97 protein-coding genes, 4 tRNA genes and 1 pseudogene (1 of these 102 running past the window's edge) are annotated in these 115,343 nt (G+C 71.8%); 82 read left to right on the forward strand and 20 right to left on the reverse strand.

The genetic code is table 11. From position 1 onward, the window contains the following. Both B082_RS0109520 and B082_RS39150 read right to left on the reverse strand, forming a co-directional pair. A partial coding sequence (locus B082_RS0109520) for an IS481 family transposase (RefSeq protein WP_026249598.1) occupies nt 1-669 on the reverse strand: 669 nt, incomplete at its 3' end. A 148-nt stretch (nt 670-817) separates the two neighbouring features. Further along, nucleotides 818-988: a hypothetical protein gene (locus B082_RS39150; protein WP_018551573.1), complete on the reverse strand. Its 171-nt coding sequence runs from the start codon at nt 986-988 to the stop codon at nt 818-820. Nucleotides 989-1,234: 246 nt separating this feature from the next. On the opposite strand from B082_RS39150, the gene B082_RS0109530 reads away from it, so the two are divergent. Further along, complete coding sequence (locus B082_RS0109530) at nt 1,235-1,828, forward strand: biotin transporter BioY (protein WP_026249599.1); 594 nt, start codon at nt 1,235-1,237, stop codon at nt 1,826-1,828. Here the strand turns inward: B082_RS0109530 and B082_RS0109535 are convergent. Beyond that, on the reverse strand, nt 1,809-3,119 hold the full coding sequence (locus tag B082_RS0109535) for an FAD-binding oxidoreductase (protein ID WP_018551575.1): 1,311 nt from the start codon (nt 3,117-3,119) through the stop codon (nt 1,809-1,811). The two genes, B082_RS0109530 and B082_RS0109535, sit on opposite strands and share 20 nt — an antisense overlap. Nucleotides 3,120-3,261: 142 nt before the next feature. Here B082_RS0109535 and B082_RS0109540 point away from each other — a divergent pair, with 142 nt between their 5' ends. From B082_RS0109540 to B082_RS0109550, 3 genes are all read left to right on the forward strand, one after another. Then, the gene (locus B082_RS0109540; RefSeq protein WP_018551576.1) at nt 3,262-3,750 is read left to right on the forward strand and encodes a ribose-5-phosphate isomerase; all 489 of its coding nucleotides are present in this window, start codon (nt 3,262-3,264) and stop codon (nt 3,748-3,750) included. Between the two features lie 78 nt (nt 3,751-3,828). Further along, nucleotides 3,829-4,638, forward strand: coding sequence for an Fpg/Nei family DNA glycosylase (locus B082_RS0109545; RefSeq protein ID WP_018551577.1), 810 nt, complete (start codon nt 3,829-3,831; stop codon nt 4,636-4,638). Nucleotides 4,639-4,743: 105 nt separating this feature from the next. Further along, nucleotides 4,744-5,889 carry a PP2C family protein-serine/threonine phosphatase gene (locus tag B082_RS0109550; protein WP_026249600.1) on the forward strand — a complete coding sequence of 382 codons (1,146 nt, stop codon included), beginning with the start codon at nt 4,744-4,746 and terminating at the stop codon, nt 5,887-5,889. Between the two features lie 65 nt (nt 5,890-5,954). On the opposite strand, the gene B082_RS0109555 is transcribed toward B082_RS0109550, so the two are convergent. Further along, nucleotides 5,955-7,133: a cation:proton antiporter gene (locus B082_RS0109555; protein WP_018551579.1), complete on the reverse strand. Its 1,179-nt coding sequence runs from the start codon at nt 7,131-7,133 to the stop codon at nt 5,955-5,957. A 245-nt stretch (nt 7,134-7,378) separates the two neighbouring features. Then, nucleotides 7,379-8,530, reverse strand: a complete 1,152-nt coding sequence (locus B082_RS0109560) for an acyltransferase family protein (RefSeq protein WP_026249601.1) — start codon at nt 8,528-8,530, stop codon at nt 7,379-7,381. A gap of 503 nt (nt 8,531-9,033) precedes the next feature. Between B082_RS0109560 and B082_RS0109565 the strand changes: the two genes are divergently transcribed. Continuing rightward, the gene (locus tag B082_RS0109565; protein WP_026249602.1) at nt 9,034-9,228 is read left to right on the forward strand and encodes a hypothetical protein; all 195 of its coding nucleotides are present in this window, start codon (nt 9,034-9,036) and stop codon (nt 9,226-9,228) included. A 77-nt stretch (nt 9,229-9,305) separates the two neighbouring features. Here B082_RS0109565 and B082_RS0109570 read toward each other — a convergent pair. Then, a tRNA-Gly gene (locus B082_RS0109570) sits at nt 9,306-9,379 on the reverse strand. A 167-nt stretch (nt 9,380-9,546) separates the two neighbouring features. On the opposite strand from B082_RS0109570, the gene B082_RS0109575 reads away from it, so the two are divergent. From B082_RS0109575 to clpX, 5 genes are all read left to right on the forward strand, one after another. After that, a tRNA-Pro gene (locus B082_RS0109575) sits at nt 9,547-9,623 on the forward strand. Between the two features lie 165 nt (nt 9,624-9,788). Next, a complete protein-coding gene (gene tig, locus B082_RS0109580) occupies nt 9,789-11,174 on the forward strand; it encodes a trigger factor (RefSeq protein ID WP_018551583.1) in 1,386 nt (461 codons plus the stop codon). A gap of 264 nt (nt 11,175-11,438) precedes the next feature. Then, nucleotides 11,439-12,044, forward strand: a complete 606-nt coding sequence (locus B082_RS0109585; protein ID WP_018551584.1) for an ATP-dependent Clp protease proteolytic subunit — start codon at nt 11,439-11,441, stop codon at nt 12,042-12,044. A gap of 78 nt (nt 12,045-12,122) precedes the next feature. Beyond that, nucleotides 12,123-12,806, forward strand: a complete 684-nt coding sequence (locus B082_RS0109590) for an ATP-dependent Clp protease proteolytic subunit (protein WP_026249604.1) — start codon at nt 12,123-12,125, stop codon at nt 12,804-12,806. Nucleotides 12,807-12,962: 156 nt separating this feature from the next. Continuing rightward, nucleotides 12,963-14,261: an ATP-dependent Clp protease ATP-binding subunit ClpX gene (clpX, locus tag B082_RS0109595; protein WP_018103185.1), complete on the forward strand. Its 1,299-nt coding sequence runs from the start codon at nt 12,963-12,965 to the stop codon at nt 14,259-14,261. Between the two features lie 72 nt (nt 14,262-14,333). Here the strand turns inward: clpX and B082_RS0109600 are convergent, their stop codons facing one another. Further along, a complete protein-coding gene (locus tag B082_RS0109600; RefSeq protein WP_018551586.1) occupies nt 14,334-15,344 on the reverse strand; it encodes a hypothetical protein in 1,011 nt (336 codons plus the stop codon). 139 nt (nt 15,345-15,483) lie between these two features. Here B082_RS0109600 and B082_RS0109605 point away from each other — a divergent pair, with 139 nt between their 5' ends. The 20 genes and pseudogenes from B082_RS0109605 to obgE all read left to right on the forward strand — a co-directional run bounded on the left by B082_RS0109605 (nt 15,484) and on the right by obgE (nt 42,620). Further along, a complete protein-coding gene (locus B082_RS0109605) occupies nt 15,484-18,105 on the forward strand; it encodes a valine--tRNA ligase (RefSeq protein WP_018551587.1) in 2,622 nt (873 codons plus the stop codon). Between the two features lie 113 nt (nt 18,106-18,218). Continuing rightward, the gene (gene folC / locus B082_RS0109610) at nt 18,219-19,742 is read left to right on the forward strand and encodes a bifunctional tetrahydrofolate synthase/dihydrofolate synthase (protein ID WP_018551588.1); all 1,524 of its coding nucleotides are present in this window, start codon (nt 18,219-18,221) and stop codon (nt 19,740-19,742) included. Nucleotides 19,743-19,745: 3 nt separating this feature from the next. Then, nucleotides 19,746-20,102: a DUF4233 domain-containing protein gene (locus B082_RS0109615; protein WP_018551589.1), complete on the forward strand. Its 357-nt coding sequence runs from the start codon at nt 19,746-19,748 to the stop codon at nt 20,100-20,102. Between the two features lie 102 nt (nt 20,103-20,204). Further along, nucleotides 20,205-20,618, forward strand: a complete 414-nt coding sequence (gene ndk / locus B082_RS0109620; protein ID WP_018551590.1) for a nucleoside-diphosphate kinase — start codon at nt 20,205-20,207, stop codon at nt 20,616-20,618. Between the two features lie 293 nt (nt 20,619-20,911). Beyond that, nucleotides 20,912-21,931 (forward strand): rod shape-determining protein, encoded by a 1,020-nt coding sequence (locus tag B082_RS0109625; protein WP_018551591.1) that lies wholly within the window; start codon nt 20,912-20,914, stop codon nt 21,929-21,931. Between the two features lie 98 nt (nt 21,932-22,029). Then, nucleotides 22,030-23,064: a rod shape-determining protein MreC gene (gene mreC, locus B082_RS0109630; RefSeq protein ID WP_018551592.1), complete on the forward strand. Its 1,035-nt coding sequence runs from the start codon at nt 22,030-22,032 to the stop codon at nt 23,062-23,064. Between the two features lie 11 nt (nt 23,065-23,075). Next, nucleotides 23,076-23,741, forward strand: coding sequence for a rod shape-determining protein MreD (gene mreD / locus B082_RS0109635; protein ID WP_018103193.1), 666 nt, complete (start codon nt 23,076-23,078; stop codon nt 23,739-23,741). Between the two features lie 49 nt (nt 23,742-23,790). Next, complete coding sequence (mrdA, locus tag B082_RS0109640) at nt 23,791-25,956, forward strand: penicillin-binding protein 2 (protein WP_018551593.1); 2,166 nt, start codon at nt 23,791-23,793, stop codon at nt 25,954-25,956. Then, complete coding sequence (gene rodA, locus B082_RS0109645) at nt 25,956-27,146, forward strand: rod shape-determining protein RodA (protein ID WP_018551594.1); 1,191 nt, start codon at nt 25,956-25,958, stop codon at nt 27,144-27,146. The genes mrdA and rodA overlap by 1 nt, the downstream gene beginning before the upstream one ends. Before the next feature lie 31 nt (nt 27,147-27,177). Next, nucleotides 27,178-28,701 (forward strand): annotated as a pseudogene (locus B082_RS35865) (CHAD domain-containing protein). Between the two features lie 50 nt (nt 28,702-28,751). Beyond that, nucleotides 28,752-30,677 (forward strand): TIGR03960 family B12-binding radical SAM protein, encoded by a 1,926-nt coding sequence (locus B082_RS0109655; protein ID WP_018551597.1) that lies wholly within the window; start codon nt 28,752-28,754, stop codon nt 30,675-30,677. Between the two features lie 78 nt (nt 30,678-30,755). Then, a complete protein-coding gene (locus B082_RS0109660) occupies nt 30,756-32,000 on the forward strand; it encodes a hypothetical protein (protein ID WP_026249605.1) in 1,245 nt (414 codons plus the stop codon). Between the two features lie 121 nt (nt 32,001-32,121). Next, the gene (locus tag B082_RS0109665) at nt 32,122-32,904 is read left to right on the forward strand and encodes a TIGR03936 family radical SAM-associated protein (protein ID WP_018551599.1); all 783 of its coding nucleotides are present in this window, start codon (nt 32,122-32,124) and stop codon (nt 32,902-32,904) included. 232 nt (nt 32,905-33,136) lie between these two features. Beyond that, nucleotides 33,137-37,366 (forward strand): Rne/Rng family ribonuclease, encoded by a 4,230-nt coding sequence (locus B082_RS0109670; RefSeq protein ID WP_018551600.1) that lies wholly within the window; start codon nt 33,137-33,139, stop codon nt 37,364-37,366. Between the two features lie 106 nt (nt 37,367-37,472). After that, nucleotides 37,473-38,363: a UTP--glucose-1-phosphate uridylyltransferase GalU gene (gene galU, locus B082_RS0109675; protein ID WP_018551601.1), complete on the forward strand. Its 891-nt coding sequence runs from the start codon at nt 37,473-37,475 to the stop codon at nt 38,361-38,363. Nucleotides 38,364-38,437: 74 nt separating this feature from the next. Next, nucleotides 38,438-39,190 carry a sugar phosphate nucleotidyltransferase gene (locus tag B082_RS0109680; RefSeq protein WP_018551602.1) on the forward strand — a complete coding sequence of 251 codons (753 nt, stop codon included), beginning with the start codon at nt 38,438-38,440 and terminating at the stop codon, nt 39,188-39,190. Continuing rightward, nucleotides 39,178-40,239: an iron-containing alcohol dehydrogenase family protein gene (locus tag B082_RS0109685; RefSeq protein ID WP_018551603.1), complete on the forward strand. Its 1,062-nt coding sequence runs from the start codon at nt 39,178-39,180 to the stop codon at nt 40,237-40,239. The genes B082_RS0109680 and B082_RS0109685 overlap by 13 nt, the downstream gene beginning before the upstream one ends. Nucleotides 40,240-40,447: 208 nt before the next feature. Further along, on the forward strand, nt 40,448-40,768 hold the full coding sequence (gene rplU, locus B082_RS0109690; protein ID WP_018551604.1) for a 50S ribosomal protein L21: 321 nt from the start codon (nt 40,448-40,450) through the stop codon (nt 40,766-40,768). A gap of 14 nt (nt 40,769-40,782) precedes the next feature. Next, nucleotides 40,783-41,040 (forward strand): 50S ribosomal protein L27, encoded by a 258-nt coding sequence (gene rpmA / locus B082_RS0109695; protein ID WP_018551605.1) that lies wholly within the window; start codon nt 40,783-40,785, stop codon nt 41,038-41,040. A gap of 140 nt (nt 41,041-41,180) precedes the next feature. After that, nucleotides 41,181-42,620, forward strand: a complete 1,440-nt coding sequence (obgE, locus tag B082_RS0109700; protein ID WP_018551606.1) for a GTPase ObgE — start codon at nt 41,181-41,183, stop codon at nt 42,618-42,620. Nucleotides 42,621-42,715: 95 nt separating this feature from the next. On the opposite strand, the gene B082_RS0109705 is transcribed toward obgE, so the two are convergent. Then, nucleotides 42,716-44,947, reverse strand: a complete 2,232-nt coding sequence (locus B082_RS0109705) for a bifunctional glycosyltransferase/CDP-glycerol:glycerophosphate glycerophosphotransferase (protein ID WP_026249606.1) — start codon at nt 44,945-44,947, stop codon at nt 42,716-42,718. Between the two features lie 189 nt (nt 44,948-45,136). Between B082_RS0109705 and galE the strand changes: the two genes are divergently transcribed. Beyond that, nucleotides 45,137-46,108: a UDP-glucose 4-epimerase GalE gene (galE, locus tag B082_RS0109710; protein WP_018551608.1), complete on the forward strand. Its 972-nt coding sequence runs from the start codon at nt 45,137-45,139 to the stop codon at nt 46,106-46,108. Nucleotides 46,109-46,255: 147 nt separating this feature from the next. Here the strand turns inward: galE and B082_RS0109715 are convergent, their stop codons facing one another. Continuing rightward, nucleotides 46,256-48,253 carry a hypothetical protein gene (locus tag B082_RS0109715; protein WP_234018137.1) on the reverse strand — a complete coding sequence of 666 codons (1,998 nt, stop codon included), beginning with the start codon at nt 48,251-48,253 and terminating at the stop codon, nt 46,256-46,258. 460 nt (nt 48,254-48,713) lie between these two features. Here B082_RS0109715 and B082_RS0109720 point away from each other — a divergent pair, with 460 nt between their 5' ends. The 3 genes from B082_RS0109720 to rfbD are packed head-to-tail and all read left to right on the forward strand — an operon-like array spanning nt 48,714 to nt 51,672. After that, nucleotides 48,714-49,784 carry a glucose-1-phosphate thymidylyltransferase gene (locus B082_RS0109720; protein ID WP_018551610.1) on the forward strand — a complete coding sequence of 357 codons (1,071 nt, stop codon included), beginning with the start codon at nt 48,714-48,716 and terminating at the stop codon, nt 49,782-49,784. Next, on the forward strand, nt 49,781-50,773 hold the full coding sequence (gene rfbB / locus B082_RS0109725; RefSeq protein WP_018551611.1) for a dTDP-glucose 4,6-dehydratase: 993 nt from the start codon (nt 49,781-49,783) through the stop codon (nt 50,771-50,773). Before B082_RS0109720 ends, rfbB begins: the two co-directional genes overlap by 4 nt. A gap of 32 nt (nt 50,774-50,805) precedes the next feature. After that, entirely contained in the window at nt 50,806-51,672 is an 867-nt protein-coding gene (gene rfbD, locus B082_RS0109730; RefSeq protein WP_234018138.1) for a dTDP-4-dehydrorhamnose reductase, read from the forward strand. On the opposite strand, the gene B082_RS0109735 is transcribed toward rfbD, so the two are convergent. Beyond that, on the reverse strand, nt 51,653-52,306 hold the full coding sequence (locus B082_RS0109735; RefSeq protein ID WP_018551613.1) for a dTDP-4-dehydrorhamnose 3,5-epimerase family protein: 654 nt from the start codon (nt 52,304-52,306) through the stop codon (nt 51,653-51,655). The two genes, rfbD and B082_RS0109735, sit on opposite strands and share 20 nt — an antisense overlap. Before the next feature lie 237 nt (nt 52,307-52,543). On the opposite strand from B082_RS0109735, the gene proB reads away from it, so the two are divergent. From proB to B082_RS0109760, 5 genes are all read left to right on the forward strand, one after another. Beyond that, entirely contained in the window at nt 52,544-53,629 is a 1,086-nt protein-coding gene (gene proB, locus B082_RS0109740) for a glutamate 5-kinase (RefSeq protein ID WP_018551614.1), read from the forward strand. A gap of 141 nt (nt 53,630-53,770) precedes the next feature. Next, nucleotides 53,771-54,271, forward strand: coding sequence for a hypothetical protein (locus B082_RS0109745; protein ID WP_026249607.1), 501 nt, complete (start codon nt 53,771-53,773; stop codon nt 54,269-54,271). Between the two features lie 81 nt (nt 54,272-54,352). Continuing rightward, nucleotides 54,353-55,636, forward strand: coding sequence for a glutamate-5-semialdehyde dehydrogenase (locus tag B082_RS0109750; RefSeq protein ID WP_018551616.1), 1,284 nt, complete (start codon nt 54,353-54,355; stop codon nt 55,634-55,636). Nucleotides 55,637-55,700: 64 nt separating this feature from the next. Beyond that, nucleotides 55,701-56,297, forward strand: coding sequence for a hypothetical protein (locus B082_RS0109755; RefSeq protein WP_018551617.1), 597 nt, complete (start codon nt 55,701-55,703; stop codon nt 56,295-56,297). A 137-nt stretch (nt 56,298-56,434) separates the two neighbouring features. Then, on the forward strand, nt 56,435-57,562 hold the full coding sequence (locus B082_RS0109760; RefSeq protein ID WP_018551618.1) for a hypothetical protein: 1,128 nt from the start codon (nt 56,435-56,437) through the stop codon (nt 57,560-57,562). Here B082_RS0109760 and B082_RS0109765 read toward each other — a convergent pair. Continuing rightward, entirely contained in the window at nt 57,486-58,613 is a 1,128-nt protein-coding gene (locus tag B082_RS0109765; protein ID WP_018551619.1) for a M48 family metallopeptidase, read from the reverse strand. The two genes, B082_RS0109760 and B082_RS0109765, sit on opposite strands and share 77 nt — an antisense overlap. Nucleotides 58,614-58,725: 112 nt before the next feature. On the opposite strand from B082_RS0109765, the gene B082_RS39440 reads away from it, so the two are divergent. The 7 genes from B082_RS39440 (at nt 58,726) to B082_RS0109800 (ending at nt 62,981) form a co-directional block, all read left to right on the forward strand. Then, on the forward strand, nt 58,726-58,878 hold the full coding sequence (locus B082_RS39440) for a hypothetical protein (protein ID WP_018551620.1): 153 nt from the start codon (nt 58,726-58,728) through the stop codon (nt 58,876-58,878). Between the two features lie 83 nt (nt 58,879-58,961). Next, the gene (locus B082_RS39445) at nt 58,962-59,126 is read left to right on the forward strand and encodes a hypothetical protein (RefSeq protein WP_018551621.1); all 165 of its coding nucleotides are present in this window, start codon (nt 58,962-58,964) and stop codon (nt 59,124-59,126) included. A gap of 38 nt (nt 59,127-59,164) precedes the next feature. Continuing rightward, nucleotides 59,165-59,782, forward strand: a complete 618-nt coding sequence (gene nadD / locus B082_RS0109780) for a nicotinate-nucleotide adenylyltransferase (RefSeq protein ID WP_026249608.1) — start codon at nt 59,165-59,167, stop codon at nt 59,780-59,782. A 19-nt stretch (nt 59,783-59,801) separates the two neighbouring features. Continuing rightward, nucleotides 59,802-61,568 (forward strand): LCP family protein, encoded by a 1,767-nt coding sequence (locus B082_RS0109785; RefSeq protein ID WP_018551623.1) that lies wholly within the window; start codon nt 59,802-59,804, stop codon nt 61,566-61,568. A 141-nt stretch (nt 61,569-61,709) separates the two neighbouring features. Beyond that, nucleotides 61,710-62,141: a ribosome silencing factor gene (gene rsfS / locus B082_RS0109790; RefSeq protein ID WP_018551624.1), complete on the forward strand. Its 432-nt coding sequence runs from the start codon at nt 61,710-61,712 to the stop codon at nt 62,139-62,141. Further along, nucleotides 62,138-62,791, forward strand: a complete 654-nt coding sequence (locus tag B082_RS0109795) for a histidine phosphatase family protein (RefSeq protein WP_026249609.1) — start codon at nt 62,138-62,140, stop codon at nt 62,789-62,791. Before rsfS ends, B082_RS0109795 begins: the two co-directional genes overlap by 4 nt. 117 nt (nt 62,792-62,908) lie before the next feature. Next, nucleotides 62,909-62,981: transfer RNA gene (locus B082_RS0109800), tRNA-Ala, on the forward strand. Here the strand turns inward: B082_RS0109800 and B082_RS37420 are convergent. Then, on the reverse strand, nt 62,963-63,967 hold the full coding sequence (locus B082_RS37420; RefSeq protein ID WP_078622544.1) for a helix-turn-helix transcriptional regulator: 1,005 nt from the start codon (nt 63,965-63,967) through the stop codon (nt 62,963-62,965). The two genes, B082_RS0109800 and B082_RS37420, sit on opposite strands and share 19 nt — an antisense overlap. Nucleotides 63,968-64,070: 103 nt before the next feature. Between B082_RS37420 and B082_RS0109810 the strand changes: the two genes are divergently transcribed. The 8 genes from B082_RS0109810 (at nt 64,071) to B082_RS0109845 (ending at nt 75,112) form a co-directional block, all read left to right on the forward strand. Continuing rightward, nucleotides 64,071-65,549 carry an MFS transporter gene (locus B082_RS0109810; RefSeq protein ID WP_018551626.1) on the forward strand — a complete coding sequence of 493 codons (1,479 nt, stop codon included), beginning with the start codon at nt 64,071-64,073 and terminating at the stop codon, nt 65,547-65,549. A gap of 133 nt (nt 65,550-65,682) precedes the next feature. Then, complete coding sequence (locus B082_RS0109815; protein ID WP_018103228.1) at nt 65,683-65,916, forward strand: hypothetical protein; 234 nt, start codon at nt 65,683-65,685, stop codon at nt 65,914-65,916. 114 nt (nt 65,917-66,030) lie between these two features. Beyond that, nucleotides 66,031-66,103 (forward strand) — tRNA-Ala (locus B082_RS0109820). A 294-nt stretch (nt 66,104-66,397) separates the two neighbouring features. After that, nucleotides 66,398-69,271 carry a leucine--tRNA ligase gene (gene leuS, locus B082_RS0109825; protein WP_026249611.1) on the forward strand — a complete coding sequence of 958 codons (2,874 nt, stop codon included), beginning with the start codon at nt 66,398-66,400 and terminating at the stop codon, nt 69,269-69,271. A gap of 153 nt (nt 69,272-69,424) precedes the next feature. Beyond that, complete coding sequence (locus B082_RS0109830; RefSeq protein WP_018551628.1) at nt 69,425-70,138, forward strand: hypothetical protein; 714 nt, start codon at nt 69,425-69,427, stop codon at nt 70,136-70,138. A 253-nt stretch (nt 70,139-70,391) separates the two neighbouring features. Next, nucleotides 70,392-71,237: a DegV family protein gene (locus B082_RS0109835; protein WP_018551629.1), complete on the forward strand. Its 846-nt coding sequence runs from the start codon at nt 70,392-70,394 to the stop codon at nt 71,235-71,237. Between the two features lie 624 nt (nt 71,238-71,861). Further along, the gene (locus B082_RS40385; protein ID WP_018551630.1) at nt 71,862-72,533 is read left to right on the forward strand and encodes a helix-hairpin-helix domain-containing protein; all 672 of its coding nucleotides are present in this window, start codon (nt 71,862-71,864) and stop codon (nt 72,531-72,533) included. Next, on the forward strand, nt 72,530-75,112 hold the full coding sequence (locus B082_RS0109845; RefSeq protein ID WP_018551631.1) for a ComEC/Rec2 family competence protein: 2,583 nt from the start codon (nt 72,530-72,532) through the stop codon (nt 75,110-75,112). Before B082_RS40385 ends, B082_RS0109845 begins: the two co-directional genes overlap by 4 nt. A 116-nt stretch (nt 75,113-75,228) precedes the next feature. Here B082_RS0109845 and B082_RS0109850 read toward each other — a convergent pair whose 3' ends face one another. Then, a complete protein-coding gene (locus B082_RS0109850; RefSeq protein WP_018551632.1) occupies nt 75,229-75,684 on the reverse strand; it encodes a pyridoxamine 5'-phosphate oxidase family protein in 456 nt (151 codons plus the stop codon). 101 nt (nt 75,685-75,785) lie between these two features. Here B082_RS0109850 and B082_RS0109855 point away from each other — a divergent pair, with 101 nt between their 5' ends. Together B082_RS0109855 and B082_RS0109860 are read left to right on the forward strand one after the other, a co-directional pair. After that, nucleotides 75,786-76,598, forward strand: a complete 813-nt coding sequence (locus B082_RS0109855; protein ID WP_018551633.1) for an arylamine N-acetyltransferase family protein — start codon at nt 75,786-75,788, stop codon at nt 76,596-76,598. A 146-nt stretch (nt 76,599-76,744) separates the two neighbouring features. Then, nucleotides 76,745-77,629 carry a YceI family protein gene (locus B082_RS0109860; RefSeq protein ID WP_018551634.1) on the forward strand — a complete coding sequence of 295 codons (885 nt, stop codon included), beginning with the start codon at nt 76,745-76,747 and terminating at the stop codon, nt 77,627-77,629. Between the two features lie 17 nt (nt 77,630-77,646). Here the strand turns inward: B082_RS0109860 and B082_RS0109865 are convergent, their stop codons facing one another. After that, nucleotides 77,647-77,892, reverse strand: coding sequence for a hypothetical protein (locus tag B082_RS0109865; protein WP_199783781.1), 246 nt, complete (start codon nt 77,890-77,892; stop codon nt 77,647-77,649). 83 nt (nt 77,893-77,975) lie between these two features. Here B082_RS0109865 and holA point away from each other — a divergent pair, with 83 nt between their 5' ends. Next, on the forward strand, nt 77,976-78,971 hold the full coding sequence (gene holA / locus B082_RS0109870; protein ID WP_018551636.1) for a DNA polymerase III subunit delta: 996 nt from the start codon (nt 77,976-77,978) through the stop codon (nt 78,969-78,971). A gap of 408 nt (nt 78,972-79,379) precedes the next feature. Here the strand turns inward: holA and rpsT are convergent, their stop codons facing one another. Beyond that, complete coding sequence (gene rpsT / locus B082_RS0109875; RefSeq protein WP_018551637.1) at nt 79,380-79,646, reverse strand: 30S ribosomal protein S20; 267 nt, start codon at nt 79,644-79,646, stop codon at nt 79,380-79,382. Nucleotides 79,647-79,860: 214 nt separating this feature from the next. Here rpsT and lepA point away from each other — a divergent pair, with 214 nt between their 5' ends. The 4 genes from lepA (at nt 79,861) to hemW (ending at nt 87,324) form a co-directional block, all read left to right on the forward strand. Further along, complete coding sequence (gene lepA, locus B082_RS0109880; RefSeq protein ID WP_026249612.1) at nt 79,861-81,735, forward strand: translation elongation factor 4; 1,875 nt, start codon at nt 79,861-79,863, stop codon at nt 81,733-81,735. A 282-nt stretch (nt 81,736-82,017) separates the two neighbouring features. Beyond that, complete coding sequence (locus B082_RS0109885) at nt 82,018-83,907, forward strand: AMP-dependent synthetase/ligase (protein ID WP_018551639.1); 1,890 nt, start codon at nt 82,018-82,020, stop codon at nt 83,905-83,907. A 231-nt stretch (nt 83,908-84,138) separates the two neighbouring features. After that, nucleotides 84,139-86,037: an ATP-binding SpoIIE family protein phosphatase gene (locus B082_RS0109890; RefSeq protein WP_018551640.1), complete on the forward strand. Its 1,899-nt coding sequence runs from the start codon at nt 84,139-84,141 to the stop codon at nt 86,035-86,037. Nucleotides 86,038-86,091: 54 nt separating this feature from the next. After that, complete coding sequence (gene hemW, locus B082_RS0109895) at nt 86,092-87,324, forward strand: radical SAM family heme chaperone HemW (RefSeq protein ID WP_026249613.1); 1,233 nt, start codon at nt 86,092-86,094, stop codon at nt 87,322-87,324. A gap of 271 nt (nt 87,325-87,595) precedes the next feature. Here hemW and B082_RS0109905 read toward each other — a convergent pair whose 3' ends face one another. Together B082_RS0109905 and B082_RS0109910 are read right to left on the reverse strand one after the other, a co-directional pair. After that, a complete protein-coding gene (locus B082_RS0109905; protein ID WP_018551642.1) occupies nt 87,596-88,414 on the reverse strand; it encodes a DUF3097 domain-containing protein in 819 nt (272 codons plus the stop codon). Between the two features lie 24 nt (nt 88,415-88,438). After that, nucleotides 88,439-89,170, reverse strand: a complete 732-nt coding sequence (locus tag B082_RS0109910) for an MBL fold metallo-hydrolase (RefSeq protein ID WP_018551643.1) — start codon at nt 89,168-89,170, stop codon at nt 88,439-88,441. A gap of 185 nt (nt 89,171-89,355) precedes the next feature. On the opposite strand from B082_RS0109910, the gene hrcA reads away from it, so the two are divergent. From hrcA to B082_RS0109955, 9 genes are all read left to right on the forward strand, one after another. After that, nucleotides 89,356-90,372, forward strand: coding sequence for a heat-inducible transcriptional repressor HrcA (gene hrcA, locus B082_RS0109915; RefSeq protein WP_018551644.1), 1,017 nt, complete (start codon nt 89,356-89,358; stop codon nt 90,370-90,372). After that, the gene (dnaJ, locus tag B082_RS0109920; RefSeq protein WP_018551645.1) at nt 90,373-91,509 is read left to right on the forward strand and encodes a molecular chaperone DnaJ; all 1,137 of its coding nucleotides are present in this window, start codon (nt 90,373-90,375) and stop codon (nt 91,507-91,509) included. Nucleotides 91,510-91,618: 109 nt separating this feature from the next. After that, the gene (locus B082_RS0109925) at nt 91,619-92,692 is read left to right on the forward strand and encodes a nitronate monooxygenase (protein ID WP_026249615.1); all 1,074 of its coding nucleotides are present in this window, start codon (nt 91,619-91,621) and stop codon (nt 92,690-92,692) included. Continuing rightward, complete coding sequence (locus B082_RS0109930; protein WP_018551647.1) at nt 92,689-93,435, forward strand: 16S rRNA (uracil(1498)-N(3))-methyltransferase; 747 nt, start codon at nt 92,689-92,691, stop codon at nt 93,433-93,435. The genes B082_RS0109925 and B082_RS0109930 overlap by 4 nt, the downstream gene beginning before the upstream one ends. A gap of 72 nt (nt 93,436-93,507) precedes the next feature. Next, entirely contained in the window at nt 93,508-94,035 is a 528-nt protein-coding gene (locus B082_RS0109935; RefSeq protein ID WP_018551648.1) for a hypothetical protein, read from the forward strand. A gap of 135 nt (nt 94,036-94,170) precedes the next feature. Next, nucleotides 94,171-97,392 (forward strand): S41 family peptidase, encoded by a 3,222-nt coding sequence (locus tag B082_RS0109940; protein WP_018551649.1) that lies wholly within the window; start codon nt 94,171-94,173, stop codon nt 97,390-97,392. A 160-nt stretch (nt 97,393-97,552) separates the two neighbouring features. Then, nucleotides 97,553-97,912 carry a histidine triad nucleotide-binding protein gene (locus B082_RS0109945; RefSeq protein WP_018551650.1) on the forward strand — a complete coding sequence of 120 codons (360 nt, stop codon included), beginning with the start codon at nt 97,553-97,555 and terminating at the stop codon, nt 97,910-97,912. Continuing rightward, nucleotides 97,912-98,820 carry a ribonuclease Z gene (locus B082_RS0109950; RefSeq protein WP_018551651.1) on the forward strand — a complete coding sequence of 303 codons (909 nt, stop codon included), beginning with the start codon at nt 97,912-97,914 and terminating at the stop codon, nt 98,818-98,820. The genes B082_RS0109945 and B082_RS0109950 overlap by 1 nt, the downstream gene beginning before the upstream one ends. A gap of 45 nt (nt 98,821-98,865) precedes the next feature. Further along, entirely contained in the window at nt 98,866-99,858 is a 993-nt protein-coding gene (locus tag B082_RS0109955; RefSeq protein ID WP_018551652.1) for an adenosine deaminase, read from the forward strand. Here the strand turns inward: B082_RS0109955 and B082_RS0109960 are convergent. After that, entirely contained in the window at nt 99,822-101,177 is a 1,356-nt protein-coding gene (locus B082_RS0109960) for an MFS transporter (RefSeq protein WP_018551653.1), read from the reverse strand. The two genes, B082_RS0109955 and B082_RS0109960, sit on opposite strands and share 37 nt — an antisense overlap. Nucleotides 101,178-101,530: 353 nt before the next feature. Here B082_RS0109960 and B082_RS0109965 point away from each other — a divergent pair, with 353 nt between their 5' ends. The 9 genes from B082_RS0109965 (at nt 101,531) to era (ending at nt 110,212) form a co-directional block, all read left to right on the forward strand. Then, on the forward strand, nt 101,531-102,637 hold the full coding sequence (locus tag B082_RS0109965; protein WP_018551654.1) for a PfkB family carbohydrate kinase: 1,107 nt from the start codon (nt 101,531-101,533) through the stop codon (nt 102,635-102,637). A 131-nt stretch (nt 102,638-102,768) separates the two neighbouring features. Beyond that, the gene (locus B082_RS0109970) at nt 102,769-103,815 is read left to right on the forward strand and encodes a PhoH family protein (RefSeq protein WP_026249617.1); all 1,047 of its coding nucleotides are present in this window, start codon (nt 102,769-102,771) and stop codon (nt 103,813-103,815) included. A 9-nt stretch (nt 103,816-103,824) separates the two neighbouring features. Beyond that, the gene (gene ybeY, locus B082_RS0109975) at nt 103,825-104,322 is read left to right on the forward strand and encodes an rRNA maturation RNase YbeY (RefSeq protein WP_018551655.1); all 498 of its coding nucleotides are present in this window, start codon (nt 103,825-103,827) and stop codon (nt 104,320-104,322) included. Then, nucleotides 104,319-105,614, forward strand: a complete 1,296-nt coding sequence (locus B082_RS0109980; RefSeq protein ID WP_018551656.1) for a hemolysin family protein — start codon at nt 104,319-104,321, stop codon at nt 105,612-105,614. The genes ybeY and B082_RS0109980 overlap by 4 nt, the downstream gene beginning before the upstream one ends. Further along, nucleotides 105,611-105,964, forward strand: a complete 354-nt coding sequence (locus B082_RS0109985; protein ID WP_018551657.1) for an MmcQ/YjbR family DNA-binding protein — start codon at nt 105,611-105,613, stop codon at nt 105,962-105,964. The genes B082_RS0109980 and B082_RS0109985 overlap by 4 nt, the downstream gene beginning before the upstream one ends. 56 nt (nt 105,965-106,020) lie before the next feature. Further along, nucleotides 106,021-106,374, forward strand: a complete 354-nt coding sequence (locus B082_RS0109990; RefSeq protein ID WP_018551658.1) for a cytidine deaminase — start codon at nt 106,021-106,023, stop codon at nt 106,372-106,374. A 421-nt stretch (nt 106,375-106,795) separates the two neighbouring features. Further along, the gene (locus B082_RS0109995; RefSeq protein WP_018551659.1) at nt 106,796-108,124 is read left to right on the forward strand and encodes a beta-xylosidase; all 1,329 of its coding nucleotides are present in this window, start codon (nt 106,796-106,798) and stop codon (nt 108,122-108,124) included. Nucleotides 108,125-108,218: 94 nt separating this feature from the next. After that, nucleotides 108,219-109,175, forward strand: a complete 957-nt coding sequence (locus tag B082_RS0110000; RefSeq protein ID WP_026249618.1) for a WxL protein peptidoglycan domain-containing protein — start codon at nt 108,219-108,221, stop codon at nt 109,173-109,175. A 62-nt stretch (nt 109,176-109,237) separates the two neighbouring features. Further along, on the forward strand, nt 109,238-110,212 hold the full coding sequence (gene era / locus B082_RS0110005) for a GTPase Era (RefSeq protein WP_384195160.1): 975 nt from the start codon (nt 109,238-109,240) through the stop codon (nt 110,210-110,212). A 41-nt stretch (nt 110,213-110,253) separates the two neighbouring features. Here the strand turns inward: era and B082_RS0110010 are convergent, their stop codons facing one another. Both B082_RS0110010 and B082_RS0110015 read right to left on the reverse strand, forming a co-directional pair. Beyond that, entirely contained in the window at nt 110,254-110,520 is a 267-nt protein-coding gene (locus B082_RS0110010; protein ID WP_018551662.1) for a protealysin inhibitor emfourin, read from the reverse strand. 42 nt (nt 110,521-110,562) lie between these two features. Next, nucleotides 110,563-111,639: a M4 family metallopeptidase gene (locus B082_RS0110015; protein ID WP_018551663.1), complete on the reverse strand. Its 1,077-nt coding sequence runs from the start codon at nt 111,637-111,639 to the stop codon at nt 110,563-110,565. A gap of 293 nt (nt 111,640-111,932) precedes the next feature. On the opposite strand from B082_RS0110015, the gene leuA reads away from it, so the two are divergent. The 3 genes from leuA to B082_RS0110030 all read left to right on the forward strand — a co-directional run. Further along, on the forward strand, nt 111,933-113,720 hold the full coding sequence (gene leuA / locus B082_RS0110020; RefSeq protein WP_018551664.1) for a 2-isopropylmalate synthase: 1,788 nt from the start codon (nt 111,933-111,935) through the stop codon (nt 113,718-113,720). Between the two features lie 239 nt (nt 113,721-113,959). Then, complete coding sequence (locus B082_RS0110025; protein WP_018551665.1) at nt 113,960-114,637, forward strand: TerB family tellurite resistance protein; 678 nt, start codon at nt 113,960-113,962, stop codon at nt 114,635-114,637. 158 nt (nt 114,638-114,795) lie between these two features. Further along, nucleotides 114,796-115,343, forward strand: partial view of an MMPL family transporter gene (locus tag B082_RS0110030; protein ID WP_199783782.1) — the 5' portion only. Its footprint extends 1,552 nt past the window's final position; only the first 548 of its 2,100 coding nucleotides appear in the window; its start codon is at nt 114,796-114,798; its stop codon lies beyond the right edge, outside the window.

Below are 115,343 nucleotides of genomic sequence, written 5' to 3' on the forward strand. Positions count from 1 at the left end.
GTTGTCGGTCAGGACCCGTTCGACGGTGATCCCGTGGGCCGCGTAGAACGTCTGGGCGCGGGTCCAGAACGCGGTGGCGGTCTCCTTCTTCTCGTCCGTGTGGATCTCGCTGTAGGCGAGGCGGGAGTGGTCGTCGACGGCGGTGTGGATGTAGCTGTAGCCGGCGTTCGAGCGGGTCTTGCGGCCTGCTTGCNGGCCGAGGGCCTTGTGGCCGCCGCCGTCGGGGATGTTGCCGAGTTTCTTGATGTCGACGTGGACGAGTTCGCCGGGCCGGTCGCGTTCGTAGCGGCGTATGACACGGCCGGTGGCCCGGTCCAGGTGGGTGAGGCGGGCCAGGCGGTAGCGGGTCAGGACGCGGTGGACGGTGGAGGGCACCAGCCCGAGCAGGTGCGCGATGCGGGCCGGTCCCCACCGGCGCAGGACGCGGACCTTGATGATCCGGCGTTCGGTGCGGGTCGGGGTCTGCCGGGGGCTGGTGTGCGGACGGGAGGAGTGGTCGGTCATGCCGGCCTCGCCGGACCGGCGGTAGCGGTCGGCCCATCGCTGGGCCGTGGTCGGCGAGACCTGGAAGCGTTCGGCGGCCCGCCGCAGGGGCCAGTTGTCCTCGACGACGCAGCGGGCCAGACGCAGGCGTCCGGTCTCGGTCAGGGGTGCATTACGGTGGGGCACGAGGGCCTTTCGGTCGGTGTCGACGTCGCAATCCACACCGAACCCGGAAGGCCCTCACACGTTCAAGATCCCTCAGCCGAGATATGGCTCACCCGTCCACAACCTCCTCGGACAGAACACCTAGGGCCTGTCGTCGCGTTCCCGTCGTTCACCCGGAGCGCGCCCCGCGTTCCAGCCGGGCGCGCAGGATCGGCTGGGAGCCGGTGACGAAGATCCAGACGGCCGGGATCACCGCGCCGGCCACGTCGAGCAGCCGGGGGAAGACGCCACCGGCCCCGTACCGCACCCTGCCGGGCGCCGGGCGGAGGGCCGCCGTCACGGGGCGGGCTTTTAGAGGGAGTTCACAGTCCCGCCCCCGAGCCCCCTCCCGTGCGGCACCGGGAGAACGCGCCCCCACCTCCGTGACAAGCATCACGCCTCGCGATGATTGCGTGGCCCACGTTGTGCGAATCCCACCAACGCCCCAACCGTCGCTTTGTGGGCCGCTGATGGTGATCGAGCGCGACTCCGTCGGCTAACGTCAGGCTCAGTCCGTCCCTGTCTGCCCTCACCCCGCGGAGTCCCGATGAGCACTGCTGCCGCCCCCGTCCGTACCGGAGTGGTCCTCGCCGACCTGCTCCCCGCCGTCCGGCACCGCTACGCCGTGGACACCGCCCTCGTGCTCGGCGGCGCCGCGCTCACCGGCATAGCCGCCCAGATCGCCGTGCCGGTCCCGGGCTCCCCGGTCCCGGTCACCGGCCAGACCTTCGCCGCGCTCCTCGTCGGCACCGCGCTCGGCGCCCGCCGCGGCTTCCTCTCCCTCGCCGTGTACGCGCTCGTCGGCATGGCGGGCGTGCCGTGGTTCGCGGGCGGCAGCTCCGGCGCGGGCGGCGCCTCCTTCGGCTACGTGCTCGGCATGCTGCTCGCCGCCACCGTGGTCGGCGGCCTCGCCCGCCGCGGCGGCGACCGCTCGGTGCTGCGCACGGCCGGCACGATGGTGCTCGGCTCCGCGATCATCTACGCGGTCGGCGTGCCGTACCTGGCGCTGTCCACCGGCATGTCGGCGAGCGCCGCTATCGCCGCGGGCCTGACGCCGTTCCTGCTCGGTGACGCGCTGAAGGCGGCGCTCGCCATGGGCGCGCTGCCCACCTCCTGGAAGCTCATCGGCCGCCGGGGCTGACCGGGCCGCCGCTTTTGTAAGGACCTCCGAAGAGGCTCGCCGGGTCGTACCGCGACACCAGACCGGCGAGCCTCTCGGCTGTCCGGGGGCCGTGGAAGCCGTCCGTGCGGTCGCCGCCGCCGAACGAGAAGTTCAGCGAACGGCCGATGACCAGCGGCCCCAGGACCGCCGCCACCTCCTCGTACAGGGCGCGCGCCGAGGCCACATCCGTACCGTCCAGCGGGGTGAGCAGCCGCAGCAGGTAGCCGGCCTCGCGGTGGGGCACCGCGCTGCGCGGTTCCGGGGCGGTGGCCAGGGCGCCGCCGAGGTGGTTGAGCTGCACCACGTTCATCATCGGCGCCGCGCGCCCGGTCAGTTCCAGCACCCGGGCCGCCCGGCCGGCGTCCAGCCCGCTCAGCATCAGCCCGTCCCCGTAGTAGGCGTGCGGGAACGGCGGATCGCTGTGGATGGTGGGGCTCTCGGTGTACGGCATCTCCCGCAGCGAGTCCGCCAGCACCGGCCCGATCGCCCGCAGCGGGGCGATCAGCCGCTCACCCTCCCGCGCCGGGCCGGTGAACGCGACCCGCACCGACACCACGTACCGGCCGCGCAGCTCCTCGGGCACCTGCGGAATCCCGGGGTGGGCGAGCGCGGCGACCGAGGAGGTCACCGCGGCGGGCAGGGTCCGCGTCCACTCCAGATAGCGGCGCAGCACCTCGGGCCCGGTCTCCCCGTCCCCGTCGAAGGCGAGCGAACCGCCGTACAGCCGGGCCACCGGGACGAGCCCGGTCTCCATGCCCGTCACCACGCCCAGCCGGTGCCCGCCGCCGCGCAGCCCCCAGAACAGCTCCGGCTCCGCCTCGGCGGTCACCCGGCGCGCGACCCCGTCGCCCGTCACCACGTCGAACGCGCGCGCCCGGTCGGCGGCGTACCCGAACTCCCGGCCCAGCACGCCCAGGCCGCCCCCGAGCGTGTACGAGACGGCGCCGACGCCGGGCGCCGAGCCGTTGAGCGGGGCCAGACCGTGCGGTGCGGCGGCCTCGACGACCCGGCCCCAGGTGACGCCCGCGCCGATCCACGCGGTGCGCCGCTCCGGGTCGATACGGACCTCGTCCAGGCGGCGGGTGCTGATCAGGACCCCGCCATCGACGGGACCCGGCAGTCCGTGCCCGGTGGCGTGCAGGGCGACCCGGTGGCCCTCCCGGGCGGCCGCGGCCACGGCCGCCCGCACCTCCTCGGCGTCGGCGGGCTCGACCACGAGGTCCGGGCGGACGGGGAAACCGGTCTGGAAACCTGCGGGTACGGCGGTCATGGCGGTGCTCTCCAGTCGTTGGCTCGATCACGTGCGAGCCGGAGCCTTCCCCTCATACCTGACAACTGCCGTCAGGTATGGAACGCCCGTCCGCGCACACCCTTCGTCGGTCACCCGGGGCCGCTCGTGCCACACTCCTCCCATGCGCGTGTACCTCGGATCCGACCATGCCGGTTACGAACTCAAGAACCACCTCGTCGAGTGGCTCAAGGCACAGGGCCACGAAGCCGTCGACTGCGGTCCCCACATCTACGACGCCCAGGACGACTACCCGCCGTTCTGCCTGCGGGCCGCCGAGCAGACGGCCGCCGACCCGGACAGCCTGGGCATCGTGATCGGCGGCTCCGGCAACGGCGAGCAGATCGCCGCCAACAAGGTCAAGGGCGTCCGCGCCGCACTCGCCTGGAGCGAGCAGACCGCCGCCCTGGGCCGTGAGCACAACGACGCCAACGTGATCTCCATCGGCGGCCGGATGCACACCGTCGAGGAGTCCACCAAGTTCGTGGAGATCTTCCTCGCCACCCCGTACTCCGGCGAGGAGCGGCACACCCGCCGCATCGACATGCTCACCGCCTACGAGAACACCGGCGAGCTCCCCCCGGTCCCGGCCCACCACCCGCAGCAGGGCTGACCCCCGACCCCCTGTGCCGCCGGTCCTCCCGGCGGCACAGCCATGTCCGCCCCCGCCCCACCCAGGAGACCCGCCACCGTGCCCGAGGGACACACGATCCACCGCCTCGCCGCGGACCACCGCGAGCGCTTCGCCGGCCGCCCGGCCCGGGTGAGCAGCCCGCAGGGGAAGTTCTCGGACAGCACCGCCCTGCTCGACGGCCGGGTCCTGGAAGCGGCCGACGCCCACGGCAAACACCTCTTCCTCGGCTTCCACGACATCGGCTGGGTCCACATCCACCTCGGCCTGTTCGGCAAGCTCGGCTTCGGTACGGTGCCGGCCCCGCCGCCCACCGACACCGTCCGGCTGCGCCTGCTGAACGACGCCCACCACGCGGACCTGCGCGGCCCCACCACCTGCGCCCTGATCACCGACGCCGAGAAGCGCGCGATACACGACCGGCTGGGGCCCGACCCGCTGCGCGGCGACGAGGACGGCGAGCGTGCCTGGCGGCGGATCTCCCGTAGCCGGATCACCGTCGCCGCCCTCCTGATGGACCAGAAGGTCATCGCGGGCGTCGGCAACGTCTACCGCGCCGAGGTGCTGTTCCGGCACGGCATCGACCCGTACCGGGCGGGCAAGGACCTCACCCGCCGCGAGTGGGACGCGGTCTGGGCGGACCTGGGCGCGCTGATGCGCGAGGGCGTACGGAACAACCGGATCGACACCGTCCGCCCCGAGCACCTGCCCGGGGCGATGGGCCGCCCGCCGCGCGTGGACGACCACGGCGGTGAGGTCTACGTCTACCGGCGCGCCCGCCAGGCCTGCCACATCTGCGGCAGTGAGATCCGCACGGCGGACCTGGCCGCCCGCAACCTCTTCTGGTGTCCCGGCTGCCAGTCCGCGTGAACGCACCCGGCTACCCGCCAGTACGACACCGGTCGGGCCGATTTCGAACACATTGTCATGGGGTCCCCCTGCACCGGAGGCCGCCGGGTGGATAAGGTCCCCGCAATGGCCCGACGCGCAGGAGCAGACACGTACCCGGCCCGATTGCGGAAATCGGCGCACCGGGTCCGCAGCACGCTGCGCAGGTCCGGGGTCGACTACTTCCGCGGCGACGGCTCCGACTGGATCGCCCTGGCCGGTCTGCTGCTCGTCATCCCGGTCATCACCTGCGTCACCCTGGCCGACCCGGTCTGGTGCGCGCCCACCATGCTCGTCCTGCCGATCGTCGCGGGCGGCCTGCTGCTGCGCCCCGCCAGTCTGCTCGGCCTGTACGCGACGGCGGCCGCCGCCCTCATCGTGGAGTCGATCTGGCTCGGCCCCTACGAGAACGGCCCGGCCAGGGTCACCCCCGGCACCGTCCTGACGGTCGCGGCCTGCGGGCTCCTCGGGCTGATCCTCGCTCAGTTCCGCGCCCGCGTCGGCGTGCCCTGGCGGCGCGGCGGCACCATGCTCTTCGACCTGCGCGAACGCATCCGCGTACAGAGCGCGCTGCCCCGCCTCCCGCAGGGCTGGCACCGCGAGATGGCGCTCCGCCCGGCCGGCGGGCAGTCCTTCTCCGGCGACTTCGTCGTCGCGGCCCGCACCCACGGCGGCCGGACCCTGGAGGCCGTCCTGACCGACGTCTCCGGCAAGGGCATGGACGCGGGCTCCCGCGCCCTGCTGCTGTCCGGCGCCTTCGGCGGGCTCCTCGGCTCACTGCCGCCGCACGGCTTCCTGCCCGCCGCCAACGGCTATCTGCTGCGCCAGGACTGGGACGAGGGCTTCGCCACCTCGATCCATCTGGTCCTCGACCTCGAAACGGGCGACTACGAACTCCTTTCGGCGGGCCATCCGCCCGCCCTCCAGCTCCACGCCGGCAGTGGCCAGTGGGAGGAGATGGCGGCGGAGGGCCCGCTGCTCGGGGTGTACGACGGGGCCGAGTTCGACCCGGTGAAGGGGCATCTGGCCCCGGGCGACGTGCTGATGCTGTTCACCGACGGACTGGTGGAGGCATCGGACCGGGACATCGCGGAGGGCATCGACCGGCTGACCGGCGAGGCCGACCGCTATGTCGCCACCGGCTTCGAGGGCGCCGCCTGGCACCTGATCGAGGCCTGCGCCAAGGACGTCAACGACGACCGGGCCCTGCTGCTCCTGTCACGCAAGTCCTGAACCATACGCAAACGCCGTGAACCGGGCACGCGTCAACGGGAGTCGGACGCTCACCTGATCGAGATTCACGGGACCGGGGTCCGCGGCAGCGGCGCGACGGCGGGTTCCGGCCTGCCCGGCAGGAGGCGGGCCAGCCAGTGCGAGCGCCCGGCCGCCAGCGGAGCCAGGACCGCCAGGACGAGCACATAGCCCGCGATGAACGGGGAGAGCCGTTCGTTCAGGCCGGCACCGGCCGCCATCGTGGCGAGGATCAGGGCGAATTCGCCGCGCGCCACCAGGGTGGTGGCGATGTTCGCGGCGGCCTGCGGGCCGAACGAGTACACCTTGGCGGTGGCGATTCCGGAGAGGATGTTCATCGCGAGGGTCACCGCGACGGCGGCCAGCACCGGCCACAGCACGGTCGGCAGGTCGCCGGGGTCGATGGAGAGCCCGAAGGCGAAGAAGAAGATCGCGCCGAACGCGTCCCGCAGGGGGTGGACCAGCTTGCGGATGCGCTCGCCCGACGACGTGTTGCCGAGCATCAGTCCCACCATGAAGGCACCGATCGCGTCCGCGACACCGAACCACTCCGACACCCCGGCCACCAGGACGGCGGCCCCGAGGAAGGAGATCACGAGGAGTTCGTCGTCCCGGGTGCTGATCAGCTTGCCGATGACCCGGATGCCGTACCGGGCGGCCAGGGCGAGCACGAGCAGGAAGCCGAACGCCTTGCCGCCGTCGGTCACCGCCGCGCCGAGGCTGTCCGCGCCGGAGAGGACGGGCTGGAGGGCGGCCAGGTAAAGGGCGAGGAAGATGTCGTCGACCACGATGATGCCGAGGATCGGCCGGGTCTCCGGATCACCGAGCCGGCCCAGGTCGACCAGCACTTTGGTGACGATGGCCGACGAGGAGATGCCGAGCACGCCGGCGAGCACCAGCGCCTCGGAGGTTCCCCAGCCCAGCGCGAAGCCGAAGCCCAGCCCGGCGCCGACGTTCAGGACGAGGTAGGCGCCGCCGGCGACGACCATCTTGCGGCCGCCCGTCTTGAGGTCGTCCAGGTGGAACTCCAGGCCCAGGTAGAAGAGGAGCAGCACCAGGCCGAGTGCGGAGAGCATCTCCAGCTCGTGCGGATCGGCGACGAGGACGATGCCGGGGGTGTGTGGGCCGAGGAGGATCCCGGCCAGGATGAACAGGGGGATCGTCGGCAGCCCGATGCGGCGGCCGACGCGGGCGAGGACGGCGGCGGCGAGGAAGGCGCCGCCCATGGCGATGAGCGTGTCTGCGTGTCCGATGAGCCTGGCCTTTCAAATAGTCAAGAGAGTGTCAAGAAATGGTCAGAAGTTAGTTTACCGAATGATTGAAGTTGCAACTGAGGGGGTGGCCGGACGGCCTACATCCCCTCGCCTCGGGAACCCCCGCCGAACAGCGGAATTGAGCCAACACCCGCGGACACGACGAAGCCCGGCCGCAGTGGGCCGGGCTTCGTCGGTGGGGGAGCGGAGGCGGGGTCTCAGAGCTTGGCGGACTCCTTGCGGAACGCCCAGTTCATGTCCGGCTCGGTCACGCAGCGCAGGACCCGGCGCACCGGCGGCGTGCACAGCAGCGTCACACCGGCGGATGCGACCACGGTCACGATCACCAGGCCGGTCGGCGAGACGAGCCCGGGGTGGTCGTCGAAGACGCCCGCGTAACCGACGCCCTTCACGAAGAAGCCGTGCAGCAGGTAGCCGCAGATCGTGCCGGCGCCGAGCACCGTGAACCACATGTGCCGGCGCGGCACCAGGGCCAGGAACGCGGCGGTCAGCAGTGTCGCGCAGCCGAACATCGCGAGCGTCATCACGGCGCCGGACCACCACGGCGCGCCCATGTCCTGGGCGCTGGAGTCCCGCAGGAACCAGCCCAGTTGCATCCGGGGCGCCGCCCAGTACGCGAAGACGAGGGCCACGGCGAACAGCGGCAGGGCGGCCAGCCGCGCCTCGCGGCGGCGCACCAGCTCGAAGTGCTCCGGCTTCAGCTGGAGCCCGAGCACGAAGAAGGGCAGGAACTGCAGGACGCGCGGCAGGTCGAGGTCGTCGCCGATGCTGGGGGCGAGCGAGGCGAGGACGGCGATCACGAGGGAGACGGCCAGCGGGTGGCGGAGGCTGCGCCACACCGGGGTGGTGAGCCGCCAGATGAACAGGGCGGCCAGGAACCAGGTCAGGTACCAGGGCTCCAGCAGGCTGATCGGGGCGTCCGGCTGGTCGTTCGCGTACCGCCGGAACAGCGAGTACGCCGTCTCGAACACCACGTAGGGCACGGCGACACCGGTGATCAGCCGCTTCACCTTGGCGGGGCTCAGGTCGAACGACCGTGAGAAGTATCCCGAGATGAGGATGAACGCCGGCATGTGGAAGGTGTACGTGACCATGTACAGCGCGCGGGCGGCCCGGCTCCCCTCCATGACGGGGACCCATGAGTGCGCCACCGCGACCAGCACGATGGCGAGGTACTTCGCGTTGTCGAAGTAGGCGTCACGCTTCTTGGCGGGCGCGCTCCGCGCAGGCTCGTTCGCTACCGGAGCGGGTGCTTCCCCGGTCGCCGTCGGCGCAGGGTGTCTGGGCTCCGACTCCCCGGTCGCCGGGGAAAGCTTGGCCCTCTGCAATGCGTTCGGAGCGTGGAACATCTCAAGCACCCTAGACGTCTCGATTGCCATTCGTGAAACCGCCATCGAATAGCGCGTGTTCCCTGCATATCAAATGGCAAACCAATGCAACTTGCCCGTTCTGCCTGGTTTTATCCGCATCAAAAGGTGCATACCGTCAGCAGGTTGACCGAAGTGAATTGCGTCGCGTTCGGCGGTGAATTTCCCTGTGAATAAACTGTGTGGATGCGGAAACGATCACCGTTGCATATCGCTGCGAGGTGCGGATTCACAGGAACGGCCGATAGTGCGGCGGGGGTGCGGAACGGCCGGGTCGGGTACGCGTGCACGGTGCTGGCGCACGAGTTCGAACCATCCGGCGCACAAGGGGCGCAGAAGGGCGCAGGATGGCGTGATATCGACAGGTCGATTCGTCACCCGGCAGCGACCCGGGGGGAGTTGGTGGCACGATGGGCGCGACGGAGGGGTGCACGGCCGCACAGCTCCGGGCCGGCAAGGCGGACCGACCGAAGGTGTGATCAGTCGTGGCCATTTCACTGTCTGTGGTGCTTCTTCTGGCCATCATCCTGGTGGTCATGATCCGAGGCGGCTCCATCAAGGCCGGGCCCGCGGTCGTCGCGGTGCTCTTCGGCTTCTTCCTGGCATCGACCGGCATGGCGCCGTCGATCAACAGGTTCATGAACTCGATAGCCGAGACGATCAACCAGATCAGCTTCTGAGCCGGCCCCGGGCCGCTGCCCGGCCCGGGGGGAACGACGAGGGGCCCGGTCCATCGGACCGGGCCCCTCGTCGTGCGTGGAGCGGGCGACGGGAATCGAACCCGCGTAGCTAGTTTGGAAGACTAGGGCTCTACCATTGAGCTACGCCCGCAAGCGGCGCGCCGCAGGTCACGGGGACCGCGGCACGAGAAGCATCGTAGCGGGTCGCGGACCCTGCCCGCACACCCCTTGCCGCGCCGGGTGGTGTCGCGCCGGGTGGGCCCGCGCAAAAGCGGCCGGGCCCGAGCCTGACGGCATGTACCCTACGTGTCGCACCGACGGGGTGTGGCGCAGCTTGGTAGCGCGTCCGCTTTGGGAGCGGAAGGTCGTCGGTTCGAATCCGGCCACCCCGACCACCGGCAAGATCGCGTTGTGATGATCGCGTTGTGGGAGTCCTCCCCCTTGCCGTTACTATGCAAAATGCGTGCCCGTGTGTCTGATGTACCGGGCTCGGTCCGCGAAGCCGCCTCCTGTGCGGCCGAGCAGAACCCCAAGAAGTCAGCCACCAAGGAGACCGAACCGTGAAGAGCGCCGTGGAGACCCTGAACCCGACCCGGGTTCGGCTCAGCATCGAGGTGCCCTTCGAGGAGCTCAAGGACAGCCTCGACGCGGCGTACAAGAAGATCAACCAGCAGGTCACGGTGAAGGGGTTCCGCAAGGGCAAGATCCCCAGCCGGGTCATCGACCAGCGGTTCGGCCGTGGTGCTGTGCTGGAGGAGGCCGTCAACGACGCCCTCCCGAAGTTCTACACCGAGGCCGTCAACGAGGGTGAGCTGAACGTCCTCGGCCAGCCCGAGGTCGACATCACGGAGCTGAAGGACGGCGAGCTGCTGGCCTTCACCGCCGAGGTGGACGTGCGCCCCGAGATCGAGATCCCGGACTACTCCGGCATCGAGGTCACCGTCGACGCCCTTGAGGTCAGCGACGAGGACGTCGAGAAGGCCGTCGAGCAGCTCCGTGAGCGCTTCGCCTCGACCAACCCGGTCGAGCGCGCCGCCGCCGCCGGTGACGTCGTGACGATCGACCTGCAGGCCGAGGTCGAGGGCGAGGTCCTGGAGGACGGCGTGGCCGAGGGCGTCTCGTACACCATCGGCTCCGGTGAGCTCCTCGAAGGCATCGACGACGCCGTGACCGGCCTGGAGGCCGGTGGCGAGGCCACTTTCACCTCCGAGCTGAAGGGCGGCTCCGCCGAGGGCAAGGAGGCCGAGGTCACCGTCAAGGTCACCGCCGTCGCCGCCCGCGAGCTGCCCGAGCTGGACGACGAGTTCGCCCAGATGGCCAGCGAGTTCGACACGCTGGAGGAGCTGAAGGCGGACAGCCGTAAGCGCCTGGAGAGCACCAAGCAGTACGACCAGGCCACCCAGGCCCAGGAGCGCGTCCTGGAGGAGCTGCTCAAGCTCGCCGAGGTCCCGATCCCGGAGAAGCTGCTCGCGGACGAGGTCCAGACCCGCAAGCACAACCTGGAGCACCACCAGCTCGGCCAGATGGGTCTCACCCTGGAGAAGTACCTGGAGATCCAGGGCAAGACCCTTGAGGAGTTCGAGGCCGAGACCTCCGAGCAGGCCGTCAAGGGCATCAAGACCCAGTTCATCCTGGACGAGCTCGTCAACAAGGAGAAGCTGAACGTCAACCAGGAGGAGCTCACCGAGCACCTCATGCGGCGTGCGGCCTCCTCCGGCATGAGCCCGGACCAGTTCGCCCAGGCCGTCGTCGAGGGTGGCCAGGTGCCGATGCTCGTAGGCGAGGTCGCCCGCGGCAAGGCGCTGGCCGTCGTGGTCGAGGCCGCCAAGGTGGTCGACACCAACGGTGAGGTCGTCGAGCTGGAGGACGACGAGGAGGCCGCCGAGGAGACCGTGGAGGCCACCGAGGCCGCCGCCGGCGACGCCGAGGAGAAGACCGAGGCCTGAGCCTCGCGCTGACCCCGCACGACGGGCTCCGGACGCCACGCGTCCGGAGCCCGTCGTCGTACCGCGGCCGATTCGCCACAACCCGTGTGCCAACTGCGGACCTTGCGCTCCCAGCGAACAGTTGCGGAAGCGGGATGGCGTTGTCCCACCTGCGCGTTAGGGTCCATGAAGAGGAAGGGTCGGGGAGTCCCGGCCCACCCGGTACGAAGACGCTGAGACGGCCGGAGCCGTCAGAGACGAGCAGGTGGATACGTGACGAATCTGATGCCCTACGCCGCCGGAGAGCCGTCCCTCGGTGGAGGCCTCGGTGACCAGGTCTACAGCCGGCTGCTCGGCGAGCGCATCATCTTCCTCGGACAGCAGGTCGACGATGACATCGCCAACAAGATCACCGCACAGCTGCTCCTCCTTGCCGCCGAGCCGGACAAGGACATCTACCTCTACATCAACAGCCCCGGCGGTTCGGTGACGGCCGGCATGGCGGTCTACGACACCATGCAGTACATCCCGAACGACGTGGTCACCATCGGCATGGGCATGGCCGCCTCGATGGGTCAGTTCCTGCTCACCGGCGGCACCGCCGGCAAGCGCTTCGCGCTCCCGAACACCGACATCCTCATGCACCAGGGCTCGGCCGGCATCGGCGGTACGGCGTCGGACATCAAGATCCAGGCCCAGTACCTGCTGCGCACCAAGCAGCGGATGGCGGAGATCACCGCCCGCCACTCCGGCCAGACCGTGGAGACGATCATCCGCGACGGCGACCGCGACCGCTGGTACACCGCGGAGGAGGCCAAGGACTACGGCCTCATCGACGAGATCATCACGATCGCATCGGGCGTTCCGGGCGGCGGCGGCACCGGCGCCTGATCCGGTCCCCGGACAGCGCCCGCGCCGCACCGCGCATCTCTCGTACGCCGAGACACCCAGCCACAGAACGCCACCAGGATGGTGAACACCCACATGAACAACTTCCCCGGCGCCTCCGCGAGCGGTCTCCACACCGGCCCGCAGGTGGACAACCGCTACATCGTCCCGCGCTTCGTGGAGCGCACCTCGCAGGGCGTGCGCGAGTACGACCCGTACGCGAAGCTCTTCGAGGAGCGCGTGATCTTCCTCGGCGTGCAGATCGACGACGCGTCCGCCAACGACGTCATGGCGCAGCTGCTGTGCCTGGAGTCGATGGACCCGGACCGGGACATCTCCATCTACATCAACAGCCCCGGCGGCTCGTTCACCGCGCTCACCGCGATCTACGACACGATGCAGTTCGTGAAGCCGGACATCCAGACGGTCTGCATGGGCCAGGCGGCCTCCGCCGCCGCCGTCCTGCTCGCCGCCGGTACGCCCGGCAAGCGCCTGGCGCTGCCGAACGCGCGTATCCTCATCCACCAGCCGTCCTCGCAGACCGGCCGTGAGCAGCTCTCCGACCTGGAGATCGCGGCCAACGAGATCCTGCGGATGCGGACCCAGCTGGAGGAGCTGCTGGCCAAGCACTCCACCACACCGATCGAGAAGATCCGCGACGACATCGAGCGCGACAAGATCCTGACCGCCGAGGACGCCCTCGCCTACGGTCTGGTCGACCAGATCGTGGCGACCCGCAAGAGCGCGGCCGGAGCGGCCGCCTGACGTGGGCCCCGACCCCTTGGCGCGGACGGACACCCGGTCCCGGCCGCGTGAACCGTGCCAAGGGGGGCCCGTATGGGGGGCCAGGCAAGGTACCGTCGGATAGAGGCACCAGGAGCCGCTGAACCAGGCGTCTCCCAGGCGAAGGGGAAGCACCTCGTGGCACGCATCGGTGATGGCGGCGACCTGCTCAAGTGCTCGTTCTGCGGAAAGAGCCAGAAGCAGGTGAAGAAGCTCATCGCGGGTCCCGGTGTGTACATCTGCGACGAGTGCATCGATCTCTGCAACGAGATCATCGAGGAGGAGCTCGCCGAGACGAGCGAGGTCCGCTGGGAAGAGCTTCCCAAGCCGCGCGAGATCTACGAGTTCCTCGAGGGGTACGTCGTCGGGCAGGAGCCCGCGAAGAAGGCCCTCTCGGTCGCTGTGTACAACCACTACAAGCGGGTCCAGGCCGGGGAGAACGGCGGCGGGGCCGGCCGCGACGACGCGATCGAGCTCGCCAAGTCGAACATCCTGCTGCTGGGCCCCACGGGCTCCGGCAAGACGCTGCTGGCGCAGACGCTGGCCCGCATGCTCAACGTCCCGTTCGCCATCGCGGACGCGACGGCGCTGACGGAGGCCGGCTATGTCGGCGAGGACGTCGAGAACATCCTGCTGAAGCTGATCCAGGCCGCGGACTACGACGTCAAGAAGGCCGAGACCGGGATCATCTACATCGACGAGATCGACAAGGTCGCCCGCAAGAGCGAGAACCCGTCGATCACCCGTGACGTCTCGGGCGAGGGCGTCCAGCAGGCCCTGCTGAAGATCCTGGAGGGCACCACCGCCTCCGTACCGCCGCAGGGCGGCCGCAAGCACCCGCACCAGGAGTTCATCCAGATCGACACGACGAACGTCCTGTTCATCGTGGGCGGCGCCTTCTCCGGTCTGGAGAAGATCATCGAGTCCCGGGCCGGCGCCAAGGGCATCGGCTTCGGCGCCACGATCCGCTCCAAGCGGGAGATCCAGGCGAGCGACCAGTTCCAGGAGGTCATGCCGGAGGACCTGGTGAAGTTCGGGATGATTCCCGAGTTCATCGGCCGCCTCCCCGTCCTGACCTCGGTCCACAACCTGGACCGCGAGGCCCTGCTCCAGATCCTCATCGAGCCGCGCAACGCCCTGGTCAAGCAGTACCAGCGCCTGTTCGAACTCGACGGCGTGGAGCTGGACTTCGAGCGCGAGGCGCTGGAGGCCATCGCCGACCAGGCGATCCTGCGCCAGACCGGCGCGCGCGGCCTGCGCGCGATCATGGAGGAGGTCCTCCAGTCGGTGATGTACGAGGTGCCGTCCCGCAAGGACGTCGCCCGTGTCGTCATCACCGCCGACGTGGTTCGCAACAACGTCAACCCGACCCTGGTCCCGCGCGAGCCGCGCACGATCGGCAAGGGCGACGAGGGCCGGCACGAGAAGTCCGCGTAGCACCGCTCGATACGAGCGCGAAGGGGCGCCCGGCCGGGAGAACCGGCGGGGCGCCCCTTCGGGGTACCGCGGTCAGATCTTGGTGCGGGAGGTGTTGTAGAGCTGCGCGGCGAGGTCGGCGACCTCGTCGGTCGACATGCTCTTGTTGGTCATGGCCGCGCCGATGTCCACGGCGATGACGATGCCGACCGTGCTGTAGTCGGACCAGATGCAGACGGGGGTGTTCAGCTCCTTGGGCCCGTTCTGCACGGTGCCGTCCGCCTTGTCGTTGACGGTCTTGAACACCTGGCACTTCATCAGCGCGCCGTCGAAGTCCTTGGGGTTGACGGTCTCGGGCGAGCCGACGAACGAGACCTTGCTGTCGTCGTCGCCCTCGCTCTTGCCCATCTCCTCCTTGGCACTGGCGAACGCGGCGTCGACCGTCTTCGCCGGGTCGTCGACCTGGCCCCACAGGCCCTTGAGCATGAGCATCTTCGTGGTGAGCGGGTTCTTCTCCATGTCCCCGCTGGCGTAGCTGGCGTTGGCCTCGGCGGGCGACTTGACGCCCATGTCCTCGGCCTCGGTCTTGTCCTTGCCCGTCAGGGGACCGGACTTGTTGTCCGAGGCGTCGTCGCCCTTCTTGTAGTCGCCCACAGCGTCCGGCGGCGTCAGCTTGTACCCCTTGGTGGAGTCCGCGACCGAGGTGCTGCCGCCGTCGGACGTCAGGTAGTACACCCCGCCCGCGACGACCGCCAGGGCGACGACCGCGGCGGCGACGATCAGGCCGGTCTTCTTCTTCGGGGGCTCCGGCGCCGGGAAGCCCGGCTGCTGGCCGTAGACCGGCTGGCCGCCGTACGGCGGAGTCGGGGGCTGCTGGCCGTACGGTCCGGGCTGCTGGGCCTGCGGGTAGCCGTAACCGGGCTGGGGCTGCTGCTGCGGCGGGACGCCCTGGGGGGCCTGCTGCGGGTAGCCGTAGCCGGGCTGCCCCTGGGGCTGCCCCTGCGGGGGCTGGCCGTACGGGGGCGTGGGGGGCTGCTGGCCGTACGGTCCGGGCTGGCCCTGCGGCGGCTGGCCACCGTACGGGCCCGGCTGGTTGTAGCTCATCTGCGGTGTCCCCTGTTCGTGATGCTTACGCGTTCCGAACATCCTGACGGAAGCCCTGCGGGCACGGGCCACCGGGAGGCACACCGTTACGGAACAAACCGGTTTCAGTGCATGACTGTGACGGCTCTAAACTGTCCGCGTGACCGAGAATCCAGCGCAGCAGCCAGCCAGCAACCCCGAACTGCCGACCCAGTACACGCCGGCCGAGGTAGAGGGGAAGCTGTACGAGCGCTGGGTGGAGCGCGGGTACTTCGAGGCGGACGAGCACAGCGACAAGCCGCCGTACTCCATCGTCATCCCGCCGCCCAACGTCACCGGTTCCCTGCACCTGGGCCATGCCTTCGAGCACACGCTGATCGACGCCCTCGTCCGCCGCAAGCGCATGCAGGGCTTCGAGGCGCTGTACCAGCCGGGCATGGACCACGCCGGCATCGCCACCCAGAACGTCGTCGAGCGCGAGCTCGGCAAGGAGGGCAAGTCCCGGCACGACCTGGGCCGGGAGGCCTTCGTCGAGCGCGTCTGGCAGTGGAAGAACGAGTCGGGCGGCCAGATCTCCGGCCAGATGCGCCGCCTCGGTGAGGGCGTCGCCTGGTCCCGCGAGCGCTTCACGATGGACGAGGGCCTGTCCAAGGCCGTCCAGACCATCTTCAAGCGGATGTACGACGACGAGCTGATCTACCGCCGCGAGCGCATCGTCAACTGGTGCCCGCGCTGCCTCACCGCGATCTCGGACATCGAGGTCGAGTACCAGGAGGACGACGGCGAACTCGTCTCCATGACGTACGGCGAGGGCGAGGAGACCATCGTCGTCGCCACCACCCGCGCCGAGACGATGCTCGGTGACACCGCCGTCGCCGTCCACCCCGACGACGAGCGGTACAGGCACCTCGTCGGCAAGCAGATCAAGCTGCCGCTGACCGACCGCACGATCCCGGTCGTCGCCGACCACCACGTCGACCCCTCGTTCGGCACCGGTGCCGTCAAGGTCACGCCCGCCCACGACCCGAACGACTTCGAGATCGGGCAGCGCCACGACCTGCCGTTCCTCACCGTCCTCGACGAGCGCGCGGTCATCACCGTCCCCGGCCCCTTCGAGGGACTGGACCGGCTGGAGGCCCGCTCCGCCATCGTCGCCGCGCTGCGCGCCGAGGGCCGGATCGTCGCCGAGAAGCGGCCGTACGTCCACTCCGTCGGCCACTGCTCGCGCTGCAAGACCACCGTCGAGCCGCGCCTCTCCATGCAGTGGTGGGTCAAGGTCGCCCCGCTCGCGCGGGCGGCCGGTGACGCCGTCCGCGACGGCAAGGTCAAGATCCACCCGCAGGAGATGGAGAAGCGGTACTTCGACTGGGTCGACAACCTCCACGACTGGTGCATCTCGCGCCAGCTGTGGTGGGGCCACCGCATCCCCGTCTGGCACGGCCCCGACGGCGAGATGGTCTGCGTCGGACCGGACGACGAGCCGCCCACCGGAGAGGGCTGGACGCAGGACAGCGATGTCCTGGACACCTGGTTCTCCTCCGGCCTGTGGCCCTTCTCCACGCTCGGCTGGCCCGAACGGACCGACAGCCTCGCGAAGTTCTACCCGAACTCCGTCCTGGTCACCGGCTACGACATCCTCTTCTTCTGGGTCGCCCGGATGATGATGTTCGGCCTGTACATCAACGACGGCGTCCCGCCGTTCGAGACGATCGTCCTGCACGGCATGGTCCGCGACGAGCACGGCAAGAAGATGTCGAAGTCCTTCGGCAACGTCGTCAACCCGCTGGACTGGATGGACAAGTACGGCTCCGACGCGCTGCGCTTCACCCTCGCGCGCGGCGCCAACCCGGGCACCGACGTCCCGATCGGCGAGGACTGGGTCCAGGGCTCCGCCAAGTTCTCCAACAAGATCTGGAACGCCACCCGCTTCGCCCTGATGAACGGCGCGACGATCGAGGGCGAGCTGCCGTCGGCCGACGAGATGTCGGTCACCGACCGCTGGATCCTGTCCCGGCTCAACAAGACGGTCGCCGAGGTCGACTCCTACTACGACGACTACCAGTTCTCCAAGCTCAGCGAGTCGCTGCGGCACTTCGCCTGGGACGAGGTCTTCGACTGGTACGTCGAGCTGTCCAAGACCACGTTCTTCGGCGGCGGCCGCCCGGCCGAGGTCTCCGGCCGGGTCCTGGGCGAGGTCCTCGACGTGATGCTGCGCCTCCTGCACCCCGTCGTCCCCTTCGTCACCGAGACCCTGTGGACCGCGCTCACCGGCCGCGAGTCCGTCGTCATCGCCGACTGGCCGAAGGACTCGGGCTTCCGCGACGAGGCGGCCGAGCAGGAGATCGAGCTGGTCCAGCAGGTCGTCACCGAGGTCCGCCGCTTCCGCTCCGACCAGGGCCTCCAGCCCGGCCAGAAGGTTCCGGCCGAACTGACCCTGACCGGCACCCCGCTCGCCCCGCACGAGACGGCGATGCGGCAGCTGCTCCGGCTCCAGCCGGCCGGTGACGGCTTCCACGCCACCGCGTCGCTGCCCGTCGCCGGGGCGACCGTCGCGCTGGACCTGTCCGGCACGATCGACGTCGCGGCCGAGCGCAAGCGCCTCACGAAGGACCTGGCCGCGGCCGAGAAGGAGAAGGCGCAGGCCAACGGCAAGCTGAACAACGAGGCGTTCCTCGCCAAGGCCCCGGACAACGTGGTCGACAAGATCCGCGGCCGGCTCACCAAGGCCGATGCCGACATCGAGCGGATCACCGGCCAGCTGGCGAACCTCCCGCAGGCCTGAGACACACCGCCGCGAGGCCCCCGTCCTCCTCGTCCGAGGGGTGCGGGGGCCTCGCCGTGTCCGGCCCCCGGGCGGCTGCGCGCGTTGTCGGTGCCCATCCGTAGACTGGCCCCGTGAGTGAGCCCCGCCCTTCCGACCGGCCCGACGCGTCCGATCCCGACGAGACCTTCGCGGAGATCGTCGACGAAGCGACCCAGCGCGACCCCGACCTGGCGGTGATCGAGGCGGGGAGCCGCACGCTGCGCGCCGCCTCGGGGCCGCCCCGCGGTGACGAGATCCCCGCCCGCCCCGCCGACCCGGAGGTGGACAAGGCGCTGCGCGCGGTGGAGCAGGAGCTCGCCGGGCGCTGGGGCGAGACCAAGCTGGAGCCGTCCGTGACGCGCATCGCCGCGCTGATGGACGTGCTCGGCGAGCCGCAGCGCGCGTACCCCTCGATCCACATCACCGGCACCAACGGCAAGACGAGCACCGCCCGCATGATCGAGGCCCTGCTCGGCGCCTTCGACCTGCGCACCGGGCGCTACACCTCGCCGCACGTCCAGTCGATCACCGAGCGGATCAGCCTGGACGGCGCGCCGATGGACCCGGAGCGGTTCATCTCCACGTACGAGGACGTCAAGCCGTACGTCGAGATGGTCGACGCCCAGCAGCCCTACCGGCTGTCGTTCTTCGAGGTGCTCACCGGCATGGCGTACGCGGCCTTCGCCGACGCGCCGGTGGACGTCGCCGTGGTCGAGGTCGGCATGGGCGGCACCTGGGACGCGACCAACGTGATCGACGCGACGGTCGCCGTCGTCACCCCCATCTCGCTGGACCACACCGACCGCCTGGGCTCCACGCCCGGCGAGATCGCGACGGAGAAGGCCGGGATCATCAAGCAGGGTGCCACGGTCATCCTCGCCCAGCAGCCCGTGGACGCGGCCCAGGTGATGCTGAAGAAGGCCGTCGAGGTCGACGCCACCGTGGCCCGCGAGGGCATGGAGTTCGGCGTGGTCTCCCGGGAGATCGCGGTCGGCGGCCAGCTGCTGACGCTGCGCGGCCTCGGCGGTGAGTACACGGACGTCTTCCTCCCGCTGTACGGCGCCCACCAGGCGCACAACGCGGTGGTGGCGCTCTGCGCGGTCGAGGCGTTCTTCGGCATCGGCGCGGAGCAGGCCGGTTCGCTGGACGCGGACATCGTGCGCAGGGCGTTCGCCTCGGTGATCTCGCCCGGCCGCCTCGAAGTCGTCCGGTCCAGCCCCACGGTCGTCCTGGACGCCGCGCACAACCCGGCCGGCGCCCGCGCCACCGCCGAGGGCCTCTCCGAGGCGTTCGGCTTCTCCCGGCTGATCGGGGTGGTCGGCGCCAGCGGCGACAAGGACGTGCGGGGGCTGCTCGAAGCCTTCGAGCCGATCTTCGCCGAGGTCGTCGTCACCCAGAATTCCACCGCGCGGGCGATGGACGCCGACGCGCTCGCGGCCGTCGCCGTCGAGGTCTTCGGCCACGACCGGGTGCAGGTCGAACCCCGGCTCGACAACGCGCTGGAGGCGGCGATCACCCTCGCCGAGGAAGAGGACGAGTACGCGGGCGCCGGGGTGCTGGTGACCGGTTCCGTGATCACGGTCGGCGAAGCCCGGCTGCTTCTGGGAAGGCGCTGACCCATGCGAACGCTCTGTGCTTCGACGCTGATCGGCGAGTTCTTCGTGATCGGGTTCGCCGGGCTCGTCGCGATGAAGTCCGACGACCTGACGAACGCCACGGTCTGGACGGTCTGCGGCATCGGGATGCTGCTCTCCGTGCTGCTGTGCGGGATGATCACCCGGCCGGGGGGCGTCCAGCTCGGCTGGGCGCTCCAGATCGCCCTGGTCGCGAGCGGCTTCGTGGTGCCGACGATGTTCATCCTCGGTGTGGCCTTCGGCGCGCTGTGGTGGGCCTCGGTGCACTACGGCCGCCGGATCGACGCGGTGAAGGCCCGGTGGGCGGCCCAGGCGGAGGCCGAGGCGCCCGCCGCGAGCTGACCGTGCCCCGGGGCGGGAGCCACGGCAAACCCGGCCGATGGCCCGCCGCCCCGCCCCTGTAATCTCGCCTCACCGCACCCGTATGCCTGCAAGGAGCCGCACATGACCCAGCGCACCCTCGTCCTTCTCAAGCCCGACGCCGTCCGTCGCGGCCTGGTCGGCGAGATCGTCGGGCGCATCGAGCGCAAGGCCGGCTGGAAGATCACGGCGCTGGAGCTGCGTACGCTGGACCGCGGCACGCTGGAGCAGCACTACGCGGAGCACGTGGGCCGCCCGTTCTACGAGCCGCTGATGGAGTTCATGCAGTCCGGTCCGGTCGTCGCCCTGGTGGCCGAGGGCGAGCGGATCATCGAGGGCGTCCGCGCCCTGGCCGGCCCCACCGACCCGATCGCCGCCGCGCCCGGCTCGATCCGCGGTGACTTCGGCACGATCACCCGGGAGAACCTCATCCACGCCTCGGACTCCGAGGAGTCCGCGGAGCGGGAAATGAAGCTGTTCTTTCCCGGACTTTCCTGAGCCGCACTCAGCCGAACAGCGCTCATGACCTGGGGCGACCGAAGTAATTCGGTCGCCCTTCGGCATAGGGTCCCCGATCGCGGGAACGCATCCCTGCGACGTAACGTCACCATGAGTGGAACGGCCACCCGTTCTGCCCAGCAAGGCGGCGGACCCTCGCGCTGTGTCGGTGCATCCGGCACTACGATGGAACCTTCCACGCCCGCAGCGCTCATCTCGCCTACCAAAACAAGCCATCAACGCTTTCGCTTGGGAAGGCCCGACGCATCCTCATGGGGAACAAGGGGAACTCAATGTCGTTCATCGGCCGTGACATGGCTATCGACCTCGGGACTGCCAACACGCTGGTGTACGTCAGGGGGCGCGGCATCGTTCTGAACGAGCCGTCCGTCGTGGCCATCAACACCAACACCGGCGGAATTCTGGCGGTCGGCGCCGAGGCCAAGAAGATGATCGGCCGTACGCCGGGCAACATCGTTGCCGTACGGCCCCTGAAGGACGGCGTGATCGCCGACTTCGAGATCACGGAGCGGATGCTCCGCTACTTCATCCTGAAGATCCACAAGCGCCGCTACCTGGCCCGCCCCCGGGTCGTGGTCTGCGTGCCCTCCGGCATCACCGGGGTCGAGCGACGTGCCGTGATCGAGGCGTCGACGCAGGCCGGCGCCCGCCAGGTGCACATCATCGAGGAGCCCATGGCGGCGGCCATCGGCTCGGGCCTCCCGGTCCACGAGGCCACCGGCAACATGGTCGTGGACATCGGCGGCGGCACCACCGAGGTCGCGGTGATCTCGCTCGGCGGCATCGTCACCGCCCAGTCCATCCGGGTCGCCGGTGACGAGCTGGACAACGCGATCATCCAGCACATCAAGAAGGAGTACTCGCTCCTCCTCGGTGAGCGCTCCGCCGAACAGATCAAGATCACCATCGGTTCGGCGTTCGATCTGGAGAAGGACGAGCACACCGAGATCCGCGGCCGCGACCTCGTCTCGGGCCTGCCCAAGACCGTGGTCATCTCCGCGACCGAGGTCCGCAAGGCGATCGAGGAGCCGGTCAACGCGATCGTCGACGCGGTCAAGACGACCCTCGACAAGTGCCCGCCGGAGCTGTCCGGCGACGTCATGGACCGCGGCATCGTCCTCACCGGCGGCGGCGCGCTGCTGCGCGGCCTCGACGAGCGGCTCCGCCACGAGACGGGCATGCCGATCCACATCGCCGAGGACCCGCTGGACTCGGTCGCGCTCGGCTCCGGCAAGTGCGTCGAGGAGTTCGAGGCGCTCCAGCAGGTGCTGGACGCCCAGCCCCGACGGTAGTGACCCCACGACCCTCCGCGCGGACGCTGCCGTTCCGCGCGGGGGATCGTTGATATACAGGCACGAACATTCCTACGAGGAAGGCACGGCCGCCGCACGTGAGGGACACACGAGAGAGCCGGCTGCTCCTGGTGCTGCTGATCGCCATCGCATTCGCACTGATCACGGTGGACATCCGCGGCGGTGAGGAGTCACCGGTGGACGGTGCCCGGCAGGCCGCCGCCACGGTCTTCGGCCCCGTGGAGAACGGTGTGGCGTCGGCGGTCGACCCGGTGGGCAACGCCATAGGAGCGGTGCGCGCCTCCGGCGCCCGGCACGACAAGATCGCCGCGCTGGAGAAGCAGAACGCCGAGCTGAAGGCCGAACTCGGCAGCGACGCCCGCAACCGCAGCCGGGTCCGCGAACTGGACAAGATGCTGAAGAAGTCGGCCACCGGCCAGTACGGCATCAAGGCCGCCGAGGTCATCGCCATAGGAGCGGCCCAGGGCTTCTCCTGGACGGTCACCATCGACGCGGGCTCCAAGGACGGCCTCAAGCGCGACATGACCGTACTCAACGGGGACGGGCTCGTCGGCCGCGTCACCACCGTCGGCCCGGACACCGCGACGGTACTCCTCGCCAACGACCCCGACTTCACCGTCGGCACCCGGATGGAGTCCACCGACGAGCTCGGGTTCGCCACCGGGCAGGGCTCGCGCCCGCTGTCCGTGCAGTTCCTGAACGGCAAGGCCAAGGTCAAGAAGGGCGACCGGCTCGTCACCTTCGGCTCCAGCAAGGACAAGCCGTTCGTGCCCGGCGTCCCGGTCGGCGAGGTCGTCCGGGTCGACCCGTCCGGCGGCGACCTCACCCGTACCGTCTACGTCCGCCCGTACGTCGGCTTCACCAAGCTCGACATCGTCGGCGTCGTCGTCCAGGCACCGCGCGAGGACCCCCGCGACATGGTCCTGCCGAAGAAGCCGAAGGCGTCCGCGAAGCCGAAGCCCACCCCGACCGTCACCGTCACCATCTCGCCCAACGGGGACATCGTCGACACCGAGGGCAACGTCGTGGGCAACATCCACGAGAGCCCCAGCCCGGACCCCAGCGGAAACGCCACGCCGAACGCCGACAACGCGGTCAACGAACAGAGGTAGAGCTGATCCCCATGCACGTCAACCGGACCCTGCTCTCCATCGTTCTGGTCGTCTTCGCCCTCGTCGTCCAGGTGTCCGTACTGGCCCGGCTCCAGCTGCCCGGTGCCGTGCCCGACCTGCTGCTCATGGTCGTCCTCGGCCTGGCCTTCGTGTACGGGCACGTCAGCGGCGCCCTCATCGGCTTCGGCGCGGGTCTCCTCGCCGACCTGGCGCCCCCCGCCGACCACGCCGCCGGGCGCTACGCCCTGGTGCTCTGCGTCATCGGCTACCTCGCGGGCCTCGCCCGGCCGGAGAACGGGCAGCTCAAGTCGGCCTTCCTGCCGATGGCCGTGGTCGTCGCGGCCGCGATCGGCTCGACCCTGCTGTACGCGGGCGTCGGCGCGCTGGTCGGCGACACGGCGGCCCGCCATGTGGGCCTGGGCAGTCTGCTGTTCACCGCCGCCGTCTACGACCTGCTCCTCGCGCCGTTCACGGTGCCGCTGATCATGGCGCTGGCCAGACGTACGGTGAACGACCCCGTCACCGAGTCCTCCTCCGGCCGCGGTGACGTGGCGGCCGGCTGGCTCGCGGCGGGCACCGGGCTGCGGATCGGCAGCCAGCGCGGCGGACTGCGCGTGAAGGCGGCCCGCAACCGGGCGGCACGCGCCGGACGGATCAAGGGAGTCAAGCGACTGTGAGGCTGCGTTCCCCGGGGCACGACCCCCGGACCACGACGGGAGGCGCCCCGTGAGCAACATTCCCGAGACGGGCCGGACGCAGCGGGTCCAGATCCGTCTCATCGTCATCCAGGTCCTCGTCTTCTCCCTGCTGCTCACCCTCGGCGGCCGCCTCTGGTACCTCCAGATCCGCAACGGCCAGGAGTACTCCGACGAGGCGAAGAACAACCACGTCCAGCAGGTCGTCCAGCCCGCCGCCCGAGGCTCCATCCTCGACGCGCGCGGCGTGCCGCTGGCCGACAACGAGACCCGCCTCGTCGTCTCCGCCAGCCGCACCGACCTGCTGAAGATGGCCGACGACGGCAAGGCCGTGCTGACCCGGCTCGCCGGCGTACTGGACATGAAGCCGAAGGACGTCTTCGACAAGGTCCGGCTCTGCGACGCCAAGACCCCGCAGCCCTGCTGGAACGGTTCGCCCTACCAGCCGATCCCGGTCACCGACGAGGCCACCACCCAGCAGGCCCTGACCATCCGCGAACGCGCCGAGGACTTCCCCGGCATCACCGCCGAACCCACCGCCGTGCGCCGCTACGCCGCACCCGGCAAGGCCAACACCGCCCAGGTCCTCGGCTACCTCTCGCCCGTCACCGACGAGGAGATCACCAAGGCCCAGGACAGCGAATCGCCCTACCTGCGCTCCGACATGGTCGGCCGCTCCGGCCTGGAGCGCACGTACGACAAGGAGCTGCGCGGCAAGGCGGGCGTCACCCGCTACGAGGTCGACAACCTCGGCCGGGTCATCGGCCAGGCCAAGAACGACGAGGCGGAGGCCGGCGCCAGCGTCGTCACCTCCATCGACGCCCGCGTCCAGGCCGTCGCCGAGTACGAGCTCAACGAGGCCATGAAGGCGGCCCGCAAGGAGTTCGACACCAACACCGGCGAGAACTACAAGGCGGACTCCGGCGCCGTCGTCGTCATGGAGGCCAAGACCGGCCGGGTCGTCTCCATGGCCTCCCTGCCCAACTACGACCCCAACTCCTGGGTCGGCGGCATCTCCGCCAAGGACTACGCGAAGCTCACCGGCAAGAACAGCAACTTCCCGCTGCTGAACCGGGCCATCCAGGGCCAGGCCGCCCCCGGCTCCATCTTCAAGGTCATCTCCTCGACCGCCGCGGTCAACGCCGGATACCCCTTCGACGGCAACTACCCCTGCCCCAGCTCGTACTCCATCGGCGGCCAGACCTTCAAGAACTTCGAGTCCCAGGGCTACGGCAACATCACCATCGGCCGCGCCCTGGAGGTCTCCTGCGACACCGTGTACTACGGCATCGCGCACAAGGAGTGGCAGAAGGACGGCGGCAACAACCCCAAGAAGAACCCCAACGACTGGTTCTACAAGACCGCCCACCAGTTCGGCCTCGGCAAGGAGACCGGCATCGACCTCCCCAACGAGGTCAGCGGCCGCGTCCCGGACCGCCAGTGGAAGAAGGACTTCGCGGCGGCCAACCACGACTCCTGGTGCAAGCAGGGCAAGAAGGACGGCACGTACGTCGAGAAGATCGCCTACGAGAACTGTCTCGAAGGCGACAAGATGCGCGCCGGTGACTCCGTGAACTACTCGATCGGCCAGGGCGACACCCTCGTCACCCCGATCCAGATGGCCACCATCTACGCGGCCATCTCCAACGGCGGCACGCTCTACGACCCCACCGTCGGCAAGGCGATCGTCAGCGGCGACGGCAAGACCGTCCAGAAGATCGAGCCCAAGTCGCACGGCAAGCTGCCCTTCACCCAGAAGACGCGCAACGAGATAGACGAAGCCCTCGCGGGTGTCGCGACCCGCGGCTCCGCCGCCTGGCGATTCGGCGGCTGGCCGCAGGACAAGATCCCGATGCACGCCAAGACGGGTACCGCCGAGGTCTACGGCAAGCAGACGACCTCCTGGTTCGCCACGTACACCAAGGACTACTCGATCGTCATGACGATCTCCCAGGGCGGTACGGGCTCCGGAGCGTCCGGGCCCGCCGTCCGCAACATCTACAACGCGCTCTACGGCCTCGACGCCACCGGCAAGCAGGACCTCAAGAAGGCCCTCCTGCCGACGCCCCAGAAGGGCCTGCCGAAGATCGGGACGGACGGCACCATCGACGCCCCGACGATCAAGCCGTACAACCCCGCCTCGCAGAACCCGGCCACCGAGCAGACGCTCGCCGCGGTCCTCGGGAGGCGCGACTGATGGCCGGCTTCTCCGTCCAGCGCTACGCCCCCGAGCGCTCCACCTGGGGCCGGCTCGTCGCACGCGACTCGCTCGTGCGCCGGCTCGACTGGCCGCTGCTGGGCTCGGCGATCGCGCTCTCCTTCATCGGCTCGCTGCTCGTCTGGTCGGCGACCCGGGGACGCGACTCGCTGACCCACGGCGACCCGTACTACTTCCTGTTCCGGCACGCCCTCAACACCGGCATCGGCATCGCGCTGATGATCGGCACGATCTGGCTCGGCCACCGCACGCTGCGCGGCGCGGTGCCGGTCCTGTACGGCCTGTCCGTGCTCCTCGTGATGGCGGTCCTCACCCCGCTGGGCGCCACCGTCAACGGCGCCCACGCCTGGATCCTGCTGCCGGGCGGGTTCTCCCTCCAGCCCTCCGAGTTCACCAAGATCACCATCATCCTGGGCATGGCGATGCTGCTCGCCGCCCGCGTCGACGCGGGCGACCAGCTGCACCCCGACCACCGGACCGTCGCCAAGGCCCTCGCCCTGGCGGCGCTGCCCATGGTCGTCGTCATGGGGATGCCGGACCTCGGCTCCGTGATGGTCATGGTCGTCATCGTGCTCGGGGCGCTCCTGGCGTCCGGCGCCTCCAACCGCTGGGTCTTCGGACTCCTCGGCACGGGGGTGGCCGGGGCGGTCGCCGTCTGGCAGCTCGGGCTGCTCGACGACTACCAGATCGCCCGGTTCGCCGCCTTCGCCAACCCGGCGCTCGACCCGGCCGGCGTCGGCTACAACACCAACCAGGCGCGCATCGCGATCGGCTCCGGCGGCCTGCACGGCACCGGCCTCTTCCAGGGCACCCAGACCACCGGGCAGTTCGTCCCCGAGCAGCAGACCGACTTCGTCTTCACGGTCGCCGGTGAGGAGCTGGGCTTCCTCGGCGCCGGGCTCATCCTGGTCCTGCTCGGCGTCGTCCTGTGGCGTGCCTGCCGCATCGCCCGCGAGACCACCGAGCTGTACGGCACGATCGTCGCCGCAGGGATCATCGCCTGGTTCGCCTTCCAGTCCTTCGAGAACATCGGCATGACGCTCGGCATCATGCCGGTGGCGGGTCTCCCGCTGCCGTTCGTCTCCTACGGCGGCTCCTCGATGTTCGCGGTCTGGGTGGCCATCGGGCTGCTCCAGTCGATCCGGGTGCAACGGCCGATAACGGCCTGAGCGGTCACCCGGCGGCGCGTAGATTCGGTACATGGCGGACTCCAAGCGCGAGATCGAGCGGAAGTACGAAGCCACCGACGCCACCCGGCTGCCCGACCTGGGCCGGGTGGCCGGGGTCGGGGAGGTCCGCCACGAGGGCCTCATGGAACTCGACGCCGTGTACTACGACACCGAGGACCTCCGCCTCGCCGCCGGCCACCTCACCCTGCGCCGCCGCACCGGCGGCCCGGACGCCGGCTGGCACCTCAAGCTCCCGGTCGCCGCGAGCGTCCGCGAGGAGATCCGCGCTCCGCTCTCCGACACCCTGCCGCCCCGCCTCGCCGCGCTGATCCGCTCCCGCGTCCTGGACGCCTCCGTCGTCCCCGTGGTCCGGCTGCGCTCCGCCCGCGACGTCCACGTGCTCACCGGACCGGACGGCACGCCGCTCGCCGAACTCGGCGTCGACGAGGTCCACGCCGAGCGGCTGCACGGCGGCGACCGCACCGCCACCTGGACCGAGATCGAGGTCGAACTCGCCGACGACGGAGACCCCGCCTTCCTCGACACCGTCGGGCGCGCGCTTGAGGAGGCCGCCATCCGGCCCTCCGCCGCCCCCTCCGAACTCGCCCGCGCGCTGGCCGAGACGGCGCCCGACGCCACGCTGCCCCGGGAGGACGAGCCGGCGGAGCCCCGCACCGCGGGCGACCACGTCCTCGCCTACGTACGCCGTTAGGCCGAGGCGATCGTCGCGCTCGACCCGGCCGTGCGGCGGGGGCTGCCCGACTCCGTGCACAAGATGCGCGTCGCCACCCGGCGGCTGCGCAGCGCCCTGCGCACCTACCGCCGCGTCCTGGACCGCGAGGCCACCCGCCCCCTCGGTACCGAGCTGAAGTGGCTCGCGGCCGAGCTGGGCGTCGACCGGGACCAGGAGGTGCTGGACGCCCGGCTGCGCGCCCGGCTGGACGAGCTGCCCCGCACCCTGGTCCTCGGGCCGGTCCGGGCCCGGCTGAGGCTGTGGTCGGTGGCGGGGCGCGGCGGCTCGCGCCGGCGCACGGCCGCCGTCCTTGACTCCGCGCGCTACCTGGCACTGCTGCGCGCCCTGGAACAGCTCCTCGCACAGCCGCCCCTGCTGCCGGCGGCCGCCGCCGCGCCCGGCGAGGAGCTGGCCCGCGCCGTCCACAAGGACCACAAGCGCCTCGCCGCCCGCGTCGCGCACGCCCGCGCACTGCCCCCGGGACCGGACCGCGACGCCGCCCTGCACCGCGCCCGCAAGGCGGCCAAACGCGCCCGCTACGCGGCGGAGGCGGCCCGGCCCGCGCTCGGGAAGCCCGCCAAGAAGTCCGTCAAGCGGCTGAAGGCCGTACAGAGCCTCCTCGGCGACCACCAGGACGGCGTGGTCGCCCGCGAGACCCTGCGCGCCCTGGCGGTCCGGGCCCAGGCCGCGGGGGAGCCGTCGTTCACCTGGGGACTGCTGTACGGGCGGGAGGAGGCGGCGGCCCGGGAGGGCGAGCGCGCGCTGCCGAGGGTCTGGCGCCGAGCGGCCCGGACGGACGTCCGGCGGGCGTCCGGAGGCTGAGCAGCGCGGTACGCTGGATGGTCACCCCTGCCGGCTCTCGAAAGTTCGCGATGTCTGTCGATTCGGTCTTCCCACAGCTCGAAGCTCTGCTCCCGCATGTGCAGAAGCCCATCCAGTACGTCGGCGGTGAGCTGAACTCCACCGTCAAGCCGTGGGACGAGTGCGACGTCCGCTGGGCACTGATGTACCCGGACGCGTACGAGGTCGGACTGCCCAACCAGGGCGTCATGATCCTGTACGAGGTGCTCAACGAGCGTCAGGGCGTCCTCGCGGAGCGCACCTACAGCGTGTGGCCGGACCTGGAAGCGCTGATGCGCGAGCACAAGGTGCCGCAGTTCACCGTGGACAGCCACCGCCCGGTGAAGGCGTTCGACGTCTTCGGGCTGAGCTTCTCCACCGAGCTGGGCTACACCAACATGCTCACCGCCCTGGACCTGGCCGGCATCCCGCTGGCCGCGAAGGACCGGGGCATCGACGACCCGATCGTGCTGGCCGGCGGGCACGCCGCGTTCAACCCGGAGCCGATCGCGGAGTTCATCGACTGCGCGGTCATCGGCGACGGCGAGCAGGCCGTCCTGGAGATCACCGAGATCGTCCGCGCCTGGAAGGCCGAGGGCCGCCCCGGGGGCCGCGAGGAGGTGCTGTTCCGCCTCGCCAGGACCGGCGGCGTCTACGTCCCCGGCTTCTACGACGTCGAGTACCTCCCGGACGGCCGCATCGGCCGCGTCGTACCGAACAAGTCGGGCGTGCCGTGGCGCGTGTCCAAGCACACCGTCATGGACCTCGACGAGTGGCCCTACCCCAAGCAGCCCCTGGTCCCGCTCGCCGAGACCGTCCACGAGCGGATGTCCGTGGAGATCTTCCGCGGCTGCACCCGCGGCTGCCGTTTCTGCCAGGCCGGCATGATCACGCGCCCCGTGCGGGAGCGAAGCATCACCGGCATCGGCGAGATGGTGGAGAAGGGCCTCAAGGCGACCGGCTTCGAAGAGGTCGGTCTGCTCTCCCTGTCCTCCGCCGACCACACCGAGATCGGCGAGATCGCCAAGGGCCTCGCCGACCGCTACACGGACGACAAGGTCGGCCTCTCGCTGCCCTCCACCCGTGTCGACGCGTTCAACGTGGACCTGGCCAACGAGCTGACCCGCAACGGCCGCCGCTCCGGTCTCACCTTCGCCCCCGAGGGCGGCTCCGAGCGCATGCGCAAGGTCATCAACAAGATGGTCTCGGAGGAGGACCTGATCCGCACGGTCGCCACCGCGTACGGCAACGGCTGGCGCCAGGTGAAGCTGTACTTCATGTGCGGGCTGCCCACCGAGACCGACGAGGACGTCCTCCAGATCGGCGACATGGCGGTCAACGTCATCGCCAAGGGCCGCGAGGTCTCCGGGCAGAACGACATCCGCTGCACCGTCTCCATCGGCGGTTTCGTGCCCAAGCCGCACACCCCGTTCCAGTGGGCCCCGCAGCTCAGCGCCGAGGAGACCGACGCCCGGCTCGGCAAGCTCCGGGACAAGATCCGCGGCGACAAGAAGTACGGCCGCTCGATCGGCTTCCGCTACCACGACGGCAAGCCCGGCATCGTCGAGGGCCTGCTCTCGCGCGGTGACCGCCGGGTCGGCTCCGTCATCCGCGCCGTCTACGAGGCCGGCGGCCGCTTCGACGGCTGGCGCGAGTACTTCAGCTACGACCTGTGGATGAAGAGCGCCGAGGCGACACTGCCGGACTTCGGCGTGGACGTCGACTGGTACACCACCCGCGAGCGGACGTACGAGGAGGTCCTGCCCTGGGACCACCTGGACTCGGGCCTCGACAAGGACTGGCTCTGGGAGGACTGGCAGGACTCGCTCGACGAGACCGAGGTCGAGGACTGCCGCTGGACCCCGTGCTTCGACTGCGGCGTGTGCCCGCAGATGGACACCAGCATCCAGATCGGCCCGACCGGCAAGAAGCTCCTGCCGCTGACGGTCGTGAAGTAGCCCGCCGGCGTGTGACAGCTCGGTGACGAAGGCCCGGTCCGGGGAAACCCCGGACCGGGCCTTCGCGTCATGAGGTGCATGGACCGGGGAAGACACCGCGCACCCGTGCGTACGGAGTACGGGAAGCACCAGGCGCCCGCGCACTACGAGGGCGGTGACGGCTGCCTCACCACGCTGATCCGGATTCCGGTGCGGATCGTGGTGCTCGTGATCGTCCTGCCGGTGCGCCTGCTGTGGGACGCCCTGGTCGCGACCGCCCGCGCCGCGGACCGCCTGCTGCTGCGGCCGCTGGGCCGCGCGCTCGCATGGCTGGCCGAGGTGCTGGTGGCGGTCCCGGCCCGGTGGCTGTGGCGCCATGTGCTCGTCCCGCTGGGCCACGGGCTGGTGTGGCTGGCCCGCGCGGTGTTCGTACGGCCGTGGGTCGCCCTGTGGCGGTACGTCGTGGTGCCCGGTGTGCGGTACGGGATCGTGGCGCCGCTCCAGTGGCTGTACGCGCACGTCCTCACCCCGCTCGGACACGGGCTGCGGTGGGTGTACCGGGAGATCCTGGTCCCGGCCGGGCACGCTCTCGCCACGGCGGTGCGGTGGCTGGGCACGGCGGTGAAGTGGCTGCTCACCGCCTTGTTCGTGGTGCCGGTGGTGCTGCTGTGGCGCCATGTCCTGGTGCCGGTGGGGCGGGTCGTCGGGTGGCTGGCGGAGCACCTGCTCGTCCTGCCGCTGGTGTGGGTGTACCGGAACGTGCTCACTCCGATGGGCCAGGGCATCGCCCGGTTCCTCGATCTGCTGATCCGGGGCGTCGAGGCCGTCTTCCGGGGGGCCGCGGCCGTACTGCGGTGGCTCGTCGTGGTGCTGCTCGTCACGCCGCTCGCCTGGGTGTACCGGCGCGTCCTGACCCCGGTCGCCCGCGAGACCGCCGCCGCGTTCGGCGTCGCCTGGCGCGTCGCCGGATTCCTCTCGCGGGCCGTGGGCCGGGCGCTGCTCTGGCTGGCCCGGAACCTGATCGGCGCGCCCGTGCGCTGGGCGTACCGCACGGTGTGCGTCCCGGCCGGCCGTTTCGTACGCGATGCCGCCCTGGCCCCCGCCGGGCGGGCCCTTCGCGCGGTGGGCCGCACGGCCCGTCAGACGCTGCGCGCGGCCCGCGAAACGATCCGGCAGGCCAGGCGCGACGCGTGGCGCGCACTGGTCGGCGGGCCGGTGCAACCCGAGCCCGGGGAACTCGGGAGCCCCCTTGCGCGTACTCTGGGTAGTGCAACGACTGTGCCCAGCGCGGCGCCCGAACCAGAGATCTCGCTGCTCCCGGAGAAATCCGTCCAGCAGGGGTGAGCCGGTCCGGACCCCCGGGCCACCCGCATTTCGAGGGCGGCGTGCCACCGCGTCCGCCCCGCACCGAGGAGAAGAACCACTGGGCAAGCGACAGCCCGAAGGCCCGCCGCCCGCACCGGCGGTGCAGCGCATCCGACTGCGCTACACCAAGCGCGGCCGCCTCCGGTTCACCAGCCACCGCGACTTCCAGCGCGCCTTCGAGCGGGCGCTGCGCCGCTCCCAGGTGCCCATGGCCTACTCGGCGGGCTTCACCCCGCACCCCAAGGTCTCGTACGCCAATGCCGCCCCCACCGGCACGGGCAGCGAGGCCGAGTTCCTGGAGATCGCCCTCACCGAGGCGCGTGACCCGGACGTCCTGCGCGAGCTGCTCAATGACTCGATGCCGGACGGCCTGGACATCACGGACGCCGTGGAGGCCCGCACCTCGGGCCTCGCCGACCGGCTGACCGCCTCCATCTGGGAGATGCGCCTGGACGGGGTCGGCCCGGAGGAGGCCGAGAAGGCCGTGGCCGCCTTCAACGCGGCCGAGACCGTCGAGGTCGAGCGCCGCACGAAGAACGGCATGCGGACCTTCGACGCCCGCGCGGCGGTGGTCGACCTCAGGACCGTCGATCTTCCGTCCGATAGGCCCGGTGACAGGGCCTGTGCGATACTGCGGCTGGTTGTTCGGCACGTGACACCTGCCGTACGGCCTGACGACGTCCTGTCCGGTCTCCGCGTTGTGGCCGACCTGGCGCCGCCCGTCGCCGCAGCGGTGACCAGGCTGGCGCAGGGGCTCTTCGACGAGGAGTCCGGCACGGTGACCGACCCGCTCGCGCCCGACCGCGAGGCAGCCCCGGCCGCATCAACCACGGCCACCGGGACAGCTGTCGCGACGGCGCCGGAAGGTGCAGGTTCCGCGTAAGGCGGTCGTTGTAGCGCAGCCCTCGCGCTCGGGAGCCACCTGGGCCGGGCCGCGCGCTGACCCATAAGACTTTCGCCAGGCCGTCCGCACACCGCGTACGGAACCGGCGAGCCAGACATTCAGCTCCCGTGCGGCGCCCGCGCCCCGGACGGCGGTGCCGCGACCACCATGCGGACCGAGCCGGACCGGAACCAGGTGCGGCGCCCGGGAGCGCGACGGGAGAAACGCCCGCATGCCCCAGCCGAACGAACCCGGCACCACCGGGAACGCAGAAGACAACAACACCCCCGGGGACAAGCTGCCGCCGCGCCGCAGGCGCCGCGCCGCCTCCCGCCCCGCGGGCCCGCCGTCGGCGGGCGAGCGTACGGCCTCCGAGGCGCCGGCCATACCGGCCGTTGACGCCGGAGTGTCCGAGACCAGCACCGAGAACACCGCCGGGGCCGAGACCGCCGCCCCGGCCCGCCCCCGCCGCCGTGCGGTCCGTAAGGCAACGTCCCCGGCCGGTGCGCCGAAGGCCGCTGAGGCCACTGAGGTCGTGGAGCCGGTCGTAGCGGAGGAGTCCGCCGAGGAGCCGGTGGAAGAGGCCGTGGCTGAGCCCGTCGCCGAGGCGCCGCGTGCCCGCCGCCGTGCGGTCCGTAAGGCGACTGCCCCGGCCGGTGCGCCCAAGGCCGCCGAGGTCGTGGAGCCGGTCGTAGCGGAGGAGTCCGCCGAGGAGCCGGTGGAAGAGGCCGTGGCTGAGCCCGTCGCCGAGGCGCCGCGTGCCCGCCGCCGTGCCGTCCGCAAGGCAACGTCCCCGGCCGGTGCGCCCAAGGCCGCCGAGCCCAAGGCCGCCGAGCCGGCCGAGATCGTCGAGGAGGCCCCCGTGGTGGAGAGCCCCGAGCCCGCAGCAGAGCCCGTCGCCGAGGCGCCGCGCGGCCGTCGCCGTGCCGTCCGCAAGGCGACGTCCCCCGCCGGTGCGCCGAAGGCCGCCGAGCCCGTCGAGATCGTCGCGGAGGCGCCGGCCGCCGCCGAGAGCGCGGAGCCCGCCGCCGCGGAACCGGCCGCCGAGCCCGCCGAGGCCCCGCGCGGCCGCACCCGCCGCCGGGCATCCGCCCCGGCCGGTGCCCCGCAGGCCGCCGCCCAGCCCGCCGCCGCGCCCGCCGACGAGGCCACCGCGCCCGCCGACGAGGCCACCGCGCCCGCCGATGAGGCCGCTGAAACGGCGGAGCCCGTTGTCGAGGCGCCGCGCGGCCGTCGCCGTGCCGTCCGTAAGGCCACCGCCCCGGCCGGCGCCCCGCAGGCCGCCGAGGAGCGCGCCGAGGTCCAGACCGGCGAGAGCCTGCCCGAGGAGGCCGTCGAGGAACTGGCCGCCGAGGTCGCCGAGGTCGAGGAGGCCGCCCCGCGCGGCCGTCAGCGCCGCCGCGCCACCGCCGCCGCGGGCCGCCCCGAGTTCACCGCCAAGACGGAGGAGCCCGCGCGCCGCAGCCGCCGGGCGACGCGCCCGGCCGTGGCCGTCTTCCAGGCGCCGGTCTTCGCCGAGCCGATGTTCCAGACCCCGGAGACCGCGGCCGCCGCCGCTGCCGCCGCGGGCCCCGCCTCGCAGGAGGAGGAGCCCGAGGACGAGATCACCACGGCCGAGGAGCACACCGCCCCCGCCGAGGCCGCCCCGCAGGGCGGATCGCGCCGCCGTCGCCGCCGCCGCGGTGAGGCCGCCGACGCCGAGCCCGCCGAGCAGGTGGCCCCGGCCCGGGAGCAGCCCGCCGAGGAGGAGCACGAACCCGCGGGCGAGAACGACACCGAGCACGACGGCGAGGACACCGACGAGTACGGCGACCGGCCGTCGCGCCGCCGCCGCCGGGGTGGCCGCCGCCGCCGTCGCGGCGAGTCCTCCGAGGACGACGCCGCCGAGCAGCAGCACCAGGACGAGTCCGCCGCCGAGCACACCGAGGACGAGCCCGAGGCCGCCCAGGAGTCCGACGACGAGGGCGACGAGGAGCAGGACGACCACGAGGCCGCCGCCTCCGGGTCGAGCAGCAGCCGCCGTCGCAGGCGCCGCCGTCGTCGCAGCGGTGACGCCGGGTCCGACGCGGAGAACGGCACGGACGACCCCGAGCGCACGGTCGTCAAGGTCCGCGAGCCCCGCAAGAAGGAGGAGCGGGAGCTCGGCACCGGCTTCGACGAGGTCCAGTCCATCAAGGGCTCGACCCGCATGGAGGCCAAGAAGCAGCGCCGCCGCGAGGGCCGCGAGCAGGGCCGCCGCCGGGTGCCGATCATCACCGAGGCCGAGTTCCTGGCCCGCCGCGAGGCCGTCGAGCGCGTCATGGTCGTCCGCCAGAGCGGCGAGCGCACCCAGATCGGCGTCCTTGAGGACAACGTGCTCGTGGAGCACTACGTCAACAAGGAGCAGGCCACCAGCTACGTCGGCAACGTCTACCTGGGCAAGGTCCAGAACGTGCTGCCGTCCATGGAGGCCGCCTTCGTCGACATCGGCAAGGGCCGCAACGCCGTCCTGTACGCCGGTGAGGTCAACTTCGAGGCGCTCGGCATGGCCCACGGGCCGCGCCGCATCGAGACCGCGCTCAAGTCCGGCCAGTCCGTCCTCGTCCAGGTGACGAAGGACCCGATCGGCCACAAGGGCGCCCGCCTGACCAGCCAGGTCTCGCTGCCCGGCCGCTACCTGGTCTACGTGCCCGAGGGCTCGATGACGGGGATCAGCCGCAAGCTGCCCGACACCGAGCGCGCCCGGCTCAAGACCATCCTCAAGAAGATCGTCCCCGAGGACGCGGGCGTCATCGTCCGCACCGCCGCCGAGGGCGCGAGCGAGGACGAGCTGCGCCGTGACGTCGAGCGGCTCCAGCAGCAGTGGGAGGACATCCGGAAGAAGTCCAAGAGCACCGGCAGCTCCAACGCGCCGACGCTCCTGTACGGCGAGCCGGACATGACCGTCCGGGTCGTCCGCGACATCTTCAACGAGGACTTCTCCAAGGTCATCGTCAGCGGCGACGAGGCGTGGGAGACCATTCACGGCTACGTCTCGCACGTGGCGCCCGACCTGACGGACCGGCTGTCGCGGTGGACCTCCGAGGTCGACATCTTCGCGACGTACCGGATCGACGAGCAGCTCATGAAGGCGCTGGACCGCAAGGTCTACCTGCCGAGCGGCGGCTCGCTGGTGATCGACAAGACCGAGGCGATGGTCGTCGTCGACGTCAACACCGGCAAGTTCACCGGCCAGGGCGGCAACCTGGAAGAGACCGTCACCAAGAACAACCTGGAGGCGGCCGAGGAGATCGTGCGCCAGCTGCGGCTGCGCGACCTCGGCGGCATCGTCGTCGTCGACTTCATCGACATGGTGCTGGAGTCCAACCGCGACCTGGTGCTGCGGCGCCTGCTGGAGTGCCTGGGCCGCGACCGTACGAAGCACCAGGTCGCCGAGGTCACCTCGCTGGGCCTGGTCCAGATGACCCGCAAGCGGGTCGGCCAGGGTCTGCTGGAGTCCTTCTCCGAGACCTGCGTCCACTGCAACGGGCGCGGCGTGATCGTGCACATGGAGCAGCCCGCGTCGGTGGGCGGCGGTGGCGGCGGCAAGCGCTCGAAGAAGCGCCGCGGCGGGTCCGGCCAGGACCACGAGCACGACCACGGCCACGAGCACGTCTCCGACACCGAGGCCGAGACCGAGGCCGAGGTGGCGGCGGAGGTCGCCGCCCCGGTGGCGCTGCCCGAGCCGGAGTTCGTCGCGGACGAGGAGCTGTACAGCAGCCCCGCCGAGGCCGAGGCCGCCGCGCGCGGCCGTGGCCGCCGCCGGGCGTCCCGCAAGGCTTCCGCCCCGGCGGGCGCCCCGAAGTCCGCGTCCGCCCCGGCCGAGGAGACCGTGGCCGAGCCGGTCGCGGAGCCGGAGCCCGTCAAGGCCCCGGAGCCGGTGGCCGAGACGCCCGCCGAGGCACCTGCCGAGGCGCCCCAGGGCCGTACGCGCCGCCGGGCGACCCGTAAGGCGACCGCCCCCGCGGGCTCGCCCGCCCCGGCCGAAGCGGTCGTGGCCGAGCCGGTCATGGCGGAGCCCGCCGAGCCCGCTCCGGCCGCCGAGGAGCCGGCGTCCGGGCCCGACCCGGTCGCCTCCGAGGACCCGGTGGTCGAGGCCGCGCACGAGGAGGTCCCGGCCGATGAGCCGGCCGCGCCGCCGCGTGTCCGGCGCCGCGCCACCCGTAAGGTCAGCGCGCCCGCCGGTCCCCCCGCCGGGGCCGAGGAGGCCGCGGTCGTCGTGGTGGAGGCCCCCGAGGCGGAGGCCGAGGCCGAGCCGGCGCCGGCCAAGAAGGCGGCCCGCAAGACCGCCAAGAAGGCCACGGCCAAGAAGGCGGCCGTCAAGAAGACCGCGGCGAAGAAGACCGCCGCGAAGAAGACGACGGCCAAGAAGGCGGCGAAGAAGACGGTGGCGGCGGAGCAGCAGACCGCGTCACCCGTCACGGCCACGGCCGACGAGGCCTGACCTCCTCGCACCGCGCGCGACGCAGTCGGGCCGGTCCCCCGCGGGACCGGCCGGCTGCGTCGAGGCCCCGGGCCGCTCCCGCCCCCGACACGAAAGCCCCCCCCACATGCGCAAGATCCAGAAGGCCGTCATACCGGCCGCCGGGCTCGGCACCCGGTTCCTTCCGGCGACGAAGGCCACTCCCAAGGAGATGCTGCCCGTCGTCGACAAGCCGGCGATCCAGTACGTCGTGGAGGAGGCCGCCACCGCGGGGCTGAGCGACGTGCTGATGATCACGGGGCGCAACAAGCGGGCACTTGAGGACCACTTCGACCGGAACTACGAGCTGGAGTCGGCGCTGACCCGCAAGGGCGACGCCGCCCGGCTGGTGCGGGTCCAGGAGTCGAGCGACCTCGCGACCATGCACTACGTCCGCCAGGGCGACCCGCGGGGCCTGGGCCACGCCGTGCTGTGCGCGGAGCCCCACGTCGGGGACGAGCCCTTCGCGGTGCTGCTCGGCGACGACCTGATCGATCCGCGCGACCCGCTGCTGGCCCGGATGACCGAGATCCAGGAGCGCGAGGGCGGCAGCGTCGTCGCACTCATGGAGGTGGCGCCCGAACAGAGCCATCTGTACGGGTGCGCGGCGGTGGAGCCCACCTTGGACAGCGACATCGTCCGGGTGACCGGGCTGGTCGAGAAGCCGGAGCCGGGCGACGCGCCCAGCAATCTGGCGGTCATCGGCCGCTATGTCCTGGACCCCGCCGTCTTCGCCGTCCTGCGGGAGACCGCGCCGGGCCGGGGCGACGAGATCCAGCTGACCGACGCGCTCCAGCAGCTGGCCGCGGACGAGAAGCTCGGCGGCCCGGTGCACGGTGTCGTCTTCCGGGGCCGCCGTTACGACACCGGCGACCGCGGCGACTACCTGCGGGCCATCGTCCGCCTCGCCTGCGAGCGCGAGGACCTGGGCCCCGACTTCCGCAGCTGGCTGCGCGCCTACGTGGCGGCCGAGCTCTGACCCGCCCGCCGGGCCCGTACGCACTCCCACCCCGGGACATCCGCAACACCGCACCAAGGACCAAGGAGAACCCCATGATCGGCATGATTCTGGCGGCCGGCGCCGGCCGCCGCCTGCGCCCCTACACCGACACGCTTCCCAAGGCCCTGGTGCCGGTCGGCCCCGAGGGCGACGAGGAGAGCCTGACCGTGGTCGACCTGACGCTCGGCAACTTCGCCGAGGTCGGCCTGACCGAGGTCGCGATCATCGTGGGCTACCGCAAGGAGGCCCTGTACGAGCGCAAGGCGGCGCTGGAGGCCAAGTACGGCGTCAGCATCACGCTGATCGACAACGACAAGGCCGAGGAGTGGAACAACGCCTACTCCCTGTGGTGCGGCCGGGACGCCCTCAAGGACGGCGTCATCCTGGCCAACGGCGACACCGTGCACCCGGTCTCCGTCGAGAAGACGCTGCTGGCCGCCCGCGGCGACGGCAAGAAGATCATCCTCGCCCTCGACACGGTGAAGCAGCTCGCCGACGAGGAGATGAAGGTCGTCGTGGAGGACGGCAAGGGCGTCCGCCGGATCACCAAGCTGATGGACCCGGCCGAGGCGACCGGTGAGTACATCGGCGTCACCCTGATCGAGGGCGAGGCGGCGGCCGAGCTGGCCGACGCGCTGAAGACCACCTTCGAGCGCGACCCGGACCTGTACTACGAGGACGGCTACCAGGAGCTCGTCAACCGCGGCTTCACGGTCGACGTGGAGCCGATCGGCGACGTGAAGTGGGTCGAGATCGACAACCACGAGGACCTGGCCAAGGGCAGGAAGATCGCGTGCCAGTACTGACCCGGCTGATACCCGCACCGGTCGTCGTCGACATCCGGCCCGGCGCTCTGGCGGATCTGGCGAGTGTCCTCGCCGATCAGCGGATCTCCGGCTCGGGCAAGCTGGCGGTGGCGATCAGCGGGGGCAGCGGCCGGGCGCTGCGCGAGCGGCTCTCGGACAGCCTGCCGGGCGCTTCCTGGTTCGAGGTGGGCGGCGGCACGCTGAACGACGCCGTCAAGCTCGCCGAGGCGATGAAGTCCGGGCGGTACGACGCCGTGGTGGGCCTCGGCGGCGGCAAGATCATCGACTGTGCGAAGTTCGCCGCCGCGCGCGTCGGGCTGCCGCTGGTCGCCGTGGCGACGAACCTGTCCCACGACGGTCTGTGCTCCCCGGTGGCGACGCTGGACAACGACGCGGGCCGCGGCTCGTACGGTGTGCCGAACCCGATCGCCGTCGTCATCGACCTCGACGTCATCCGGGAGGCCCCGGCCCGCTTCGTGCGCTCCGGGATCGGGGACGCGCTGTCGAACATCTCCGCCGTGGCGGACTGGGAGCTGGCCCACCGGGTCAACGGCGAGGACATCGACGGGCTGGCAGCCGGGATGGCCAGACAGGCCGGTGAGGCCGTGCTGCGCCACCCCGGGAGCCTGGACGACGACGCGTTCCTCCAGGTGCTGGCGGAGGGCCTGGTGCTCACCGGGATCTCGATGTCGGTGGCCGGTGACAGCCGGCCCGCCTCGGGCGCCTGCCACGAGATCAACCACGCCTTCGACCTGCTCTTCCCGCAGCGCGCCGCCAGCCACGGCGAGCAGTGCGGACTCGGCGCGGCCTTCGCGATGCATCTGCGCGGCGCCGTGCAGGAATCCGTACGGATGACCGAGGTGCTGCGGCGCCACGGGCTGCCGGTGACGGCCGGGGACATGGGCTTCGACGTGGACGAGTTCGTCTCGGTGGTCGAGTTCGCGCCCCGGACCAGGCCGGGCCGTTACACGATCCTGGAGCACCTGAACCTGTCCGGGGACGGGATCAGGGACGCGTACGCCGAGTACGTCAGGAACGCCGCGGGCTGAGCGGCGCGGGGCTGTACCGGACCCGGTTTGACCGGTTGTCCGGGGCCCCGTAATCTTGACCCTCGGCGTTTGTTCGCCACACCTCTGAGCACTGACCTCCCGCTCGTACGGGAGAGGCCGCTCGTCCAATCCGGATCGTCACGGGTCCCCGGACCCGTGTGAGCGGCTGGCATCAGGGGTTTCCGCTTCGAGTGAGAGTGAGATCCGCGTGTACGCCATCGTGCGCAGCGGTGGTCGCCAGCACAAGGTTGCTGTCGGCGACATCGTTGAGGTTGACAAGATTCCCACCGCCAAGGTTGGCGACACGGTAGAGCTCTCTACCCTGCTCGTTGTCGACGGCGACGCCGTGACCAGCGACCCGTGGGTGCTGGACGGGATCAAGGTCCAGGCCGAGATCGTGGACCACCACAAGGGTGCGAAGATCGACATCCTTCGCTACAAGAACAAGACCGGCTACCGCCGTCGCCAGGGTCACCGCCAGCAGTACACGGCGATCAAGGTCACCGGTATTCCCGCGGCTGCGAAGTAAGGGACTGAGGAGACATGGCACACAAGAAGGGCGCATCGTCCACCCGGAACGGGCGCGATTCCAATGCTCAGCGGCTCGGCGTGAAGCGCTTCGGCGGTCAGGCCGTCAACGCCGGTGAGATCCTGGTCCGCCAGCGCGGCACCCACTTCCACCCGGGCACGGGCGTCGGCCGTGGCGGCGACGACACGCTGTTCGCCCTGGCCGCCGGCGCGGTCCAGTTCGGCACGCACCGTGGCCGTAACGTGGTGAACATCGTTCCGATCGCCGGCTGAATTCCCGGCGCTCGTCGAGCGGTATGACGTGGAGGCGGACCTCACTTCCTGTTAGGGGAAGTGGGTCCGCCTTTCGCGTGTTGCTCCTATGAGGGCTGCACGAGCACTTTTCTGCACGTATGTAACTGGAGGATCCATCCATGACCACCTTCGTGGACCGCGTCGAACTGCATGTCGCCGCGGGTAACGGGGGCCACGGCTGTGCCTCCGTTCACCGTGAGAAGTTCAAGCCGCTCGGCGGCCCGGACGGCGGCAACGGCGGCCGCGGCGGCGATGTGACCCTGGTCGTCGACCAGGCCGTCACCACGCTCCTCGACTACCACCACCACCCCCACCGCAAGGCCACCAACGGCCAGCCCGGCGCGGGCGACAACCGCACCGGCAAGGAGGGCCAGGACCTGGTCCTGCCCGTGCCGGACGGCACCGTCGTCCTCGACCGCGACGGCAATGTGCTCGCCGACCTCGTCGGCCACGGCACCGCCTTCGTCGCCGGCCAGGGCGGCCGCGGCGGCCTGGGGAACGCCGCACTGGCCTCCGCCCGGCGCAAGGCCCCCGGCTTCGCGCTGCTCGGCGAGCCCGGCGAGGCGCGGGACATCGTCCTGGAGCTCAAGACCGTCGCCGACGTCGCCCTGGTGGGCTACCCGAGCGCCGGCAAGTCCTCGCTGATCTCCGTGCTGTCGGCCGCCAAGCCGAAGATCGCCGACTACCCGTTCACCACCCTCGTCCCGAACCTGGGCGTGGTCACCGCGGGCAGCACCGTCTACACCATCGCCGACGTCCCGGGCCTGATCCCGGGCGCCAGCCAGGGCAAGGGCCTCGGCCTGGAGTTCCTGCGCCACGTCGAGCGCTGCTCGGTCCTCGTCCACGTCCTGGACACGGCGACGCTGGAGTCCGACCGTGACCCGGTCTCCGACCTCGACATGATCGAGGAGGAGCTGAAGCTGTACGGAGGGCTGGAGGACCGGCCCCGGATCGTCGTCCTCAACAAGATCGACATCCCGGACGGCCAGGACCTCGCGGACATGATCCGGCCCGACCTGGAAGCCCGCGGCTACCGCGTCTTCGAGGCGTCCGCCGTCGCCAGGACCGGGCTCAAGGAGCTGTCCTTCGCGCTGGCCGGCATCATCGCCGAGGCCCGTGCGGCCAAGCCGGTGGAGGAGACCACCCGTATCGTCATCCGGCCCAAGGCCGTGGACGACGCCGGGTTCACCGTGACCCTGGAGGACGACGGCATCTACCGGGTGCGCGGCGAGAAGCCGGAGCGCTGGGTGCGCCAGACCGACTTCAACAACGACGAGGCCGTCGGCTACCTCGCGGACCGGCTGAACCGGCTGGGCGTCGAGGACGAGCTGCGCAAGGCCGGGGCCCGCGCGGGCGACGGCGTGGCGATCGGAGCCGAGGACAACGCGGTCGTCTTCGACTGGGAGCCGACCGTGTCGGCCGGTGCGGAGATGCTCGGCCGCCGGGGCGAGGACCACCGCTTGGAGGAGCAGCGTCCGGCCACCCAGCGCCGCCGCGACCGCGAGGCGCAGCGCGACGAGGCCGTCAAGGAGTACCAGGAGTTCGACCCGTTCGCGTGAGCCGCTGACGGCGAAGCCCGCAACGGCGAAGCCCGCAACGACGACGGTCCCGGCACCCCCTCGGGGGAGCCGGGACCGTTTCGCGTGCTCAGACCTCAGACCTGCCCGGCGCGCTCCAGTGCCTCGGCGGGGGAGGGGGCCGGGGTGCGCTCGGCGAGCGGGACGACCGGCGGCAGGGCCTCCTCGCCCAGGAACACCCGGCGCACCACGCGCTCGGCGGCGTGCCCGTCGTCGTAGTCGCAGTAGCGCTCCCGGAACGCGGCGCGCAGCCCCGCCGCCTTCTCGTCGCGCCACGCGTCCGAGCCCAGGACGGCGGTCAGCTCCTCCTGCGAGGTCGCGACGGCGCCCGGGGGCTCGGCCATGAGGTCGAAGTAGGTTCCGCGCACGACCCGGTAGGTGTCCCAGTCGTCCGCGTAGATCACGATCGGCCGGTCCAGGTTGGCGTAGTCGAACATCGCCGATGAGTAGTCGGTGACCAGGGCGTCGGCCGCGAGGTAGAGCTGCTCGACGTTGCCGTGCGCGGAGACGTCGATGACCCGGCCGCTGGCCTGGAGCTCGGCGAGCCGGCCGGTCGGCTTGTAGAAGTAGTGCCCGCGCACCAGCAGGGTCACGTCGGGGCCCAGCGCCTCGGCCAGCTTCGGCAGGTCGACCCGGGGGGCGAAGGACTTCTCGTACTCGCGGTGCGTCGGCATGTACAGGAACGCGGTCGAGCCGTCCGCGAGGCCCAGGTCGTGCCGGGCCCGCACGACGTCGGCGGCGGTGGCGCGGAGCAGCACGTCGTTGCGCGGGTAGCCGGTCTCCAGCGTGGTGTACCGGCAGGGGTAGACCCGCTCCCAGACGGTGGTCGAGAACCGGTTGGAGGTCAGGCTGTAGTCCCAGCGGTCGCACCGGCGCAGCAGCAGCTCCATGTCCATGTTGGTGGACGCGGGGTACTGCGCCTGGTCGAGCCCCATCGTCTTCAGCGGGGTGCCGTGATGGGTCTGGAGGTGGATCTGCCCCTCGCGCTTCACGATGGTGTCGCCGAAGTTCACGTTGTTCGTGAGGTACTTGGCGCGGGCCATGACCGCCCAGTACTCGCGCGAGCCGACGATCACCTTCTCGACCCCCTTCGGCACCCGGTCGCGGTGCTCGGAGCGCACGGCCCAGACCCGGCGCACGCCCGGCGCGAGACGGCCCAGCTCGGCCTCGATGGCCGCCGGGTTGCAGGAGTAGCCGCGCCCCCAGTACGCGGAGAACACCGCCAGGTTCTCGTCCAGCGGCATCCGCAGCTGCGACCGGTAGAACATGCCGAGGGCGGCCCGCTTGGCCCGGCCGATACGGGCCTGACCGCCCTGCCGGGCGCGGTGGCGCACGTTGTTGGCGCGGGTCACGCCGAAGAACGCGGAGTACGAGTCGACCCCGAGCAGCGCGTATTTGTAACCGCGCCCGCCCGGCGGCCGCTCGAAGCCCTCCGGGAGGCGGCCGCGGTAGTCCTTGGCCGCCCGGTGGAAGAATTCGGCGCGCGCGTTGCGCGGGAGCCGGCCCGGCCTTTCCAGAATGGTCAGGAAGTGGTCGACCATCTTCCTGAACAGCGCCGGCCGCCAGCGATCGAGCTCCGGCCGCTCGTCCAGGAACGCGAAGACCCGGTCGTACTGGTCGAAGACGTCGAAATGCTTCCGGCTGACCGTGCGGAGGATGTTCCCGCCCTCACGCCGCTGCCGGTACAGCACACAGGAGCGGTCGAGCACGGCGATGCGCTCCGCCGCGATCATCGCGCTGTACGTCCAGGGCGCGTCCTCGTAGTAACCGGGCGGGAAACGGAGTCCGTGGCGGGTGACGAAATCGCGCCGGTAGGCCTTGTTCCAGACGATTTGCAGCAGGTCCAGCAGCTGTGGCCGCTCCGCGAGGGAGAAGACCTTCGGGTCGGCCTCGGACATCAGGTCGGAGCGCTTGTTGCGCAGCAGCTGCCCGTCCCAGTAGGCGCGGGTGTAGTCGTAGACCAGGATGTCCGGGTCGTCCGTCGCGTCGAGCCGCGCCGCGATGGCCGCCAGGGAGCCCGGCGCCAGGGTGTCGTCGCTGTCGAGGAAGAGGACGTAGTCACCGGTCGCCAGGTCGAGACCCGCGTTGCGCGCGCGGCCCAGGCCCACGTTCTCCGTGAGGTGCAGCACACGGATCCGGGGGTCGCGGGCCGCGTAGGCGTCCAGGATCGCGCCGGAACCGTCGGGGGAGCAGTCGTCGACACCGATGACTTCGAAGTCGGTGAAGTCCTGCCCGAGCACGGAGTCCAGACACTCCCCGATGTACCCCTGCACGTTGTACGCAGGCACGATGAGTGTCAGTCGAGGCATCGTCCACCAGTTCCAGAGAGCTTCCGCAGGGTTTGTGCGAGGGGCGCGGTCGGCACCGTGGAAAAGTGGGGTGCGTCCGGCACCCGGACAGCGTAATTGATCGCCCCGGCCGTTCCCGGAGGGTGGCTCGGGCCGTCCACGTAGGGTGGAACGCTGACGGGTACAGCATCTGACAGGGAGACGCACGACATGACCTGGATGGTTACGGGCGGGGCGGGGTTCATCGGTGCGCACGTGGTGCGCGCGATGCTCGCGGGTGGTCAGCAGGTGGTCGTGTTCGACGACCTGTCGACCGGAAGCGCCGACAAGGTACCCGCCGGGGTACCCCTGGTGACCGGCAGCGTTCTCGACCGCGAGGCCCTCGACGCGGCGATCCGGGACCACGGGGTGACCGGGGTGGTGCACATCGCCGGCAAGAAGCAGGTCGGCGAGTCCGTCGAGCGCCCCCTCCACTACTACAAGGAGAACGTCACCGGCCTGGAGGTCCTGCTGGAGAGCATGGTCGCCGGTGGTGTCGACCGGCTGGTGTTCTCCTCGTCGGCCGCCGTCTACGGCATGCCCGACGTCGACCTCGTCACCGAGCGGACCCCGTGCGCGCCGATGAGCCCCTACGGGGAGACCAAACTCATCGGCGAGTGGCTGATCCACGCCGCCGCCAGGGCCCACGGGCTGCGCTGCGCCTCGCTGCGCTACTTCAACGTGGCGGGCGCCGCGTCTCCGGAGCTGGCCGACGCCGGGGTCTTCAACCTGATCCCGATGGTCTTCGAGCGCCTGGAGGCGGGCGAGTCCCCGCGCATCTTCGGTGACGACTACGCGACCCCCGACGGCACGTGCGTCCGCGACTACATCCACGTCGAGGACATCGCCTCCGCCCACCTCGCGGCCGCCCGCCGGCTCCAGGACGCCGAGCCCGGCACGGACCTCACGCTGAACATCGGCCGCGGCGAGGGCAGCTCGGTGCGCGAGATGGTCGACCGCATCCTCAAGGTCACGGACAACGGTGCCGTCACCGCCGAGGTGACCGCCCGCCGCCCCGGCGACCCGGCCCGGGTGGTCGCGGGCGCCGATCGCATCCGCGAGGAGCTGGGCTGGTCGGCCCGGTTCGGCCTGGACGAGATGATCGAGTCCGCCTGGCAGGGCTGGCGCCTGCGCCACCCCTGACGACCTCACCCACGACGGCGAGCGGGCTCCCGAAGCCCCGCGACTGCGCCTCCGGCGTTGTCGCGGGTGAGGTCGTCAGCACGGTCCGGTACGCGGGCCCGGCACCGCGCTCGTCGGTGCCGGGCCCCACGTGTGTCCTTCGGCCCCTCAGAGCTCCCGCTCCCGCGCCGGTTTCGCCGCCTCCGCGCGGCGCTGGGCGGGGATGCCGGGGAGCAGCCGCTCCTCCATCAGCCGGCGGTGCGTGTCCGCGGCCCGGGACAGCTCGCGTGCCGCGTCGGCGAACCGGACGGCGGACGGCGGGTCGGACGGGCCGAGGAGCCGGAGCTTCAGGTCCGTCCGGGCCGGGGCGAGCCCGTCGCCGCCGGGGTCGCGCACCGAGGCGAGGAGGGCGGGGACACCCGCCGCGTCCGGGGTCAGGACGGTCGCCGCCGAGACCGTCGGGAAGGCCTCCCGGAACTCCGCGTCGGACAGGCCCCCGGTGTTCGCCACGGCGTACGGCTTCTCGCCGGCCAGGTAGTCGCTGACCACGCTCGACACATCGCTGATCAGCAGGTCCGCCGCGTTGAAGCAGGCGTACAGCGCGGGCCTGTCCGCCGTGACGATCTGGTGCTCCCCTTCGGGCAGGGACGCCCAGTGGGCCGCCTCCCAGGCCGCAGTCGCCGCGTCGACCGCCGCCGCCCGGCCGGCCTCGGGGGTGCCCTGGGCCAGCATCCGTTCGGCGTCGTCCGCGTCGGGGCGGAAGGCGGAGGCGGTCAGGGCGTCCAGCTCCGCGGTGCGTCGGGCCAGTTCGGCGGCGGCCCCGGGGGCGGGGCGCGGGGCGGGGCGGGCGCGGTTGGCCGCGTGGATCAGTTCCTGGATGCGGGCGTCGGCGGCGCCGGCCCGCGGGTCGACCGAGCCCGTCATGGGGTGCGGTTTGTAGAGCAGCCGGACCCCGGGGTCGGCGAGCAGTTCCCGGACGATGTTCTCGCCGGCCAGGACGATGGAGGTGTTGCCGGGGTTGCCGTCCCAGCCCTCCCAGGTGGGGGCGTAGAGCACTGTCGTGTACGGGCCGGTGGGAGGGCCCGCGTACGGGGCGATCGGGGCCAGCTGGGGGCGGCCGATCTCCACCACGTCACCGTCCCGTACGCCGACGTCGGCCAGGGCGTAGCGCTCGCGCGCGGCGGGGCCGGCGACCCACACCTCGTCGTACGCCTTCGCGTACGGGTTGCAGCTGGACAGCTTGTCGCTCTCGCCGTGGTTGACGAAGGCGTGCTTGATCGTCGGGACGCGCAGGACCTGCGAGGTCTTGCCGGAGTTCGCCGGGTGGATCAGCATCTTGAGGCTGGACTGTTCCAGGCGCAGCAGCTGGGAGACCTTCGGGAGGCAGACGACGGGGAGGTCGGTGGCGCCGATGCGCTGCATCATGAAGCGCTCGCGCAGCAGGATGACCGGCCGGCCGTCGAGCGAGGCCAGTGCGTCCAGCCACATGTTGGCCTGGTACGCGGACGAGGCCCCGCCCGAGAAGTACATGCCGACGGTGGGCCGGTAGTCGGCGAGCCAGGCGTCGAACCACTCCTGCACCTCGTCGGGCGTGGCCGGCCCGCGGCGCAGCAGGCACCGCGTCAGCGTGCCGAGCGCCACCGCGGCGAGGCCGGCCGAGACCGCGATGCCCGCCGCCGCGTACTGCGGCCGGTCGTTCGTCGCGGTCACCAGCAGCCCCGCGGTGAGCGGCAGGCCGAAGAGGATGAGGCGGGGGCCGTGGTGGCGGGCCAGCAGGGCCCGGGGAGCCGGGGTGATGCGCAGGGCCGAGGCGTCGATGTTGCGGGTGAGCAGGGGCAGGGTGCGGGACTGGCGTACCCGGATCGCCGCCGCGTGGGTGGCGAGGTGCAGCGCGTAGAAGAGGAGGAGGCCGAGGACCAGCGGCAGGTAGACCGCCTCGCTCCGGGTGCCCGGCATCCTGATCATTCCGACGAGCAGCAGGAGATCGCAGGCCAGGCGGCGGACCATGGTGTCCGCGCGCACCCTGGCGAGCAGCGTGACCTGGCCGGGCAGCCATCGGTGCAGGGCGGCTTCGGCACACAGGACGGCCGCGGTCGCCACGATCAGCAGGACGAGGTGGGGCTCGACGGCCGCCGCTGCCTGGACGGTGAGGGCGACCACCAGCAGGCCGAGAGGGAGGGCCTTGGCGGCGGACCGCAGATGGGGGAGAAGTGGTGGCACGGGTGGGACTCCAAAAGAGCTCAGGCTCCTGTGCGTGCGCCGTGGGGGCGGCGGCGTCCGGCCGGGTCCGGACGAGCGGGGGTTCGGACGAGCGGGGGGTTCGGACATCACCGTAGGGAAACTCAGTCAATCCGATGATGAGACGAGCGTGAAGACTTTGTGAGAAACGGGCCGCCGCGCACAACCATCTGCCATGTCCATGCATGCGCGCGGTGCCGGACCCCCTCCGGTCATGGCCGGCCGGTTACGGGAGAACGCCGCTTTTCCTCCGGATGCGTCGGCGATGAGCGAGCCCATCACGTTTTGTCCCGGATAGGGCGATAGATCTCAGTAAGGTCGCCGGTAGGTCGCAGCCGCGACAGGACCGCCGTCTCATCGGCCACATCTCATCGTGGGGGCAGAAACTGTGAAGGCTCTCGTACTCGCCGGTGGGGCAGGCACCCGGCTCCGCCCCATCACCCACACCTCGGCCAAGCAACTGGTCCCGGTGGCGAACAAACCGGTCCTCTTCTACGGCCTGGAGGCCATCGCGGAAGCCGGAATCACCGAGGTCGGCATCATCGTGGGCGACACCGAGCAGGAGATCCGCGGGGCGGTCGGCGACGGCTCGCGCTTCGGCATCGACGTCACCTACATCCGGCAGTCCGAGCCCCTCGGCCTCGCCCACGCGGTCCTGGTCGCCCACCGCTTCCTGGGCGACGACGACTTCGTCATGTACCTGGGCGACAACTTCATCGTCGGCGGGATCGCCGGCCTGGTCGAGGGGTTCCGGGCGGACCGGCCCGACGCCCAGATCCTGCTGACCCGGGTGCCCGACCCGACCTCCTTCGGCGTCGCGGAGCTGGACGGTGACGGCAGGGTGGTGGCCCTGGAGGAGAAGCCCGAGTACCCCAAGAGCGACCTCGCGCTCGTCGGTGTCTACCTCTTCACCCGGGCCGTCCACGAGGCCGTCCGCTCGATCCGGCCGTCCTGGCGCGGCGAGCTGGAGATCACTCACGCCATCCAGTGGCTCATCGACCAGCAGTGCGACGTGCGCTCCACCACGATCCGGGGCTACTGGAAGGACACCGGCAACGTCACCGACATGCTGGAGGTCAACCGGACCGTGCTGGAGAGCGTGGAGCCGAGCACCGAGGGCGCCCACGTCGACGGCGAGAGCGAGATCATCGGCCGGGTGCTGATCGAACCGGGCGCCCGGGTCACCCGCAGCCGGATCGTCGGGCCCGCCATCATCGGGACCGGCTCGGTCATCAGCGACGCCTATGTCGGCCCGTTCACCTCCATCTCCCAGAACTGCCGGATCGAGGACAGCGAGATCGAGTACTCCATCGTGCTGCGGGGCGCCTCGATCGACGGGGTGCGGCGCGTGGAGGCCTCGCTGATCGGCCATGACGTCGAGGTGACCCCCGCGCCCCGCAGCCCGTCCGCCCACCGTCTCGTCCTCGGCGACCACAGCAAGGTACAGATCTCCTCATGACCGATCCCACGCGCATCCTCGTCACCGGCGGCGCCGGCTTCATCGGCTCCCACTACATCCGTACGCTGCTGGGTCCCGACGGCCCCGGCGACGTCACCGTCACCGTCCTGGACAAGCTCACCTACGCGGGCAACCCGGCCAACCTGGCGGAGGTCCGCGGCCACCCCGGCTTCGCCTTCGTGCACGGCGACATCTGCGACGCCGGCCTGGCCGCGCGCCTCATGGCCCGGCACGACCAGGTGGTGCACCTCGCCGCCGAGTCCCACGTCGACCGCTCCATCGACGGCGGCGCGGCCTTCGTCCGTACGAACGTCGTCGGCACCCACACCCTGGTCCACGCCGCGCACGAGGCAGGCATCGCCACCTTCGTCCACGTCTCCACCGACGAGGTCTACGGCTCCATCGACGAGGGCTCCTGGACCGAGGACGAACCCCTCGCGCCCAACTCCCCCTACTCCGCGTCCAAGGCCTCCAGCGACCTCATCGCCCTGGCCTACCACCGCACCCACGGCCTCGACGTGCGGGTCACCCGCTGCTCCAACAACTACGGCCACCACCACTTCCCCGAGAAGGTCATCCCGCTCTTCGTCACCAACCTCCTGGAGGGCCGGCCCGTACCGCTCTACGGCGACGGCGCCCATGTGCGCGACTGGCTGCACATCGACGACCACGTCCAGGCCATCGAACTCGTCCGCACCGAGGGCCGCCCCGGTGAGATCTACAACATCGGCGGCGGCACCGAGCTGTCCAACAAGGAACTCACCCGGCTGCTCCTGGAGGCGTGCGACGCCGACTGGGACACCGACGTGACCCACGTCGAGGACCGCAAGGGCCACGACCGGCGTTACTCGGTGGACTGCGCCAAGATCCGCGAGGAGCTGGGCTACACGCCCCGCAAGGACTTTCGCACCGGCCTCGCCGAGACCGTGCGCTGGTACCGCGAGAACCGGTCCTGGTGGGAGCCGCTCAAGGAGAGGGCCGCCCTGTGAGCCCCCGCTGGCTGGTCACCGGGGCCGGCGGCATGCTCGGCCGGGACCTGACGGCCGCGCTCGCCCGCGAGGACGCCGCCGTCGTCGCCGCGGACCGGGCGGCCCTGGACATCGCCGACCCGGCCCGCGTCCGCGAGGCGTTCGCCGCCCACCGGCCCGCCGTCGTCGTCAACTGCGCCGCCTGGACAGCCGTCGACGACGCCGAGAGCCAGGAGGAGGCCGCGCTGCGGGTCAACGGCACCGGCCCCGCCGTACTCGCCGCGTCCTGCCGCGAGTACGGCAGCGTCCTGCTGCACGTCTCGACCGACTACGTGTTCGCGGGCGACGCCGTCCTGCCCTACGCGGAGGACGCCCCGACCGCCCCGCGCAGCGCCTACGGACGCACCAAACTGGCCGGCGAACGCGCCGTCCTCGAAACCCTGCCCGACACCGGCCACGTCGTGCGCACCGCCTGGCTGTACGGCGCGGGCGGCGCCAACTTCGTCCGTACGATGATCAAACTGGAGGGGGCCAAGGACACCCTCGACGTGGTGGACGACCAGCGCGGGCAGCCCACCTGGACCGTCGATCTCGCCGCCCAACTGGTCCGCCTCGGCCGGGCCGCGCTCGACGGCACCGCCCCGGCGGGCGTCTACCACGGCACCAACGGCGGCGGGACGACCTGGTACGGGCTGGCCCGGGAGGTCTTCCGGCTGCTGGGCGCCGACCCGGACCGCGTCCGCCCGACCAGCAGCGCCGCCTTCGCCCGCCCCGCGCCCCGGCCCGCCTGCAGCGTGCTCGCGCACGACCGGTTCGCCGCCGCCGGGATCGAGCCCCTCCGCGACTGGCGTACGGCCATCGGCGAGGCCTTCCCCGCGCTGCTCGCCGCCGAACGTCCGCTCAGCGCCGGGGCGAGGTGAGCGAGGGCTCGCCGGCCCGGACCCCGGGGAGCGCGGTACCTCCCGCCCGCAGCCGCGCGTAGTACGCCTCGCAGGCGGCGTACGAGGGGAGCAGACCGCGCTCCTCGGCCTCGGCGAGCGAGGGGGCCGAGGCGTCCTTCGGCGAGAGCAGCGGCGCGACGTCCCCGGGCCATTCGATGCCCAGTTCCGGATCGAGCGGGTCGATGCCGTGCTCGCGCTCGGGCGCGTAGCCCTCGGAGCAGAGGTAGAGGACGCACGCGTCGTCCGTCAGCGCCACGAAGGCGTGGCCCAGCCCCTCGGCGAGATAGACCGCCCGGTGATCGGTGTCGTCGAGCCGCACGCCCTCCCACCGCTTGTACGTGGGCGAGCCGGTGCGCACGTCCACGATCACGTCGAGCACCGCACCCCGCACGCACTTCACGTACTTCGCCTGACCCGGCGGCACGTCCGCGAAGTGGACCCCGCGCAGCGTGCCCCGGCGCGAACACGAGAAGTTGGCCTGCGCGAGCCCCAGCACGTGGCCGGCCGCCGCACCGAGATCCGCCGCCCTGAACCACTCGTGGAAGCTGCCGCGGCCGTCCGGGATGACCTCGGGCTCGTGCACCCAGGCCCCGGGTACGGAGAGCCGGCGCATGCGATCACATCCTCTTCCCATCAGCCGGGCCCTCGGACGGCACCGGTACCCCATCTGCAACGAGCCGCAGGGGCGAACAGACACGGAACGGGGCGAATAGGGGCGAAGCGGGGTCCACGGTACGGAATGCGAAGGCGTCGATTTCCGCTCTCGCGTAGATTGCGGGGTCCAGCGAGCGAACCTTGGGGGATGCGGGTGTCAGGGGCAAGGCAGGGCGTCACGGAAGCCCGCAGGATCGTGGTCAAGGTCGGTTCCTCCTCCCTCACCACCGCCGCGGGCGGCCTCGACGCCGACCGGGTCGACGCCCTCGTCGACGTACTCGCCAAGGTCCGCGACGGCGGCGAGCGGGAGGTCGTCCTCGTCTCCAGCGGCGCCATCGCCGCCGGGCTCGCCCCGCTCGGACTGCACCGCAGGCCCAGGGACCTGGCCCGCCAGCAGGCCGCCGCCAGCGTCGGCCAGGGACTGCTGGTCGCCCGCTACACCGCTTCCTTCGCCCGCTACGGCGTCCGCGTCGGCCAGGTCCTGCTGACCAGCAACGACACCAGCCGCCGCGCCCACTACCGCAACGCCTACCGCACCCTCGACCAGCTCCTGGACATGGGCGCGCTGCCCGTCGTCAACGAGAACGACACCGTCGCCACCGACGAGATCCGCTTCGGCGACAACGACCGGCTCGCCGCGCTCGTCGCCCACCTCGTCCGCGCCGACCTGCTGGTCCTGCTCTCCGACGTGGACGGCCTCTACGACGGCGACCCGAGCATCCCCGGCACCACCCGCATCGCCCAGGTCACCGGCCCCGCAGACCTGGCGGGCGTCAGCATCGGCAGCGCCGGCAAGGCGGGCGTCGGCACCGGCGGCATGGTCACCAAGGTGGAGGCCGCCCGGATCGCCACGGCCGCCGGCATCCCGGTCGTCCTCACCTCCGCGAGCCACGCCGCCGACGCGCTGGCCGGACGCGACACCGGCACCTACTTCCACCGCACCGGACGCCGCTCGGCCGGCCGGCTGCTCTGGCTCGCCCACGCCTCCACCCCGCAGGGCTCGCTCACCCTGGACGACGGCGCCGTCGAGGCGGTCGTGGAACGGCACAGCTCGCTGCTGCCGGCCGGGATCGCGGCGGTCGAGGGCGAGTTCACCGCGGGCGAACCGGTGGAGCTGCGGGATCTGCGCGGCCGGCCGGTGGCGCGCGGGCTCGTCAACTTCGACGCCAAGGAGATCCCGCAACTCCTCGGCCGCTCCACCCGCGACCTCGCCCGGGACCTCGGCCCCGCCTACGAACGCGAGGTCGTACACAGGGACGATCTCGTCGTCCTGCACGCCTGACGGACCCCTGAAACGGCTGAAAGTCCAGCCATCGGACAGAGAGCTTCACGAAAACCACCCCACACCGGGCCCCGGGCTGGTCCACTTTGTAGCAGGGAAACTGCGGGGTACAGCAAAGCAACACATCACAGGAGGCCGCCGGTGAGACGAGCGCGCCCGGGGGCGCCGCCCCGAGGAACGGGTGGCCGCACCCTGACCAGCGTGGGAGCGGGGACCGGCTTCGAGGGGAGCGGGCCCGCGGACCGGAGGGACGAGCACACCGCCCGGCCGGAGCCGACACCGGCCGGCCAGGAGCACACCCAGTCGAAGCTGTGGCACGTCACGCTCTGCGTCTCCGGGACGGAGTTCCCGCTGAAGGAGGTCAGACGCGGCCTCGAACAGCTCGCGCACGACCACCCGTTCCTGCTGACCAGCCGCTATGCCAACGACCACGCGGAGATCCGCTACTGGGAGGAGGCCCGCGACCTGCACGACGCGGCGGCGGTGGCCCTGCGGCTGTGGGGCGAGCACCGCTCCAGCGCCGGCCTGCCGCCCTGGGTGATCGTCGGCCTCGAAGTCATCGACCGCGAGACCTACCACCAGCGCGTCGCCGAGGGATACGGACCGCCCCCGGCCGCCCCGGTCGGCGTCCACCCGTACTGACGCGGCGGCCGTCTCGGGACGGCCGTCTCGCATCACGGGATACGTGAGGAATGCCCGCAGCGTGCGCACTACTCTGCGGGCATGACCACGCTTTCGCCGTACGACAACATGTCTCCGGTGGCCCAGGCCGCCTACCGGGCCCGCTCCGCAGCCGCCGACATCGCGCCACTTCCGCGCGCGGCGAAGGACGACGCGCTGCTGGCGATCGCTGACGCGCTCGAAGTACGGACGAGCGACATCCTCCAGGCCAACGCCGAGGACGTGGCGCGCGCCCGTGAGGCGGGGACCAGCGAATCGGTCGTCGACCGGCTGACCCTCACCCCGGAGCGCATCCGCGCCATCGCCGCCGACGTACGGGACGTCGCCGCGCTGCCCGACCCGGTCGGCGAGGTCGTGCGCGGCTCGACCCTGCCCAACGGCATCGACCTGCGCCAGGTCCGGGTGCCGCTCGGCGTCGTCGGGATCATCTACGAGGCCCGGCCCAATGTGACGGTGGACGCCGCGGCCCTCTGCCTGAAGTCGGGCAACGCCGTCCTGCTGCGCGGCTCGTCCTCCGCCTTCGCCTCGAACACCGCCCTGGTGCGGGTGCTGCGCGACGCGGTCGGCGGCTCCGGCCTCCCGGCCGACGCGGTGCAGCTGGTGCCCGGTGAGAACCGCGACTCCGTGCGGGAGCTGATGCGCGCGCGAGGACTGGTCGACGTCCTCATCCCGCGCGGCGGCGCCTCGCTGATCCGCACGGTGGTCGAGGAGTCCACCGTCCCCGTCATCGAGACCGGCACCGGCAACTGCCACGTGTACGTGGACGCGCGGACCGACCTCGACATGGCCGTCGAGATCCTGGTCAACTCCAAGGCCCAGCGCCCCAGCGTCTGCAACGCCGCCGAGACCCTCCTCGTCCACAAGGACATCGCCGACGCCTTCCTGCCGCGCGCCCTGGACGCCCTGGCCGAGGCCGGCGTGACCGTGCACGGTGACGAAAGGGTGCTGGAGTACGCCGAGGGTTCCAAGGCCACCGTGGTGGCGGCGACGCCGGAGGACTGGGAGACCGAGTACCTCTCGTACGACATCGCGGCGGCCGTCGTGGAGTCGCTGGACGCGGCCGTGGCGCACATCCGGCTCTGGTCCTCCGGGCACACCGAGGCGATCGTGACCACCTCGCAGGCCGCGGCCCGCCGCTTCACCCAGTTGGTGGATTCGACCACGGTCGCCGTCAATGCCTCGACGCGCTTCACCGACGGAGGCCAGTTCGGTTTCGGCGCCGAGATCGGCATCTCCACACAGAAACTGCACGCCAGGGGCCCGATGGGGCTGCCGGAGCTGACCTCCACGAAGTACATCGTGACCGGCGACGGCCACGCGAGGTGAGCCCGTGAGGCGCGAATGCGCCGTCTCCCTGCCCAAAGCGCTCCGCCGGGGCTAGTCTGAAGTCGTGCCGGACGACGTGGGGGGCAAGCCGTATCCGAACGGCTGGGAGCCCGACGACGACCGCGGAGGCGCGGACGAGGACTTCGCCTCCGTGGTGTTCGACGAGGACTTCGTACGGGCCGCCGAGTTCCACGAACCGACCGCCGTCGAGCGGCTGTTGGCGGCCGCCGAAGCGCGTGCCGAGGCCGATGCCCGGCGCGCCGGCGCCCGCGGCGGCCCCCCGGACGACGAGCTGTACGACGACGGCTACGGGCCGCGCGGCCACGGCGGCCCGTACGGCTACGACGACCGGCTCGACGCGGACGAGGACGGCGCCTACGACGACGGGCCCTACGGCCGCCACGGCGGCTCCCTGCGCCCTTACCGGGGTGCCGCCCGCTGGCACCGGCCGATCGCCTGGCTGCTCGCCGTCCTGATGGGCGTCGGCATGGTCGCCCTCGCCTTCAGCGCCGTCTACCGCAACACCTCCGGCGACCGCCAGGACCCCGCCCCGCCGCCCGCCACCACCGGCGTGGACAGCGCCCCGGGAGCCACCTCCGCCCCCTCCGACGCGGACGGCCACTCCCGCCCGATGGTCTCCGCCGTCCCGCGCACCCCCTGATCCCCGCGTCCCCCCGGCGAGACTCTCCGGTGGTTGCCGGCTGTCGTCGCGTTTACGGTCGTCGTGATCGACCCACCCTGAATGTATGACCCCTCACGCGCTCGACGAGGGGACTTCTCACGGAGTCGGGAGAAGTCATGGCACACCGCGGAGACCCACCCGATGGCCCGGCGGAGAACGGCGCGAGCGGTCAGGACGACGAATACGGCTCACTCGTCTTCGACGAGTCCTTCGTGCGAGCCGCCCGGCTGCAGGAATTCTCCGCCCAGGAACGCATGGGCGAGCACGCCCGCGCCGTCCGCAGCCTGCGCGGGCGGTCCTTTCGCAACGGCTCCCGGCTCGCGCTCGCCCTGATGATCCTGATCGCCATGGCCTTCGGCACCGCCGTCTTCATGGGCCTGCGCCACCCCTACGAGAGCCCGGCCGGCCGGCGGGCCGAACCGCTGCGGATGACCGTCGTCCCCCTCGCCCCCCGCGGCACCGTCCCCGCCGGCACCCCGGCCGCCCTCTTCGCGAGCAGCCCCGCCGCCGAATACCCGAAGGGCAGGGACGGCATCAACCCCCCGGCCGCCCGGGGCACGGCCGACTTCTCCGAGAACCAGGTCACCGCCGCCCTGGCCACCGCCAAGGACTACCTGGTCGCCTCCTCGCTCGACCCCGACGTGCTCAGCGGGAACGCGGTGCGCCCCGTGGAGGCGCTGCTCGACCCCGACCAGATGGAGCAGTTCGACCGCAGTGTCTCCGAGCCCTACGACGACGGGCAGCACGCCGCGACCGGCTGGCTCGTCCGCTTCGACCCGGCCAAGGTCACCCCGGACCCCGAGGTCCGGGTCCGGGGCACCCTGCGCTACGCCCAGACGGGGACCGACACCCTGGAAGTGGTCTCCGACCACACCTTCACGTACGCGCTGCGCCCCGCCGTCTCCGGGCCTCGGCAGGAGGGCGGCGCCTCGCTGTTCACCGTGCGGCGGGAGCTGCGCTTCCGGTTCGACCGGGAGGATCTGCGGCTGCACCGCCTGGAGGTGCTGACCAGCTACCTCCAGGCGGGACCGCAGTCCTGCCCCGCCGACACCGCGGCCGCGCTGCGCCCCCTGCTCGCGGGCGAGCGGGCGGCCTCCCGGGGTCCGGCGGGCACCGACCCGTACGCCACGGGCCGGCCCGTGGCCGCGCTCTGCGGGACGCTGGAGGTCAGCTCCCTGCCGTCCCGGGCCCCTGGGAGTCCTCCGGGCCCTCCGTCTCCGACGACGGCGCGGGGCCGCCCGTAGCACCGCCCTTGGCGCCGCCGCCCCCGCCGGTGAACTTGTCCCGCAGCTTCCCGCCCAGGTCCCCGGCGCCACCGGCTATGTCGCCGACCAGCTTCATCAGCGGGTCCTTGCTGTTGCGCACCGAATCGGCGTAGTGCGAGGCGGACTCCTTGAACGAGTCCGTCACCGAGGTGTCCTTGTCCTCGTCACGCCGCGGGTAGTGGCCGTCCATGATCCGCTGGTAGTCGCGGGTCTCGGACCACTTCTTCAGCTCCGCCGCGCGGACCGTGGTGAAGGGGTGCGAGCGCGGCAGCACGTTGAGGATCTTCAGGACGGAATCGCGCAGGTCGCCGGCCTTCTCGTACTCGTCGGCCTGGGCGAGGAAGGCGTCCACGTTCATCTCGTGGAGGTGGTTGCCGCCGGCGATCTTCATCAGGCCGCGCATCGACGCCTGCGAGTCCTGCCCGACCAGCAGCCCGGCCCGGTCCGCCGACAGCTCCGACTTGCGGAACCACTCGCGCAGCGCCGTCACGATCGCCATGATCGCGACGTTGCCCAGCGGAATCCACGCCACCTTGAGCGCCAGGCTGGTGAGGAAGAGCAGGATCGTGCGGTACACGGCGTGGCCGGAGAGGGCGTGCCCGACCTCGTGGCCGACGACCGCCCGCATCTCCTCCTCGTCGAGCAGCTCCACCAGCCCGGTGGTCACCACGATGATCGGCTCGTCGAGCCCGATGCACATGGCGTTGGGCCGGGGGTCCTGGTTGACGTACATCGGCGGGACCTTCTCCAGGTCCAGGATGTAGCAGGCGTCGCGCAGCATGTCGTTGAGATGCGAGAACTGGGCGTCGCTCACCCGGACGGAGTCCGACAGGAAGAGAAGCCGCAGACTGCGCTCCGGGAGCAGCCCGCTCAGCGCCTTGAAGACGGTGTCGAAGCCGCTCAGCTTGCGCAGGGCGACCAGGGCCGAGCGGTCCGCGGGGTGCTCGTAGGCCCGGGAGGAGATCCCCGGGAAACGCTTGCGCTGCCTGCTCGGCACGCGCTCGTGGTTCTCGTGGCTGCTGTCGGTCATGGATGGGCCCCCTGTGTTCGTACGAGACGTCGCTCGCCCCCTGACGCCGCCCAGCCTAGGCGCTGGGGCTACGGTGTGCGGGGGGCTGTGGATAACTGAGGAGACGCCCGACATGCCGCATACCGTTGCTCTGCTCGCCGCCGCATCCGATGAGCAGGGGCCGGGCAACACGATTCGTATCGTGCTCATCGTCTCCCTCGTGGGAGCCGCCCTGCTGGCCTGGTTCCTGCTGCGCGGATACCGCAACGACGACACCAACGACTGAGTCGGCGTGAGCGTGCCCGAGGCCCCCGCATACGATGTCCGCGACGTCTTCCCCCGACTCCCGATCGATAGGTCCTGCCGAAGATGAGCCTCACGAGCACCGCACACCAGCTGGTCACCGTCGCCGCCGAGGGCGCGGAGCACGGCGGTAACCACAACAGCCTCCAGCCGCTCCTCACCGGCGGCGGTGCGTTTGTCGCGCTTCTCCTCCTTCTGTGGATCACCACGCGCTTCAACCGCGACCGCTGAGGCCGAGGCGTACAGCTGTGCCAGTAGGCTCTGCACGCATGGGAGAGCAGGAAGTGCCTACCGGCCCCGGAAAACGCCGACTCGGCGTGATGGGCGGGACATTCGACCCGATCCATCATGGACACCTGGTGGCGGCCAGTGAAGTGGCCGCCCAGTTCCACCTCGACGAGGTGATCTTCGTGCCGACCGGGCAGCCGTGGCAGAAGAGCCACAAGCACGTCTCCCCGGCGGAGGACCGTTATCTGATGACGGTCATCGCGACGGCGTCGAACCCCCAGTTCTCGGTCAGCCGGAGCGACATCGATCGCAAGGGCCCCACGTACACGATCGACACCCTGCGGGATCTGCGCGCGGTCCACGGCGACGCGGACCTCTTCTTCATCACCGGCGCCGACGCGCTCTCCCAGATCCTCACCTGGCGCGACGCCGACGAACTGTTCTCGCTCTCGCACTTCATCGGTGTGACCCGGCCGGGTCATGTGCTCACGGACGACGGGCTGCCGAAGGGCGGCGTCTCCCTGGTGGAGGTGCCCGCGCTGGCGATCTCCTCGACGGACTGCCGCGCGAGGGTGGCCCAGGGGGAGCCGGTCTGGTATCTCGTGCCGGACGGTGTGGTCCGCTACATCGACAAGCGCCAGCTGTACCGCGGCGAGTGAGCCACGGAAAGGGGCACCGGTGAACGACCGACAGAACCCGTACGACCCGTACTACCAGCAGCCGCAGATCATCGGCTACGACGAGTACGGGCAGCCGGTGTACCAGCAGCCGGGTCAGCAGCAGTACGACCCGTACGCCCAGCAGCAGCCTCATCAGCAACAGCAGCCTGATCAGGATCAGCAGTACCAGCAGTCCCCGCAGCAGGCCCCGCAGGGCGGCGGCCAGGGATACGGCTACGACCCGTACGCCCAGCAGCAGCCCCCGGCCCCGCCGCCGCAGCAGTACGACCCCTACGCGCCCCCGCAGCACCACCAGGCGCCGCAGCAGGGCTACGGCTACGACGGGTACGGCTACGACACCGGGCAGCAGCCCGCCGCTGTCGACACGACCCAGCAGTGGAGCGTCCCGCAGCAGGCCCCCGCGCCCGCCCCCGAGGCTCCGGCGGCCCCTCCGGAGCCCGAACCGCAGCCGGCGCCCGAGGCGGCCGTCCCCGGGCAGCGGCGCGCGGGCCAGGACCAGGACTACCGCACCGAGCAGTTCTCCTTCATCGAGGAGCCCGACGAGGACTCCGAAGACGTCATCGACTGGCTCAAGTTCACCGAGAGCCGCAGCGAGCGCCGCGAGGAGGCGCGCCGCCGGGGCCGCAACCGGATCGTCGCGCTGATCGTCGTGGCAGCCCTGGCCGTGGTCGGCGGCGTCGGCTACCTGTGGTCCGCGGACAAGCTCCCCGGCATGTCGGGAGGGGAGAAGGAGAACACCGCGACGACCGGTCCGCAGCGCCGGGACGTCATCGTGGTCCACCTCCACAACACCAAGAGCGGCGGCACGTCCACCGCCCTGCTCGTGGACAACGTCACCACCAAGCAGGGGACCACCGTCCTGCTCCCCAACTCCCTCGCCGTCTCCGACGAGGACGGGACCACCACCACGCTCGGCAAGTCGGTGGACGACGACGGCACGTCCGGGACCCGGGAGTCCCTGGACACGCTGCTCGGCACCGACATCAGCGGCACCTGGCGGCTCGACACCCCGTACCTGGAGAACCTCGTCGATCTGGTGGGCAACATCGAGGTCGACACCGACACCGCTGTGCCGGGTGCCAAGAAGGGCGAGGGCGACCTGGTGGAGAAGGGGGAGGGGCAGACCCTCAGCGGCACGATGGCCGTCGCCTACGCCACGTACCGCGGTCCCGACGAGGCCGAGACCAAGCAGCTGACGCGGTTCGGGCAGGTCATACGCGGGGTGCTGCGGAAGCTGTCCGACGACCCGAAGGCCGCGACGGTCACCGTGCAGACGCTGGCCCAGATCCTGGACCCGTCGCTGCCCGAGAAGGACCTCGGGGCCTCGCTGGCGAAGCTCGCCGAACACGCCAAGATCGGCGCCTACAAGACGGCGGTGCTGCCGGTCCAGGACGACGGCACCCTCACCGACGCGGCCACGGAGAGCGTCGTCAAGGACATCCTGGGCGGCGCGGTCAAGGCGCCTTCCGCGGACGGGGTGGTCCGGGTCGGGATCAAGAACGCCACCGGTGACACCGGCGGTACCGAGTCCGCCCGGGGCAAGCTGGTCAACGGCGGCTTCGCCTTCGTCAACGGCGGGACGGCCGACGCGGTGGCCACCTCGCAGGTCGTCTACGCGGAGGCGGCGGACAAGGAGAAGGCGACCGAGGTCGCCAAGACCCTCGGACTGCCGACGAGCACGGTGCAGAAGGGCAAGCCGGCCGGGAACGCGGACGTGTCCGTCCTCCTCGGCCAGGACTACAAGGTCAAGGCCAAGGCCGAGTAGCCGGGGCGGGGAGGGCCGGGGCCGCCCGGCCCCGGCCCTCCCCGCGAGAGGCTCCCGGGCCTCCCCGGAATACGACTGCGTGGACTGTCGGTTCCCCGTGAGACCCTAGGGGTCTATCCGACCGACGACGAAAGCCTGCTTGTGACCGCCACGGACCGCTCCATCGAGCTCATCAACGCCGCCGCCCAGGCGGCCGCCGACCGGCTCGCGCACGACATCATCGCGTACGACGTCAGCGATGTGCTGTCGATCACCGACGCATTCCTGCTGGCCTCGGCCCCCAACGACCGCCAGGTCAAGTCGATCGTCGACGAGATCGAGGAGCGGCTCCAGAAGGAGCTCGGCGCCAAGCCGGTCCGCCGCGAGGGCGACCGCGACGCCCGGTGGATCCTCCTCGACTACGTCGACATCGTCATCCACGTCCAGCACAGCGAGGAGCGCGTCTTCTACGCGCTGGAGCGGCTCTGGAAGGACTGCCCCGAGATCGCTCTGCCCGAGGACGCGGTGAAGACCCGCGGCAAGGCTGCTGAGCACGCGGAGCTCAACGGCGGCACGGAAGGGGATCAGCACTGAACGGCAGCAGAAGCGGCAGGGGCCGCAGGATCGTCCTCTGGCGGCACGGCCGGACCGCGTGGAACCTGGAGCGCCGCTTCCAGGGCTCGACGGACATCGATCTCACCGAGTCCGGCTTCGCCCAGGCCCGGCGGGCCGCCCGGCTGCTCGCCTCGCTGAAGCCGGACACGATCGTGGCCTCCGACCTGCGGCGGGCCGCGGCCACGGCCGCCGAGCTCGCCGCGGTCACCGGGCTCGACGTCACGTACGACCCGGGGCTGCGTGAGACCTATGCGGGCGCCTGGCAGGGCCTGACCCACGAGGAGATCGTGGAGCGCTACGGCGAGCAGTACGCCGCCTGGAAGCGCGGCGAGCCCGTGCGGCGCGGCGGCGGCGAGCTGGAGACCGAGGTCGCCGACCGGGCCGCCCCCGTGGTGCTCGCGCACGCCGACAAACTGCCCGACGACGGCACGCTCGTCGTCGTCAGCCACGGCGGCACCATCCGGACCACCATCGGCCGGCTGCTGGGCCTGGAGGCGCACCACTGGGAAGGGCTCGGCGGGCTCTCCAACTGCTGCTGGTCCGTGCTGGGCGAAGGCGCCCGCGGCTGGCGTCTGCTGGAGCACAACGCGGGCACCCTGCCTCAGCCGGTGCTCGGCGACGACGCCTGACCGGTCCTCCCCGGGCCGCCTCCGGGAGGCCGCGGCCGGATTTCACTTTCCGGCTGGTCACAGGCTAGAGTTCTTCTTGTTCGCAGCGCGGAAGCGCCGGGAAACACAGCGGACAGCGGGGCTATAGCTCAGTTGGTAGAGCGCTTGCATGGCATGCAAGAGGTCAGGAGTTCAATTCTCCTTAGCTCCACAATCCGAAATCCCGTCCCCGGTCAGGGGGCGGGATTTCTGCTTGCCGCGCCCCCCTTCCCGGGCCCCCGCCCCGCATGGCCCCCGACGGCGCGTGCGCAGCGTCGCCAGCCGCCCCGTGCTGTCCTCGTCGGCCGGTGTGTACACGACGATCCGGCACTCGGGCAGTCCGTTGACGGTCAGGGAGACCGACGTCAGCCGTATGTCGCCGGTCACCGCCCAGTGCCGGAAGGTCTTCACACGCCGCCCCGGCGGGACCACGTCCCCGCTGCGCCACAGCTTCGTGAAGTACGGGCTTGCCGCCGACAGCGCCTCGATGAACGACTCCCAGGCCGGCTCGCCCGCATGGCGCCCGTAGCCACTGCGCAGGGTCGCCACCATCAGGGGCAGTTCCTGGGTGCGGTGGACGACCGGGCAGGTCCGCTCCGGCGTCGTGAACAGCGTCCACAGCACGTTGCGCACCCGGGTCTCGTCCATGTGGGGGACGCCGAAGAGGTCGAGGTAGGCGGCGTTGGTCGCCAGCACGTCGTAGCGCGCGTTGTAGACGACCGCCGGATGCGGGTCGAGCGCGTCGATGATGCCCTGGATCTCCTCGCCGACCTCCAGCGTGTCGGACTCCCGGCCCGGCATGAAGGCGACCCCGGCCAGTTGGTAGAGGTGCTCGCGCTCGGGCGGGTCCAGCCGCAGCGTCCGCGCCACAGCGTCCAGGACCTGCGGGGACGCGTTGATCGGGCGGCCCTGTTCCAGCCAGGTGTACCAGGTGACGCCGACGCCGGAGAGCTGGGCCACCTCCTCGCGGCGGAGCCCCGGCGTGCGTCGCCGCAGCCCCGGGGGCATGCCCACGTCGGCCGGGGTCACGCGTGCCCGGCGGCTGCGGAGGAAGGCGGCGAGCTCGGGCCGCCGGCCGGGCGCCGGTCCGTGTCCGTCCGGGCCGCGCCCGCCCCGGGCGTCCCCTCGTGTGTGCTGTTGTGTCGTCACCGTCGTCACGCCCCCCATCGTCGGTGCTTCACCCGGGTGTTGCCAGGTGCTGCCAGTACCAGCATCAACGGGCTCTCGTTACCCGTATGGGTCCGGCACCAGCCTTGAGGCCATGACCGCGACATCCGAGACGACGGCCTCACGTTCCGTCACCAGTAAAGACCCCACCACTGACAAGGGACCCGGCCGGCTGCTCGCCGTCGTGCTGACGGCCCAGTTCATGGCCATGCTCGATCTCTTCATCGTGAATGTCGCCGCCCCGACCATCCGCGCCGAACTCGGCGCCTCCGCCGCCGGATTGCAGCTCGTCGTGGCCGGATACACCATCTCGTACGCCGTCCTGCTCGTCGCCGGCGCCCGGCTCGGGGGAGTGTTCGGGCACGGCCGCGCGCATCTGGCCGGGCTCGCGGTGTTCACCGCGGCCTCGCTGGCCTGCGGACTGGCTTCGGGGGAGGGCCAGTTGATCGCCTTCCGGGTGGTTCAGGGGGCGGGCGCCGCGGTGATGATCCCGCAGGTGCTCAGCCTGATCCAGCAGCACTTCACCGGGGCGGCCAGGGTCCGCGCGATCGGTGCCTACAGCGCCGTTCTGGCCGTTGGGGCAGCGGCGGGACAGGTGGTCGGCGGGGTGCTGGTGAGCGCCGACCTGTTCGGAGCGGGCTGGCGGCCGGTCTTCCTGGTCAACGTGCCGATCGGGCTGGCCCTGCTGTGGCTCGGCGTCCGGGTGCTGCCGGGCGAACCCCGTACCGGGCGGGCCAGGCAGGAGGCGCGGGCGCGCGGCTTCGACCCGGTGGGGCTCGCCGTGCTCGCCGTGGGGGTCACCCTGCTGACCGTCCCGCTGGTGCTCGGCCAGGAGCTGGGCTGGCCGGACTGGACCTGGATCAGCCTGCTCGCCTGCGCTGCGGTCCTCACCGGCTTCGTGCTGTACGAGACGAGGCTCGCCGCGCGCGGCGGTGCGCCCCTGATCGCGCCCCGTGTGCTCCGGTTGCCCGGAATCTCCCTGGCCGCCCTGCGCATCCTGCTGGTGATGGCCGCCAACGCGGGCTTCCTCTTCACGCTGACCCTGCACCTCCAGGGTGGTCTCGGATACTCGGCGCTGCGCTCGGGGCTGATGTGCGCGCCGACCGCGGTGGTCTTCGGCGCGGCCGGGCTGACCTGGCGCCGGTGGCCCGCCGGACTCCGGAGGGCGCTGGTCCCCGGCGGGTTCGTCCTGATGGCGGCCGGTGCCGCGCTCGTCGGGCTCGCGCTGCGGAGCGGTGGAGGCGGGGGCGCCGTGCTGTACGCGGGTTTCCTGCTCATGGGAGCGGGCATGGCGCTCGCGTTCAGCCCGAACCTCGCGGGTGCCCTGGCGAACGTACGGCCGCAGGACGCCGCCGACGCCAGTGGCGTCCTGGTCACCGTGACGCAGCTGGGCCAGGTCATCGGTGTCGCGACGGTCGGCACGCTCTACCTCAACCGCCTTGCGGTGCCTGGGCCGCACGCGTCGGGGGAGGCACTGTGGGTCTGCGAGCTGGTGCTGGCGGGGGCCGCGTGCGTGGGTGCCGCGGCGGGGTTCGTACCGCTACGGCGGCCGGAGCGGACTGCGGCGGGCTGACCGTGTCGCGGGGTCATGGCAGAATCGGACCGCCGGAGGGGGCGACGGACCGAACGGGAGGGTGTGCGCGATGCCTGGGAGCCGCCACGAGGTCCCGAAGCCGCCACTCGTCCGCCGGAGCCGGAGCTGACCCATGGGTGCACACAGGCGGAAGTGCGACTGGTGCGGCAGCGGTACGCCCATCGTCAGGGACATGGACCCCGTCAACGCCGACTACCAGTACTGGTGCGAGGAGTGCGCGCGGGCGCTGATCATAAAGGGCGACCCCATCGAGACCTACCGGGAGCTGGAGGGGGAGCCGATCTACGGCCGGCTCCTGGAGGAGCACTGCACCCTCAAACGCTTCTACTCCTTCGCCACGGCGTGACGGCTTCCCCGCCTCCGGCCGGTGAAAACCGGACGGACCGGAATCGATTTGGTGGACGGCCGGGGTGACCGGTACTGTTCTCGATGTCGCCAGGGAGACCGGGCGGCGCAACGAGGGGCTATAGCTCAGTTGGTAGAGCGCTTGCATGGCATGCAAGAGGTCAGGAGTTCAATTCTCCTTAGCTCCACAGTGAAGAAGGAACACAGCGGGTCATCCGGTTCGGATGGCCCGCTGTTCCGTGTGCGCGGAGTCCGGCGGGGACAACCGCCCGGAGAGGGACCGGGGCCGTGCGGTACCCTGACGCCATGCGTGCCGTAGGCCTTCTGCTTAGCGAGCCGCGCTGATCAGTCCCGACCGGTGAGAATGCCTGGTCGGCATCGGCGCGGCGTCCCCTCCTGTGCGAGGGGATTTTTCGTTTCCGTGGACGAGTGTCCGTAAACGTGGGCGCCGGCAGATGACGATCGATGGAGCTTTGAGGATCATGAGCGAGACGAATTCCGCAGCCGACGCCGCTGCGACGCACCGCTATACGGCAGCGATGGCCGCCGACATCGAGGCACGCTGGCAGGACTTCTGGGACGCCGAGGGCACGTATGAGGCGCCCAACCCGACCGGCGACCTGGCGAGCGACCCGGAGCTGGCCGCCAAGCCGAAGAAGTTCATCATGGACATGTTCCCGTACCCCTCGGGTGCGGGGCTGCACGTCGGCCACCCGCTGGGCTACATCGCCACCGATGTCTTCGCCCGCCACCAGCGGATGACCGGCCACAACGTTCTGCACACCCTGGGCTTCGACGCCTTCGGCCTGCCCGCGGAGCAGTACGCCGTCCAGACAGGCACCCACCCGCGGATCTCGACCGAGGCCAACATCGAGAACATGACGGCGCAGCTGCGCCGGCTGGGCCTGGGCCACGACAAGCGCCGCTCGTTCGCCACGATCGAGTCCGAGTACTACAAGTGGACCCAGTGGATCTTCCTGCAGATCTTCAACTCCTGGTACGACACCGAGGCGGACCGGGCCCGGCCGATCGCCGAGCTGGTCGCCCAGTTCGAGAGCGGCGAGCGCGCCACCCCGGACGGCCGTGACTGGAGCGAGCTGAGCGCCTCCGAGCGCGCGGACCTGCTGGGTGACTACCGGCTGGCCTACGCCTCCGATGCCCCGGTCAACTGGTCGCCCGGCCTGGGCACCGTCCTGGCGAACGAGGAGGTCACCGCGGACGGCCGCTCCGAGCGGGGCAACTTCCCCGTCTTCAAGGCCAAGCTGCGCCAGTGGAACATGCGCATCACGGCCTACGCCGACCGGCTGCTGAACGACCTGGACGGGCTGGACTGGCCCGAGGCCATCAAGCTGCAGCAGCGCAACTGGATCGGCCGTTCCGAGGGCGCGCGGGTCGACTTCCCGGTCGACGGCGCGGGCAGCATCACCGTCTTCACCACCCGCCAGGACACCCTGTTCGGCGCCACGTACATGGTGCTGGCGCCGGAGCACGAGCTGGTCGAGCGGATCATCCCCGCCGCCTGGCCCGAGGGCACCCACCCGGTCTGGACGGGCGGCCACGCCTCCCCGGCCGAGGCGGTCACCGCGTACCGCAAGCAGGCGGCGGCCAAGTCCGACGTCGAGCGGCAGGCCGAGGCCAAGGACAAGACGGGCGTCTTCACCGGCGCGTACGCCACCAATCCCGTCAGCGGCGAAAAGATCCCCGTCTTCATCGCCGACTACGTCCTGATGGGCTACGGCACCGGCGCGATCATGGCCGTACCGGCGCACGACGCGCGCGACTTCGCCTTCGCGCGCGCCTTCGAGCTGCCGATGCGCTGTGTGGTCGAGCCGTCCGACGACCGCGGCACGGACGCCTCGACGTGGGAGGACGCCTTCGGTTCGTACGACGCGAAGCTGGTCAACTCCGCCAACGACGAGGTCTCCCTGAACGGCCTGGGCGTCACCGAGGCCAAGGCCCGGATCACCGAGTGGCTGAAGGAGCACGGCGTCGGTGAGGGCACCGTCAACTTCCGGCTGCGCGACTGGCTGTTCAGCCGCCAGCGCTACTGGGGCGAGCCCTTCCCGATCGTGTACGACGAGGAGGGCATCGCCCACCCGCTGCCCGAGTCGATGCTGCCGCTGGAGCTGCCCGAGGTCGACGACTACTCGCCGCGCACCTTCGACCCGGACGACGCCGACACCCAGCCCGAGACCCCGCTGTCGCGCAACGCCGACTGGGTCGACGTCACGCTGGACCTGGGCGACGGCGCCGGCCCGAAGAAGTACCGCCGCGAGACGAACACCATGCCCAACTGGGCCGGTTCCTGCTGGTACGAGCTGCGCTACCTGGACCCGAACAACTCCGAGAAGCTGGTCGACCCGGCGATCGAGGAGTACTGGATGGGCCCGCGCGAGGGGCAGCCGACCGGGGGCGTCGACCTGTACGTGGGCGGTGCGGAGCACGCCGTCCTGCACCTGCTGTACGCCCGCTTCTGGTCCAAGGCGCTGCACGACCTGGGCCACGTCTCGTCCGCCGAGCCGTTCCACAAGCTGTACAACCAGGGCATGATCCAGGCGTTCGTCTACCGGGACAGCCGCGGCATCGCGGTCCCGGCGGCCGAGGTCGAGGAGCGCGACGGGGCGTACTACTACCAGGGCGAGAAGGTCTCCCGCGTCCTGGGCAAGATGGGCAAGTCCCTGAAGAACGCCGTCACGCCCGACGAGATCTGCGGCGAGTACGGCGCGGACACGCTGCGTCTGTACGAGATGGCGATGGGTCCCCTGGACGTGTCGCGGCCCTGGGACACGCGTGCGGTCGTCGGCCAGTACAGGCTGCTGCAGCGGCTGTGGCGCAACATCGTCGACGAGGAGACCGGCGAGGTCACCGTCGTGGACGGCGAGCCCGACGAGGACACGCTGCGCGCGCTGCACAAGGCGATCGACGGCGTGGGCGGCGACATGGCCGGCATGCGTTTCAACACGGCCATCGCCAAGGTCACCGAGCTGAACAACCACCTGACGAAGACGGGCGGCCCGCTGCCCCGCTCCGTCGCCGAGGCCCTGGTGCTGCTGGTGGCGCCGCTGGCCCCGCACATCGCCGAGGAACTGTGGCACCGGCTGGGCCACACGGAGTCGGTCGTGCACCAGGACTTCCCGGTGGCCGACCCGGCGTACGTCGTGGACGAGACCGTGACCTGCGTGGTGCAGATCAAGGGCAAGGTCAAGGCGCGGCTGGAGATCTCCCCGTCGATCACGGACGCGGAGCTGGAGGCGCTGGCCCTGGCCGACCCGGCCGTCGTCGCCGCGCTGGACGGAGCCGGTATCCGCAAGGTGATCGTCCGGGCGCCGAAGCTGGTGAACATCGTTCCCGCATAGCCACGGCCGCGGCGGGGAAGGCGTGCGGGCTTTCCCCTACGGGCAGGTTGGGGGTTCGGACAGGACCCCCAACCTGCCCTTTGCGTTTACGGTGGAGGGGACCGGTGAACGCGTGCCGGAGGCCGTCACACGATCCGAGGGGCGCTCATGGGAGTGGAAGCCGTGATCCTGATCCTGGGGCTGCTCGTCGTCGCCTTCATGGCCCTGGGCGTCTACGCGACCGTCAAGGCCGTCGGGGCGGCCAAGCGCGGCGTGGACCGGACGATCACGCAGGCCCGCCGCACCGTCGAGGACACCGCCCTGCGGGCGAAGAGTTACGGACAGCTGGGCGTGGGCGCCGAGCTGGCGCAGCTCCGCCTCTCGCTGCGTACGTCGATGCGCGCCACGCAGGAGGCGCTGCGGGCGGGTCTGGCGGAGGACGCCTCGCTCTCGGAGTCCCTGGGCCTGTTCGAGCGGCTCGGGGTGCACGGCCGGGAGCTGGACGAGGAACTGAAGGCGCTGGAGCGCGAGCCCGACAAGGCGACGGTCGCGGCCCGGCTGCCGGGCCTGAAGGAGCGCACCGAGCGGATCACCGGGTCCGCCGATTCGCTGCGCTGGGCCGCCCGGGACCGGGCCCGTCAGTTCGCCGACGACGACCTGTCGACGCTGAACGCACAGATCGACATGGAGGCCGGGGCGCTGCGGCACTGGACAACGGACGAGCCGGCCGCCCGGCCCGGACGACCGGCCGGGCGGGGCGGGGATCCGGAGGCCCCGGACGCGCCGGGCGGGGTCCGGACACCGCCGGAGGCCATCACGGCTCGGGATCCCCGGCGGCACACCACCTACCCGTGGCAGAAGGCGGCCCGGCCCGAGACCACGAACTGAGCGTTGGTGCGGTGCGGTGCGGTGCGGTGCGGTGCGGTGCGGTGCCGTGTGGTGCGGTGTGGTGCGGTGCGGCGTGGAGCGGTGCCGTGTGGTGCGGTCGTGGCTGCCGCGACCGGCCCGCCCGGGTACCGTCCGGGTGCGCCGGGACCATCGGTGACCGAGCGTGGCAGGATGCGATGCGAAGCGACCATGACTGATCAATCGCGCGGGGTCGGACTGCCGACTCCCCGCCCCTGCGGGTAACCTCCCGCTCATGTCCCGCCATGTCGCGATCGTCACCGATTCCACGGCCTACCTGCCGCCCGACGCGATGCAGCGGCACGGCATCACCGCGGTGCCGCTGACCGTGGTCCTGGGTGACCAGGCCCTGGAGGAGGGCACCGAGATCTCGGCCCGTTCCCTGGCCCTCGCCCTCCAGAAACGCCGCTCCGTGACGACGTCGCGCCCCAGCCCCGAGGTCTTCGCCGGCACATACCGGGCCGCCGCCGAAGCCGGTGCGAGCGGAATCGTCTCGCTCCATCTGTCCGCGGAGTTCTCCGGTACGTACGACGCGGCGCTGCTGGCGGCGAAGGACGCTCCGGTGCCGGTGCGGGTGGTGGACACGGGGATGGTCGCGATGGCCCTCGGTTTCTGCGCACTCTCAGCAGCTGAGACGGCTGAGGCGGGCGGCGGTCTGGACGAGGCGGTGGCGGCGGCCGAGAAGCGCGCGTCGGGCACTTCCACCTACTTCTACGTCGACACCCTGGACTACCTGCGCCGAGGCGGCCGGATCGGCACCGCGCAGGCCCTGCTCGGCTCGGCCCTCGCCGTGAAGCCCCTGCTCCAGCTGGACGGCGGCCGGATCGAACTGCTGGAGAAGGTGCGGACGGCCTCCAGGGCCATCGCCCGGCTGGAGGAGATCGTCGTCGAACGCGCGGGCAGCGGGCGCGTGGACATCGCGGTCCACCACCTGGCGGCTCCGGAGCGGGCCGAGCGGCTGGCCGAGCGGCTGCGGGAACGGGTGCCCGCGCTGGTGGATCTGCATGTCAGCGAGGTGGGCGCGGTGATCGGCGCGCACACCGGCCCGGGGCTGCTGGGCGCGGTTGTCTCGCCGCGCTGACTTCACTCTCCGGAGTGGCCGAGTTATGCACAACGATCCGGTTTTCCACTGAAATCGCTGGCGCTCAGCGGGTTTTGGCGGAACTGCCTAGCGTCGTGAGGCATGGCTTCCCGATCACATCGTGCAACCAGCGGACCCGGCGGACCGGGGGCCGGATCCGGCAGCGGGCCCGGACGCACCCCGGCTTCCGACGGGCGCTTCCGCCGAGCGACGGGCCCCGGCCCCGGCCGGCGGCGCCGGACCACGGGCCGCACCGAAGCGGCGGCCCTGGCCGCGGCTGCCCGCAGCCGGGCGGACGCGTTGATGGCGGGCGGGTACGGAGGGCGCGTCGCGCGGTGGGGAGTGGACGGCGCGGAGCCGGGGGAGGGCGATGCGGGGCCGCCGGGCGAGGCGGTCCCAGGCGAGGCGGTCCCGGGCGAGGCGCGGGCCTCGGTTCCGGCGTCGCCCCCGTCTTCGGCGGTGCCGGCCTCGGCGTCGCCCCCGTCTTCGGCTGTCCCGGTCCCGGCCTCGGCCTCGCCCTCGGATGCCGGGGCTCCCGGTTCGGCTGAGGCGGTCGCGTCCGCCGCTTCCGCTCCGATGGGGCGGTGGGCGGCGGGGGTTCTCGCGGTGCGGGAGCGGTTGCCGATGTGGGTGCAGCTCAGATGCGGCCTGGAGCCGAAGACCCTTGCCGCGCTCGCCGTGGTCCTGGTCGCCGCCGCCGTGTTCGCCGGGATCCACTTCTGGTCCGCCGGTCCCGAGGGAGTGGAGGCTCCGGACGTCGTCGGTGAGGCGGCGCACCCGCCCGGCCCGGTGTCCGACCCGGACGCGGACATGGCCGCGACCGGCCGGCCCGAGCCGTCCCCGGGTCCGGCGGCCGTGCCCGGTGAGGGCGGTCAGATCGTGGTGGACGTGAGCGGCAAGGTGCGGAACCCGGGGCTGCAACGACTGCCGTCCGGGGCGCGGGTGGACGATGCGCTGGACGCGGCGGGCGGGGCGCGTCCCGGGACGGACCTGGCGGGCCTCAACCGGGCCCGGGTCCTCATGGACGGCGAGCAGATCGTGGTGGGCGCCCCACCGGCTCCGGCTCCGGCCTCGGGCGGCCCGGCGGCTGCCGGGGGCGGTGCAGGGCCGGTGAGCCTGAACACCGCTACGGCGGACCAGTTGGAGGGCCTGCCGGGCGTCGGCCCCGTCCTCGCCCAGCACATCGTCGAGTACCGCACCGAGCACGGCGGATTCCGGTCCGTCGACGAACTCCGCGAGGTGAACGGGATCGGCGACCGCAGGTTCGCGGACCTGCGCCCCCGGGTGCAGCCATGAGCGCCCTGGACGTCCACGCGGCGTCGGGCCTGCGGCTGGGTGTCTCCGACCCGCGGCAGGAGGGCCCGGCCGACCTCCGGCTGCTCGCCCCGGCGGCCGCGGCGTGGGCCGGTGCCGCGCTCGCGGTGGGCGCCCCCGGGCAGTGGACGGCGATGGCGGTGGCGCTCTGCCTGGGGACGGCCATGGTCCTCCTCGCGGTGCCCGGCCTCCTCGCGGTGCCCGGCCTCCTCGCGGTGCCCGGCCTCCTCCGGCGCCGCGCGACGGGCAGTCCGGGCGGCAACGAGGCGCGGGACGGCGGGGCCGCCGCGGCCCGAGCGCATCGGCGGGTGCGCGTCGCGGCCGTCGCGGCGGTGCTCCTCTGCGCGGCGGCCGGGGCGGCCTCCGCCGGGCTGCACGGTGCCGATACGCGCCGGGGGCCGGTGCCCGGCCTGGCCCGGCAGTTCGCACGGGTCGAGGCGGAGATCACCCTCACCTCCGATGCCCGGCGGACGTACCCCCGGGTGCGCGGCGACCACAGCACGCCCGCGTCCCTGCTCCTGGACGCGGAGGTCACCCTGTTGACGCGGCCCGACCGGACGGCCGTGCGCTTGCGCACACCGGTGCTGGTCATCGTCCCGCCCGGCGGTGCGACAGAGGCATGGCAGCGACTGCTCCCCTCCACCAGGCTGCGGATCGCCGGACGGCTGGCGCCGCCCCTCCACAAGGGCGAGCGGGCCGCCGCGGTGCTACGGCCCGAGGGCAAGGGCCCTCCCCGCGTGACGGGACCTCCCAGCCTCCTCCAGCGCACGGCTGGACGGCTGCGCGCCGGGCTGCGCCGGGCGACCGAAGGACTCGGACCCGACGCACGGGCGTTGCTGCCCGGACTGGTCGTCGGTGACACCACCCGGATCACTCCGGAACTGCACGAGGCCTTCCGGGCGACCGACCTCACGCACCTGATGGCCGTGTCCGGTTCCAACCTGGCGATCCTGCTCGTCCTGCTCATCGGACCGCCCGGCAGGGCACTGCGGGCCGAACGCGGGGGACTGGCGCCCAGACTCGGGATCTCGCTGCGGATGACCGCGTTGCTCGGCGGCGGGCTCACGCTCGCCTTCGTCCTGGTCTGCCGGCCCGAGCCGAGTGTGCTCAGGGCCGCCGCGTGCGGGCTGATCACGCTGCTCGCCATCGCCACCGGGCGGCGCAGGACCCTGATTTCCGCGCTGTGCGCCGCCGTTCTGCTCCTGGTGCTCTACGACCCCTGGCTGGCGCGCAGTTACGGCTTCGTCCTGTCGGTGCTGGCCACCGGCGCCCTCCTGACCCTCGCCCCGCGGTGGAGCGAGGCGCTGCGACGGCGCCGGGTGCCGTCGCGCCTGGCGGAGGCGCTGGCCGCCGCGGCAGCCGCGCAGGCGGTGTGCTCGCCCGTCGTGGTGCTGCTCGCCTCCCGGGTGAGCCTGGTGGCGATCCCGTGCAACCTGCTCGCCGAGTTCGCGGTGGCACCGGCCACGGTGCTCGGGTTCGCCGCGCTGGCCCTGGCGCCGGTGGCGATGCCGGTGGCCGTGCTCCTGGCCCGGGTGGCGGGGTGGCCGGCCGGGTGGATCGCGTCGGTGGCCAGGACCGGAGCGGCGTTCCCCGGCGCGGAGACCGACTGGCCCGACGGCCTGTCCGGCGCCGTGCTGCTGGCCGCGCTGACCGTGGTGCTGGTGTTGGCCGCCCGGTGGGTGGGGCGCCGGCCCTGGGTGTGCTCGGCCGCGGTGCTGCTGCTCGTGCTCGCCGTGCTCCGCCCCGTGCCGCTGACCCGGGTGCTGACCGGATGGCCGCCGCCCGGCTGGGCGTTCGCGATGTGTGACGTCGGGCAGGGCGATGCGCTGGTCCTCGCCGTAGGCCGGGGCTCCGGTGTGGTCGTCGACGCGGGTCCCGATCCCCGGCTCGCCGACCGGTGCCTGCGCGAACTGGGCGTCAGCCGCGTCCCCCTGCTCCTGCTCACCCACTTCCACGCCGACCACGTGCGGGGCCTGCCCGGTGTGCTGCGGGGCAGAGCGGTGGGCGCGATCCAGACGACGAGCCTGGACGAACCGCCGGAGCAGGCCGCGTTCGTCCGGAGAACGGCGGCTGGGGCGCGTGTCCCGGTGGTGCGTGCCGTCCCCGGTGAGCGGCGGCGGATCGGGGCGCTGGACTGGCAGGTGCTGTGGCCGCCGGGCGAGGCGGGCACGGGCCCGGTGGCCGGACCCGTGCCGCAGGACCCGAACGATGCCAGCGTCACGCTGTTCGTGCGGGCCGGCGGGCTCACCCTGCTGCTCCCCGGGGACCTGGAACCCCCTGCCCAGCAGGCGTTGTTGCGCAGCCGTCCGGGAATGCCGCGGGTGGACGTGCTCAAAGTCGCCCACCACGGCTCCGCGCACCAGGACAGTGCCCTGCTGCGCGCCCTCCGGCCCAGGTTCGCGCTGGTGAGTGTCGGCCGGGGCAACCCGTACGGGCATCCGGCGCCCCGGACGGTCGACGCGCTTACGGCGCAGGGGGCGGTGGTGCTGCGCACCGACAAGGACGGTGCGATCGCGGTGACGGGTACGGGGAGCGGGCTGCGGGCGGTGGGGCGGTCATGACGGCGTACGTGCCCAGGCGGAGGGAGGCGTGGACCACTCCCCGGCGGGCGAAACTGTTGGCCGCTCCCCGGCGGGTGGTGCCCTCGGCCGGTCCCCGTTCTCCGGGGCTCCCGGCCTCAGACCAGCCAGTGGCCGTCGGCCATCAGGTCGCGGCCGGGCTGCTCGTTGGACTCCCGCCACGCCCTGACCGCGTACGGAGAGAAACGGAGGTACACCCAGGCGGCGCGCCCCCGCAGATCCCAGTCGAACTTCGCGGCGAAGGCGTCCCCAGACGCCTTCGGGAGATCCGGGCCCTCCACCACCTCGGCCGTCGCCTCGATGAGGACCACATCGCGGGTGTGGCCCAGCGCGATCCGGGCCCGGCCGTCCGGTGCCACGTTGACCGCTGTCGGGTTGGTGCGCCGGGTGGCCATCAGCAGTGCCTCCCCGTCCCACACGAACGACAGCGGCACCAGGGTCGGAACACCGTCGGCGGAGGCCGTCGACACCCAGGCGTCCTTGTCCTTCTCCAGGCGATCGAGTACATCCTGCTTGCGCTGTTCGCGGCTGCGAGCCGGTTCCGGACGGGTCATGCCGCGCACGCTAGCCGCCGGGCGGAACCCGCGACACCGTCGCCGGACCTAGGACCAGTGACTCATGGCGCGGTGATGCGGCGCCGGACCAGACTGGGCCCATGGACCCGCACCTGCCGCAGACGATCGACGCGTATCTGGAACGCGTCGGCGCGGCCGTACCCGCCCGCGCCGACGCCCCGGCTCTGCGCGAACTGCAACTGCGCCACCTGCTCACCGTGCCCTTCGAGAACCTCTCGATCCACCTCGGCGAGGACATCGTGCTGGCGGAGGACTCGCTCCTGGACAAGATCGTGGCCGGCCGGCGCGGTGGCTTCTGCTACGAACTCAACGGGGCCTTCGCCGTACTGCTGCGGGCACTCGGTTTCCGCGTCACCCTGCTCCAGGCGCGGGTCCACTCGGACGATGGCCGGCTCGGCATCCCGTACGACCACATGGCGCTGCGGGTCGAGACGGACGACGGGACCGGGCCGTGGCTCGCCGACGTCGGCTTCGGCGACCACGCCCGGCACCCCCTCGCGCTCGATGACCGCACGGACCAGGAGGACCCGGGCGGCGTCTTCCGGATCACGCCGGTCGCGGCCGGGGGAGGCGAGGACTTCGGGGACCTCGACGTGCTGTGCGACGGCAGGCCCCGGCTCCGCCTGGAGACGCGGCCCCGGGTGCTCGCCGACTTCCGGGCCGGCGCCTGGTACCACCGCACCTCGCCCGACTCCCACTTCACCCGGGCCCCGGTCTGCTCGCGCTGCACGGACGACGGCCGGATCACGCTCACCGGCCGCAAGCTGCTCACGACGGTGGGTTCCGAGCGGCGAGAGACGCCCCTGGAGAGCGACGAGGAGGTGCTGGCCGCCTATCGCGAGCATTTCGGAGTGCGCCTGGACCGGCTGCCCGTCAATTCGGACCTTCGGTAACACCTGCACCCAAGACACTGCGAGATGCTCTGTTTGCCTCGAACGCCTCAAGGGTGGTCGAATGCATGCTCGTCGGCGGGCCGCTGCTCCGACAACGACGTCTGCCCTTCGGCCCGAGGTGAAAGCGCGCCCGGGAGTGTGTGGAGATGTTCGGACGTTGGTTCGGAAACAAAACTGCGACGGGTGCCGCGCGCGGCAACGCCCTGGCCGGACTGGTGGTACCGGACTCGGCGGGAGTCCTCAGCTGCCGGGTGCTCGACCCGGTCAACGAGGCAGTGCCGCAGGCCGAGTTCGTGCTGACGGACCGGGCGGGCCGCAAGGTGGTCGGGGGCGAGACGGATCCGTACGGCAGTGTGCTCGCCACGGTGCCGGCGGGCGAGTACCGGCTTGCCGTGACGGCGGAGGGGTTCACCCCCTTCCACGGCTCGGCCACGGTCACCGAGGGCGGTCACGCGAGCCTGGGCGATGTGACCCTCCAGGTCACCACGCCGCCGCAGCTGCCCGACCCGGGCGACTGGGAGATCGAGCCGATGCACTCCCAGATCGGCTTCACGGCCCGGCACATCGGGATGGCCCGCATCCACGGCCGGTTCAACACCTTCGCGGGAGCGGTGCGGATCGCCGACCGCATGGAGGAGTCGGCGATGCACGTGATCATCGACGCCGCGTCGATCGACACGAACGTCCAGATGCGCGACGACCATCTGCGTTCCAGCGACTTCCTCGATGTCGGCCGCTATCCGACGCTGGAGTTCTACAGCGACCGCTTCGTGCACCGGGGCGGAACCCGCTGGGGTGTGAGCGGGGCGCTGACCCTGCACGGCGTGAGCCGTACGGTGACGCTGGACACCCAGTACCTCGGCCTCGGGAACGGGCTGGAGGGCGAGACCAGGGCGGCCTGCCGTGCCACCACGCAGCTGCACCGCGAGGACTTCACGCTGACCTGGCAGACGATGCTGGCCCGGGGCATCGCGGTGGTCGGCCCCAGCATCTCCATCGACATGGACATCCAGATCGTCCCGAAGGGCTGACCAGCCGGGCGGCCGGGCTACGGCGCCTCCAGCCACCCCTCGTACTCCGCGGCGAACGCGTCGAGCGCCGCGGAGTCCAGCCGGCGGTCCGGGTCCTCCACGACGACCAGCCACTGGGCGTCCTCCGCGTCGTCCTCGCCGGCCAGCGCGTCGCGCACGAGCTGCGGTTCCTCGGTGACCCCGAAGCGGTCGGCAAGCTCGTCCGCGACCTCCTGGGCGGCGTCGCGGTCGGGCAGCACCAGCACGTGTCTCTCATCGCTCACCCGTCCATTCTCGGGTACGGGCGGGGACGCGGCGGACCCGGCCGCGGCCGGGCTGTCAGTGGCCCGTGGGATGCTGGACGGCGATGGCCACCAGAAGGAATTCCACCGACGACCCGCTCGCCCCGCTCACGCTCGCCGTGGGCCAGGAGGACCTGCTCCTGGACCGTGCCGTGCACCAGGTGGTGGCGGCCGCGCGGGCCGCCGACGCCGACACGGACGTCCGGGACCTCACCCCCGACCAGCTCCAGCCGGGCACGCTGGCCGAGCTGACGAGCCCCTCACTGTTCGCCGAGCGCAAGGTCGTGATCGTGCGCAACGCGCAGGATCTCGCCGCGGACACCGTCAAGGACGTCAAGAAGTACCTCGACGACCCGGTCGAGGAAATCACCCTCGTCCTGCTGCACGCGGGCGGCGCCAAGGGCAAGGGGCTGCTCGACGCGGCCCGTAAGGCGGGGGCCCGCGAGGTCGCTTGCCCGAAGACGACCAAGCCGGCCGAGCGGCTCTCCTTCGTGCGCGGCGAGTTCCGGGCGCTGGGGCGCTCCGCGACGCCCGAGGCGTGCCAGGCGCTGGTCGACTCCATCGGCAGCGATCTGCGGGAGCTGGCGAGCGCGGTGTCGCAGCTGGCCGCGGACGTCGAGGGCACGATCGACGAGGCGATCGTCGGGCGCTACTACACGGGGCGGGCGGAGGCGTCGAGCTTCACGGTCGCCGACCGGGCGGTCGAGGGGCGGGCGGCGGAGGCCCTGGAGGCCCTGCGCTGGTCGCTGTCCACGGGCGTTGCCCCTGTCCTGATCACCAGCGCGCTCGCGCAGGGCGTACGGGCGATCGGCAAGCTGTCGTCGGCGCGTGGGGGACGGCCGGCGGATCTCGCGCGTGAGCTGGGCATGCCGCCCTGGAAGATCGACCGGGTGCGTCAGCAGATGCGGGGCTGGACGCCGGACGGGGTCGCGGTGGCGCTGCGGGCGGTCGCGGACGCGGATGCGGGGGTCAAGGGGGGCGGGGACGACCCGGAATACGCGTTGGAGAAGGCGGTGGTCGCTGTGGCGGGCGCCGCGCGTGGCGCGCGGAGCGCGCGCTAGCGGTGCGGTGGGGTGCCGGCTGACCGCGGCGTCCTCAATCGCCGGACGGGTTTGAACTTGCCGTCCGGGCGTCCTCAATCGCCGGACGGGCTCCGAAAGAGGCCGGGGCTGGCTCTGGGCTGCGGGCGGGTGCCCTCAACGGCCGGACGGGCTTGGAGCGGCCCCGGCGGGCTCTGGGTAGTGCGGCCTCGGTTGGCGGTGGGGTGAGTGTTGCTCGGATGGGGGGGCGTGTGGCCGCATGCCGAAGGCCCCGGCCGGGTCCTGGGGAAGGGCTCGGTCGGGGCCTCGGGGTGAGAGTTGGTGCGTCGCACCCGCGTGGCGAACGCAGGTTCGGTGTGCGGCGCGGGTGCCGGGCAGGAGCGGGAGAGAGGGCCCGCGTGGTCCGTTCCGGCGGTTACATCAGAATGCTCAGCCCTGAAGGGTGGCGGCCTTGGCAGCCAGCGCCGACTTCTTGTTGGCGGCGGAGTTCTTGTGGATGACACCCTTCGAGACGGCCTTGTCGAGGGCACGCGAAGCGTCGCGAACGGCCACGGTGGCCTTCTCGACGTCGCCCGCGACAACGGCCTCACGGGCCTTGCGGATCGCGGTCTTGAGCGACGACTTGACGGCCTTGTTGCGCAGGCGCGCCTTCTCGTTCGTCTTGTTCCGCTTGATCTGGGACTTGATGTTCGCCACGAAAGAGCCTTTTCAGGTTCGTTGGATTTCTAGGTGTGTCCGCGCGGCCCGAAAGCCACGGGGCACAGCTGCCCACGGTAGCAGGAGCGGTCCGACCGGCCCAAACCGGTCGCCGCCCCGCAGGCGTGGGACGATGGGAGCTACGTACAGATCCGCCCCGACCCGACATCGACCCGAGACACGGCGTCCGGCGTCTCAAGAATCAGGACCCTGCGTGCCCGCGACTCCTCTCCACGTGCCCGAGCCGAGCCGTACCGACCCGGCGCTGATCCGCAACTTCTGCATCATCGCGCACATCGACCACGGCAAGTCGACCCTCGCCGACCGGATGCTCCAGCTGACCGGGGTGGTCGACCAGCGGCAGATGCGCGCTCAGTACCTCGACCGGATGGACATCGAGCGTGAGCGCGGCATCACCATCAAGTCCCAGGCGGTCCGGCTGCCCTGGGCGCCGACCACCGGCGAGGGCCAGGGCAGCACCCACGTCCTCAACATGATCGACACGCCCGGACACGTCGACTTCACCTATGAGGTCTCCCGGTCGCTCGCCGCCTGCGAGGGCACGATCCTGCTGGTCGACGCCGCGCAGGGCATCGAGGCCCAGACCCTGGCCAACCTCTACCTGGCGATGGAGAACGACCTCACCATCGTCCCGGTGCTCAACAAGATCGACCTGCCGGCCGCCCAGCCCGAGAAGTTCTCCGAGGAGCTGGCCAACCTCATCGGCTGCCGGCCGGAGGACGTGCTCAAGGTCTCCGCGAAGACCGGCATCGGCGTGGACGCGCTGCTCGACCGCGTGGTGCGGGACGTCCCGGCGCCCGTGGGCGAGGCCGACGCGCCCGCCCGCGCGATGATCTTCGACTCGGTCTACGACTCGTACCGGGGTGTCGTCACCTACGTCCGTGTCGTCGACGGCTCGCTCAACAAGCGTGAGCGCATCCGGATGATGTCGACCGGCGCCACCCACGAGCTGCTGGAGATCGGTGTCTCCTCCCCGGAGATGACCCCCTCCGACGGCATCGGCGTCGGTGAGGTCGGCTACATCATCACCGGGGTGAAGGACGTCCGGCAGTCCAAGGTCGGTGACACGATCACCTCGCTGAGCGGCGGGGCGACCGAGCCGCTCGGCGGTTACAAGGACCCCAAGCCGATGGTGTTCTCCGGGCTCTACCCGCTGGACGGCTCGGACTACCCGGACCTGCGCGAGGCTCTCGACAAGCTCCAGCTCAACGACGCCGCCCTGGTGTACGAGCCGGAGACGTCCGCGGCGCTCGGCTTCGGTTTCCGCGTCGGCTTCCTCGGGCTGCTCCACCTCGACGTGGTCCGCGAGCGGCTGGAGCGCGAGTTCGGCCTCGACCTCATCGCCACCGCTCCCAACGTGGTCTACCGGGTCGAGATGGAGGACGGCACCGAGCACACCGTCACCAACCCGAGTGAATTCCCCGAGGGCAAGATCGACAAGGTGCACGAGCCGGTCGTCCGGGCCACGGTCCTGGCGCCCAGCGAGTTCATCGGCGCGATCATGGAGCTCTGCCAGCAGCGCCGCGGCACGCTCCTGGGCATGGACTACCTCTCCGAGGACCGGGTCGAGATCCGCTACACCCTGCCGCTCGCCGAGATCGTCTTCGACTTCTTCGACCAGCTGAAGTCCAAGACCCGGGGCTACGCCTCCCTCGACTACGAGCCCACCGGCGAGCAGTCCGCCCAGCTCGTCAAGGTCGACATCCTGCTGCACGGCGACAAGGTCGACGCGTTCTCCGCGGTCACGCACAAGGACAAGGCGTACGCGTACGGTGTGCGGCTCGTCGCCAAGCTGCAGAAGCTCATCCCCCGGCAGAACTTCGAGGTGCCGATCCAGGCGGCCATCGGCTCCCGGGTCATCGCCCGTGAGACCGTCCGGGCCATCCGCAAGGACGTCCTCGCCAAGTGCTACGGCGGCGACATCTCCCGTAAGCGCAAGCTGCTGGAGAAGCAGAAGGAGGGCAAGAAGCGGATGAAGATGGTCGGCAACGTGGAGGTGCCGCAGGACGCGTTCATCTCCGTGCTGTCGACCGACGAGTCCGCCGGGGAGAGCAAGGGCAAGAAGTAGGGCACGCAACAGCACGAGGAGCCCTACCGGCAGGTAGGTACGCGGGCCCCCGCATCGCAGGAACGCTGCGGAGCGGGGGTCCGTTCGTTATCAAGCGGGGTCCGATTGCCTCTTACGCGGGGCGCGCGGGCGCTCTACCCTGATCACGGCTTCGTAGTTACTCGCCAGTTAAGCAAGCAGGATTTCAGCACGCAGAGCAAGCAGCAGCAAGCACCCACAGGCGGAGAGCGCACCGCAACCAGCAGCCGGTCGTGAAGTACTGCCGCAGGCCCGGAGGATGTCGTGAGCGACACACAGACCATGATCGAGAACCGTCCGCCCTCCGTGGCGACCCTCTTCATCGACCGCGTGGCGGCCACCCCGGACGGGGAGGCCTACCGCTACCCGGTCCCCGCGGCCGACGGCCGGGGGCCCGACGAGTGGAAGTCGCTCAGCTGGGCGCAGGCCGCCGAGCGGGTGTACGCCGTGGCCGCTGGGCTGATCGCGCTGGGCGTGCGCCCCGAGGAGCGTGTCGCGCTCGCGGCGTCCACCCGGGTCGAGTGGATCCTCGCCGACCTCGGCGTGATGTGCGCGGGCGCCGCGACCACCACGATCTACCCCTCGACCAACGCCGAGGAGTCCGCGTTCATCCTCTCCGACTCCGACAGCCGGGTCCTGATCGCCGAGGACGCGGCCCAGCTGGCCAAGGCCCGCGAGCGCCGCGCCGAGCTGCCGGACCTCGCCCACGTCGTCGTCATCGACGCGCAGGGCGCGGGAGCCGCGGAGGGCGACCCCGAGGGCTGGGTGCTCACCCTGGCCGATCTGGAGGCCCTGGGCACCGAGCACCTGGCGAAGGACCCGGCAGCGGTCCGCAGCCGGGTCGACGCCATCACCTCCGACCAGCTGGCGACCCTCATCTACACCTCGGGCACCACCGGCCGCCCCAAGGGCGTCCGGCTGCCGCACGACAACTGGTCGTACATGGCCAAGGCCACCGTCGCCACCGGCCTGATCACCAAGGACGACATCCAGTACCTCTGGCTGCCGCTCGCCCACGTCTTCGGCAAGGTCCTCACCTCCGGGCAGATCGAGGTCGGCCACGTCACCGCCGTCGACGGCCGCGTCGACAAGATCATCGAGAACCTGCCGGTCGTCCAGCCGACGTACATGGCCGCCGTCCCGCGCATCTTCGAGAAGGTCTACAACGGCGTCGCCGCCAAGGCGCGCGCGGGCGGCGGGGCCAAGTACAAGATCTTCCAGTGGGCGGCCGGCGTCGCCCGCGAGTACGCCAAGGTCTCCCAGGACAACTTCCGGCGCACCGGCAAGGCGTCCGTGCCCTTCGCGCTCGGCGCCAAGCACAAGGTCGCCGACACCCTCGTCTTCGCCAAGATCCGCGAGGCCTTCGGCGGCCGGCTCCGCGCCTGCGTCTCCGGGTCCGCCGCGCTCGCCCCCGACATCGGCCTCTTCTTCTCCGGCGCCGGCATCCACATCCTGGAGGGCTACGGCCTCACCGAGTCGAGCGCCGCCTCCTTCGTCAACCCGGGCGAGAGCTACCGCACCGGCACGGTCGGCAAACCCCTGCCCGGCACCGAGGTCCGGATCGCCGACGACGGCGAGATCCTGCTGCGCGGCCCCGGCATCATGCAGGGCTACCAGGGACTGCCGGAGAAGACCGCCGAGGTGCTGGAGGCCGACGGCTGGTTCCACACCGGCGACATCGGCGAACTGTCCGTGGACGGCTACCTGCGGATCACCGACCGCAAGAAGGACCTGATCAAGACGTCGGGCGGCAAGTACATCGCGCCCGCCGAGGTGGAGGGCCAGTTCAAGGCGGTCTGCCCGTTCGTCTCGAACATCCTGGTGCACGGCGCGGACCGCAACTTCTGCACCGCGCTGATCGCCCTGGACGAGCCGACCATCCTCGGCTGGGCCGCCGAGAACGGCATGGAGGGCAAGTCGTACGCGGACGTCGTGGCCTCGCCGAAGACCGTCGAGCTCATCGACGGCTACGTCAAGCGCCTCAACGAGGGGCTCCAGCGGTGGCAGACGATCAAGAAGTTCCGGCTGCTCCCGCGCGACCTCGACATCGAGCACGGCGAGGTGACGCCCAGCCTCAAGCTGAAGCGGCCCGTCGTCGAGCGCACGTACAAGGACCTGATCGAGGACATGTACGCCGGTTCCCGAGAGGCGTGACGGGCGCCTCGCCCGGCGCTCGCCCACTCTCGTACGCCCCCCGCAAGCCCCCCGCGTGCTCCGGCGCGGGGGGCCGGCGCGTTCAGGCCGCGCCGTCTTCACCACCCACTTCGGTAACTCGGCGCGTATCGGGAGGGCCGATCTGTCACTCTGTCGGTGTCGTCAGCGGCGCATAACGGAGAACAGGCAGAGCGAGAACAGGTCAGGAGCCGCCCTGTGGGGTCCATTCCCTTGCAGCGGGACATCGTGCAGCGTCCCGGAACCACCGCCGCTTCCACCGGCACACAGCCGGTCGCCCGGACCAGCCTGCCCGGGAACCTCCTCGCGCCCTCCGCGGCCCGGCGGTTCGTCGCCGCCGCGCTCGCCGAGTGGAGTGGGCTCGGGCTGCCCGCCGCCGTGGGGTTCAGCGACCGGCTGTCCGACGACGCGGCGACGATCGTCAGCGAACTGGTCACCAACGCCGTCGTCCACGCCGGCACCACCGTCGAACTGCTCTTCCGGCTGGAGGAGACCACCGAGGAGGAGGCGTCCGCCCTCGTCCTGGAGGTCTCCGACCACCACCCGGCCCGCGCGGTGCGCAGCGACCACGGGAGCGGTGACGAGGTCGCGGGCGAGCCGGCCGACTACGGGCGCGGCCTGGAGATCGTCGCCACCCTCGCCGAACGCTGGGGCGTCACCTACCGCACCGGCCTGAAGACCGTCTGGGCCCGCCTGCCCGTGGACGACTGGAACCCCTTCCCCGACGCCCGCGGCGAGCCCGGTTTCGAACGCGGACTGCGCGCCGCCGAACTCCTGGCCCCCACCGCCCGGCGCGCCCTGCGCGACGACGGGGACTGGGCCGGGCGCGGCGCGCTCTCCTTCCTCGCCGAGGCATCCGACCTGCTGGCCGGACAGCTGGACGAGGACATCGTGGCGGCGCTCGCCGCACAGTTACTCGTCCCCCGGCTCGCCGACTGGTGCGCGATCTGGCTGGAGCCCGAGAGCGGCGGCCCCTCGGCCGTCCCGCGCCTCGCCAAGGTCTGGCACGTGGACGAGGACCGCGTCCCGCCGCTGCGCGCCCTCCTGGAGGGGGACCCGCTCCGGCTCCCCGAACGGGTCGGCACCGGTGCCGTCTCCATGCCGTGGCCCGGCAGCGCCGAGGACCGCGGGACACCGGAGAAGGACGAGGCCGAGGGCGTCGCGCTCGCCTACCGGATCACCTCGGGCGGCCGCACCCTCGGAGCCGTACTCCTGGGCCGCGAATCGACCGCGCGCGTCCCCGACGAGCTGACCGCCCTCATAGAGGACTTCGTCCGCCGGGTCGGCCTCGCCGTCGGCGCGGCCCGCGCCTACACCCGGCAGGCCACCATCAGCCGCATCCTGCAACGCGGGCTGCTGCCCAGCAAGGTCGCCCGGATACCGGGCGTCGCCAGCTCCCTGGTCTACGAACCGAGCGACGACGGGGTCGTCGGCGGCGACTTCTACGACATCTTCCCGTGCCCCGGCGACCGCTGGTGCTTCGTGCTCGGCGACGTCCAGGGCAGCGGCCCCGAGGCCGCCGTCGTCACCGGGCTCGCCCGCCCCTGGCTGCGGCTGCTGGCCCGCGAGGGCTTCCAGGCCGACGAGGTCCTGGTCCGCCTCAACCGACTGCTCCTGGACGACGCGATGGAGGCCGCCGAGGCCGCCGCGCTCATGGTCGCCGCCGCCGGCGGCCAGCACTCCGCGGACAGCGGCCAGTCCCGCTTCCTGTCCCTGCTGTACGGGGAGCTGGTTCCGCTGCCCGGCGGCGGCGCCCGCTGCACCCTGGTCAGCGCGGGCCACCCGCTGCCGCTGCTGCTGCGGCCCGACGGCACCGTGCGGCCCGCCGCCGAGCCGCAGCTGCTGCTCGGCGTCATGGACGACGCCGTCTACGAGACCCAGAGCTTCGACCTCGCCCCCGGCGACAGCCTGCTCTGCGTCACCGACGGGGTCACCGAGCGGCGCTCGGGCCCGCTGATGTTCGACGACGGCGACGGGCTCGCCCGCGCCCTGTCCGGCTGCGCCGGGCTGAACGCCGAGGAGATCGCCGACCGCATCAAACACGCCGTGCACGCCTTCGCCGAGCGCCCGCCGGACGACGATCTGGCGCTGCTGGTCCTCCAGGCCGAGTAGGCGGGGGCACGGGCGTGGCGTCCGGTTGCCGGGCGGCGCGCGACAATGGACGGTATGCCTTCCGTACTGCCCGATGGTGAGCCCGTGCCCGACGACGGGGCGCTGCCCCGCCACGCCCTGGAAGGCGCAGCCGGCCGCCCGCTCGGCTTCTACCTGCACGTGCCGTACTGCGCGACCCGCTGCGGCTACTGCGACTTCAACACCTACACCGCGACCGAGCTGCGCGGCTCCGGCGGTGCGCTCGCCTCCCGCGACAACTACGCCTCGCACCTCGTCGGCGAGATCCGCCAGGCCCGCAAGGTGCTCGGCGACGACCCCCGGCCGGTGCGCACGGTCTTCGTCGGCGGCGGCACGCCGACCCTGCTGGCAGCCGCCGACCTGGTCCGGATGCTGGCCGCGGTCCGCGAGGAGTTCGGGCTCGCGGACGACGCCGAGATCACCACCGAGGCCAATCCCGAGTCCGTCGGCCCCGCCTACCTGGCCGAGCTGCGCGAGGGCGGCTTCAACCGGATCTCCTTCGGCATGCAGAGCGCCCGGCAGCACGTCCTGAAGATCCTCGACCGCACCCACACCCCGGGCCGGCCCGAGGCGTGTGTCGCCGAGGCGCGGGCGGCCGGCTTCGAACACATCAACCTGGACCTGATCTACGGCACCCCCGGCGAGTCCGACGACGACTGGCGCGCCTCCCTGGACGCGGCGATCGGCGCCGGGCCCGACCACGTCTCCGCGTACGCGCTGATCGTCGAGGAAGGCACCGGGCTGGCCCGCCGGATCAAGCGCGGCGAGATCCCGATGACGGACGACGACGCGCACGCCGACCGGTACCTCATCGCGGACGAGGCGATGGCCGCGGCCGGTTACTCCTGGTACGAGGTGTCGAACTGGGCCCGCACACCCGAGGGCCGCTGCCTGCACAACGAGCTGTACTGGCGCGGCGCCGACTGGTGGGGCGCCGGCCCCGGGGCGCACAGCCACGTCGGAGGCGTGCGCTGGTGGAACGTGAAGCATCCCGGGGCGTACGCGCAGGCGCTCGCCGAGGGGCGCTCCCCGGGGGCCGGGCGCGAGATCCTCTCCGCCGAGGACCGCCGCGTCGAACGCATCCTGCTGGAGCTGCGGCTCGTGGACGGCTGCCCGCTGTCCCTGCTGGCCCCCGCCGGACTCGCGGCGGCCCGCCGGGCGGTGGACGACGGGCTCCTTGAGCCGGCGCCGTTCGACAGCGGGCGTGCCGTGCTCACCCTGCGCGGCCGCCTGCTGGCCGACGCCGTGGTGCGCGACCTCGTGGACTGAGGCGAGGCGCTCACTTCGGCAGCAGGCAGTCCGGCGGGGCGAGGACGCGCTTCCCCGGCCGCGCGGCCGCGGATGATCCGGGCGTGGCTGCGGCCGTCCGGATACGTGATCCGGACGACGGCGAGCCCCAGCGCCGCCCCCAGGGCCACCAGCGCGGTCGGCAGCCGGCCGATCTCATCGAGCCGCACACCCAGGACCGCGATGACCACGGCCCCGACGAACGTCTCCGGACGCACCGACTCCCGGGACCGACGGGAGGATCCACCGGACATCAGGCCGGAAGGGTGACGAAATCGATCAATTCCTCGACCCGGCCCAGGAGTTCGGGCTGGAGGTCCCGGTAGGAGTGCACCGAGGACAGGATGCGCTGCCAGGCCGCGCCGGTGTTCTCCGGCCAGCCCAGCGCCCGGCACACGCCCGTCTTCCAGTCCTGGCCGCGCGGCACCACCGGCCAGCCCGGGATGCCCACCGACGACGGCTTCACGGCCTCCCACACGTCGATGTAGGGATGGCCGACCACCAGGACGTCGCCGTCCGAGACCCGCGCCGCGATCCGGGACTCCTTGGAACCGGGCACGAGATGGTCGACCAGCACCCCGAGCCGCGCGTCCGGCGCGGGCGCGAACTCCCGCACGATCGCCGGCAGGTCGTCGATGCCCTCCAGGTACTCGACGACCACGCCCTCGATCCGCAGATCGTCGCCCCAGACCCGCTCCACCAGCTCCGCGTCGTGCCGCCCCTCCACATAGATCCGCCCGGCCCGCGCCACCCGCGCCCGCGCCCCGGGCACCGCCACCGAGCCGGAGGCCGTACGGGAGGGCCGCACCGGTCCGCCGGCCGACGGGCGCACCAGCGTCACGACCCGGCCCTCCAGCAGAAAGCCGCGCGGCGCCATCGGGAAGACCCGGTGCTTACCGAAGCGGTCCTCCAGGGTCACCGTCGGCCCCTCGGCGGTCTTCTCGCACCGGATCACCGCCCCGCAGAAGCCGGTGGCGACGTCCTCCACCACCAGATCGGGCTCGGCGGGCACCTCGGGGACGGGGGCGGACTTCTTCCACGGCGGGGTCAGATCCGGCTGGTAACTGCGCATCGCACGACGATAAGCGGGGAAGGGCTACGACACGCCGAACCGTTCCGCCAGTGCCTCGCGCTGCGCCCGGACGAACGCCGCGTCCACCACGGCGCCGTGCCCCGGCACGTACAGCGCGTCCTCGCCGCCCAGTGCCAGCAGCCGGTCCAGCGCGCCCGGCCAGCGGGCGGGGCGGGCGTCCGGGCCCGCCTGCGGTTCACCGGCCTCCTCGACCAGGTCGCCGCAGAACACGAGGGCGGGCGAGCCGGAGGAGCCCGGGACCAGCACCGCGAGGTCGTGGCCGCTGTGCGCGGCGCCCACGTTCACCAGCAGCACCTTTCGGCCGCCGCCCAGATCGAGCGCGCGCTCCCCGGACACCTCGTGGTCCGGGGCCACGAGCACATCGGTGGACTCGGCCGCGTCCGGCTCGGGCAGGCCCAGGCTCACCGCGTCGGCGTACAGCCCGTCCGTCCCCCGCCGCATCAGCTCCCGCGTGCCCGCCGCGCCGTACACGCGCACCCCGGCGAAGGCCGCCGTGCCCAGCACATGATCGAAATGGGGGTGGCTGAGTGCGATGTGCGTCACCCTCCGGCCGAGCAGCGCCTGCGCCTGGGTGCGCAGCTCCACCCCCTCACGCAGTGACGCACCGGTGTCGCAGAGCAGCACTCCGTCCGCCCCGGCCACCAGCAGGGCCGTCGCGTCCCACACCGGAAGGCGCCGGCGGCCCACCCCGTGACCGAGCCGCTCCCACCCGAAGTCTTCCCAAGAGGCGTCCATACGGCGACGCTATCGGCATCGACTCGCGCGCTCCCGGGGTTGGTGTGGCCGGTCGCCCTTGCTAGGGCACCACCCCGTCGCCGTACACTGACCGGGGATCGTTGGCACTCGTACGCACCGAGTGCCAGGAGGAATCCCGGGAACGGCCCGAGAACCACCGAGGTAGACAGCTGGAGGTGTGCGCGATGCTCAGCGAACGCAGACTCGAAGTGCTGCGCGCCATCGTTCAGGACTACGTCGGAACCGAGGAGCCCGTCGGCTCCAAGGCGCTCACGGAGCGGCACCGGCTGGGGGTCTCCCCGGCCACCGTCCGCAACGACATGGCGGTGCTGGAGGACGAGGGCTTCATCGCCCAGCCCCACACCAGCGCGGGGCGCATCCCGACGGACAAGGGCTACCGGCTCTTCGTCGACAAGCTCGCGGGCGTCAAGCCCCTCTCGTCGCCGGAGCGCCGCGCCATTCAGAACTTCCTCGACGGCGCGGTCGACCTCGACGACGTCGTGGGCCGGACCGTACGGCTGCTCGCGCAGCTGACCCGGCAGGTCGCCGTCGTGCAGTACCCCTCGCTGACCCGCTCGACGGTGCGGCACGTGGAACTGCTGTCCCTGGCTCCGGCGCGGCTGATGCTCGTGCTGATCACGGACACCGGCCGGGTCGAACAGCGGCTGGTCGACTGCCCGGCGCCGTTCGGCGAGACGTCTCTCGCCGATCTGCGGGCCCGGCTCAACAGCCGGGTGGTGGGGCGCCGTTTCACGGACGTCCCGCAGCTGGTGCAGGACCTGCCGGAATCCTTCGAGAGCGAGGACCGGGGAACCGTGTCCACCGTACTCTCGATCCTGCTCGAAACCCTCGTCGAGGAGACGGAGGAGCGGCTGATGATCGGCGGCACCTCCAACCTCACCCGCTTCGGACACGACTTCCCGGTGATGATCCGGCCGGTGCTTGAGGCACTGGAGGAGCAGGTCGTGCTGCTGAAGCTGCTCGGCGAGGCCACGGACTCGGGCATGACCGTACGTATCGGGCACGAGAACGCCCACGAGGGGCTCAACTCCACGTCCGTCGTCGCGGTCGGCTACGGTTCGGGCGACGAGGCAGTCGCCAAACTCGGCGTGGTCGGACCGACCCGCATGGACTACCCCGGAACGATGGGAGCGGTACGCGCAGTGGCACGTTACGTCGGACAGATCCTGGCGGAGTCGTAAGTGGCCACGGACTACTACGCCGTACTCGGCGTGCGCCGCGACGCCTCTCAGGACGAGATCAAGAAGGCATTCCGGAGGCTCGCCCGCGAGCTGCACCCGGACGTCAACCCCGATCCGAAGACCCAGGAGCGGTTCAAGGAGATCAACGCCGCTTACGAGGTCCTGTCGGACGCCCAGAAGAAGCAGGTCTACGACCTCGGCGGCGACCCGCTCTCCCAGTCCGGGGGCGGCGGCGCGGGCGGGTTCGGCCAGGGCGGCTTCGGTAATTTCTCCGACATCATGGACGCGTTCTTCGGTACGTCGTCGCAGCGCGGACCCCGTTCGCGCACCCGGCGCGGCCAGGACGCCATGATCCGGCTGGAGATCGACCTCGCCGAGGCGGCCTTCGGCACGACCAAGGACATCCAGGTCGACACGGCCGTCGTCTGTACGACGTGCAGCGGCGAGGGCGCGGCCCCCGGCACCTCCGCGCAGACCTGCGACATGTGCCGCGGTCGCGGTGAGGTCTCCCAGGTCACCCGGTCCTTCCTCGGCCAGGTCATGACCTCGCGGCCCTGCCCGCAGTGCCAGGGCTTCGGTACGGTCGTGCCGACCCCGTGCCCGGAGTGCGCCGGCGACGGCCGCATCCGTTCGCGGCGCACGCTGACCGTGAAGATCCCCGCGGGTGTCGACAACGGCACCCGCATCCAGCTCGCGGGCGAGGGCGAGGTCGGCCCCGGCGGCGGCCCCGCCGGGGATCTCTACGTCGAGATCCACGAGCTGGCGCACGCGGTGTTCCAGCGCCGCGGCGACGACCTGCACTGCACGGTCACCATCCCCATGACGGCGGCGGCCCTCGGCACCAAGGTGCCGCTGGAGACGCTCGACGGCCTGGAGGAGGTCGACATCCGGCCGGGCACCCAGTCCGGCCAGTCCGTCCCGCTGCACGGCCGCGGCATCACCCACCTGCGGGGCGGCGGACGCGGCGACCTCATCGTGCACGTCGAGGTCACCACCCCGGTCAAGATGGACCCCGAGCAGGAACGCCTCCTGCGCGAACTGGCCAAGCTGCGCGGCGAGGAGCGGCCCACCGGCCAGTTCCAGCCCGGCCAGCAGGGCCTGTTCTCGCGTCTGAAGGACGCGTTCAACGGCCGCTGACGGCACTCGTCCGTGCGGTGCGGGCCCGGCCCCGGGCCCGCACCGCACCGGACGAAAGCCGCCGTGGGGCGGGCATCACGGGACAGGAGGGACATGACACGATGCGGTCATGTCCTCCGCATTGACCGATCTCTGCCGGTATCCGATCGTGCAGGCCCCGATGGCGGGCGGCCCGTCCTGCCCGCAGTTGGCCGCGTCGGTCGCCGAGGCCGGCGGGCTCGGTTTCCTGGCCGCCGGGTACAAGACGGCGGACGGCATGTACCAGGAGATCAAGCAGGTGCGCGGGCTGACCGGACAGCCCTTCGGCGTCAACCTCTTCATGCCGCAGCAGAAGCTCGCCGACCCGGGTGCCCTGGAGGTCTACCGCCATCAGCTCGCGGGCGAGGCCACCTGGTACGAGACGCCCCTCGGTGACACCGACGCCGGCGGGGACGACGGCTACGAGGCCAAGCTCGCCATCCTGCTGGAGGACCCGGTTCCGGTCGTCTCCTTCACCTTCGGCTGCCCCTCGCGCGACACCCTCGACGCGTTCGCCGCCGCCGGTACGTACACCGTCGTCACCGTCACCTCGCCCGAGGAGGCCCAGGCCGCGCAGTGGGCCGGCGCCGACGCCGTCTGCGCCCAGGGCACCGAGGCGGGCGGCCACCGCTCCACGTTCCGCGACGACCCGGAGACCGACGGCGGCGGGACCGGGCTGCTGTCCCTGGTGACCCAGGTGCGCGAGACCGTGCAGATCCCGGTGATCGCCGCGGGCGGGCTGATGCGCGGCGCGCAGATCGCCGCGGTGCTCGCGGCGGGCGCCGACGCCGCCCAGCTCGGCACCGCGTTCCTGGTCTGCCCCGAGTCCGGCGCCCACCTGCTGCACAAACAGGCCCTGACCAACCCGCTGTTCGTCCGCACCACGCTGACCCAGGCGTTCTCCGGGCGCCCGGCCCGCGGCCTGGTCAACCGCTTCGTGCGCGAGCACGGACCGTACGCCCCCGCCGCCTACCCCCAGGTCCACCACATGACCTCCCCGCTGCGCAAGGCGGCGGCCCGTGCCGGGGACGCGCAGGGCATGGCGCTGTGGGCGGGACAGGGCCACCGGATGGCCCGCGAGCTGCCCGTAGGCCGGCTGGTCCGGCTGCTCGTCGAGGAACTGGACGCCGCACGGACGGCAGTGAGCACAAGGAGTACACAGTGACGGCACCCGTCTTCGTCGTCGAAGACCTGCCCGGCGGGCCCGAGTTCGTCCTCGACGGGCCCGAGGGACGGCACGCCGTCTCGGTCAAGCGCCTGCACGCCGGTGAGGACGTCGTCCTGACGGACGGCCGCGGCCGGTGGGCCGAGGGCGTCGTGAAGGCCGCCGAGGGCAAGGACCGGCTGATCGTGGGCGGTCTGGACCCGGTGCACGAGGAGCCGCGCCCGGCCGCCCGGATCACCGTCGTGCAGGCCCTGCCCAAGGGGGACCGGGGCGAGGTCGCCGTCGAGACGATGACCGAGACCGGGGCCGACGCGATCGTGCCGTGGCAGGCAGCGCGCTGCATCACCCAGTGGAAGGGCGACCGGGGCCTCAAGTCCCTCGCGAAATGGCGCAGCACGGCCCGGGAGGCCGGCAAGCAGTCCCGCCGGGTACGGTTCCCGGACGTGGCGGACGCGGCATCCACCAAGCAGGTCGCCGCGCTGGTGGCCACCGCGGACTTCGCGGCCGTCCTGCACGAGGACCGCGGCCACGACAGCGAGCCGCTGGCCACCGTCGACCTGCCCGGGGCCGGTGAGATCGTGCTGATCGTCGGACCCGAGGGAGGCGTCTCGCCGCAGGAACTGACCGTGTTCCAGGACGCCGGGGCCCGCGTCTGCCGACTCGGCCCGACCGTCCTGCGCACCTCCACGGCGGGCACGGCGGCGACGGCGCTGCTGCTGGGACGCACGGGCCGCTGGTCGTAACCCCGCCCCGATGGGGTGGTTGTGGCCACAAGCGGTCTACCGCACCGTCAGGAGCGGTGGGAAGCTGCCTTTATGGGGACATCAAGGGCATGGGGCCGTCGCGCGGTCCGTCGCTTTCCGGCCGCACTCTGCCTCGCCGCCGCAGCCGTCACCGGCCTCACCGCCTGTGAACCGGCCGACGGCCTCGACACGCTGAACACCGCGGCCGTCGCCGTGACCACCGACCGGACCGCCACCCGCGCGCTGGAGCACGAAGGCATCGACGTGAGCTGGCTGAGCTGCACCGCCGGCCTCGGCAAGGACGACGCGAAGGCCTCCGCATCCGCCTCCGCGCAACGGGTGGCCGAGGTCCACTGCGACGGCAGGACGAAGGACAGGCAGAAGATCACACTCGACGGCCAGGTGACCCACGCGGTCAACGGCCGCTGCGTACGCGGCGACATGACGGCCAAGTCCGGCGGGCGCGCCGTCTTCCGGGCCACCCTGCTCGGCGACTGCGCGGCCCCCGCCACGACCGCGCCGCCCCCCGGGGGTGCGGGGCCGGGCAACGGGCCGACGGCCACCGTGACGGTGACGGTGACCGCGTACCCCGGCAAGTGAGCGCCACGCAGGGGGCGGCCGGACGTGCGAGGGGGCGCATATCCCAGGGGCATGTGCGCCGCGCTCGCGCCGTGCCACGACGTACTCCGGCCAACCCCGTACCACCTCGGACGTCCGCGGCCTAGGCTGAACCGTGTGACACAGCCTTCCTACCTCCGGTACCCCCATGTCCACGGTGACTTGATCGCCTTCACAGCCGAGGACGACGTCTGGCTCGCCCCGCTCGACGGCGGACGGGCGTGGCGAATCAGCGCCGACAACCGTCCAGTCACCCAGCCGCGCATATCTCCCGACGGCACCCTCGTCGCCTGGACCTCCACCCGCGACGGGGCGCCCGAGGTGCATCTCGCCCCCGCCGACGGCGGGCCCTCGCGCCGGCTCACCCACTGGGGCGACGCCCGCACCACCGTGCGCGGCTGGACCCCCGATGGGGACGTACTGGTCACGAGCACCCAGGGCCAGGTCTCGCTGCGCCGCAGCTGGGCTCGGGCCGTCCCGGTCGACGGCGGTCCCGCGCGGACCCTCCCGTACGGGCCCGTCGGCTCCCTCGCGTACGGGCCCGGCGGACGGGTCCTGCTGCTTTCGGCCACCATGGGGCGCGAGGCCGCCACCTGGAAGCGCTACCGCGGTGGCACGGCCGGCAAGCTCTGGATCGCGGCCGGGGACGACCCGCAGGAGTTCGCCCGCCTCCACGAGGACCTCGACGGCAACATCGAGTGCCCGATGTGGGTGGGGGAGCGCATCGCGTTCCTCTCCGACCACGAGGGCGTCGGCGCCCTCTACTCCTCCCTGCCCGACGGCGGCGACCTGCGCCGGCACACCGGCACCGACGGCTTCTACGCCCGGCACGCCACCACCGACGGCACCCGGGTCGCCTACGCGTCGGCCGGTGAACTCTGGCTCCTGGACAGCCTGGAGAGCGAGGAGCCCCGCCGCGTCGAGATCCGGCTCGGCGGCCAGCGCGCCGACCTCCAGCCCTACCCGCTGCACGCCGACAGCCACCTGACCAGCGCGTCCCCGGACCGCACCGGACGCGGCAGCGCGGTCTGCACCCGGGGCGCCGTCCACTGGGTCACCCACCGCGAGGGCCCCGCCCGCGCGCTCGCCGCCGAACCCGGCGTACGGGCCAGGCTGCCCCGTACCTTCCAGGCCGACGGCGACCAGCACGTCGTCTGGGTCACCGACGCCGAGGGCGACGACGCGCTGGAGTGCGCCCCCGCCACCGGCACCGCGCCCGGCGCCGAGCCCCGCCGCTTGGCGGCCGGCCGGCTCGGCCGCGTCCTGGACCTGGCCCCCGCCCCCGACGGCAGCCGGTTCGCGGTCGCCGCCCACGACGGGCGGGTCCTGGTCGTGGAGCGGGAGAGCGGTGAGATCCACGAGGTGGACCGCAGCGAGAACGGCGACGCCTCCGGGCTCGCCTGGTCGCCCGACTCCGCCTGGCTCGCCTGGTCGCACCCCGGCCCCGAGCCGCTCAGCCAGCTCAAGCTGGCCCACATCGCGGACCTCTCGGTCTCCGAGGCCACCCCGCTGCGGTTCCGGGACTTCGCGCCCGCCTTCACCGCCGACGGAAAGCACCTGGCCTTCCTCTCCGAGCGCGCCTTCGACCCGATCTACGACGCCCACGTCTTCGACATGGCGTTCATCGGCTCCTGCCGGCCGCACCTGCTGACGCTCGCGGCGACCACCCCTTCCCCGTTCGGACCGCAGCTGCACGGCAGGCCGACCGAGAAGGAGAAGGGCGGAGACGGCGAGGACAACCCCACGGCCCTGCCCATCACCCGCATCGACCTGGACGGCCTCGCCGACCGGATCGTGCCCCTTCCCGTCGAGGCCGCCGTCTACTCCTCGCTCCGGGCCGCACGGGACGGGCTGCTCTGGCTGCGCCACCCGGTCACCGGGGTCCTCGGCACGAGCGGGGCGGGCCCCGACGCCCGCCGCCCCGAAACCGTCCTGGAGCGGTACGACCTCGAAAAGCTGCGCTGCGAGGAACTCACCTCCGACGTCAGCCGTTTCGCGGTCAGCGGCGACGGGAAGCGGCTCGCCCTCGTCAGCCACGGCAAGCTGTCCGTCGTCCCGTCCGACAGCCGGGTGCCCGCCGGCTCCGACGACGACCACGACGACCCCGTCACCGTCGACCTGTCCCGCATCCGCCGCACCCTCGACCCGGCCGCCGAGTGGCGCCAGATGTACGACGAGGCCGGCCGCGTCATGCGGGACAACTTCTGGCGCCCCGACATGGGCGGCATCGACTGGGACGGGGTCCTGGACCGCTACCGGCCGGTCCTGGAGCGCGTCGCGACCCACGACGACCTCATCGACCTGCTCTGGGAGGTCCAGGGCGAGCTGGGCACCTCCCACGCCTATGTGACGCCGCCCGGCGGGTGGCGCGACGAGTCGGCCCGGCAGGGGCTGCTGGGCGCGGACCTCTCCCGCGCGCAGGACGGCAGCTGGCGCATCGACCGCATCCTGCCCTCCGAGACCTCGGACCCGGCCGCCCGCTCGCCGCTCGCCGCGCCGGGCGTCGCCGTCCGGCCAGGGGACGCGGTCCTGGCGGTCGACGGCCACCCCGTCGACGCGCTCACCGGCCCCGCGCCTCTGCTCACCGGCTCGGCCGGCAAGCCCGTCGAGCTGACCGTCTCGCCGGCGGACGGCGGCGAGAGGCGCCATGTCGTCGTGGTGCCCGTCCACGACGAGGAGGCGCTGCGCTACCACGCGTGGGTCGCCGACCGGCGCGCGTACGTGCACGAGCGGTCCGGCGGGCGCCTGGGCTACCTCCACGTCCCCGACATGGTCGGCTCCGGCTGGGCCCAGATCCATCGCGACCTGCGCACCGAGGTGGCGCGCGAGGGCCTGGTCGTGGACGTACGGGAGAACCGTGGCGGCCACACCTCGCAGCTCGTCGTGGAGAAGCTGGCCCGCCGCATCGTCGGCTGGGACCTGCCGCGCGGCATGCGCCCCGCCAGCTACCCGGGCGACGCGCCGCGCGGGCCCGTCGTCGCCGTCGCCAACGAGTTCTCCGGCTCGGACGGCGACATCGTGAACGCGGCGATCAAGGCCCTGAACATCGGACCCGTGGTCGGCGTGCGCACCTGGGGCGGCGTCGTCGGCATCGACAGCCGCTACCGGCTCGTCGACGGCACGCTGGTCACCCAGCCGAAGTACGCGTTCTGGCTGGAGGGGTACGGGTGGGGCGTCGAGAACCACGGCGTCGACCCGGACGTGGAGGTCGTCATGACGCCGCGGGACCACGCGGAGGGGCGTGACCCGCAGTTGGACGAGGCGATCCGGATCGCGCTGGAGTCCCTGACGGACGTGCCGGCGAAGACGGCGCCGGAGCTGCCGGGGCTTGCGGAGTGAGGTGAGGGACGGGGAGCGGGGCCGTCGCGCCCGCGGCGGGCCCGCTCCCCACCCCGCCCCTTCCCGAGACCGGGGCGCCGCCCCGGAAGCGGCCGGCCCCCGGGCCGGCCCGGATAGGCTGGCCCGCGACGGATCACCCAGACCAAGGAGCGCGCAAGCAATGGCAGGAGAACCGCAGCCCGACTGCCTGTTCTGCAAGATCGTCTCGGGGGAGATCCCGGCCACCATCGTCCGCGAGAGCGACACCACCGTCGCCTTCCGCGACATCAACCCCCAGGCCCCCACGCACGTCCTCGTCATCCCGCGCCTCCACTACGCCGACGCCGCGTCCCTCGGTGCCGCCGAGCCGCAGGTGCTCGCCGACGTGCTGTGCGAGGCGGGAAACGTGGCAGCCGACGAGAAGGTCGACCAGACCGGTTACCGGGTCGTGTTCAACACCGGGGCCGGCGCGGGGCAGACCGTGTTCCACGCCCACGCCCACGTCCTGGGCGGCCGCGGTCTCGCCTGGCCCCCCGGATAATGTCCGCACGCGAACTCGTCGTCCTCGGGACCGCCAGCCAGGTCCCGACGCGCCACCGCAACCACAACGGCTACCTGCTGCGCTGGGACGGCGAGGGCATCCTCTTCGACCCCGGCGAGGGCACCCAGCGCCAGATGCTGCGGGCCGGCGTCGCCGCCCACGACATCAACCGGATCTGCGTCACGCACTTCCACGGCGACCACTCGCTGGGCCTGGCCGGGGTGATCCAGCGGATCAACCTCGACCAGGTCCCGCACCCCGTCACCGCCCACTACCCGGCGAGCGGACAGCGCTTCTTCGACCGGCTGCGGTACGCCACCGCCTACCGCGAGTCCGTCGAGCTGACCGAGGCCCCGGTCGCCGCCGACGGACCGCTGGCCACCACCGCCGCGTACACGCTCGACAGCCACCGGCTCTCGCACCCCGTCGAGTCGTACGGCTACCGGCTCACCGAGCCCGACGGGCGGCGGATGCTGCCGGCGAAGCTCGCCGAGCACGGCATCGCGGGGCCGGACGTCGGACGCGTCCAGCGCGAGGGCGCCCTCGGCGGTGTCACGCTCGGCCAGGTCTCCGAGCACAGGCGCGGACAGCGGTTCGCGTTCATCATGGACACCAGGCTCTGCGACGGCGTGTACGCGCTCGCGGAGGGGTGCGACCTGCTGGCCATCGAGTCGACCTTCCTCCACGAGGACCGGAAACTCGCCTCCGACCACGGCCACCTGACCGCGGGGCAGGCGGCCCGGGTCGCCCGCGAGGCGGGCGTACGGCACCTCGTTCTCACGCACTTCTCCCAGCGCTACCCGGACCCCGAGGCCTTCGAGACCGAGGCCAGGGGGGCCGGGTACGAGGGCGAGCTGACCGTGGCCCAGGATCTGATGCGGGTAGCGGTGCCGAGCCGTCACCCGTAGACCCCGTAGAACCACCCAGCACCACATGCGTGAGCGAGAGACACCGTGCACATCCCCAAAGCGGAACTTCACCTCCACATCGAGGGAACCCTCGAACCCGAACTGGCCTTCGCGCTCGCCGCGCGCAACGGTGTGACCCTGCCCCACGCGGACACCGAGGCCCTGCGCACCGCCTACCTCTTCGAGGACCTCCAGAGCTTCCTGGACCTCTACTACGCGCTGATGGCGGTGCTGCGGACCGAGGACGACTTCACCGAGCTCGCCGACGCCTACCTCACCCGCGCCGCCGCCCAGGGCGTGCGTCACGCGGAGATCTTCTTCGACCCGCAGGCGCACACGGCACGCGGTGTGCCCATCGGGACCGTCGTGGAGGGCCTGGGCCGGGCGCTGGAGCGCAGCGAGGAGAAGCACGGCATCTCCACCCAGCTGATCATGTGCTTCCTGCGCGACCAGCCCGCCGAATCGGCTCTGGAGACCCTGGAGGCGGCCAAGCCGCACCTGCACCGGATCAGCGCCGTCGGCCTGGACTCCGCCGAGGCCGGCCACCCGCCCGCGAAGTTCCGCGAGGTGTACGAGGCGGCCGGGGCGCTCGGGCTGCGCAAGGTCGCCCACGCGGGGGAGGAGGGGCCGCCCGCCTACATCCGTGAGGCGCTCGACGTCCTGGGTGTGGAGCGCATCGATCACGGACTGCGCTGCCTGGAGGACCCCGACCTCGTGAAGCGGCTGGTCGCCGACCGCGTCCCGCTCACCCTGTGCCCGCTGTCCAACGTACGGCTGCGGGCCGTCGACACCCTGGAGCAGCACCCGCTGCCCGCCATGATGGACGCCGGGCTGCTCTGCACGGTCAACTCCGACGACCCCGCCTACTTCGGCGGGTACGTCGCGGACACCTTCCACGCCGTGCACGAGGCACTCGGCCTGGACCACGAGCAGCTGCGCACCCTGGCGCGCAACTCGTTCGAGGCGGCCTTCCTCGACCACGACGAGGAGCGCAGGGCGCGCTACCTGTCCGAGGTCGAGGCGTACGCGTTCGACTGACCGCCGTCCTCCGGGCCGGCCGTCCGGAACGCGCTCCTGCCCAGCCGCCTGCGGCGCAGGGCCGGGACGCTGATCTCCGTGACGGCCTGCTCGGGCGCGCCCACCTTCGGCACCGCGCCGGGCACCGCACCCGTGGTGACCGCGAGCAGGGCCGCCGGTGCGCCACCCCTGCGCCGCACCGAACCCGGCACCAGCGGCCGGCCACCGGTGTGCAGCGCCACGGCCGTCACCGGGGCCGCGACCAGCAGGGTCACCGCGCCCAGGATCAGCCCCATCACCGGATAACCGGCCTCCTCGGACAGCACACTGCCGAGCACCGGGCCGCAGGCCACACCGACCGACGAGGCCGAGCCCGCCAGGACCGCCCACCGGCCGCGCACGTCGAGCGAGGCGGCGAGGCCGATCAGGTACGACAGGACCACCGGGTAGACGGTGTTCCACAGGATCTCGCCGGTCGCGAAGGAGCCGAGGCTCCCCGCCGACGAGCTGAGCACGATGCTCCCCGCGATGACCGCCGTACCCACTCCGATCGGCACCGCCCGCCCGAACCTGGAGCCGAGCATCCCGGCGCCCATCACGCCGAGCAGACCGGCGCCGAGGGCGGCGGCGAACACCGCGCCTATGGCCACCTCGGACAGCCCGACCTGGACCACGCCGATCCGGCTGCTGACGCCCCACAGCGCGTTCTGCGCCATCGACCAGACGAGCATGCCGCCCGCGAGCACCAGGCCGGAGCGGCGGTGCGGCAGCCGGCCGGCCGCGGGGACGGCCGGTCCCGCCGGGACGGAGCCGCCGAGCCGGGAAGTCGCCGGCCAGACGAGCAGCGCGACCAGGGCGATCGAGGCGAACGGCAGCCGGTGGCCGCCGCCCAGGTGCGGGACCGTCAGGTACAGGGCGCCCGCGGTCGCCGACACGCTCAGCAGCCCCAGGGACGAGGTGCGGTGCGGGTCGCGCTGGGCGGCGATGCCGGCCGCCGCGACGGCGGTCGCCGTTCCGGAGCCGAAGCCGCCGACCGCCGCGCCGGCGACCACGAGCGGTACCGACCCGGCCAGCGCCGCGCAGCCGTACCCCACCACGCACAGGATCAGTCCGGCCCGTGCCGGTCCGCACGGCCCGTACGTCTCCACGCGCCCGGCCAGGGCGAAGCCGGCGGAGGCCGAGCTCAGCAGCAGGGCGCTGCCGACCAGCCCCGCCTGGGCGGTGCTGAGGCCGAGGTAGACGGAGAGTCGTCCCACGATGGTGGGAAGGAGGTAGGAGGCGAGGTAACCGGCGGTGAACACGGCTACCAGGGGCCACGCGGCGCGGGGGCGCGAGGACATGGGCGTTCCTGGAGACATGCCTGAGAAGGCAGAGGGGGTGAGGGGTGATGCGAAGGGGGTGATGCGAAGAGAGGTAATGCGAAGAGGGGTGAAGCGGAAATACGAGGAAATCGGCGCTTCCGTCGGGTACGTCGCCAACGGTGCTCGCGGGCCAATTTGTATCAAGTGCGCCCGGCGCGCCGAAAGGCGACGTGATGTGATCTAAGTCACGTTTGTGTTTATGGTGTGCGCGGCTGGGTAGTTGCGCGTGTTTACGCAGGTCAGTGCCGGTGAACAGGAGTCCGGCGTGCACACGACCAACGCCACCGGAAATCGGGCACACTGGCCGCAATCGCCACGACCGGGAGTGCAAGGTGAGCGCTGACGTACCCGACATCGATCCGCTCGACGGGCTGCGCGCACCGCAGGACCCCGACTGCGACGTCTTCCTCACCGGCACGGTCTTCCTCGACATCGTCTTCACCGGTCTGGACACCGCCCCCGTGCGCGGCACCGAGTCCTGGGCGCGCGGCATGGGCTCCAGCCCCGGCGGCGTCGCCAACATGGCCACGGCCCTGTCCCGCCTCGGCCTGCACACCTCGCTGGCCGCCGCGTTCGGCGACGACCACTACGGCGAGTACTGCTGGGACGCGCTCGAACAGGGCGAGGGCATCGACCTCTCGCGGTCGCACACGGTCCGCGGCTGGCACTCCCCGGTGACCGTCTCGATGGCGTACGAGGGCGAGCGGACGATGGTCTCGCACGGCCACGAGGCCCCGGCCCTGCCCACCACCGCGTCCCCGGAGGCCCCCGCCTTCCCCCGCTGCCCGCCCAGGGCGCGCGCCGCCGTCACCTCGCTCGTCCCCGGCCGCAGCGAGCCCTGGGTCGCCGAGGCCGCCCGCCAGGGGGCCCTGATCTTCGGCGACGTCGGCTGGGACGACACCGGGCGCTGGGAACTGGACGCCCTGAGCGGCCTGGAGCACTGCCACGCCTTCCTGCCCAACGCCGAGGAGGCGATGCGCTACACGCGTACCGAATGCCCCCGCGCCGCCGCGCACGCACTGGCCGAACGCGTACCGCTCGCCGTCGTCACCCTCGGCTCCGAGGGCGCCTACGCGGTCGACGCGGCCACCGGCACCGCCGCCGAGGTCCCCGCCATCGAGGTCGAGGCGCTGGACCCGACCGGGGCGGGCGACGTCTTCGTGGCGGGCTTCGTCACCGGGACCCTGGCGGGCTGGCCCCTCGCCGACCGCCTCGCCTTCGCCGGACTGACCGCGGCCCTCTCGGTCCAGGAGTTCGGCGGTTCGCTGTCGGCCCCCGGCTGGGCGGAGATCGCCGCCTGGTGGCAGCAGGTGCGCACCTGCGCCGACCAGGACCCGGCCGCGCTCCAGCGCTACGCCTTCCTCGAGGACCTGCTGCCGGCCGCCGCCCGCCCCTGGCCGCTGCGACGGGCCGTACCCACGATCGGCTTCCGCCCGTAACCTCCCCGACAGCTACCGCCCGTGAAAACCTCTGGTGTTGTCCGTGCGGAGTCGTAGGCTTGGTGCAGAAGAGGTTTTCGAGCAGCGAGAACCCTGCAACGGGAGGTATGCGCAGGCCCGAGGGCCGGCCCATGACTCAGTCACCCACACAGCCGCAGGCGCGTGCCCACATCAGCATCCCGGCCGCTCACCCCATGGTGATGCTGCTCGGAGCGGGCGACTCGCTGCTGCGCGTGATCGAAGCGGCGTTCCCGGCGGCCGACATCCACGTCCGGGGCAATGACATAAGCGCAACGGGAGACGCGGCGGACATCGCCCTGATCCAGCGCCTGTTCGACGAGATGGTGCTGGTGCTCCGCACCGGTCAGCCGATGACGGAGGACGCTGTGGAACGGTCGATCGCGATGCTCAAGGCCAGTGACAAGGGCCAGGCGGACGGGACCGAGACCCCGGCCGAGGTGCTCACCCAGAACATCCTCTCCAGCCGCGGCCGCACCATCCGCCCCAAGACGCTCAACCAGAAGCGGTACGTCGACGCGATCGACAAGCACACGATCGTCTTCGGCATCGGCCCCGCCGGTACGGGCAAGACCTATCTCGCCATGGCCAAGGCGGTCCAGGCCCTTCAGTCCAAGCAGGTCAGCCGGATCATCCTGACCCGTCCGGCCGTCGAGGCGGGCGAGCGGCTCGGCTTCCTGCCCGGCACGCTCTTCGACAAGATCGACCCGTATCTGCGCCCGCTCTACGACGCCCTGCACGACATGCTCGACCCCGACTCGATCCCGCGCCTGATGGCTGCGGGCACGATCGAGGTCGCACCACTGGCGTACATGCGGGGACGGACCCTGAACGACGCCTTCATCATCCTGGACGAGGCGCAGAACACCAGCGCCGAGCAGATGAAGATGTTCCTGACCCGCCTCGGCTTCGACTCGAAGATCGTCGTCACCGGTGACGTCACCCAGGTCGACCTGCCGAGCGGCACCAAGAGCGGTCTGCGCCAGGTGCAGGAGATCCTGGAGGGCATCGACGACGTGCACTTCTCCCGGCTCACCTCCCAGGATGTCGTCCGGCACAAGCTGGTCGGCCGTATCGTCGACGCGTACGAGAAGTACGACAGCAAGGGCGATCAGGACGGCAACGGCAAGGGCCGGGGCCGCCACAACGGGAAGCAGTAGCAGCGCACCATGTCGATCGACGTCAACAACGAGTCCGGAACCGAGGTCGACGAGCAGGCGATCCTCGACATCGCCCGCTACGCGCTCGCGCGCATGCGGATCCACCCGCTCTCCGAACTCTCGGTGATCGTGGTGGACGGCGCCGCCATGGAGCAGCTGCACATCCAGTGGATGGACCTGCCGGGCCCGACGGATGTCATGTCCTTCCCGATGGACGAGCTGCGTCCGCCGGCCAAGGACGACGAGGAGCCCCCGCAGGGGCTCCTCGGTGACATCGTGCTCTGTCCCGAGGTCGCCAAGAGGCAGGGCGAGGAAGCCGAGACGCAGCACTCCATGGACGAGGAGCTCCAGCTCCTCACCGTCCACGGGGTGCTGCACCTGCTGGGCTACGACCACGAGGAGCCGGACGAGAAGGCCGAGATGTTCGGCCTCCAGGCGGCCATCGTGGACGGCTGGCGCGGTGAGCACGGGCTGACCGGCCCGTCCCCCGCCCCGACCCTCTCGTGAGCCTGCCCCTGATCTCCGGCGTCGTCCTGCTGGTCGTCGTCGGCTGGCTCGCGGCCTGCGCGGAGGCCGGTATCGCCCGCACGTCGAGCTTCCGGGCCGCCGAGGCGGTCCGCTCGGGCCGGCGCGGCAGCGCCAAGCTGGAACAGGTCGCGGCCGATCCGACGCGCTACCTCAATATGGCCCTGCTGGTGCGGGTCGCCTGCGAGATGGCCGCCGGGGTGCTCGTCACATACGCCTGCCTGAAGGAGTTCCCGGAGACCTGGGAGGCGCTGGCCGTCGCGATCGGTGTGATGGTCCTCGTCTCCTATGTCGCGATCGGCGTCTCCCCGCGCACCATCGGCCGCCAGCATCCGCTGAACACGGCCACCGCCGCCGCGTACGTCCTGCTGCCGCTGGCCAGGGTCATGGGCCCCGTCCCGCAGCTGCTGATCCTCATCGGTAACGCGCTGACCCCCGGCAAGGGGTTCCGCAAGGGCCCGTTCGCCAGCGAGGCCGAGCTGCGGGCCATGGTGGACCTCGCCGAGCAGGAGTCGCTGATCGAGGACGAGGAGCGCCGCATGGTGCATTCCGTCTTCGAGCTCGGCGACACCCTCGTGCGCGAGGTGATGGTGCCCCGCACCGACCTGGTCTGCATCGAGCGCTACAAGACGATCCGCCAGGCGCTCACCCTCGCGCTGCGGTCCGGGTTCTCGCGGATCCCGGTCACCGGCGAGAACGAGGACGACATCGTCGGCATCGTCTACCTCAAGGACCTGGTCCGCAAGACGCACATCAACCGGGAGTCGGAGGCCGACCCGGTCTCCACGGCGATGCGCCCCGCCGCGTTCGTGCCCGACACGAAGAACGCCGGTGACCTGCTGCGCGAGATGCAGCAGGAGCGCAGCCACGTCGCCGTCGTCATCGACGAGTACGGCGGCACGGCGGGCATCGTCACCATCGAGGACATCCTGGAGGAGATCGTCGGCGAGATCACCGACGAGTACGACCGCGAACTGCCGCCCGTCCAGGCGCTGGAGAACGGCTGCTTCCGGGTGACCGCCCGGCTCGACATCGGCGACCTCGGTGACCTGTTCGGGCTCGACGAGTACGACGACGAGGACGTGGAGACGGTCGGCGGGCTCCTGGCCAAGGCGCTGGGGCGGGTCCCGATCGCCGGCGCTTCCTCGGAGGTCGAACTCCCCGACGGGCGGCGGCTGCGGCTGACGGCCGAATCCCCGGCCGGCCGGCGCAACAAGATCGTCACGGTGCTGGTGGAGCCGGTGGCTCCCGAGGAGGAGGGCGTCCCGGAATGACACCGCAGCAGCTGAGGGCCTTCTGCCTGAGCTTCAACGCGAGCGCCGAGGAGTTCCCGTTCGGCCCGGAGGCGTCCGTCTTCAAGGTGGTCGGCAAGATGTTCGCGCTGAGCTCGCTGGACGCACGGCCGCTGACGGTGAACCTCAAGTGCGACCCGGACGACGCCGTGCGGCTCCGCGAGCAGTACGAGGCGGTGGCGCCCGGCTGGCACATGAACAAGCGGCACTGGAACACCGTCACCGTGTCCGGACTGCCCGACGCGAAGCTGCGCGAGCTGATCGAGGACAGCTACGACCTGGTGGTGGCCGGCCTCCCGAGGGCGGAGCGGCTGCGGCTGGACCGGCCGTAGGGCCCGGCCGGGCTCCCGCGTGCCCGGGTCCGCACCGGGCTTCGTATGCTCGGCACATGACTGAGAGCACCGACCTCGGCGCCGAGGACCGCAAGATCGTCACCCTCGCGCGCAGCGCCCGTGCCCGCAACGGTGTGCCGGAGGGCGCGGCCGTACGGGACGAGACCGGCCGCACGTATGTGGCGGGGACCGTCGAGCTGGAGTCGCTGAAGCTCAGCGCGCTGCGGACGGCCGTCGCGATGGCGGTGGCCAGCGGGGCGACGTCCCTGGAGGCCGCCGCGGTCGTCTCCGACGCCGAGACCCCCTCCGACGAGGACCGGGCCGCCGTACGGGACCTGGGCGGGCCCGACACGCCCGTGCTGCTGGCCGGGCCGGACGGGCAGCTGCGGCTCAGCGTCACGGCCGGCTGACCTTCTCGCGTACCGGCGCCCCGCCTCCCGAGTGTGGGAGGCGGGGCGCCGGTACGCGCGGATCTTGACAGCATCTGATGGCCCATCAGTCGGTGCCGGCCGATTGCATTGACTTCTTTCCGGCCGGAGTCATCAATGGCCCCCTGCCCGGCGCGGACGAGCCGTCGCGCCGGATTCCGCGGGAGGGGGCTCCATGCGTCCAGCCAGCCGACGTACCGGCATCCGAAGAACCGGCATCCGAAGAACCGACGAGCGAGGAGCCGGTGAGGGAAGAACCGGCGTGGGAAGAACCGGTGTGCGAGCGTCCGATGCCGGGTGGTCCGGCGGCCGGTGGTCCGGAGACCAGCGGTCCGGCGGCCGGTGGCTCGGGGAGCGGCGGTCCGGCGGCCGGTGGTCCGGAGATCAGCGGTCCGGCGGCCGGGTGGGTCGCCGCCGGGGCCGGCGCTGGGCCGCCGTGCTGGGGGCCGGGGCGCTCGTCGTCGCCGGGGGAGGGCTGCTCGCCGGGCCGGCGCAGGCCATGGCGACGGCCTCGGTCGCGGTGGACTTCCCGACCCACTGCATCCCGCCCGCCATCGCGGGCATCCCGCCGATCGACGGGACGACCTCGGCCGAGATCACCGTCGACAACGCCGCCCCGAAGGTCGGCGACACCGTCACGGTGACGTACACCGTCGTCGAAGCCGCCGCGAGCAACCCGGTCGACCTCGCGCTGCCCGCCGACATCATGACGCCGACCGGCAACGTCTCCGTCGCGGGCGCGCAGTCCGGGGACATCACGGTGACGGGCCCGAAGAAGAACGAGCCGGTGCCCGGCAAGGGAGCCTTTCCGTCGTTCTCGATGAGCGGCACCTTCACGGTCACCGCCCCCGGTGAGATCACGCTCTCGCCCGGCGACTACAACATCCACACCAGCTACATCATGGAGCTGGACACGCCCTGCACGGTCACCGATCCGCCTGCCCCCGTCTCGCAGACGATCACCGCCACCGGCGGCCAGATCGACGAACGGTCCATCCGGCTCGGCGCGGCCTCCGGCAAGGCCGGCGATACCGTCACCGTCACCGGGACCGGCTTCACCGCGGGCGCCCCGGTCACGCTCGCCGGCCGCGCCGGGGACGCGCAGACCGGCGACACCGCGACGGCCGAGGCGGACGGCTCGGGCTCCTTCAGCGGGCAGCTCACCGTCAACGACCCCGCCACCACCGGCGTCGTCGCCTACGAGGGCACCGCCTGGGACCCCGACAAGGGCGCCGGGCCGCAGGCCTACACCGTCACCCAGGGCGGCGGTGAGACGCCGGACGGCAGCCAGCGTCTGACCTCCTCCGTCCGGGCGGGCACCCTCTCCATGACCCAGGCCGGGGACTCGGTCGCCCTGTCCGCGGTCGACTTCGGGCAGGGCGGCGCCTCCAGGGGCGCCCTGAACACGGTGATCGTCAAGGACTTCCGCGGCGGCCCCGCGGGCTGGTCCCTGACCGGCAAGGTCACCGACTTCACGGGACCGGGCGGGGCCGCCATCGGTGCCTCGGCGCTCGGCTGGGACCCGGTCTGCGAGACGAAGTCCGGCAGCCCCAGCACCTGTGCGGCCGGGTCGAAGGGAACGGTCGGCGGCGCGGGAGCGACCCTGGCGTCCACGCCGGACGGCACGCTCACCGGAGGCGAGTTCACCGTGGACGCCCGGCTGTCGCTGGACGTACCGGCCTTCACCGCCCCCGGCGCGTACACCGGGGTGCTCACCCTCACCCTCACCTGAGCGCCCCTCGGGTGTGTCCCGTGATCAACCGGTGGGCCGGGCGCGCACCCGGCCGGCCCATCCCGCCCGAGCGTGCACCCTGGGGGCCCGCACCGTGCGTTCCAAGCTGTCCGTCCTTCTGCCGGCCCTGCTGACCGGGGCCCTGATCCTGCTCGGAGCCCCTGCCGCCGGCGCCGCCGACAACGGCAGCTGGTCGGTCTTCCCGGCCACCGCCGACGCGGGCGGGCGCCCGTACTTCTACCTGTCGGCCGACCCCGGCGCCACCCTCACCGACCGGGTGACCGTCACCAACAAGACCGGCGCACCGCTCACCTTCCGGCTGTACGCGGCCGACGCCTACAACACCGCGCGCGACGGCGGCTTCGCGGTCCGCTCACGCACCGAGAAGCAGCATGCCGTCGGGGCCTGGGCGACGGCGGGCCGCGACCGGGTCACCGTGAAGCCGCACGGCTCGGTCACCGTGCCCGTCACCATCCGCGTCCCCGAGGACGCCGAGCCGGGCGACCACCCCGGCGCCCTCGTCGCCCTGGACGAGCGCATCGACCCGGCCGACGCGGGCGCCGTCGCCGTGGGCATCCAGAAGGCCGTCGGCGCCCGGATCTATCTGCGGGTCAACGGCCCGACGATGCCCGCGCTCTCCGTGGACGACGTGAAGGTCGAGCACACCCAGCCCCTGGTCCCGGGCACCGGCACGTCCCGGGCCGTCATCTCGTACACCCTGCGCAACCGGGGCAACGTCACGCTGGACCCCGAGGTCGCGCTCAAGGCCAAGGGGCTCTTCGGCCGCACCCTGCTCGCCCGGGACCTCAAACACGTCCCCTCGGAGCTGCTGCCGCACCAGGCGGTCCGGCTCACCGAGGAGTGGGCGGGAGCGCCGCAGCTGGAGTGGGGTGAGATCACCCTCACCGCGACCGCCCGCGAGACCCGCGAGTCCGCCTCCGCCTCGTACTTCGCCCTGCCCTGGCTGGTCGCCGGGGTGCTCGTGGCCCTGCTCGCCGGGGGTGCGGCGCTGTGGACACGGGCCCGGCGCAGGCGCCGCCGCGCCGCGTGAAGCGGGGCCCCGGGGGGCGTGGCGGGCGCCTCGGTGCCCCGCGGTCCCCGCGATCGGGGACAATGGGCGCCATGAGCGCTCGACCGAACCCTGAAGCCGCTGCGCGGCAGGCTGAGAACACCGACCCGCACCGGGCCGGTTTCGCCTGCTTCGTGGGACGTCCCAACGCGGGCAAGTCCACCCTGACGAACGCTCTGGTCGGCCGGAAGGTGGCCATCACGTCCAACCGGCCGCAGACGACCCGGCACACCGTGCGCGGGATCGTGCACCGGCCGGACGCCCAGCTGATCCTGGTCGACACCCCCGGCCTCCACAAGCCGCGCACCCTGCTGGGCGAGCGGCTCAACGACGTCGTGCGCACCACCTGGGCCGAGGTCGACGTCATCGGCTTCTGCCTGCCCGCCGACCAGAAGCTCGGCCCCGGCGACAAGTACATCGTCAAGGAACTCGCGGGCATCAAGAAGACCCCCAAGATCGCGATCATCACCAAGACCGACCTGGTCGACTCCAAGCAGCTCGCCGAACAGCTGCTGGCCGTCTCCCGGCTCGGCGAGGAGCTCGGCTTCGAGTGGGCCGAGATCATCCCGGTCTCGGCCGTCAAGGACCGCCAGGTCGAGCTGCTGGCCGACCTGATCGCGCCCCTCCTGCCCGAGGGCCCGCCGCTCTACCCCGAGGGCGACCTCACCGACGAGCCGGAGATGGTCATGGTCGCGGAGCTGATCCGTGAGGCCGCGCTCGAAGGCGTACGCGACGAGCTGCCGCACTCCATCGCGGTCGTCGTCGAGGAGATGCTGCCGCGCGAGGACCGGCCGGCGGACAAACCGCTGCTGGACATCCACGCCAACGTCTACATCGAGCGCCCCAGCCAGAAGGGCATCATCATCGGCCCGAAGGGCAAGCGGCTGAAGGACGTCGGCACCAAGTCCCGCAAGCACATCGAAGCCCTCCTCGGCACACCGGTCTTCCTCGATCTGCACGTGAAGGTCGCCAAGGACTGGCAGCGCGACCCGAAGCAGCTGCGGAAGCTGGGGTTCTGAAGGGCTCCCGCCTCAGCCCCGCCCGCTCGCGCCCGTCCCTCTCACGCGCCCTCCTTCAGGACGCGTGAGATCAGGGCGCGCTGGGCGTCGGTGAGGCGTGGGTCCGCGCAGTGCACGGTCCGGCCGTCGATCGTTATCCGGTAGCTGAAGCCGTCCGGGACCCCTCGGGGCGCGGTGTCCTGGCCCTCGGCCAGCGCCGAGCCCGCCAGGGCCTCCCACTCCTTGGCGTCGGCCAGTTGGGAGGTGTCGATCTCGCGGTGGCGCGCGATACCGGCGAAGCCGCCGGTCCTGCTCACCTGAATCCGCATGTGCTGTCCTTCCACGCCGGACGGGCCGGTCGGTGTGCGTGCCTAACTGGTCGGAACGCCCACCTCCGACCAGGCCTTGAGGACCGCCTCGACCTCGTCGCCGTCCCCGAAGCGGTCTCGGGCCGCCGCCACGGTCAGGCGGGCGAAGTCCGCGAAGTCCGCGTCCACCGCCAGTTCACCACCTGTGAGCACATCGAACCAGAGCTGGCCCGCCCGCTCCCAGGAACTGCCGCCGAGCGCGGTCGCCAGGAGGTAGAAGGCTCGGTTGGGAATGCCGGAGTTGAGGTGCACCCCGCCGTTGTCGTCGCCGGTGCGGATGTAGTCGTCCATGGAAGCCGGCTGCGGGTCCTTGCCGAGCACGTCGTCGTCGTAGGCGGTGCCGGGCGCCTTCATCGAGCGCAGCGCCACGCCCTGGACCCGGGGCGCCAGCAGCCCCTCGCCGATCAGCCAGTCCGCCTGCTCGGCGGTCTGCCCCAGCGAGTACTGCTTGACGAGGGAGCCGAAGACGTCCGAGACCGATTCGTTGAGCGCGCCGGACTGGCCGTAGTAGCTGAGGTTGGCCGTGTACTGCGTGAGGCCGTGCGCGAGTTCGTGGGCGATCACGTCGATGGCGACGGTGAAGTCGAGGAAGATCTCGCCGTCCCCGTCACCGAAGACCATCTGCTCGCCGTCGAAGAAGGCGTTGTTGTACTTCTCGTCGTAGTGGACGGAGCCGATGAGCGGCAGGCCGTGGCCGTCGATCGAGCGGCGGCCGTAGGCGCTGAGGAGCAGTTCGAAGGTGGCGCCGAGGCCCGCGTACGCGCGGTTGACGCTGGCGTCGGATGTGGGGTCCTCGCCCTCGGCGCGGACCTTGGTGCCCGGCAGGTCCGTGCCGTGGCGGCAGTCGTAGAGCGTGCGGTCGGGTGTGGCGGACCCGTCGTCGTCCGGCTCGGGTGCGGCGGTGGGCCTGGCGACGGTGGTCATCTGCCGCCGGGTGCGCCGGGCGGCGTCGGACTGCAGGGTGCGGCGGGCCGGGTCCGCGAGGACGGGGTCCTCGGACTGGGACAGCTTGTCGAGGAGGTGGGGCGGAACAATGGTGCAGAAGACGGGGTGAAACCCCTGCTGGATGTGAGGCTGCATACACACGACTGTGGCAGTGCGTAAGCGCAATGTCACTGGTTGCAACCGGGATTGACGAAATAGAGTGATTGGTCACCGTTGGGTGTTTCAGCCGCTCGATCCCGCATACTGATACGGCACCGACGTCTCGGGCGCCCCTCGGCTAGTCTCGACGCATCATGCGTTTCGGGCTGCTTCTTCTTAGCTGCCGCGGCGAGGGCCTGTAGTCGTAGGCCGACCCCCTCCCCGCGGAGTCTGGTGTTGCAGTGACACAGTCGGCCGTCCCGTAGAAGGACCCCGAGGAGCCCTACGCCATGACCGCAGTGAATCCCGCGCAGACCCCCGCCTCGGACGCCGTCGGCCGTCCCACGCCCGTCACCAACGCCACGGGCCTCCAGAAGCCGTCCGGGATGCCGGTCCACAAGTACGGCCGCTACGAGGCCGTGGACATCCCGGACCGCACCTGGCCCGAGAAGCGGATCACCAAGGCGCCGCGCTGGCTCTCCACCGACCTGCGCGACGGCAACCAGGCGCTGATCGACCCGATGTCGCCGGCCCGCAAGCGTGAGATGTTCGACCTGCTCGTACGCATGGGCTACAAGGAGATCGAGGTCGGCTTCCCGTCCTCGGGCGAGACCGACTTCGCCTTCGTCCGCTCCATCATCGAAGAGGGTGCGATCCCCGAGGACGTGACGATCTCCGTCCTGACGCAGGCCCGCGAGGAACTGATCGAGCGGACCGTCGAATCGCTGGTCGGGGCCCGTCGCGCCACCGTCCACCTGTACAACGCGACCGCCCCCACCTTCCGCCGCGTGGTCTTCCGCGGCAGCCGGGACGAGGTCAAGCAGATCGCCGTGGACGGCACCCGGCTGGTCAGGGAGTACGCCGAGAAGATCCTGGGCGACGAGACGATCTTCGGCTACCAGTACAGCCCCGAGATCTTCACCGACACCGAGCTGGACTTCGCCCTGGAGGTCTGCGAGGCGGTCTGTGACGTCTGGCAGCCCGAGGAGGGCCGCGAGATCATCCTCAACCTGCCCGCCACCGTGGAGCGTTCGACGCCTTCCACGCACGCGGACCGGTTCGAGTGGATGTCGCGCAATCTGTCGCGCCGCGAGTTCGTCTGCCTGTCCGTCCACCCGCACAACGACCGCGGGACCGCCGTCGCCGCCGCCGAACTGGCCCTGATGGCCGGGGCGGACCGGGTCGAGGGCTGCCTGTTCGGCCAGGGCGAGCGCACCGGCAACGTCGACCTGGTGACGCTGGGCATGAACCTGTTCTCGCAGGGCGTCGACCCGCAGATCGACTTCTCGCAGATCGACGAGATCCGCCGCACCAGCGAGTACTGCAACCAGATGGAGGTCCACCCGCGCCACCCCTACGCGGGCGACCTGGTCTACACCGCCTTCTCCGGCTCCCACCAGGACGCCATCAAGAAGGGGTTCGACGCCATGGAGGCCGACGCGGCCGCCCGGGGCAAGACGGTGGACGACATCGAGTGGGCGGTCCCGTACCTGCCGATCGACCCCAAGGACGTCGGCCGCTCCTACGAGGCGGTCATCCGGGTCAACTCGCAGTCCGGCAAGGGCGGTATCGCCTACGTCCTGAAGAACGACCACAAGCTGGACCTGCCGCGCCGGATGCAGATCGAGTTCTCCCGGATCATTCAGGCCAAGACCGACGCCGAGGGCGGCGAGGTCACGCCGACGCAGATCTGGAGCGTGTTCCAGGACGAGTACCTGCCCAACCCGGAGAACGCGTGGGGCCGGGTGCAGATCCGCTCCGGCCAGAGCACGACCGGTTCCGACGGCCGCGACACGATCACCGTCGAGGCGACCGTCGACGGCGCGGACACCGTGCTGACCGGCACCGGCAACGGCCCGATCTCCGCGTTCTTCGAAGCGCTGCAGGCCATCGGCATCGACGCCCGGCTGCTGGACTACACCGAGCACACCATGAGCGAGGGCGCGAGCGCACAGGCCGCCTCGTACATCGAGTGCGCCATCGACGGAAAGGTCCTGTGGGGCATCGGCATCGACGCCAACACCACCCGGGCCTCCCTGAAGGCGGTCGTCTCGGCGGTCAACCGCGCCACCCGCTGATCCGGCGCCCGAAAGGGCCGGAGTCGTACGGTCCGTGAACCCCGCCCACCCGCTCGCCGGGGGGCGGGGTTCAGCCATCTCCGGACGGTTGTGACAGGCGAGGTGCTGACGGCGCTACGGGGATGTGGTTAACATCACGTTCACACGGCAATGATGCCGAGGGGTACCTCCCGCGACCTTGGGGCCACGGGGGAGTTACGGAGGTGTGCGACGTGCGGTCAGCCCTGGGACAACGCGCCATGAAGCTGCGTATCTGCGGCACCCGCACGCTGTGGGACGCCGTGGGCGACGGGGAGTTCTTCTGCCCCGGCTGCGGAGGCGACCGCAACTACCGCCGCCTCACCGGGCGGCGCCGCTTCACCGTGCTCGGCGTGCCGCTGCTGCGGCGCGGCACCGCGGGCCCGGTCGTCGAATGCGCCGCCTGCCACCAGCACTTCGACCCGGAGGCGCTCGACCACCCCACCACCACCCGGTTCTCCGCGATGCTCAGGGACGCCGTGCACACCGTGACCCTCGGCGTCCTCGCGGCCGGCGGCAGCACCTCCCGTACGGTCCTGGAGACCGCCGTCGAGACCGTGCGCGGCGCCGGATTCGACGACTGCACGGCGGAACAGCTCGCCACCGTCGTGGAGGTCCTGTCCGCCGACATCGGCCACGGTTCCGCGTTCGACCCCGCGGCCGAGGCCTGCGGCGCGGCCCTCGCGATCGAACTCCACGAGGCGCTGGAACCCCTCGCCCCGCACCTCGCCCCCGCCGGACGTGAATCGATTCTGCTCCAGGGCGCGCGGATCGCACTCGCCGACGGGGCGTACAGCCCGGCCGAGCGCGAGGTGCTGACCACGGTCGGCGGGGCGCTGCGGCTCCGCGCCGAGGACACCGCCCGCCTCCTCGCCGCGGCGGCGCGTACGCCCTCCTGACCTTCGTCCCGCAACCGCCCGCTACTCCCCAGGGAGTAGCGGGCGCGCCGCACCCTCCCGGGCAGTAGCCGGGAAGTCGGCCTCCGGCGCGACGAAGTGCCCCCTCCCCGACGGGAGTCTGGACATGACCGGACACCCGTACGGAAGGGGGGCCTCCCATGAGGTCCGCAGCACAGGACAGTGGCGGACGGACGCCAACGGTGAGCCGGTGGCGGCTGCTGCCCTGGGCGGTCGTCGCGCTCTGGGCCGCCGCGATGGCCCTCGCGGGACCGTCGGCGGGCAGACTCGGGGACGTACAGGTCAACCGGGCCGTCGACTACCTCCCGGCGAGCGCCGACTCCACCCAGGTCGCCAGGATCCAGGACGCCCTGCCCGGCGGCGAGTCCACCGACCTCGTCCTCGTCTACCACCGCGACAGCGGGCTCACCGCCGCCGACCGCGCCCTCGCGGACCGGCAGACCGCCGAGGTGGCCGCCGGACACACCCTCGGCGCACCCCCGCGCGCCGTCCCGTCGAAGGACGGCACCACGCTGATGTACCCGGTCTCCACGACCGAGCCCGGACAGGACGACGAGGCCCGCACCGCGCTGGTCGACGACGTGCGCGAGACCGTCCGGGGCGGTGACGGGCTGTCCGTCGCGGTCGGCGGGCCCGGGGCGCTGACCGTGGATGCCCAGAAGGTCTACGGCTCGCTCGGCGGACCGCT

The sequence above is a fragment of the Streptomyces sp. ATexAB-D23 genome (genome assembly GCF_000373645.1).
GTDB classification, from domain to species: Bacteria; Actinomycetota; Actinomycetes; order Streptomycetales; family Streptomycetaceae; genus Streptomyces; species Streptomyces castrisilvae.

Bases quoted from the DNA above. Each gene is read 5' to 3' on its own strand.
- B082_RS0109530 (WP_026249599.1), top strand. From the start codon at position 1,235: ATGAGCACTGCTGCCGCCCCCGTCCGTACCGGAGTGGTCCTCGCCGAC.
- B082_RS0109535 (WP_018551575.1), bottom strand. From the start codon at position 3,119: ATGACCGCCGTACCCGCAGGTTTCCAGACCGGTTTCCCCGTCCGCCCG.
- B082_RS0109540 (WP_018551576.1), top strand. From the start codon at position 3,262: ATGCGCGTGTACCTCGGATCCGACCATGCCGGTTACGAACTCAAGAAC.
- B082_RS0109550 (WP_026249600.1), top strand. From the start codon at position 4,744: ATGGCCCGACGCGCAGGAGCAGACACGTACCCGGCCCGATTGCGGAAA.
- B082_RS0109555 (WP_018551579.1), bottom strand. From the start codon at position 7,133: ATGGGCGGCGCCTTCCTCGCCGCCGCCGTCCTCGCCCGCGTCGGCCGC.
- B082_RS0109560 (WP_026249601.1), bottom strand. From the start codon at position 8,530: ATGTTCCACGCTCCGAACGCATTGCAGAGGGCCAAGCTTTCCCCGGCG.
- B082_RS0109585 (WP_018551584.1), top strand. From the start codon at position 11,439: ATGCCCTACGCCGCCGGAGAGCCGTCCCTCGGTGGAGGCCTCGGTGAC.
- B082_RS0109590 (WP_026249604.1), top strand. From the start codon at position 12,123: ATGGTGAACACCCACATGAACAACTTCCCCGGCGCCTCCGCGAGCGGT.
- B082_RS0109600 (WP_018551586.1), bottom strand. From the start codon at position 15,344: ATGAGCTACAACCAGCCGGGCCCGTACGGTGGCCAGCCGCCGCAGGGC.
- B082_RS0109615 (WP_018551589.1), top strand. From the start codon at position 19,746: ATGCGAACGCTCTGTGCTTCGACGCTGATCGGCGAGTTCTTCGTGATC.
- ndk (WP_018551590.1), top strand. From the start codon at position 20,205: ATGACCCAGCGCACCCTCGTCCTTCTCAAGCCCGACGCCGTCCGTCGC.
- B082_RS0109625 (WP_018551591.1), top strand. From the start codon at position 20,912: ATGTCGTTCATCGGCCGTGACATGGCTATCGACCTCGGGACTGCCAAC.
- mreD (WP_018103193.1), top strand. From the start codon at position 23,076: ATGCACGTCAACCGGACCCTGCTCTCCATCGTTCTGGTCGTCTTCGCC.
- rodA (WP_018551594.1), top strand. From the start codon at position 25,956: ATGGCCGGCTTCTCCGTCCAGCGCTACGCCCCCGAGCGCTCCACCTGG.
- B082_RS0109655 (WP_018551597.1), top strand. From the start codon at position 28,752: ATGTCTGTCGATTCGGTCTTCCCACAGCTCGAAGCTCTGCTCCCGCAT.
- B082_RS0109660 (WP_026249605.1), top strand. From the start codon at position 30,756: ATGGACCGGGGAAGACACCGCGCACCCGTGCGTACGGAGTACGGGAAG.
- B082_RS0109670 (WP_018551600.1), top strand. From the start codon at position 33,137: ATGCCCCAGCCGAACGAACCCGGCACCACCGGGAACGCAGAAGACAAC.
- galU (WP_018551601.1), top strand. From the start codon at position 37,473: ATGCGCAAGATCCAGAAGGCCGTCATACCGGCCGCCGGGCTCGGCACC.
- B082_RS0109680 (WP_018551602.1), top strand. From the start codon at position 38,438: ATGATCGGCATGATTCTGGCGGCCGGCGCCGGCCGCCGCCTGCGCCCC.
- rpmA (WP_018551605.1), top strand. From the start codon at position 40,783: ATGGCACACAAGAAGGGCGCATCGTCCACCCGGAACGGGCGCGATTCC.
- obgE (WP_018551606.1), top strand. From the start codon at position 41,181: ATGACCACCTTCGTGGACCGCGTCGAACTGCATGTCGCCGCGGGTAAC.
- B082_RS0109705 (WP_026249606.1), bottom strand. From the start codon at position 44,947: ATGCCTCGACTGACACTCATCGTGCCTGCGTACAACGTGCAGGGGTAC.
- galE (WP_018551608.1), top strand. From the start codon at position 45,137: ATGACCTGGATGGTTACGGGCGGGGCGGGGTTCATCGGTGCGCACGTG.
- rfbB (WP_018551611.1), top strand. From the start codon at position 49,781: ATGACCGATCCCACGCGCATCCTCGTCACCGGCGGCGCCGGCTTCATC.
- rfbD (WP_234018138.1), top strand. From the start codon at position 50,806: ATGCTCGGCCGGGACCTGACGGCCGCGCTCGCCCGCGAGGACGCCGCC.
- B082_RS0109735 (WP_018551613.1), bottom strand. From the start codon at position 52,306: ATGCGCCGGCTCTCCGTACCCGGGGCCTGGGTGCACGAGCCCGAGGTC.
- B082_RS0109750 (WP_018551616.1), top strand. From the start codon at position 54,353: ATGACCACGCTTTCGCCGTACGACAACATGTCTCCGGTGGCCCAGGCC.
- B082_RS0109760 (WP_018551618.1), top strand. From the start codon at position 56,435: ATGGCACACCGCGGAGACCCACCCGATGGCCCGGCGGAGAACGGCGCG.
- B082_RS0109765 (WP_018551619.1), bottom strand. From the start codon at position 58,613: ATGACCGACAGCAGCCACGAGAACCACGAGCGCGTGCCGAGCAGGCAG.
- B082_RS39440 (WP_018551620.1), top strand. From the start codon at position 58,726: ATGCCGCATACCGTTGCTCTGCTCGCCGCCGCATCCGATGAGCAGGGG.
- B082_RS39445 (WP_018551621.1), top strand. From the start codon at position 58,962: ATGAGCCTCACGAGCACCGCACACCAGCTGGTCACCGTCGCCGCCGAG.
- nadD (WP_026249608.1), top strand. From the start codon at position 59,165: ATGGGAGAGCAGGAAGTGCCTACCGGCCCCGGAAAACGCCGACTCGGC.
- B082_RS0109810 (WP_018551626.1), top strand. From the start codon at position 64,071: ATGACCGCGACATCCGAGACGACGGCCTCACGTTCCGTCACCAGTAAA.
- B082_RS0109815 (WP_018103228.1), top strand. From the start codon at position 65,683: ATGGGTGCACACAGGCGGAAGTGCGACTGGTGCGGCAGCGGTACGCCC.
- leuS (WP_026249611.1), top strand. From the start codon at position 66,398: ATGAGCGAGACGAATTCCGCAGCCGACGCCGCTGCGACGCACCGCTAT.
- B082_RS0109835 (WP_018551629.1), top strand. From the start codon at position 70,392: ATGTCCCGCCATGTCGCGATCGTCACCGATTCCACGGCCTACCTGCCG.
- B082_RS40385 (WP_018551630.1), top strand. From the start codon at position 71,862: ATGTGGGTGCAGCTCAGATGCGGCCTGGAGCCGAAGACCCTTGCCGCG.
- B082_RS0109845 (WP_018551631.1), top strand. From the start codon at position 72,530: ATGAGCGCCCTGGACGTCCACGCGGCGTCGGGCCTGCGGCTGGGTGTC.
- B082_RS0109850 (WP_018551632.1), bottom strand. From the start codon at position 75,684: ATGACCCGTCCGGAACCGGCTCGCAGCCGCGAACAGCGCAAGCAGGAT.
- B082_RS0109855 (WP_018551633.1), top strand. From the start codon at position 75,786: ATGGACCCGCACCTGCCGCAGACGATCGACGCGTATCTGGAACGCGTC.
- B082_RS0109860 (WP_018551634.1), top strand. From the start codon at position 76,745: ATGTTCGGACGTTGGTTCGGAAACAAAACTGCGACGGGTGCCGCGCGC.
- holA (WP_018551636.1), top strand. From the start codon at position 77,976: ATGGCCACCAGAAGGAATTCCACCGACGACCCGCTCGCCCCGCTCACG.
- hemW (WP_026249613.1), top strand. From the start codon at position 86,092: ATGCCTTCCGTACTGCCCGATGGTGAGCCCGTGCCCGACGACGGGGCG.
- B082_RS0109905 (WP_018551642.1), bottom strand. From the start codon at position 88,414: ATGCGCAGTTACCAGCCGGATCTGACCCCGCCGTGGAAGAAGTCCGCC.
- B082_RS0109910 (WP_018551643.1), bottom strand. From the start codon at position 89,170: ATGGACGCCTCTTGGGAAGACTTCGGGTGGGAGCGGCTCGGTCACGGG.
- hrcA (WP_018551644.1), top strand. From the start codon at position 89,356: ATGCTCAGCGAACGCAGACTCGAAGTGCTGCGCGCCATCGTTCAGGAC.
- B082_RS0109925 (WP_026249615.1), top strand. From the start codon at position 91,619: ATGTCCTCCGCATTGACCGATCTCTGCCGGTATCCGATCGTGCAGGCC.
- B082_RS0109935 (WP_018551648.1), top strand. From the start codon at position 93,508: ATGGGGACATCAAGGGCATGGGGCCGTCGCGCGGTCCGTCGCTTTCCG.
- B082_RS0109945 (WP_018551650.1), top strand. From the start codon at position 97,553: ATGGCAGGAGAACCGCAGCCCGACTGCCTGTTCTGCAAGATCGTCTCG.
- B082_RS0109950 (WP_018551651.1), top strand. From the start codon at position 97,912: ATGTCCGCACGCGAACTCGTCGTCCTCGGGACCGCCAGCCAGGTCCCG.
- B082_RS0109960 (WP_018551653.1), bottom strand. From the start codon at position 101,177: ATGTCCTCGCGCCCCCGCGCCGCGTGGCCCCTGGTAGCCGTGTTCACC.
- B082_RS0109970 (WP_026249617.1), top strand. From the start codon at position 102,769: ATGACTCAGTCACCCACACAGCCGCAGGCGCGTGCCCACATCAGCATC.
- ybeY (WP_018551655.1), top strand. From the start codon at position 103,825: ATGTCGATCGACGTCAACAACGAGTCCGGAACCGAGGTCGACGAGCAG.
- B082_RS0109985 (WP_018551657.1), top strand. From the start codon at position 105,611: ATGACACCGCAGCAGCTGAGGGCCTTCTGCCTGAGCTTCAACGCGAGC.
- B082_RS0109990 (WP_018551658.1), top strand. From the start codon at position 106,021: ATGACTGAGAGCACCGACCTCGGCGCCGAGGACCGCAAGATCGTCACC.
- era (WP_384195160.1), top strand. From the start codon at position 109,238: ATGGGCGCCATGAGCGCTCGACCGAACCCTGAAGCCGCTGCGCGGCAG.
- B082_RS0110010 (WP_018551662.1), bottom strand. From the start codon at position 110,520: ATGCGGATTCAGGTGAGCAGGACCGGCGGCTTCGCCGGTATCGCGCGC.
- B082_RS0110015 (WP_018551663.1), bottom strand. From the start codon at position 111,639: ATGCAGCCTCACATCCAGCAGGGGTTTCACCCCGTCTTCTGCACCATT.
- leuA (WP_018551664.1), top strand. From the start codon at position 111,933: ATGACCGCAGTGAATCCCGCGCAGACCCCCGCCTCGGACGCCGTCGGC.
- B082_RS0110025 (WP_018551665.1), top strand. From the start codon at position 113,960: ATGAAGCTGCGTATCTGCGGCACCCGCACGCTGTGGGACGCCGTGGGC.